The sequence below is a fragment of the Actinomyces glycerinitolerans genome, assembly GCF_900098745.1.
GTDB lineage: Bacteria > Actinomycetota > Actinomycetes > Actinomycetales > Actinomycetaceae > Actinomyces > Actinomyces glycerinitolerans.
Genome location: NZ_FQTT01000011.1, coordinates 123899 through 220226, shown reverse-complemented (window position 1 = coordinate 220226; position 96328 = coordinate 123899). Strand labels below are relative to the sequence as shown.

78 protein-coding genes, 7 tRNA genes, 1 pseudogene and 1 CRISPR repeat array (1 of these 87 only partly in view) are annotated in these 96328 nt (G+C 68.6%); of the genes and pseudogenes, 63 read left to right on the top strand and 23 right to left on the bottom strand.

Annotation, left to right across the window (positions count from 1 at the left end):
- Positions 1-84 precede the first annotated feature (84 nt).
- Positions 85-183 (bottom strand): annotated as a pseudogene (locus ACGLYG10_RS16990) (transposase-like zinc-binding domain-containing protein); the annotation flags it as partial.
- A gap of 264 nt (positions 184-447) precedes the next feature.
- On the opposite strand from ACGLYG10_RS16990, the gene ACGLYG10_RS09525 reads away from it, so the two are divergent.
- Positions 448-927 (top strand): hypothetical protein, encoded by a 480-nt coding sequence (locus ACGLYG10_RS09525; protein ID WP_073330999.1) that lies wholly within the window; start codon positions 448-450, stop codon positions 925-927.
- A gap of 206 nt (positions 928-1133) precedes the next feature.
- Entirely contained in the window at positions 1134-2522 is a 1389-nt protein-coding gene (locus tag ACGLYG10_RS09520) for an arginine deiminase (RefSeq protein ID WP_073330997.1), read from the top strand.
- Between the two features lie 203 nt (positions 2523-2725).
- Here the strand turns inward: ACGLYG10_RS09520 and ACGLYG10_RS09515 are convergent, their stop codons facing one another.
- On the bottom strand, positions 2726-3430 hold the full coding sequence (locus ACGLYG10_RS09515; RefSeq protein WP_073330994.1) for an NUDIX hydrolase: 705 nt from the start codon (positions 3428-3430) through the stop codon (positions 2726-2728).
- Positions 3431-3881: 451 nt separating this feature from the next.
- Between ACGLYG10_RS09515 and ACGLYG10_RS09510 the strand changes: the two genes are divergently transcribed.
- A complete protein-coding gene (locus tag ACGLYG10_RS09510; RefSeq protein WP_244542637.1) occupies positions 3882-5057 on the top strand; it encodes a trypsin-like serine peptidase in 1176 nt (391 codons plus the stop codon).
- Positions 5050-5631, top strand: a complete 582-nt coding sequence (locus tag ACGLYG10_RS16385) for a hypothetical protein (protein WP_211483011.1) — start codon at positions 5050-5052, stop codon at positions 5629-5631. The genes ACGLYG10_RS09510 and ACGLYG10_RS16385 overlap by 8 nt, the downstream gene beginning before the upstream one ends.
- Before the next feature lie 324 nt (positions 5632-5955).
- Here the strand turns inward: ACGLYG10_RS16385 and ACGLYG10_RS09500 are convergent, their stop codons facing one another.
- The 7 genes from ACGLYG10_RS09500 to ACGLYG10_RS09470 all read right to left on the bottom strand — a co-directional run bounded on the left by ACGLYG10_RS09500 (position 5956) and on the right by ACGLYG10_RS09470 (position 14820).
- Positions 5956-7248, bottom strand: a complete 1293-nt coding sequence (locus ACGLYG10_RS09500) for a galactokinase family protein (protein WP_073330987.1) — start codon at positions 7246-7248, stop codon at positions 5956-5958.
- Positions 7245-8054 carry a nucleotidyltransferase family protein gene (locus tag ACGLYG10_RS09495; RefSeq protein ID WP_073330984.1) on the bottom strand — a complete coding sequence of 270 codons (810 nt, stop codon included), beginning with the start codon at positions 8052-8054 and terminating at the stop codon, positions 7245-7247. Before ACGLYG10_RS09495 ends, ACGLYG10_RS09500 begins: the two co-directional genes overlap by 4 nt.
- 4 nt (positions 8055-8058) lie before the next feature.
- Positions 8059-9483, bottom strand: a complete 1425-nt coding sequence (locus ACGLYG10_RS09490; RefSeq protein WP_073330982.1) for a phosphoglucomutase/phosphomannomutase family protein — start codon at positions 9481-9483, stop codon at positions 8059-8061.
- Between the two features lie 67 nt (positions 9484-9550).
- Entirely contained in the window at positions 9551-10501 is a 951-nt protein-coding gene (locus tag ACGLYG10_RS09485; RefSeq protein ID WP_211483010.1) for a carbohydrate ABC transporter permease, read from the bottom strand.
- The gene (locus ACGLYG10_RS09480; RefSeq protein ID WP_159097683.1) at positions 10501-11283 is read right to left on the bottom strand and encodes a carbohydrate ABC transporter permease; all 783 of its coding nucleotides are present in this window, start codon (positions 11281-11283) and stop codon (positions 10501-10503) included. Before ACGLYG10_RS09480 ends, ACGLYG10_RS09485 begins: the two co-directional genes overlap by 1 nt.
- A gap of 170 nt (positions 11284-11453) precedes the next feature.
- Positions 11454-12656, bottom strand: coding sequence for an ABC transporter substrate-binding protein (locus ACGLYG10_RS09475; protein ID WP_170866497.1), 1203 nt, complete (start codon positions 12654-12656; stop codon positions 11454-11456).
- A 241-nt stretch (positions 12657-12897) separates the two neighbouring features.
- Positions 12898-14820, bottom strand: a complete 1923-nt coding sequence (locus tag ACGLYG10_RS09470; protein ID WP_073330972.1) for a DUF5107 domain-containing protein — start codon at positions 14818-14820, stop codon at positions 12898-12900.
- Positions 14821-14942: 122 nt separating this feature from the next.
- Between ACGLYG10_RS09470 and ACGLYG10_RS09465 the strand changes: the two genes are divergently transcribed.
- The 9 genes from ACGLYG10_RS09465 to ACGLYG10_RS09435 all read left to right on the top strand — a co-directional run bounded on the left by ACGLYG10_RS09465 (position 14943) and on the right by ACGLYG10_RS09435 (position 26139).
- Positions 14943-16178: an ROK family transcriptional regulator gene (locus ACGLYG10_RS09465; protein WP_083565817.1), complete on the top strand. Its 1236-nt coding sequence runs from the start codon at positions 14943-14945 to the stop codon at positions 16176-16178.
- Positions 16179-16424: 246 nt separating this feature from the next.
- The gene (argF, locus tag ACGLYG10_RS09460; protein ID WP_073330968.1) at positions 16425-17480 is read left to right on the top strand and encodes an ornithine carbamoyltransferase; all 1056 of its coding nucleotides are present in this window, start codon (positions 16425-16427) and stop codon (positions 17478-17480) included.
- Between the two features lie 77 nt (positions 17481-17557).
- On the top strand, positions 17558-18160 hold the full coding sequence (locus ACGLYG10_RS09455; RefSeq protein ID WP_073330965.1) for a hypothetical protein: 603 nt from the start codon (positions 17558-17560) through the stop codon (positions 18158-18160).
- A gap of 112 nt (positions 18161-18272) precedes the next feature.
- On the top strand, positions 18273-18410 hold the full coding sequence (locus ACGLYG10_RS15985) for a twin-arginine translocation signal domain-containing protein (protein WP_139240941.1): 138 nt from the start codon (positions 18273-18275) through the stop codon (positions 18408-18410).
- Positions 18411-18466: 56 nt separating this feature from the next.
- Positions 18467-18616: a hypothetical protein gene (locus ACGLYG10_RS16250; protein ID WP_170866496.1), complete on the top strand. Its 150-nt coding sequence runs from the start codon at positions 18467-18469 to the stop codon at positions 18614-18616.
- 76 nt (positions 18617-18692) lie between these two features.
- On the top strand, positions 18693-19868 hold the full coding sequence (locus tag ACGLYG10_RS09450; RefSeq protein WP_244542636.1) for an o-succinylbenzoate synthase: 1176 nt from the start codon (positions 18693-18695) through the stop codon (positions 19866-19868).
- On the top strand, positions 19865-21754 hold the full coding sequence (gene menD / locus ACGLYG10_RS09445) for a 2-succinyl-5-enolpyruvyl-6-hydroxy-3-cyclohexene-1-carboxylic-acid synthase (RefSeq protein ID WP_073330962.1): 1890 nt from the start codon (positions 19865-19867) through the stop codon (positions 21752-21754). The genes ACGLYG10_RS09450 and menD overlap by 4 nt, the downstream gene beginning before the upstream one ends.
- A 137-nt stretch (positions 21755-21891) precedes the next feature.
- Positions 21892-23433 carry a S1C family serine protease gene (locus ACGLYG10_RS09440; RefSeq protein ID WP_083565816.1) on the top strand — a complete coding sequence of 514 codons (1542 nt, stop codon included), beginning with the start codon at positions 21892-21894 and terminating at the stop codon, positions 23431-23433.
- Between the two features lie 1476 nt (positions 23434-24909).
- Complete coding sequence (locus tag ACGLYG10_RS09435) at positions 24910-26139, top strand: ATP-binding protein (RefSeq protein WP_073330959.1); 1230 nt, start codon at positions 24910-24912, stop codon at positions 26137-26139.
- Here the strand turns inward: ACGLYG10_RS09435 and ACGLYG10_RS09430 are convergent.
- Entirely contained in the window at positions 26117-26737 is a 621-nt protein-coding gene (locus ACGLYG10_RS09430) for a TetR/AcrR family transcriptional regulator (protein WP_159097679.1), read from the bottom strand. The two genes, ACGLYG10_RS09435 and ACGLYG10_RS09430, sit on opposite strands and share 23 nt — an antisense overlap.
- 39 nt (positions 26738-26776) lie before the next feature.
- Between ACGLYG10_RS09430 and ACGLYG10_RS09425 the strand changes: the two genes are divergently transcribed.
- From ACGLYG10_RS09425 to ACGLYG10_RS09415, 3 genes are read left to right on the top strand one after another with little or no spacing between them, the layout of a single operon-like run.
- Positions 26777-27763: an ABC transporter ATP-binding protein gene (locus tag ACGLYG10_RS09425; RefSeq protein ID WP_073330954.1), complete on the top strand. Its 987-nt coding sequence runs from the start codon at positions 26777-26779 to the stop codon at positions 27761-27763.
- The gene (locus tag ACGLYG10_RS09420) at positions 27760-28890 is read left to right on the top strand and encodes an ABC transporter permease (protein ID WP_073330951.1); all 1131 of its coding nucleotides are present in this window, start codon (positions 27760-27762) and stop codon (positions 28888-28890) included. Before ACGLYG10_RS09425 ends, ACGLYG10_RS09420 begins: the two co-directional genes overlap by 4 nt.
- 8 nt (positions 28891-28898) lie before the next feature.
- A complete protein-coding gene (locus tag ACGLYG10_RS09415) occupies positions 28899-30038 on the top strand; it encodes an ABC transporter permease (RefSeq protein WP_159097678.1) in 1140 nt (379 codons plus the stop codon).
- Between the two features lie 64 nt (positions 30039-30102).
- On the opposite strand, the gene ACGLYG10_RS09410 is transcribed toward ACGLYG10_RS09415, so the two are convergent.
- Both ACGLYG10_RS09410 and ACGLYG10_RS09405 read right to left on the bottom strand, forming a co-directional pair.
- Positions 30103-31419, bottom strand: coding sequence for an isochorismate synthase (locus tag ACGLYG10_RS09410; RefSeq protein ID WP_073331398.1), 1317 nt, complete (start codon positions 31417-31419; stop codon positions 30103-30105).
- 97 nt (positions 31420-31516) lie between these two features.
- Positions 31517-32260 carry a demethylmenaquinone methyltransferase gene (locus tag ACGLYG10_RS09405; protein ID WP_073330946.1) on the bottom strand — a complete coding sequence of 248 codons (744 nt, stop codon included), beginning with the start codon at positions 32258-32260 and terminating at the stop codon, positions 31517-31519.
- A 342-nt stretch (positions 32261-32602) separates the two neighbouring features.
- On the opposite strand from ACGLYG10_RS09405, the gene ACGLYG10_RS09400 reads away from it, so the two are divergent.
- From ACGLYG10_RS09400 to ACGLYG10_RS09325, 16 genes are all read left to right on the top strand, one after another.
- A complete protein-coding gene (locus tag ACGLYG10_RS09400; RefSeq protein ID WP_073330943.1) occupies positions 32603-33895 on the top strand; it encodes a geranylgeranyl reductase family protein in 1293 nt (430 codons plus the stop codon).
- Positions 33892-34251 carry an NADH-quinone oxidoreductase subunit A gene (gene ndhC, locus ACGLYG10_RS09395; protein WP_073330941.1) on the top strand — a complete coding sequence of 120 codons (360 nt, stop codon included), beginning with the start codon at positions 33892-33894 and terminating at the stop codon, positions 34249-34251. The genes ACGLYG10_RS09400 and ndhC overlap by 4 nt, the downstream gene beginning before the upstream one ends.
- Before the next feature lie 13 nt (positions 34252-34264).
- Positions 34265-34885 (top strand): NADH-quinone oxidoreductase subunit B, encoded by a 621-nt coding sequence (locus ACGLYG10_RS09390; protein WP_073330938.1) that lies wholly within the window; start codon positions 34265-34267, stop codon positions 34883-34885.
- Entirely contained in the window at positions 34882-35652 is a 771-nt protein-coding gene (locus ACGLYG10_RS09385) for an NADH-quinone oxidoreductase subunit C (protein ID WP_073330935.1), read from the top strand. Before ACGLYG10_RS09390 ends, ACGLYG10_RS09385 begins: the two co-directional genes overlap by 4 nt.
- 8 nt (positions 35653-35660) lie before the next feature.
- Positions 35661-37031 carry an NADH-quinone oxidoreductase subunit D gene (locus ACGLYG10_RS09380; RefSeq protein WP_083565836.1) on the top strand — a complete coding sequence of 457 codons (1371 nt, stop codon included), beginning with the start codon at positions 35661-35663 and terminating at the stop codon, positions 37029-37031.
- Complete coding sequence (gene nuoE, locus ACGLYG10_RS09375; RefSeq protein ID WP_073330928.1) at positions 37031-37798, top strand: NADH-quinone oxidoreductase subunit NuoE; 768 nt, start codon at positions 37031-37033, stop codon at positions 37796-37798. The genes ACGLYG10_RS09380 and nuoE overlap by 1 nt, the downstream gene beginning before the upstream one ends.
- A gap of 71 nt (positions 37799-37869) precedes the next feature.
- Positions 37870-39156 (top strand): NADH-quinone oxidoreductase subunit NuoF, encoded by a 1287-nt coding sequence (gene nuoF, locus ACGLYG10_RS09370; protein WP_073331395.1) that lies wholly within the window; start codon positions 37870-37872, stop codon positions 39154-39156.
- 4 nt (positions 39157-39160) lie between these two features.
- Positions 39161-41878, top strand: coding sequence for an NADH-quinone oxidoreductase subunit G (locus ACGLYG10_RS09365; protein ID WP_073330926.1), 2718 nt, complete (start codon positions 39161-39163; stop codon positions 41876-41878).
- The gene (gene nuoH / locus ACGLYG10_RS09360; RefSeq protein WP_073330923.1) at positions 41875-43308 is read left to right on the top strand and encodes an NADH-quinone oxidoreductase subunit NuoH; all 1434 of its coding nucleotides are present in this window, start codon (positions 41875-41877) and stop codon (positions 43306-43308) included. Before ACGLYG10_RS09365 ends, nuoH begins: the two co-directional genes overlap by 4 nt.
- A complete protein-coding gene (gene nuoI, locus ACGLYG10_RS09355) occupies positions 43301-43996 on the top strand; it encodes an NADH-quinone oxidoreductase subunit NuoI (RefSeq protein ID WP_073330921.1) in 696 nt (231 codons plus the stop codon). The genes nuoH and nuoI overlap by 8 nt, the downstream gene beginning before the upstream one ends.
- Complete coding sequence (locus ACGLYG10_RS09350; RefSeq protein WP_073330918.1) at positions 43993-44976, top strand: NADH-quinone oxidoreductase subunit J; 984 nt, start codon at positions 43993-43995, stop codon at positions 44974-44976. Before nuoI ends, ACGLYG10_RS09350 begins: the two co-directional genes overlap by 4 nt.
- The gene (gene nuoK / locus ACGLYG10_RS09345; protein ID WP_073330915.1) at positions 44973-45278 is read left to right on the top strand and encodes an NADH-quinone oxidoreductase subunit NuoK; all 306 of its coding nucleotides are present in this window, start codon (positions 44973-44975) and stop codon (positions 45276-45278) included. The genes ACGLYG10_RS09350 and nuoK overlap by 4 nt, the downstream gene beginning before the upstream one ends.
- A 14-nt stretch (positions 45279-45292) precedes the next feature.
- Entirely contained in the window at positions 45293-47317 is a 2025-nt protein-coding gene (nuoL, locus tag ACGLYG10_RS09340) for an NADH-quinone oxidoreductase subunit L (RefSeq protein WP_073330914.1), read from the top strand.
- Positions 47318-47334: 17 nt separating this feature from the next.
- Complete coding sequence (locus ACGLYG10_RS09335; RefSeq protein ID WP_073330911.1) at positions 47335-48906, top strand: NADH-quinone oxidoreductase subunit M; 1572 nt, start codon at positions 47335-47337, stop codon at positions 48904-48906.
- Positions 48903-50468 carry an NADH-quinone oxidoreductase subunit NuoN gene (nuoN, locus tag ACGLYG10_RS09330; protein WP_073330909.1) on the top strand — a complete coding sequence of 522 codons (1566 nt, stop codon included), beginning with the start codon at positions 48903-48905 and terminating at the stop codon, positions 50466-50468. The genes ACGLYG10_RS09335 and nuoN overlap by 4 nt, the downstream gene beginning before the upstream one ends.
- The gene (locus ACGLYG10_RS09325) at positions 50465-51571 is read left to right on the top strand and encodes a polyprenyl synthetase family protein (protein WP_073330906.1); all 1107 of its coding nucleotides are present in this window, start codon (positions 50465-50467) and stop codon (positions 51569-51571) included. Before nuoN ends, ACGLYG10_RS09325 begins: the two co-directional genes overlap by 4 nt.
- A gap of 68 nt (positions 51572-51639) precedes the next feature.
- On the opposite strand, the gene ACGLYG10_RS09320 is transcribed toward ACGLYG10_RS09325, so the two are convergent.
- From ACGLYG10_RS09320 to ACGLYG10_RS09310, 3 genes are all read right to left on the bottom strand, one after another.
- Positions 51640-53121, bottom strand: a complete 1482-nt coding sequence (locus ACGLYG10_RS09320; protein WP_139240940.1) for a hypothetical protein — start codon at positions 53119-53121, stop codon at positions 51640-51642.
- Between the two features lie 89 nt (positions 53122-53210).
- Positions 53211-54686 (bottom strand): hypothetical protein, encoded by a 1476-nt coding sequence (locus ACGLYG10_RS09315; RefSeq protein WP_073330901.1) that lies wholly within the window; start codon positions 54684-54686, stop codon positions 53211-53213.
- Positions 54687-54852: 166 nt separating this feature from the next.
- Positions 54853-56208 carry a hypothetical protein gene (locus ACGLYG10_RS09310; protein WP_139240939.1) on the bottom strand — a complete coding sequence of 452 codons (1356 nt, stop codon included), beginning with the start codon at positions 56206-56208 and terminating at the stop codon, positions 54853-54855.
- 1209 nt (positions 56209-57417) lie between these two features.
- Between ACGLYG10_RS09310 and ACGLYG10_RS09305 the strand changes: the two genes are divergently transcribed.
- From ACGLYG10_RS09305 to htpX, 3 genes are all read left to right on the top strand, one after another.
- Positions 57418-58905 carry an FAD-dependent oxidoreductase gene (locus tag ACGLYG10_RS09305; RefSeq protein WP_073330896.1) on the top strand — a complete coding sequence of 496 codons (1488 nt, stop codon included), beginning with the start codon at positions 57418-57420 and terminating at the stop codon, positions 58903-58905.
- A 73-nt stretch (positions 58906-58978) separates the two neighbouring features.
- Positions 58979-60094, top strand: a complete 1116-nt coding sequence (gene ald, locus ACGLYG10_RS09300) for an alanine dehydrogenase (RefSeq protein WP_073330893.1) — start codon at positions 58979-58981, stop codon at positions 60092-60094.
- A gap of 51 nt (positions 60095-60145) precedes the next feature.
- Entirely contained in the window at positions 60146-61009 is an 864-nt protein-coding gene (htpX, locus tag ACGLYG10_RS09295) for a zinc metalloprotease HtpX (RefSeq protein WP_073330890.1), read from the top strand.
- 42 nt (positions 61010-61051) lie between these two features.
- Here htpX and ACGLYG10_RS09290 read toward each other — a convergent pair whose 3' ends face one another.
- On the bottom strand, positions 61052-61798 hold the full coding sequence (locus ACGLYG10_RS09290) for a hypothetical protein (RefSeq protein WP_139240938.1): 747 nt from the start codon (positions 61796-61798) through the stop codon (positions 61052-61054).
- 174 nt (positions 61799-61972) lie between these two features.
- Here ACGLYG10_RS09290 and ACGLYG10_RS09285 point away from each other — a divergent pair.
- The 5 genes from ACGLYG10_RS09285 (at position 61973) to ACGLYG10_RS09265 (ending at position 63527) form a co-directional block, all read left to right on the top strand.
- A tRNA-Tyr gene (locus ACGLYG10_RS09285) sits at positions 61973-62057 on the top strand.
- 119 nt (positions 62058-62176) lie between these two features.
- Positions 62177-62249 (top strand) — tRNA-Thr (locus ACGLYG10_RS09280).
- Between the two features lie 40 nt (positions 62250-62289).
- A tRNA-Met gene (locus tag ACGLYG10_RS09275) sits at positions 62290-62363 on the top strand.
- Positions 62364-62421: 58 nt separating this feature from the next.
- On the top strand, positions 62422-62589 hold the full coding sequence (gene rpmG, locus ACGLYG10_RS09270; RefSeq protein WP_073330885.1) for a 50S ribosomal protein L33: 168 nt from the start codon (positions 62422-62424) through the stop codon (positions 62587-62589).
- 104 nt (positions 62590-62693) lie between these two features.
- Positions 62694-63527, top strand: a complete 834-nt coding sequence (locus ACGLYG10_RS09265; protein ID WP_073330883.1) for a MaoC/PaaZ C-terminal domain-containing protein — start codon at positions 62694-62696, stop codon at positions 63525-63527.
- A gap of 6 nt (positions 63528-63533) precedes the next feature.
- Here the strand turns inward: ACGLYG10_RS09265 and ACGLYG10_RS09260 are convergent, their stop codons facing one another.
- The gene (locus tag ACGLYG10_RS09260) at positions 63534-64190 is read right to left on the bottom strand and encodes a Maf family protein (RefSeq protein ID WP_073330880.1); all 657 of its coding nucleotides are present in this window, start codon (positions 64188-64190) and stop codon (positions 63534-63536) included.
- Positions 64191-64962: 772 nt separating this feature from the next.
- Here ACGLYG10_RS09260 and ACGLYG10_RS09255 point away from each other — a divergent pair.
- The 4 genes from ACGLYG10_RS09255 (at position 64963) to ACGLYG10_RS09240 (ending at position 69012) form a co-directional block, all read left to right on the top strand.
- Entirely contained in the window at positions 64963-65907 is a 945-nt protein-coding gene (locus tag ACGLYG10_RS09255; protein ID WP_073330878.1) for a biotin--[acetyl-CoA-carboxylase] ligase, read from the top strand.
- Between the two features lie 140 nt (positions 65908-66047).
- On the top strand, positions 66048-67106 hold the full coding sequence (locus tag ACGLYG10_RS09250) for an adenylate/guanylate cyclase domain-containing protein (RefSeq protein WP_073331392.1): 1059 nt from the start codon (positions 66048-66050) through the stop codon (positions 67104-67106).
- Between the two features lie 97 nt (positions 67107-67203).
- A complete protein-coding gene (locus ACGLYG10_RS09245; protein ID WP_073330876.1) occupies positions 67204-67872 on the top strand; it encodes a response regulator transcription factor in 669 nt (222 codons plus the stop codon).
- Between the two features lie 60 nt (positions 67873-67932).
- Positions 67933-69012, top strand: coding sequence for a sensor histidine kinase (locus tag ACGLYG10_RS09240; RefSeq protein ID WP_073330874.1), 1080 nt, complete (start codon positions 67933-67935; stop codon positions 69010-69012).
- A 30-nt stretch (positions 69013-69042) separates the two neighbouring features.
- Here ACGLYG10_RS09240 and ACGLYG10_RS09235 read toward each other — a convergent pair whose 3' ends face one another.
- A complete protein-coding gene (locus ACGLYG10_RS09235; RefSeq protein ID WP_073330872.1) occupies positions 69043-70353 on the bottom strand; it encodes an anaerobic C4-dicarboxylate transporter family protein in 1311 nt (436 codons plus the stop codon).
- A 359-nt stretch (positions 70354-70712) separates the two neighbouring features.
- Between ACGLYG10_RS09235 and nadD the strand changes: the two genes are divergently transcribed.
- From nadD to cas2, 12 genes are all read left to right on the top strand, one after another.
- Entirely contained in the window at positions 70713-71393 is a 681-nt protein-coding gene (gene nadD / locus ACGLYG10_RS09230; protein WP_073330869.1) for a nicotinate-nucleotide adenylyltransferase, read from the top strand.
- Complete coding sequence (locus tag ACGLYG10_RS09225) at positions 71386-72963, top strand: hypothetical protein (RefSeq protein ID WP_073330867.1); 1578 nt, start codon at positions 71386-71388, stop codon at positions 72961-72963. Before nadD ends, ACGLYG10_RS09225 begins: the two co-directional genes overlap by 8 nt.
- A 141-nt stretch (positions 72964-73104) precedes the next feature.
- The gene (rsfS, locus tag ACGLYG10_RS09220; protein WP_073330864.1) at positions 73105-73485 is read left to right on the top strand and encodes a ribosome silencing factor; all 381 of its coding nucleotides are present in this window, start codon (positions 73105-73107) and stop codon (positions 73483-73485) included.
- 1 nt (position 73486) lies between these two features.
- Complete coding sequence (locus ACGLYG10_RS09215; RefSeq protein WP_073330863.1) at positions 73487-74101, top strand: histidine phosphatase family protein; 615 nt, start codon at positions 73487-73489, stop codon at positions 74099-74101.
- A gap of 168 nt (positions 74102-74269) precedes the next feature.
- A tRNA-Ala gene (locus ACGLYG10_RS09210) sits at positions 74270-74342 on the top strand.
- A 37-nt stretch (positions 74343-74379) separates the two neighbouring features.
- Positions 74380-74452: transfer RNA gene (locus ACGLYG10_RS09205), tRNA-Ala, on the top strand.
- A gap of 722 nt (positions 74453-75174) precedes the next feature.
- Positions 75175-76326, top strand: coding sequence for a type I-G CRISPR-associated RAMP protein Csb1/Cas7g (gene cas7g, locus ACGLYG10_RS09200; protein WP_073330860.1), 1152 nt, complete (start codon positions 75175-75177; stop codon positions 76324-76326).
- Position 76327: 1 nt separating this feature from the next.
- Positions 76328-77752 (top strand): type I-G CRISPR-associated protein Csb2, encoded by a 1425-nt coding sequence (gene csb2 / locus ACGLYG10_RS09195; protein WP_073330857.1) that lies wholly within the window; start codon positions 76328-76330, stop codon positions 77750-77752.
- Entirely contained in the window at positions 77749-80796 is a 3048-nt protein-coding gene (gene cas3g, locus ACGLYG10_RS09190) for a type I-G CRISPR-associated helicase/endonuclease Cas3g (protein WP_073330855.1), read from the top strand. Before csb2 ends, cas3g begins: the two co-directional genes overlap by 4 nt.
- Complete coding sequence (locus ACGLYG10_RS15980) at positions 80793-81761, top strand: type I-G CRISPR-associated protein, Cas3-extension family (protein ID WP_139240937.1); 969 nt, start codon at positions 80793-80795, stop codon at positions 81759-81761. The genes cas3g and ACGLYG10_RS15980 overlap by 4 nt, the downstream gene beginning before the upstream one ends.
- Before the next feature lie 76 nt (positions 81762-81837).
- On the top strand, positions 81838-83304 hold the full coding sequence (cas4g/cas1g, locus tag ACGLYG10_RS09180; RefSeq protein WP_348520449.1) for a CRISPR-associated endonuclease Cas4g/Cas1g: 1467 nt from the start codon (positions 81838-81840) through the stop codon (positions 83302-83304).
- A complete protein-coding gene (cas2, locus tag ACGLYG10_RS09175) occupies positions 83301-83591 on the top strand; it encodes a CRISPR-associated endonuclease Cas2 (protein WP_073330852.1) in 291 nt (96 codons plus the stop codon). Before cas4g/cas1g ends, cas2 begins: the two co-directional genes overlap by 4 nt.
- A 169-nt stretch (positions 83592-83760) precedes the next feature.
- Positions 83761-86166: a CRISPR direct-repeat array (repeat unit 36 nt; unit sequence GTCTTCCCGGCCTTCAGGGCCGGGCTCCATTGAGGC).
- A 329-nt stretch (positions 86167-86495) separates the two neighbouring features.
- Here the strand turns inward: cas2 and ACGLYG10_RS09170 are convergent.
- The 3 genes from ACGLYG10_RS09170 to ACGLYG10_RS09160 form a co-directional block, all read right to left on the bottom strand.
- Positions 86496-86571, bottom strand: a tRNA-His gene (locus ACGLYG10_RS09170).
- 251 nt (positions 86572-86822) lie between these two features.
- Positions 86823-87443, bottom strand: coding sequence for an oligoribonuclease (gene orn / locus ACGLYG10_RS09165; protein ID WP_073331386.1), 621 nt, complete (start codon positions 87441-87443; stop codon positions 86823-86825).
- A 61-nt stretch (positions 87444-87504) separates the two neighbouring features.
- Positions 87505-87580, bottom strand: a tRNA-Arg gene (locus ACGLYG10_RS09160).
- A 271-nt stretch (positions 87581-87851) separates the two neighbouring features.
- Here ACGLYG10_RS09160 and ACGLYG10_RS09155 point away from each other — a divergent pair.
- The 3 genes from ACGLYG10_RS09155 (at position 87852) to ACGLYG10_RS09145 (ending at position 91748) form a co-directional block, all read left to right on the top strand.
- Positions 87852-89447 carry a GTPase domain-containing protein gene (locus ACGLYG10_RS09155; RefSeq protein ID WP_073330849.1) on the top strand — a complete coding sequence of 532 codons (1596 nt, stop codon included), beginning with the start codon at positions 87852-87854 and terminating at the stop codon, positions 89445-89447.
- A complete protein-coding gene (locus ACGLYG10_RS09150; RefSeq protein ID WP_073330846.1) occupies positions 89444-90931 on the top strand; it encodes a GTPase in 1488 nt (495 codons plus the stop codon). The genes ACGLYG10_RS09155 and ACGLYG10_RS09150 overlap by 4 nt, the downstream gene beginning before the upstream one ends.
- Positions 90932-91079: 148 nt before the next feature.
- A complete protein-coding gene (locus ACGLYG10_RS09145; RefSeq protein WP_073330843.1) occupies positions 91080-91748 on the top strand; it encodes a single-stranded DNA-binding protein in 669 nt (222 codons plus the stop codon).
- Between the two features lie 23 nt (positions 91749-91771).
- On the opposite strand, the gene ACGLYG10_RS09140 is transcribed toward ACGLYG10_RS09145, so the two are convergent.
- Positions 91772-92302 (bottom strand): TY-Chap domain-containing protein, encoded by a 531-nt coding sequence (locus tag ACGLYG10_RS09140; RefSeq protein WP_073330840.1) that lies wholly within the window; start codon positions 92300-92302, stop codon positions 91772-91774.
- A 151-nt stretch (positions 92303-92453) separates the two neighbouring features.
- Between ACGLYG10_RS09140 and ftsE the strand changes: the two genes are divergently transcribed.
- From ftsE to smpB, 4 genes are all read left to right on the top strand, one after another.
- Entirely contained in the window at positions 92454-93143 is a 690-nt protein-coding gene (gene ftsE, locus ACGLYG10_RS09135) for a cell division ATP-binding protein FtsE (protein WP_073330837.1), read from the top strand.
- 63 nt (positions 93144-93206) lie between these two features.
- A complete protein-coding gene (ftsX, locus tag ACGLYG10_RS09130) occupies positions 93207-94121 on the top strand; it encodes a permease-like cell division protein FtsX (protein WP_073330835.1) in 915 nt (304 codons plus the stop codon).
- 5 nt (positions 94122-94126) lie between these two features.
- The gene (locus ACGLYG10_RS09125) at positions 94127-95476 is read left to right on the top strand and encodes a peptidoglycan DD-metalloendopeptidase family protein (RefSeq protein ID WP_073330833.1); all 1350 of its coding nucleotides are present in this window, start codon (positions 94127-94129) and stop codon (positions 95474-95476) included.
- A gap of 130 nt (positions 95477-95606) precedes the next feature.
- Positions 95607-96137 (top strand): SsrA-binding protein SmpB, encoded by a 531-nt coding sequence (gene smpB, locus ACGLYG10_RS09120; RefSeq protein WP_073330831.1) that lies wholly within the window; start codon positions 95607-95609, stop codon positions 96135-96137.
- 125 nt (positions 96138-96262) lie between these two features.
- On the opposite strand, the gene ACGLYG10_RS09115 is transcribed toward smpB, so the two are convergent.
- Positions 96263-96328 carry the final stretch of an aldo/keto reductase gene (locus tag ACGLYG10_RS09115; protein WP_073330828.1) on the bottom strand. Its footprint extends 930 nt past the window's final position, so only the last 66 of its 996 coding nucleotides appear in the window; its start codon lies beyond the right edge, outside the window; the stop codon is at positions 96263-96265.

Here is a 96328-nt window from a genome sequence, read left to right as displayed (position 1 = left end):
GTTGGACCGCCGTAGCCGCCGGTTACAGCGGTCCAACGGGGCGTGGGCGGTCCAACGGGGCGTGGGCGGTCCAACCGGGGTGGTGCACTTCCACCGTTGGGTGCCTGCGGCGGTGCGGCCGGGCTTCTTCATAGGGGTCTGACAGATCGGGCAGAGCCTTGCTCGTGGGGACCGTGTTCTCACGGCCCGCACATCTACCCCCGAAAGTCAACCACCGCCCCGGGTTAACCTCCCAGGCCATAATCACCCCGACTTCCCCGCACCACAGCAACCAAAATCCCGATCTTTAGCAACACGTTCACGCCGATAACTCGAAAATGACCCCCACACCCGAAACGACCACCCGCATCACAGCACCAACCCGAACCACCACACCCACAAACACGAAGAGCCTCTTATGTTAAAATCATTTCTATCTGGCAGTGTTCCCTGACTAGGAGGTCGTAGATGCCTTCCGTGAAGAAGATGCTCACTGTTGCCTGCGCTGCGCTTGGCGTGGTGACGGTGGCTGCCTGCGGCTCGGGCGATGATCGCGTCGCGGAGGACTCGCCCTATTACGGTTCGTTGAGTGAGTTGGAAGCCGCTTCGGATTATGCGCTGCGCATCTCGGTGACCGACGTTGAGGCGAGTGTCGTGGATGGTGCGGCGTGGGATGTTGTCCACTGTGACGTGCTTGCGAGTGATCCGAGTTTCAGTGATGAGGCGGTCACCCTGGAGATTCCAGCGGATACTGGCACGGCCGAGTCGGTTGAGATGGCGTCCGGCGGCGAGTATGCGATCTTCGTCAGAGTTTCCGATGATGGGGATGTGTTCCTGACCTCGGCGGATCAGGGTGTGTTTCCGGTTTCTGACGGCGTTGCTGGAAGCAGCGATGCCGGGACATTCTCCCTAGGTGACGCGGCGAGCCGGCTCGGCCTCAGCGAGTAGCCTACGAGGCCGGCGGACGCCGGTGGAGCAGGCCGTCGCAGAAACACGTGAGGCGTCGCCCATGAGGGTGCGCGCCCGTCGGCGCACAGATGCGCGCGCGTTTCGTGAGTGCAGGCGCGTCCGCTTACGGCGCGCACAATGCCCGGTTCACAGTGCTCGCGCACACGCCCGGCGCTCGACCCGGTTAGCCTGTGCCCATGACGCTCATGACGCAGAGTCCCCAAACCGCCTCGGACCCCGCCGACCGCACGGTCATCGCGCGCTCGGCCGGCGGTGGCCGCGTCGACTCCGAGACCGGCCGCCTGCGCGAGGTCATCGTCCACCGGCCCGGGCGGGAGATCGCCCGCATCACGCCGATCAACGCCAACTCCCTGCTGTTCGACGACGCCCTGAACATCGCCCGCGCCCAGGCCGAGCACGACGCCTTCACCGCCATCCTGCGCGCCGAGGGCGTGATCGTCCACGACTTCCGCGACCTGCTCACCGAGACCCTCGCCGTCCCCGAGGCTCGTCGCCTGGTCCTGGAGGAGACCGTCGGCCCGCAGGCGGTCGGCGTGTCCACGTCCGAGGTGCTCATCGACTTCCTGGGCGGCCTGCCCGACGCCGAACTCGCCGAGGTCCTCCTGGCCGGCATCACCCGCAACGAGCTGCGCGAGCGCCTGGACCCCGGCGACGCCGCCACCCTGTTCGCCACCACCTACCTGTCTACCCTGGAGGGACAGTTCGTGGTCACCCCCCTGCCCAACCACCTGTTCACCCGCGACACCTCCGCCTGGCTGTACGGCGGCGTGTCCGTCAACACCATGGCGCTGGCCCCCCGACGCCGCGAGGCCGTCAACTACGAGGCCGTCTACCGCTTCCACCCCGCCTTCGCCAGCCGAGTCGGCTCCGTCCCGCGTGGGGGAGGGGCGACGTCGTCGGACCGGGACCGGGGCGAGCGCGGCCCGCTGTGGGTGGAGTCGCATGGCGCCTCCCCGGCCACCGTCGAGGGCGGTGACTTCCAGGTGCTGGGCAACCGCACCCTGGTCATGGGGCTCACCCACCGCTCCAGCGCGGCCGGCGTGGAGCGCCTGGCCACTCGGCTCTTCGCCGACGGCGTCGCCGACCGGGTGATCGGCATCCATATGCCCGACCGCGCCTTCTACACCGAGCTCGACGCCGTCATGCACCTGGACACCCTCATGACCATGGTCGCCCCCGACACCTACCTGCGCTTCTCCGGCTTCAACGACGTCACCACCGTGGAGATCGAACCCGGCGCCAACCACGGTTCCACCAAGGGCTCTGCCCTGCGCGTCACCGTCCACGACGGCGGCGACATGGACGCCGTCCTGGCCCGAGCCGCCGGCATCGACGCCTTCAAGGTCATCAGCCCCGACATGTCCGATGAGGCCGAGGCACTGCGCGAACTGTCTCGTGACTCCTGCAACGTCGTCGCCCTGGCGCCCGGGCGGGTCATCGGCTACGCGCACAACCAGCGGGCCAACGACGTGTTGCGCCGGGCGGGCGTGGAGGTCATCGAGACGCCCGGCGTCGAGCTGGTGCGCGGCCGCGGCGGGGCCCACTGCATGACCTGCCCGGTCACGCGCGATTGAGCCGAGTGACGCCGAGCTTGCTCGGGTGTCCGAGGCGATTGAGTCGCGTGAGAGGCCTTGCCGTACACGCGCGATTGAGCCGAGTGACGCCGAGCTTGCTCGGGTGTCCGAGGCGATTGAGTCGCGTGAGAGGCCTTGCCGTACACGCGCGATTGAGCCGAGTGACGCCGAGCTTGCTCGGATGTCCGAGGCGACTGCGCCGCTCACTTCCCGACGACGCTGATCTCCCGCGCCTCGTCCCAAGGCACCGTCCAACCCGCGGCATCGATCACCGTGGACAGCACCGCGGCGGTGAAGCCCCATACGAGCGGCCCGTCGTCGCGGGGAACGAAGGCGGGGCCCCGCCACACCTGTCCGCCGCTCTCCAGCACCCACGTACGCCGAGCCGCCGGATCCACGAGCGCACCTACCCCAACCCGCATCGCCCACCTCGTCTCGGTGCCGTCCAGCCGCATATCCCGAGGCGTCGCCCACCAGCCGAGCACAGGAGTCACCAGGTTCGCCGAAGCGGTCAGCGCCGCTTCCGGCAGCGCGCCGAGCACATCCACGTCGGACGGTTCGATGCCCGCCTCCTCCCATGCCTCGCGCAGAGCCGCTGCCGTGGGATCGCCCCCGTCGGTCGGCTCCAGCCCGCCGCCGGGGAAAGCGACCTCGCCGGGGTGGTGACTCACCGCCGCGGAGCGCAGCGTGAGAACGACGTCGAGGTCGTCCACCGATGCCCCCTCGCCGTCGGCGCGCACCCCGCGGGATGCCGCCTGCTCGCCCACCCCGAATAGGACGAGCACGGCCGAGCGCCGCAGGGCGCGCCCCGAGGAGCTAAGCCCCCGCGCACGCTCCCGCTGCGACTCCAACCCGTCCAAGTGGGGTGCTGCCGCCGCCACCCGGCGAAGATCATCAACCACTCCCATGGGGTGAGGCTACGACCTTCTCATAGCCGGTGACGGTTAACGGCGAGTCGGCGGTGGTGACAGTGGTAACCAGCTCTGGGACGAGTCGTGTGGTGTCGGCTGACGTGCGCGGCGGCGGGGCCCACTGCATGACCTGCCCCGTCGCCCGCGACGCCGTCTGAGGTCTTCGCCGGTCCGAGCCGGTGCGCTGCCGTTTTTTCCGGATGAGGGCTTGCACCCCGTTTGCGAACACTCGCGATGAGTCTCCTCGGGCGGTTGACTCGATGTGTTCGTACCGTTACCGTGAGTTTTGATCGCTTGCGCGGTCATGTCTCTGAACCCTGCAACATCCAATATCCGCCCGGGCGCTTGAGTGCGTAGTGCTGTTTACGCAAGGCGATTCCGTGGGTGGACATGGAAGGACCTCATGAACGCGAGACTCGCTGGAAAGAACCCCAAGAGACCCCTGAGAGTGACGCTTCTGTCACTGACTGCGATCGCGGCCCTGACTGTTTCTCCGGCAGTCGCCGCGACCTCGGCGTCCGGAACCGCCGCTGCACCGGCCCCGGACGGCGCGGTCGCGCCATCAGCGGCTGCCGCGGCGGTTGCCGAAGACGACGCCGCCTCAACCGCCGTCGTCGCACCCAACAGCTTCGGTCAAGAGGCGGTGCTCGCGGACGAGGCCGCGTTGGATGACGCCGATGCCGAATCCAATCAGGACGTAATCGACTACTGGACGGCCGAGCGGATGGCCCAGGCCCAGCCCGTAGACGTCGTCGCGGACTCCGAACAGCTCGCCCAGGCCGAGGCCCCGGCGCTGGCGTCCGCCGCCGATTCCGAGCCGGGAGAGGAGGGCCTCACCGATCCCGCCGAGCCCGCCGACGACGTGCTCGCGCAGGCGCAGGCCGCCGGCCTTTTCGACGAGGACCTGCAAACGCTGACCGCGGACTCCGGCGAGGAGACTGCGGTTGTCGCGCCGCCGGTGACGAACTACTCCGTGACCAACGGCAAGCTGTTCTTCGAGGGCTATGAAAAAGAGAACGGATACTGTTCGGCGTCCGCGCTCAACACGCCGACTAAGCGCGTGATCATTACGGCGGGACACTGCGTGTATTACCAGGGGGCCTGGTCGCAGAACGTTGTGTTCGTCCCTGCCTACGACGGCCGGAAGGCGGACCCCGATCCGGTGGGAATCTGGACTGCGCGCACCCTGCGCACATTCAACTCCTGGATCGACAACTCGGACCTCTCCCACGACGTCGGAATCATTACCCTGGACAACGGCGGAGACGACAACAGAAGAATTGTCGACGCCGTCGGCGGGCACGGCCTCATGTGGAACGGCTCCAAGAGCTTCGACGTCTCAATCTTCGGCTACCCGAGCAACAAGAGCAATCCGAACGGTCGCTACAGCATGTGGGCCTGTTGGAGTGCTACCCGCGGTGACGACGATCGGGATACGGTCACGGGCTGCGACTTCGGTAATGGTTCATCGGGCGGGCCCTGGCTTGCCCAGTACAACAACCGTACCGGGCTGGGGCATGTTCGGTCGGTGACGTCCACATGGCTGGACTCGGCGGACCAGAACTGGGGGCCCTACTTCAACACCGATGTCAAGAAGATGGTGGACGCCTCAAGACATGACTAGTCCGACTAGTCCGGCGTGCACCGACGCCGACCATCGAGCACAGGGGGCGATCATGTCGCTGATCGGACGCCGCACAATGACGAGGCTTGCGCTTGCCGCGGGCATTGCGATCGCGGGGGCGGGAGGCTGCACGCAAGCGCGGGACTCACCCACCGCCTCAACCGAGCCGACCGGTCCCAATGATGCTACGGACTCGCCGACGGAGCAGGCCACAGCCACCGGTGACTCCGGAGCGGCTGGTTCAACGAGCGTTCCCGCACCCACCGGTGATGCGACGGGCTCGGTCCAGGTGCTTCAGGCCCGCGACGACCTGGTCTCGCCCGCCGCCGTCGCGTGGGACTCGTGGGAACTGGTCGACCCGCGGACGATCGAGCTGACATTCCTGGCCGGCCCTGCGCAGTGTGAGGGCGTGAGTGCGGAAGTTCTCGAGACCGACCAGGACGTGACAATCAACCTCAGCGTCGGTACCTTGCCGGACGCCGGCGCCTGCCAGGCGATCGCGTTGACTTCAACCACGCGCGTAGCTCTCGGTGCCGACCTCGGCGACCGTACGGTCCGCCAGGACGCCGGTTGACACCCACGCGATCATGAGGTTGCCAGCCTGTTTGGCAAATGGTGCCCGGAGGTCTGCGAGTGAACGGCAGTCGGCGATGGCCGGGTTTGACTGGCGCGAAGACCGGCGGAAGCGTTGAGCCTGGGAGCTAGGGATGAAACAGATCCCCCGGCGCCGATTCGTAAGGGCCCCGCACTTGGTGCGGGGTTCCTTCGTCAGACGGCCGGCGTGTTGCCGAGGCGGCCTGGTTCCTGAGAGGCTCGGGCTAAGACATCCGCGTCGTCTCAACGGTCGGCCGCCTCCTCGCTAGCCCAAACCCTGGCGCGCCGGATTCCTACATCCCTATCAATTACCCTCCAGCTGTGTAGCGCTGTCCCCCGGTCGAGTGACGAAGGCCGAGGCCGACGGAAGTGCGTCGTACTCTGTTCTGTACCGTTCTATCCATTCGTCTGCGAAAGCGTAGGCATCAGTGCTCGGTACGATGGCATAAACTGAACCGCCCCATCCTGCGCCGAAGGCTGAGGCCCCGATTGCACCCATGTCTCGGGCCAGCGACACCATTGAGTTTGTAGCTGGAACCTGGTTGTGCAAACGCTCGTTTGCTAAACTATGTGAGCGATTGACTATCGCTCCGATTGCGTTAGCGTCGGCCGTTGCGATGGCGTCGGCTCCGGCGGGCACAAGGACTAGCGACTCTATGAGGAATTGTTCAACGCGTCCTCTCTCGTAATCTGACTTTGTGAAGTTGAGCAGCCTTTTTAGTTGTGGGTCTTTCATGGCTTCACTGCCGGTGGCTTCACCGATAAGTGAACGGACCGCGCTTGCCAGCGTGGTGTCACTGCGTCCACTGGCTTCGTTCCAGCGCGCGAGTACTGTCTGCAGGGTTTCCGGTCCGCGGTTATAGTCCGCAAGCGCTGCACCGCTCTTTTCAGCTAGCACGCCGCTGATGCCGACGACGATCGACCACTGTGAGGGAAAAGTGATAAGTCGAAGTATTTGCGCAGGGTCAAACTCGGCGTAGAGCAACTTGTCTCTTGCTCCACACAGTATGCCCGTATGGTCTTCGCTGCCGCCCTGCGTCCCTACACCCGTTGTGCCTGGCAGCTCGCGCCAATCCCTCCCATTCTCGACGCTGGCAAAATAGCCGGCGAGTGATAGACGATCAGGAATGTTGCGCTTCCAAACCTCCGAGGAGGACCAGCCGTTGAGGTCCGCCAAGGCGAGGGCGCACGCGCAGACAAGCGCCGAGGAGGAGCTCATACCTGACGCTGGCGGCAGGTCCGAGGTGATTGTCAGACTGGCGGGTACCGACGCGCAGAAGTTGTTAGTCAGCCGATCGAGTACCGTCTGTAAGTAGTGCCCCCAGTGGCCAACTGGTAAAGCCGAGTTGACGTTGGCTGTCAGCGACACGGGCTCACCGCCAGCTGTCGTTGTGGCCGTCAGGGTGCCCATAGCGTTGTTGGAGCGCTCGGCGCAGACGGTGACTCCCCGTTCGACGGCCCCCACCAAGACCCGTCCTCCGGCGTAGTCGGTGTGCTTGCCCAGGATTTCGATACGCCCGGGTACGCGCCAGGCGGAGCGTACGGGGGCGGAGCTGCCGAGGTTGGTCGCGTATGCGGGAGTGCCATGCTCATTCATAGGAGTACCTCGGTGGCGGCGAGACGGGCTTCGACGTCTGCGATGTCGTCACGGCATGTCAGGTCGAGTACCGGGCCGCTCCAACCGATGACTGTTACGGGAGTGTCTAGGGCGCGCACTGCGTCTACGATCTCGTACTCGCCACGCGGTGACGGTGAGATGCGGCGGCAGGCCTCGAAGATGTCTGGCATGAAGGCGAAGCAGTTCATCGAGACTTGTGCATGCGTCCCGGCGGAACTGACCGCCTCTGGCGTTGGTTTTTCGACGATGTCGACTAGCAGGCCATCTTTCGAACATATTAGTGCGAAAGACGCCACTCGCTCGGTCGGGATGTTGGAACCAGCCACGAGAGTAGCGCGGTCGAAACCGAGCAAGGCGTTGCCCTTGTGGGCGGCGAGAGCCCGGATTCCTTCCACCGGGTAGTAGTTGTCTCCGTTGACCATAAGGAAGGGGTCATCACCTATGGCTCCGGCGGCCGATACGACGGCGTCGGCGGTGCCCCGCGGCTCAACCTGGACGGCAAGCTCGACGGCGATTCGACTCAGGCTGAGCGAGTGCAGGTGTGCTGTAAAATCGTCGTGTTCGGGACCGACGACTATTACGATGCGCTCGATGCCGGCATCTGCCAGAGCACTCATGGAGTAATCGACGAGGCGGTGCTCTCCGATGGGCATGAGTGCCTTGTTGCCGCTGGCAGCAGCGGCAGCCTGGTCGGCCCTCATGATGGAGCCGCCGCTGACGGCGCGCATCCGCGTGCCCAAGCCCCGGGCGAGAATGAGAGCCGTCCGGGTGGTCGTGTCGGTCATGTCGTCAACTCAGCTCATAGTAGGTGGCGATGGCGTCGGCAACGGTCTGCGCCTGGCTGCGGGTGGGCATCTCGCAGAACACGCGCAACAGGGGCTCTGTCCCCGAGAAGCGGATGGTCGCCCAGCCGCCATCCGTGAAGTAGATCTTGCAGCCGTCCTCCCAGACGACCTTTTCGGTCTTGTGACCAAGAACAGTGAAGTCCGGTAGGTTATGGTCCTCGAAGATCAGCGAGGCCAGCTGGCTGCGGCGCTCGGCGGTGAAGCCGTAAGCAGCCTCGACCATGACAAGCTCGCCATAGCGCTCGACAATGTCGGCATACAGCTCGGACAGAGACTTGCCGGAGGCAGCCACGGCCTCTACCAGCAGGGAACCGGCGTAGACGCCATCTTTGCCGGGTATGTGACCGCGCACGGTCAGACCGCCAGAAGACTCCCCGCCGATGATGGCGTTTGTCTCGGCCATCTTCGCGCTGATCCACTTGAAACCGACAGGCACCTCGTAGCAGGTTTGGCCGTGGGCGGCGGCGACGCGGTCGAGCATGTGGGTGGTGGACATGTTGCGCACTACCGGCCCGCTCCACCCCTTCCGGGTGAGAAGATAGTCATAGAGCAGGACGAGCACCTGGTTGGCAGTGATGTAAGTGCCGGTCTCGTCGATAATGCCCAGGCGATCGGCGTCGCCGTCGGTGGCGATACCCAAATCAGCCCCCGACTCGAGGACGGCATGACGCAGTGCCGTGAGAGTGTCCTCAGTGGGAGAAGGCACATGCCCGCCGAATAGTGGGTCGTGGCGATCGTGAATAGCCTCAACCTGGCAGCGGGCGGTGAGCAGAATGGTTTGCAGACTCGTCTCGGAGACCCCGAACATGGGGTCGAGGATGAGGTGCATGTGGGCGTTGCGGATTGTCTCGGTGTCCAGCTTGTCGAGAATCGCGTCGAGGTACTGGTTAAGCGAGGTCTGGACGGTGACGAGTGAGTGGGAGCGTGCCTCGTCGGGCGCGACGGCGCGCACGTCTGCTTCCGTGAGAGCGTTGGCGTGCTCGCTGAGAGCGTCGGTGGTGGCGAGGTCCGCGTCACGCCCGCCTGGCAGAACGATCTTGATGCCGTTATACAGAGCAGGGTTGTGCGACGCGGTCACGACCATGCCGTAGGCGGCTCCGGTTTCACGCACGGTCCACATGGTCGTCGGGGTGGGGGCGGGGCGGTCGAGGACGGTGGTGGGCACCCCGTTGCCCACGAGAACCTCAGCTGCCCACCAGGCAGCGGTGTCGGACAGAAAGCGGCGGTCGTAGCCGATGACGACGCCGCGGTCAGTTGAGCCCTCTCGGGCCATACGGTTCGCGAGTGCCTGAGTGAGAAAACGAACGTTGGCGCGGGTGAAGCCATCCGCGATGATGGCGCGCCAACCGCCGGTTCCGAACTGGATCATTGTAAGCCTTTCAAAGACGACGGGCCGGGAAAGGAAATGGAAAGTGGGGCGATTAAGTCGCCGGTTGCTATTTGCCTGAGCCGAGCGTCATCCCCTCGACTAGTCGTTTGCCAAGGATGGCATAGAGCAGGACAGTGGGAATGACGACGATGACGATTCCGGCGAACAGTCCGCCCCAGTCGGACGTGTATTGCATGGTGCCTTGAAGTGCCAGCAGCGATTGCGGAAGGGTGTATTTCTTATCATCCGTGATGAATACCAGTGCAAGGAGTGTCTCGTTCCAAAGGCCCATGAGGGTAAGCATCGCCGCTGACAGTACCCCAGGGCGTGCCAGAGGCCACATGATCTTGACGAAGGTGATCCACGCAGAGGCCCCGTCCAGAGCCGCCGCCTCCTCAAGGTCGGTGGGCAGGGAACGGAAGAAACCCGTGAGCAGAAATACCGCAAAGGGCAGGGAGGTAGCCACATATAACATGCCAAGGCTAATGCGTTCGTCCCACCAGCCGATGGTATCCCACATGAACCCGGAGAGTGCGTTCATTGCGACCCACAGGGGAATCATGACGACTTGAACAGGGATCCCGAGTCCTATCGCGAAAAAGGACGTGATTGGGCCCGCTGTTGGGACGTTGGTGCGCGCGAGCACATAGGCGGCCATCGAGGCGAGGGCCACCGTGATGATCGTGCAGGTGACGACGATGGTCAGCGTGTTGAATAGGCCCCGGCCCAGCGATGATGCAGTCCAGGCGGAGACGTAGTTGGTGAGCGAGACCCTCTTGGGGAGTTCGAGTGGACGGCTGAAGATGGCAGATCCCCCGCGAAACGAATTGAGGATGACCCATCCGAATAATGCGATGTTGAAAAGGCACCACAGTGCGATCATGAGTTTGGTGGCCTGCCATATCAGAGTGCCGAGTGTGCGTCGTATGCGATGGCGGATAGAGTGCTCGGGTAAGGGGGCGGTGCCTTTAGTGGCGACTTGTCTTGTTGTGGTGACTTCAATCGCTTCGTCCGCCATCAGAACTCCAAGGATTCGCGTCGCATGAGTCGCCGTACTCCGATGACGAACAGCGAGATGAGAATGACCATGATTACCCCCATGGCGCTACCCAAACCGAGCTGATACTGGGGATTGCGTCCTCCCGTGGTAGCCAGGAACTGAGCGATAGTCAGGGTGCGGGCCTCTGGTGCCGGCGCATCCCCAGAACCGGTGATGCCATAGATGAACTCGAAGATCTTGATCGAGTTGATGCACCAAAGCACCACGGAGACCGTCAGTACGTCCCAAGTCAGAGGCAAGGTCACGTTGAAGAATGTGCGTAGCCGACCCGCGCCGTCGAGCTCGGCCGCCTCGTAGTAGTATCTTGGAATGCGCCCGATCGCGCTCATCATGAGGGTGAGGTAATAGCCTACGCTTACCCACACGATACCGACAACGATCACTTTGAAAATGTAGTCCGGCGTCAGCCACATCCGCGCCCACGATCCCAGCCCCAGTCCGCGCAACCCGGCGTTGAGAGGGCCATCGGGGGACAGTAATAGACTCAGCGCGATACCGACGGCTATTGCGGAGAGCAGGTATGGGAAGAACATCAACGATAATGCTGCCCGGCTCCAACGCGCCTCGCGGAAAACTGCGGAGAATATGAAGGTCAGTATGAATATGCCGACGCCGCAAAGCACGAGGATGAGGAGCGTGTTGGTGAACGCCTGACGAAACAGAGCGTCCCTCCACAGCCGTCTGTAGTTCCCCAATCCGATGAACTGGGGTGCCTCGCCGCGGCCCGTCCAGGTGGTCAAGGAGATGTAGACGCCGTAGAGGGCAGGTACGATGAGGAGCCCTACATATGCAACGAGCGCCGGAAGGAGTAAGGGCCAGTAGAGACGCCGGCGAGCTGCCTGGGCAGGGGAGGCAACGGACACTGCCGCCCCTGCCCCGGGGGACGACGCGGATGTGCGGAGCCAGGCCATCACTGGTTCCCGTGGTAGGTCACTGTGTTGGCGGCCAGTTGTTCCCGGAATTGGGCGGCGTCGATTTTCGCGCCGAACAAGTCATTGACGAGGGGCTGCCAGACGTCGGTGACCCACTGCGGTTCGGCGACGCCGACGCCGTCGGTGAAGGGTACAACGTCGGAGGCCTCGGCGTACTCCCTACCGTAGTCAGCGAGCTCGGGGCTCTGGTCAATGTCAGTTCGTGCCGTGAGGTTCTTGGCGTCCGAGGCGATACGCCCACAACGTTCTTTATTGGCAAAGTAGGCCATCCAGGTTTTGGCCGCGTCCTGGTTGCGTGCCTTGATCGGGATTGCGAAGCCGGTGGGACCGGAGATCGCGATACCAGCTCCGGCGTTGTCTCCGACGGCTGGGAACTTGAAGGAACCCCACTCCACCGAGTCTGGATCGTCTCCAGATTTCTCTAGGGAGGAGGAGGCCTCGGATGGGAACCAGGTGCCCATGAGAATCATGTCGGTTTTAGTTGACTGGTCGGCGAAGGAAGCCTGTTGCGTGGGGAACTTGGTGCCCTGAAACCCTGCAGGGAAGTAGCCCCCGGCGATGAGTGTGCCGATAGCCTCGGTCGCGTCCACCCACGGTTTGGACCCGAACTTCTCGCCGGTCGCGTCCTGCGCAGCCTCTGTGATGACGCCACGTCCGCCAGCGCGCAGGAGCGCGGACTCGAGCCAGTAGGCCTCGTAATCCTTGATGTCACCGTCGAGGGCGATCGGCGTGCGCCCCGCCGCCTTGCGCTCATCGAGATAGGCGAGCAGATCGTCGAAACTCTGGGGTGGGTTCTCCACCAACTCGGGGGTGATTCTCTTGTTGAAGAAGATGGTCTCACCGGCCACGGAGTAGGGGAAACAGAAGATCTTGCCGTCGGTGCGTAATGCGTCCATAAGCGACTCGGGAACCGACTCGCCCACGGTGATGTCCTCGCCGTCGATGGGCATGGCCCACAAGTCGGTCAGATCTGCGAGATTGTCCAGGCCGAGCTTGGCGGGGAAGTCCGAAGCGGCCTGGTCAACGAGGTCTGGGGGGTTGCCCGAGTTCAGCCGCGGGAGCACCTGAGTGAGCACTTCGCGACCTGCCCACTGGGCCTCAACCTGGATGCCTGTTTTCTCGGTGAAGGCCTCGAAGAGCTCTGCCAGGAGCACCTGCTGAGGCTCTCCTTGCTGCCACATGGACCAATAGGTGAAACGCTGGTCTCCGCCTGAGTCGGCGGTTCCGGAATTACCGCAAGCGGCCAGTGTGGCGGTAAGTGCAGCTGTGCTTGACAATGATATGAAGTCACGTCGCGTGAGTGTCATCACGATCTCCTTTGTTCGTGTATTTGGTACTGCAGCTTTGTGTCGCAGTCGTGGTATATCGGTGCGGCCAAGCCGGGGTGGGAAGGCGCTCACCGTCGAGCGCCGATCTCCTGTCTCAGTAGCGCTCCTCCTGTGTTGGCGTGGTCATTGCGAAGGCATAGGCCTCGGGGACAGGGTCGTGCGTCCCGGCGAGGTGTTGATAGTCCCACCACAGGCGTTCCAGGCCCAGGTCACCCTCACGCAGGTCCGGGAGACTGAGTGGGGTCTCAATTAGTTCGCGAGCTCGCGCAAGATGCCCTGCCCGTACCCGGCCGACGCACTCTAGATACTGCACTCGGGGCAGGCCACGCACGGCGGAGGGCAGAGAGTCGATGAGGGTGAGGGCTTTGTCGATCAGGCCGATGTCGAGTAGGTGGGTGAGTGCCTCGATAGTGATGCCATGACGATTTGGGGCAAGAGTGTGGGCACGGAGCAGGCCACGGGCGCGTGCTTCGCCGTCGGAGTCGGTGAGGGCCAGAGCGCGTAGGACGTCCGCGGTAAGGTGCGCGCGCTCTGACTTTCGCCATAGTGCACGGGCCTCTTGCGTGAAACCTGCGGCGTGAAGTGCTACCCCAAGAAGGTAGTCGCGCAACCAACTGGGCATTGCGCGTCGCAGGACGGCGATCCAATCGGGTCCGATCATCGCTGACCCGAGCAGGATTGGGTCCAGCTGGCCCGTGCGTGCAGCTTTGAGCCAAGCGCTCTGCTCGGCGTTGAGCGTATCGGTGTTGAAGGGCGTAGCCCAGGAGGCAACTCGATGTCCTGCCAGCACCTCGAGGGCTCCCCATCCCTCCCGTGCTGCGCGCTCTTCCGGGCCATCTTTGAGGGGGACGGGGGTGACCCGGGATTGTTCAAGGGAGGTGAGACGTGCCGAGGCCTCCTCCAGGCGTGCGGGATTGATGACGGCCCGCGCTGTGCGCGCTACGACTGCCTCCCACTGGTCCTCCGGGTTGTCGATGGCTACAGGGCCGTAGCACTCGGTGAAGCGGATGGAGGCGCCCGCAGAGAGGTGTAAGTGCTCCAGTTGGGTGGGGGCAAGCCCAGCCTGGATCTCGGCGTAGCGGCGTGTCCCGGACAGTCGGCGTTGCCATGACCGCCCGCCCATGCCGCTTCCCCAGGTGAATAGCTTGCGCCCGCTCAGTTCGTGCGTCGAGTATTGGCAGATTCCGACGCCGTCGCCGTCCACCGCTGCAATCCATGGGATGCGTGATCGGATGCGATAGAAGTAGTCTGCGCCGCCAGCCTGACGCTGGGGGTGGGTGATGTCGCGTCCGTGATACTCGGGGACGCTGACGATGTCGAGCGCATCGGCGTAGCCGAAGTGGAAGGCCGAGTCGGCGTCGACAATGACTCGGGTGGAGGCGCTCTGCGGAATGGCGATGTTGGACCACCAATAGACGGGAACCTCCCGAGTGGTAGGATTCTCCAGCAGGATGTGGGTGTAAAGGGAATCGGATCCATCAGGTAGCCAGGCGTCCAACCGCCAGGTGAGTCCGAGCATGCGCTCATACGCCCACATACGCAGGATCCGTCCGCCGCGTCCATCCGGGAGGGTTCCTGCGGCCACGGGCTCGTTGGTCAGGCCCCAGTGGCCGGTGGTGCCAAGGTTCCACTCGACGCCGCCGGCGAACCAGGCGTTGCGCAGAGCGAGATTGGCTAGGTCGATTCGTTCGGGTTGGTGTAGAAGTTCACGGCCTGAACGGCGATCCGTCAGGCGCCACAGGCGTCCGCCGAGGTCGAGCAGAAACTCGGCCCGTAGCCGCTGGTTCTCCAGGATTGCGACATTGAGCTCAGACGGTGTGACGCTGCCGTCGTAGGAGTCCTGGTAGCGGTAGGGCAGGAGAGTGGGCGGACCACTTGCGTGGTGCTCCCCGACCTGCAACAGCTCCAGATCGGCGGCGGTCGGAACTCGGCGGTCTCCGCCGTCGAGGATGAGTTCGCCGAGCTCACCGAGCGACGTAACGGGGATCACCGTCGTTTCGAAGCGGATGTCTGACATGGTCCCTCCCTCGGGGCGCGGCGACCACCATGACGGTGAGCGGTTGTTTTTTGTTAGGTAGTAAGTAAACTACTTAAAGAAAAGATAGCACGTCTTGGACGTGTGCGGAAGTGCCTGGAAGGATGTCGGCTGTGGAGGACACGTCCCTTGCTGAACCGCGGCCCGCACTGGCCGGATCGCAGCGCCACGCGCAACGGGCGAGCATCGGCCGCGGCGACCCAGGTGTGCTGCGCAGGTGGAACGAGTACGCAGTGCTTACTGCGCTGCGCGAGTCCAGCCCGCAGCGCGCATCGCAGTTGAGGCAGACGACGGGTTTGACGGTAGCCACGCTCGGGACGGTGCTGCGTGATCTCCAGAGCAAAGGGTGGGTCGCGGTGGGGACGTCGGCTCAGGGTGCCAAGGGGCGGCCCGCTCAGACGTACTCGCTGCGAGTGCCGTCCGGGTGTGTGCTCGGCCTGGATGTCGGAGCCCACGCGGTCCGAGCTCAGTGTCTCGACCTAGATGGTAAAGAACTCGCGCAATCCGAAATTCGTCTTACCGCCGGGCGGGAGGACGATGAGCGTGACGTTGCTGCCCGACAGGTCGTCGAGCAGGCGTTGAGAGGGGCGCAGTGCTGGTCGGCTGTGCTCGCCGTCGGTGGTTTCGTTGAGGAAGACGGAACTCTGGTGGAGAGTGCGGCAATCCCCTCTTGGAACGGTACACGTCCCCTTGAGCGCTTCGAGTCTCTTCTGGGGCCCGGGTGCCTCATTGTCAATGACGTGTGTGCTTCCGTATACGCGGAGCGCTGCAGGGGAGCAGCGTCCGGCTACGATGACGTTCTTCTGTTGCAAACCGGTCGGCGTCCTACGCTCGGCATCATGCACGGCGGTCGTCTCAGGCACGGTGCCCACGGGATGGCTGGTGACCTGTCGGCAGATGCCCGTGTGCCCACGGAGCACCGTCCCGGCGGGCTGGGGGAGCTCAGCGAGGGGGCGGACGCCTTGGGGCGCGCCGTGCGCGAGGCTAGCACGGGAGACCAGGTCGCCCTGGGGCGCATTCGCCGACTGATGGAGGGCATCACTCCCGCCCTGGTGACTGCGGTGGCGATTGATGATCCCGAACTGGTCGTCGTGGCCGGCGCCCTCACCCCGGTCGCGCATCTGTTCCTCGACGACATCAGAGCCGCGCTCGCTGCAGGGGTCAGGCGCCCCCCGAAGGTCGTGGTCTCGGCGAATGACCAGTTCTCCTCGGCCCAGGGGGCAGCGCTCCTGGCGCTGAATCGGGTGCGTTCCAGCCTTGCCTCGCACGACGGCGTGCAGCCTTTCACTCGGGAAGCCTTTCTCGCTCAGGAGCACCGTCCCGGGCGCGCCCTCGTATGATTCGCTTCCAGCTTTCGTGAGCTTACAGGCGGCGGTGGGTAGCTGCCGTCCTCAAAGAGGCGCTCATTGTGGGTATTCCGCGAGTGTGCGCGACATCCCTGAGGCCGTGCAATGCCCGCCATAAGTCGGGCGAGGCCGTATGCTCCGCCCTGATGCCAGTGCTACTGACAGCGGAGTAATGGGGAAGTGGCAGCGTAGCCGGTAGCCTAGTCTCGGCTCGACTCACAGTTTTGAAAGGATCCCCGCATGCCTGTCGCCATCCCGGCCCCCGACCCCGCCGTCCTCGCCTCCCTGAAGGGACGCAGCTTCCTGCGCGAACTGGACTTCACGCCGCAGGAGTGGATGACGCTGATCGGCCTGGCAGCGCAGTTGAAGGCGGACAAGCGAGCCGGCCGGGAGGCTCAGCACCTGAAGGGCAAGAACATCGCCCTGATCTTCGAGAAGACCTCCACGCGCACCCGCTGCTCCTTCGAGGTGGGCGCCCACGACCAGGGCGCCCACACCACCTACCTGGACCCCTCCGGCTCTCAGATCGGCCACAAGGAGTCCGTGGCGGACACCGCCCGCGTGCTGGGCCGCATGTTCGACGGCATCGAGTACCGCGGCGACTCCCAGGCCAAGGTCGACCAGCTCGCCGAACTGTCGGGCGTACCGGTGTGGAACGGGCTCACCGACGACTGGCACCCCACCCAGATGCTGTGTGACTGCCTGACCATGCTCGAGCACGCCGACAAGCCTGCGGGTCAGATCTCCTACGCCTACATCGGCGACGCCCGCTTCAACATGGGCCGCTCCCTGCTGGTGGCCGGAGCCCTGCTCGGCGCCGATGTGCGCATCGTTGCCCCCAAGGAGCTGTGGCCCGACGACGAATGCGTCACCGCCGCCCAGGCCGTGGCCGCCGACACCGGCGCCCGCATAACCCTCACCGAGTCCGTGGACGAGGGCGTGGCCGGGGTGGACTTCGTACACACCGACATCTGGGTGTCCATGGGGGAGCCCAAGGACGTGTGGGCAGAGCGCATCGAGCTGCTGCGCGACTACCAGGTCAACGCCGCCCTGATGGCCAAGGCGGGGGAGCAGGCCAAGTTCATGCACTGCCTGCCCTCCTACCACAACCGCGAGACCACGATCGGGGAGGAGATCTACCAGGCCACCGGCATGGACGGCCTGGAGGTCACCGAGGACGTCTTCGAGTCCGAGCGCTCCATCGTCTTCGACCAGGCCGAGAACCGCATGCACACCATCAAGGCCGTCATGGTCGCCACCCTCGGCGACCCGGCCGCGACGGCGCAGGCCGACTGATCCGGGACGCCCGGTCATCCGGAGGGTTTAGAGAATCTGTGGAGGCGCTGGACTAATATCGATACAGGGTCTGGAAGATGAGGACTGATTCTAAGGCTTGCCAGCGGCTTCTGGTTGGGCTTTGTGTCACCTTGCGGACGGTAATGGTGCTGGTTGGGTTCTCGCTGTTGCTGTGGGGTGCGCAGTGGGCTGCTATGGCCTCAGGCCTTTCGGTGGTCCGGCCGAATATGGCGGCCGACAGCGGGATGGTCACACGGATAATGAAGGGGGATGGAGCATTCACTTTTGTTTGGTGGCGCTCCGCGCTGGAGGGGGCGCTCGGCTTCGTTCTCATCCCGAAATGGCACACCAAGGGGCGTTATGATGTTGTGGCAGCTATTGCGGTTGCGCTAAGTGTTGTTTGTGTGGTGTTCCTTATTCGTCTAACGGCGGGCGCGGGTACCTACGGTACCTGTACCTACCCAGGGTGCTGGCCGAACCCGTGGGATTTAATAGCACTGGCGGCACCATTCTTCGCGGGGCTGGCGACTCTGACAGTGATGGCTTGCTTCGCAGACCGGATCCCTCTGTGGGCGCGCTGCCTGTTTCCAACAGCGGTCTTCCTGGTTGGCACGGTGCTGCTCGCCCTGGTCTGGGACCGTTGGCTGCTGCCCTTCTTCGCGGGCCCGCCACCCTGGTAGTACTCCCACTCACATGGAATCTCGCGGCATGTCATGACCTCGCATTAACACCCCGACTCGAGGAACAACCATGCACTCATCCACACCCCAAGACGCATCGTAGCCATTGCGCATGTCCCGACGCAGCCTGCTCTCCGGGCTCGGCCTGGGCGCTGGCGCCGCACTGCTGGTGTCAACGGCTCCGCAGGCGCATGCCGCGGGAGTCGAAGTCAGCTTCACCCGTTTTCACCCGGAACCACAAACAAGGTAACGGGCAACCACCGGCGTGACCTGGACCGCGCTGCGCTGGGCCAACGGCTTCCATCTATGGAAGCCGGATGCCGTCGCCGTGCACTCCGTCGGGCCATCGCCGGTGCCTCGCAGACCCAGCGGCTGACCGGGCTTGAGACGGCCACCAGGGAGGACAACGCCGTCGATGCCGCCAGCAAGGTGCTCTACGGCATGGACGAGGAATGACGGCCGAACCATTGCCATTAGGCACTGATCGTCACGCCCGGCCACCACGGCCCGGCCCCCTGGCTATCCTGTCGGCGTGACCATCCCCAACCGCGGCCCGGAGTCCGCGTCCGCCCGCGTGCGCGGCGGACTCGATCTGGACGCCCTGCGCGCCGGCGTCGGCGGGGCGCTGCTGGCCGACATCGACCGAGCCGTCGCCTGGGACGTCCCCCTGAAGACCTCCTTCCGTGGCCTGACCCGCCGTGACGGCGTGCTCCTGCACGGCCCGGCCGGCTGGGGCGAGGTCGCCCCCTTCTGGGACTACGACGCCGACGCCGCCGCCCCCTGGCTGGCCGCCGCCCTGGAACAGGCCACCGTCGGCAACGCCGACCTGCCCCGCCTCCGCGAGACCATCCCCGTCAACATCACCGTCCCCGCCGTCGACCCCGACCGGGCGCGCGCCCTGATCGCCGAGGCGGGCACCGCCGCCGGGCCGGCTCGGCATGCCGCCACCCCTCCCAGCGCCCTCCCCGTCACCGTCAAGGTCAAGGTCGCCGGAGCGCGCGTCTCCGACCGCCAGGGCCTGGCCGCCGACCTGGAGCGCATCGAGGCGGTCCGCGACGCCATCGGCCCGCACGGCCGCATCCGCATCGACGTCAACGGCGCCTGGGACCTGGAGACCGCCCGCAGAATCCTGCCGCTGATGAATGCCGCCGCCCAGGGCCTGGAATACGTGGAACAGCCCTGCGGCTCCACGCAGGCGCTCGCCGACCTGCGCCGACTGGTGGACATCCCCATCGCCGCGGACGAGTCCATCCGCTTGGCCGCCGACCCGCTGGCCGTGGCCCGCCTGGACGCCGCCGACGTGGCCGTCCTCAAGGTCGCCCCGCTCGGTGGCGCCCGTCGCGCCCTGGCCCTGGCTGAGCGCCTGGGCCTGCCGGCAGTCGTCTCCTCCGCCATCGACACCAGCGTCGGCATCGGCGCGGGCGTCGCGCTGGCCGCCGCCCTACCCGGGCTCAAGCACGCCTGCGGGCTGGGCACCGTCCGGCTGCTCGCCCGCGACGTCGCCGCCCCCGCCGCCATCCCCGCCGACGGCGCCCTGCCGGTGCGCCCCGTGCACGTCTCGCGAGCGCTGCTGCGCACCGCCGCCGCCGACGCCGAACTCACCGCCCGCTGGCAGTTGCGCCTGAGCCACATCACGGCCGCCCTGCAGCGCCGACGCGAGCGGGAGCGCGCCCACGCCGGCAGCGTCGTGGCCGGACTGCCCCTATGAGCGCCGCCGACTCCACGGGCCGCAACAACGCGCGGCCCGGGACAGACTCGCATCCCGAGCCGCCCTCGCTCGTGGCTGCCCGCACCGTCGTCCGCGCCCTGATTCACGCCGGCGTGCACCAGGTGATCCTCGCCCCCGGCTCTCGCTCCGCGCCCCTGGTTCCGGCCCTGGCCGCCGCCGAGCGGGACGGGAAGCTGCGGGTGCGGGTGGTCCTCGACGAACGCAGCGCCGGCTTCGTCGCCCTGGGGTGCGCCCGCGCCGAACTGCTGGCCGGGCGCCGCCGTCCTGCCGCCGTCGTCACCACCTCCGGCACCGCGGTGGCGAACCTGCATCCGGCCGTCGCCGAGGCCGACGCCGCCGGCGTACCCCTACTGCTGGTGACCGCCGACCGGCCCCACGAGGCGGTCGGCACCGGCGCCAACCAGACCACCGAGCAGACCCGCATCTTCGGGGCCGCAGCGCGCCTGACGGTCGACCTGCCCGCCGACATCACCGCCGACCTGGGGCAGGCCGGCGTGCGGGCCGTCGCCGGCCAGGTGCGCCGGGCGGTAGACGCCGCCACCGGGGCACTCACCAACGACCCCGGGCCGGCCCAGCTCAACCTCCGCTTCCGGCCCCCGCTCGCGCCCGAGCCCGGAGCGGAGACGCCCGCCGGGACCGGGACGGCCCCGGGCGTTGCACCGCCGACACAAGTGGGCCTCCCCGAGACCTCGGGCGGGCCCGCCGCGCCGATCGCTCCCGTTCCCGCCGCCCCACAGCGTCCGGGGGCTGCGGAACAACCACGGCAGAACGCGGGGAACGGGTGTCGGGAGGAGCACGGCGTCGTCGTCGCGGGCGACGCCGTCGACGCCACCGGGCGGTACGCGCGCGCCCTGGCCGAGTACCTGGACTGGCCCCTGCTGGCCGAGCCGACCTCCGGCGCGCGCGGCGGCCCCCAGGCCCTGACCCGCTACGCCGAGCTGCTGAACACCCGAGCCGGCGCCCGGCTCGCCGCACAGGTTGAGCGCGTCGTGGTCGCCGGGCACCCCAGCCTCACCCGCCCGATCGGCGCCCTACTGGGCCGCGACGACCTGCGCATCGACGTGCTGACCGGTACGTCCCGCTGGACCGACGTCGCCGGCACCGCCGCATCCGTGGTGCCGCTCATGCCCGCCGCCCACCGGAACGCGCCCGCCGGCACCGCTGCGCCGTCGGCTCCCGCCGACCTGGCGGACGCCCTCGATCTGGGCCAGGGCCCACACGGCTGGACGGCGCGCTGGCACGCCGCCGTCGCCGCCCTGCCGGCCGACCCCGACCCGGCGCGCGCGGATATCCTCAGCGCGGACGCCGCCGTCACCGCCGTGTGGGACGCCGCCCTGCGCGCCCCCGTCGGCGCCGCGCCCCTGCTCGTCGTCGGCTCCTCCCTGACGATCCGCCGCCTGGACCGGCTGGCCGCGCCCGCCCGCGGCCCCGCGCCCGCCGCGATCGCCAACCGGGGCCTGGCCGGCATCGACGGCACCCTCGCCACCTCGCTCGGCGCCGCCATCACGGCCGGGCCCGTGCGCGTCGTCGTCGGCGACCTCACCTTCCTGCACGACGCCATGAGCCTGTCGCGCGGAAGCCTGGAGGCCGAGCCCGACCTACAGGTCATCGTCATCGACGACGGCGGGGGAGCCATCTTCTCCACCTTGGAGTACCCGGCCGTCACCCCGCCCGCGGACCTGGCCCGTTTCTTCACCACGCCGCAGGCCACCGATCCGGCCGCGCTCGCGGCCGCGCTGGGCCTCCGGGTGCACCGGCCCCCCGGCCTCGCTGCCTTGCGGGCGCTCCTGGACCAGCCCGTGCACGGACTGAGCCTGGTGCACGTGCGCCTCGCCGCCGAGGCGGGGGATAACAACTCCACGTGACACAGCCCGGCGCGCTCGCTCGGGCCCCACGCCCCGGTTCACAGGCAAGTCCCAGATGAGTGTCGGTGATGCCCCAGGTCGTGCGTATTAGGTGAGATTCGTTTAGTGAACGGGCCAACGGCCCGAGGAGGAGAGCCATGAGCACGAACGAGCCCTTTGCCGCATCCGGCGATGCCGCGCAGTCAGCCGGCGATGACACTCAGCAGCTGTCCGGCGGTGCGAGTTCATACCAGGGCGGCTCCGGCGGCGGCTCGGTCAGCTCGGGTTACGCGAGCAGTGCGGACTACTCCAGCAGCAATGCCGGCGCGGCCGACTCGGGTTATGCCGATGCCGGCTCCTCGCCCTACACCTCCGCGCCGCAGCCGCCCGCCGGATACAGCTTCGGCCGTCCCTCCGCATCGGCATCCAGCCCCTACGACCGGCCCGCACAGGGCGGCGGCTCCGGGGCCTTCGGCCAGCCCCCCTACCAGCCGCCGACGCCCTCCACCCCTGATTCCGGCCGCCGCGGCCCCGGCTGGGGCGGCGTCATCGTCACGTCCCTGGTCACCGCGCTGCTAGCCTGCGGCGGGACCGTGGCCGCGCTGCATCACTTCGACGACGACGCTCCCACCGCCTCCGTCTCCGCGCCCACCGCGATCGCCACCGGCGCCACCACCCAGACCGTCTCCTCTACCGGTACCGCCCCCGATTGGGAGGCCGTGACGGCAGCGGTCTCCAACTCCGTCGTATCCATCACCGTCGCCCTGAACGACGGCACCGCGGTGGGATCCGGCGTGATCTACGACGCCGACGGACACATCATCACCAACAACCACGTGGTTTCCGGCGCCAGCCAGATTCAGGTGACGCTCGCCGATGGGCGCATTTTCGACGCGGAGCTGACCGGCACCGACCCGACCACCGACCTGGCCGTCATCGAACTGGTCGACGCCCCGAGTGACCTCACGGTCGCCCGATTCGGCAACTCCGACGAGCTGGTCACCGGTGAGGACGTCATGGCGATCGGCAACCCGCTGGGGCTGTCCTCCACGGCCACCACCGGCATCATCTCCGCTCTGAACCGCCCCGTGGTCACCACCCAGGAGGAAACCGAGGAGCAGTCCGGATCCGCGTTGCCCGGCCAGCTCGGCGGCCTGCTGGGGCAGTCCCAGACCACCACGACACAGGTGTACACCAACGCCATCCAGATCGACGCGGCCATCAACCCCGGCAACTCCGGCGGCCCGCTGTTCGATGAGACCGGTGCCGTCATCGGCATCACCAGCTCGATCGCCAGTCTGTCCAGCTCCGCGGACTCCTCCGCGGGGTCGATCGGCATCGGTTTCGCGATCCCCTCCAACCTGGCGCAGAAGGTCGCCGACCAACTCATCGAGACCGGCACGGCGACACACGCCTACCTGGGCGTGTCCATCGGCGACGGCGGCGCCACCACCTCCGACGGCGTCACGCGTGCGGGTGCCGAGGTCGGCTCCGTCGAATCCGGCTCGCCCGCGGATCAGGCCGGCATCAAGCAGGGTGACGTCATCACCGCGATCGACGGCAAGGCCACCAGCCAGGCGGCCGCCCTGACCGGCTTCGTGCGCCAGTACTCGGCCGGCGACGAGGTGACGCTGACGATCATTCGCGACGGAGAAGAGCTCCAGGTGCCCGTGACCCTCAAGGAGCGCAAAGACTCCTGACCGCGTGGGCCCCTGTGCCCGCTGGCCGGCTCTCCTCTTCGCCGAGGTCGGTTGAAGTAACCGCCGAGGTCGGTAGATATGGGGTTCTTCAGGTTGGTGGGTGTGGTTGGTGGGGGGTGGGTGCTGCTGGCTGGGGGCGGAGGGCTGAGTCTGATCGTTGATGCCTGGGTCAGTAGCGTTTGAGGTCGTGTGCTGTGGCTGGCGGCGGGTGCATCGCCAACGCCGGGCTCCCGGGGTGCGTCTGCTCCGTCGCTTCGTTGCCGGGTGCGGGTCGGTCGGGGTGCTGGGAGGGGGTGGGTTGGGTTGTCTGGTGTGTTTTCCCGGGTGGGATCTGGCGCGTAGGTCGGCGCGGGCCCTGGCGGTTGGTACCTGTGGTTGACGGTTCGGCACTTAGCGCCGGCGATTCGTACCCTCTCGTGGCGGTTCGGCACCTAGAGGTACGTACCGTCCCATAGGAGTACGAATCGTTGATCAGAAGGTACGTACCGTCGTCGGAAGTGTCGAATCGTCGACCCGAGAAGGGGGCCCCGTCAGGCGAGCAGCCGAGTCCTCCCGCCCGAACCGCCGCATCCGCCGGGACCTGTTGTGGCCTGTCCAGGCTCGCGGCGATCAATTGCGCCTGCCCTTCCCATCGTGCCTGCCAGAATGTTCCTGCCGGACGTCCACAATGACTGCCGCCAGGCTCTTACCTGTGCACCACCACACCCGTGATCCCGAGGAGCCCCCCCGATTCCCGGGTCGGCTGTGCTCCCGTGGGACGGCTGTCATGTCGTTTTCCGACCTTGGGGTGCGGTTCACGACCACCCCAAGGTCGGAAACCAGCGCCGACCAGCGCTGACCGGTGCTTCGCGCTTGAGCTTGAGGGTGCGGCCGCATGGAACCACGATGCGGCAGGCCTCGCTCGGGCGCGGGAGGGCAGCCTGAGGACGGGCGGTGCTTGTGCTCGTGGTGCGAGGCCTCCCTCGGGCGCGGGAGGGCAGCGCCGCTGACCGCCCACATCCTCACGTCCAAAGACAAGCCATCCTCGGGCGCAGGAAGGTAGCGCTAGAGCGCGGGAGAGGCCGTCCTCGGACCGGCCAGAACACACCACCAGCCACACCCCCACACACGAAGAGCCCCGAAACCCTCCCGGATGTGGAGGGTTTCGGGCGGAAAAGGTCGTATTCGACGAGCGCGGGGTGCTCGAGTACGACCTCGCGAGCCCGAAGACGTCCCCGCGAGCCTCAGAACGACCCGACCCGGCCGGGCGAACACGACCTTCTACGCCCGAACACGACCTCGCGTGCCCGAAGACGACCTTACAAGCCCCAGAACGACCCGTCCTCGCCGGGCGAGTACGTCCTCTTCAGCCCGAACGCGACCCCGGCGGGTCGAGTACGACCTCCCCGCACCACACCCTCAAACCGGAAGAGCCCGATATGGCGAGCTGAGGCGTTTGCGGAACGGCGCACCGGCGCTCTTGATAAACTTATCAACGTGAGGACTCCTCTCGATTCGCCGTTCAGCCCCGGTTCGGACACGGTCCCCGAGGTGTGGGCCGGACGAGCCGATCAGCTCAGCGACTGGCGGGACGTGCTGCGACCGCGACGCCTGGCCGGCATCCACGAGCGGGGCCGTACGATCCTCGGAGAGGCGGGCTCGGGCAAGTCCTCACTGGTACGGCGGATCGCGCGTGACGCCACCGACGTCGGTGACTGGGTGACTCCGCAGCTGCGCATCCCTTCCGGAACCGACCCCATCAAGCGGCTCGCCGTGGCCCTGCTCGATCTGGCGTCGGCAGCGGGGCTGGCGACGGCCCGTGAGCAGCACATATCAGAACTCCTGCGGCGGGTAGAGACCGTGGCCATCTCCGGCGTCTCGCCGTCCGTGCGTGCGCAGGAGGGGCCGGAGCCGTACACCGTGTTGACCGACTTGCTGATCGAGATCGGACGCGCAGCCATTCAGCGCCGAGACGTCATGGTGCTAATCCACATCGACGAAGTACAGAACATCACCGATGAGAGCACCCGCTCGCAACTGCTGACCGCACTAGGTGACGCCCTCGCGTACGAGGAGACCATTGCCGTCCCCGGAGGCATGCAGGTGGATCGCGGCCTTCCGATCGCCGTGTACTTGACCGGATTACCCGAGTTCGCAGATACGGCGGGTGCCCGTACAGGAGCAACCTTCGCGCGCCGTTTCCGCACCATCACCCTCGATGCTATCGACGACACAGCTCTCATGGCCGCGCTGCAGCCCTTTGTCACGGACGGCTGGTCAATCGCCAATGACGGCGGCGATGCGGATCGAGTGTTCATGGAACCCGCGGCGCAGCGCGCCATCGTGGAGCTTTCTTGCGGAGAGCCGTTCCTTTTCCAGCTCGCGGGGGAGCGCGCCTGGTATGCCGGTACCGGCAATCTCATCACTGCTACGCAGGTGCGAACCGGGTGGCGTGACGCCGCCCCAGAGGCCGAAGCGCACGTACAGCGCATCCTGGATCGACTCCCCGGGCGCGAACGGCAGTTCCTCGAGACCATGGCTGGTTTGGAGCCCGAGGAGCGCACCCTGACCAATATCGCCCGGGCCGCCGGCTATGCGAAGGGGACCGACGCCGGACCTACGGCGCAGCGCTTGGACCTCACCCGACGCATTATCCGCCGCACCAGGCCCTACAGCTTCCGCCATCGCGCCATCGAGGCCTACCTCACCTCCGACTGGCCCTGGTAGCCCCGGGGCTGTGCGGCGTCAACGCCGAGCGCAGCGCGGGTGCCAGCTGCGCCACGACGTCGTCGGCCGACAGCGAGGCGACCGGTTCGAGCCGCAGCAGGTAGCGGGTCAGGAACAGGCCGGAGAAGATCGTTGCCGCCGTGGCCGCTCGCCGTTCGGCGTCCGAGCCGCCGATGTGCTCGGTCAGGCGCCCGACCATCTCCGTGTGCAGATATTCCCGTAGCACCCGCAGCGCGGCCTCGGAGGTGAGGGCATCGGCGAACAGGCGGGCGAGCCCATCGCGGTAGCCGGGGCGGTCCCATGCGGACAGCGCCGAGCGCAGCAGCGCCGGCGCCAGGTGTTCCGGCGCGACCTTGGCGGAGACGATGTCGAAGCCCCGCGCCGGGCTCAGCGCCAGCTCCGCGACCGCGCGGAAAAGTCCCTCCTTGGAACCGAAGTAGTAGGTGATCAGGGAGTGGTCCACGTCGGCCTGCGCCGCAATTGATCGCAGCGACGTGCCGGCGTAGCCGTCCTGTTCGAAACGCTTCCGAGCGGCGGCCAGGATTCGTTCGCGGGTGTTCGAGGGACCAGAGGGGCGGCCACGCCGTTTATTCACCACAGTAGAAATCATGGTGGGCGCAGGCGTTTCCTGGCAAGCATGAGCCCTTCGGAAGCCCTCGCCATCAGCCCCTCGGAAGCCCCCGCCATCAGCTTCCGCGAACTGCGCATGGAGTTCCGACGCCGCCGATCCCGGCCCCTGGTTGCGCTCGACTCGCTCACCCTCGACGTGGCCCCCGGCCAGGTCTTCGGCCTGCTGGGGCCCAACGGCTCCGGGAAGACCACCTCGGTGAATCTGCTATGCGGACTGCTACGGCCCACCGGCGGCACGGTACTGGTGGAGGGCATCGACGTGCGCGACGACGTCACCGCGGTGCGGGCGCGTCTGGGCGTTGTCCCTCAGGAAACCGCCCTGTACAACGACCTGAGCGCCGATGAGAATCTTTCCTTCCACGCGCGCCTGTACGGCGTCGCCCGCGCGCAGCGCCGCACCCGCATCAACGAGGTACTCGAGCTTGTCGGGCTGGAGGAGCGTCGCGGTGACCGCGTGGGCACCTACTCCGGGGGTATGCAACGCCGGCTCGCCCTGGCTCGGGCACTGCTGACCCAGCCGAGCGTCGTCGTCCTTGACGAGCCCACGCTGGGGGTGGACGTACAGTCCCGCGCCGCCCTGTGGGAACGAGTGCGACGCATCGCCTCCGAAGGCGGCACCGTACTGCTGACCACGAACTACATGGAGGAGGCACAGGCGCTGGCGGACAACCTCGCCATCCTCGACCACGGTGCGCTGATCGCCACCGGCACCCCGGACCAACTGCGCGGACGCCTCGGCAAGACCTTCATCGACGTGCGCTGCAGCCGCCCCGATCCCGGACTCGAGCATCTGGCCGGCGTCACGGGAGTCTCCTGGCGCGACGGCGTCGCCGCGGTGGCCGCGGACGGCTCACCCGCCACCACCCGCGCCATCCTCGACTGGTTCGCCGAGCACGATCCCGGGTCCGCCCTGGTGGGGGTGCGCCGCCCCGACCTCAACGACGTGTTCCTGGACCTGACCGGCAAGGCACTGCGCGACGGGGGAGAGTCATGACCGGCGCCCGGGCCGCCGTTGCCATCGCGGTTAAGGACTGGACCAGGTTTGTGCGTCAACCCTTCCTCATGGTCATCAGCGTGGTCATCCCGCTGGTGTTCATCTTCTTCTACTCCCTGGTAATCCCCGTATCCAACAACAACCCGATCATGATCGCCGACCTGGACGGCGGTCCCGTCGCAGAGCGCCTGAGCGAGGTCATGCGCACCATCCAGTCCGACGAGGGCCCCTACTACGACGTGCGCACAACCGACCCCGAAACCGCGCTGAAGGCCTTCGATGACACAGAGGCGCTCGCCGTCGTCATCATTCCGGACGGGTTCTCCCAGGCCGTCGCCGCCGGGGACGCCCGGGTGGAGCTGCGGCTGAACAACATCAACTCCGACTACTCCAAGAACCTGCGTCTGCGCCTGGACGCGGCGGTGGGCGCGCTCAATGAGGAACTGGCCGGCCCGGTGGTGGAGGTGGAGGAGACCCGCTGGCTGCCCACCGACCCCACCATGCTCGGCTACATCTCCACCAGCCTGCTCCTGTTCGGCTGCCTGTACGCCGCCATGGTCAACACCGGCCTGCAGATCGCCGCGGAGTGGAACGACCGCACCGTCAAGCACCTGCTGCTGGCGCCGCTCGGACGTGGCGCGCTCGTGGCGGGCAAGGTGATTGCGGGGCTGGGGCAGTCGCTGGCATCGGTGGCTCTGGTGCTCCTGGTGCTCGTGGTCGGCTTCGACTTCCAACCCAGCGGCAGCCTGCTGGCCATGGCGGGCATCGTCGGGGTGGTGCTGCTCATGGGAGCAGGCATCGGCATGGTGGTCGGAGTCGCTTCGAAGAAGACCCTGGCGACGGCGTCGGGCCTGATCACTGCGGCGGTGGCCCTCTTCCTGGTGTCAGGGAACGAGGAGTCCATGCGCGGGCTCGCCTGGGGACAGCCGATCACCGCGCTGTGGCAGCTGTCCCGGACACTGCCCACCACCTACGCCTTCATGAGTGCCCGCTCCATCTTCCTCACCGGCGACACCTCGGATCTGGCCCGCAACCTCGCCATCGTGCTGATTTCAACGGCGGCGATTCTGGGCCTGGCCGGATGGCTGCTGCGCCGCGCCTACACCCACCTGACCGGAGGACAGTGAAACAGACCATGATGCAGAGCAGCCAGACACGCCGAATCTCGGGGCACTTGGACCGCGTGGGTGCCGTCGCCCGCAAGGATCTGCGTCAGTGGGCCCGCGACCGACAGGCCCTGGCCGGCCCCATGCTCATCCCGCTGGTGCTGATGTTCCTGTGCGGCATCCTGTTCGGCTTCGGTGGAGACGAGTGGAACATCGGACTGGTCAATGAGGGGGAGGGGCCGCACGCGGCCGCCTTCGAGGCGGAGGTTCGCGGCCTGCGCAGCAACATCAGCCCCTACTTCCGCGTGGTGACCACCGACGCCGAGCGGGCCGAGCAGTTGGTGGCCGCCGGCCGCCTGCACCTGGTGGTCACCATCCCAGCCGACTTCGATGAACGCGTCGAGGCGGGGCAGACCCCGGTACTGCACACCAGGACCTACAACATCAACACCGACATGATGAAGAACGCCCGCCTGCGGCTGAGTCGCGCAATACAGGACTACGCCGCCGCGCAGGCGCCCGGCGCCGCGCCGGTCACCGTCATCCAGACGACTACCCGCTCAGACGACGTATGGCGGCGCACCTTCATCGGACACAGCGCCGTCATCCTCGCAGTCATGGTCGGCTCCGCCCTCAACGCTGCGATCATGGTTGCGCGCGAATGGGAGCACCGCACCGTCAAGGAGGTGCGGCTCGCGCCCCGGCCCCTGGGCGATGTCACCGCCGGAACACTGGTCGCCGCCGTCATCGCCGGAGGCATCAGCACCCTGGTCACGCTGGCGGTCGCGGCGGCCGTCTTCGGGGTACGCATTCCCATGGGGCGCTTACCGGCGCTGGCGGCCCTGGCCGCATTGACCTCATTGGCGTGTGCCGGGTTCGGCGTCGCGATCGGTGCCTGGCTGCGGGACTATCGCACCGTGCAGCCACTGCTCATGATCACCTTTGCGGGATCGTTCTTCGCCTCGGGCGGCTTCTCGTCGCTCGCCACCCTGCCCCGTGCGGTGCAGACATTCGACCGCTTCTGGCCACCGGCCTACGTGTTCGAGACCATGCAGGCCCAGGCGTGGATGACCGCGCCACCATCGGCGATGCCGGCGCTGACCGGCTGCGCCGTGGCCGCCGCGGTGGGAGTTGGGCTTGGGGCGTGGGCCCTGCGCCGGCGGCTATAGGCGGGCTAGCCAGTTCGAGGGCGTGGTGTCTGACGGGTCCAATCAGCATGGATCCGCTCGACGGCTAGACGTCCGCGCCCAGGGCGGTGAGCATGGGGCGCATCTTCGCCGTGGTTTCAGCCAGTTCGTCGGCGGGCACCGACTCGGGCATGATCCCGCCACCGCCGAACACCCGCGCCGGCGCCTCCGGTCCCACCCCGCCGGGCGGCAGCGCGGCACTGCGCAGCGCGATGCACCACTCGCCCTCGCCGTGCCAGTCCACCCAGCCGACCGGACCGGCGTACCGGCCGCGGTCCATGCCCTCGACCTCGGCGATGACGCGGGCGGCCGCGGCAGTGGGGGTGCCACAAACGGCGGCGGTGGGGTGCAGCGCGCCCACCAGGGACAGCGCCCCCGTGTCCCCGGCGACCACGCCGGTGATGTCGGTGGCCAGGTGCAGTACGTTCGGTAGTGTCAGCACCCGTGGCGCGGCGGCCTCCACGACCGAGCACAAGGGCTCCAGGGATGAAAGCGCCGAGGCGCGCGCGAACTCGTGCTCGGCCCGGTTCTTCGCCGACGCCGCCAGCCACTGCGCAAGTCGCTCCGCCTCGCGCTCGCGGGTCGCCGCGTCACCCGGGCGACGGCGCGCGGTGCCTGCCAGCACCCGGCTGGCGAGGCGCCGATTCTCCAGCCGCACCAGCAGCTCCGGGGTGGCTCCCACCGTGGAATCCACGGCGAAGGTCCAGCACGACGGGTAGTTCGCCCCCAGGCGCCGCAGCAGATCACCGGTCGCCAGGGGCGCTGCCGGCCTCACCAGCAGATCCCGCGCCAGCACCACCTTGCGCGCCTCGCCGGCGGCTATGCGCCGACGCACCTCCGCGACGGCGGCCAGGTAGTCGGCCTCGAGCAGTGCCCCGGCCGAGACCACGGGGGCGTCGGGGGAGGGGACATCCGTCTGGGCGGACGCCGGCGGGCGCAGCCGGGCCAGTACCTCCGCCAACTCCGGGTGCGCCTCGCCATCGGCCACGGCGGTGGTCAGCCACGCCCCGGAGTCATCCAGGCCCACGAGCACGCGCGGCACCGTCAGCACGGAGACGGCGGCGGAGGCGGGGGAGAAGGCGATGGTGCCCAGGGCCACCGGGCCGGTGCCGGGCCGCACCAGCGCGTCGCGCCACCAGGAGGCGTACACGGTGGCCCGCCAGGCGCTCCGCAGCGCCTCAATCCGGTCCGGCCCCTGCGCCTCCAGCCGCAGCGCCTGCCCCCAACCGACCAGGCCGCGCCCGTGCCGCACCCAGCTGACGACATCCTCCCGCCCCGCCAGGAGGTCGAGCAGTCCCGTGCCGCCGTCGCCGCCCTCCGGGGTGATGACGCCGGCGGGCAGGGCAACGGTGCGGAAGGACAGGCGTGTCGGGGCGGTGGTGGCTCGCCACGCGGACGAGGTCGATGCGGCGGGCGCGGGGTGGGCCGAGGAGTCCGGGGCGGGCCCGGGAGCACCCACCTCAGGCCTCCGGGGCCGTCGGCGCGGCGTCGGCGGCGTCGTCCGCGGGGATCCCCGGCTTGGTGGCGCGGTGGATGGCCACGATCCCGCCGGACAGGTTCTTGTAACCCACGCCCCGCCAGCCGGCGTCCTGGATCAGTGCGGCCAGGGCCTCCTGGTCGGGCCAGGCCAGGATCGACTCGCCCAGGTAGCCGTAGGCGTCGGCATTGGAGGACACCAGCCTCCCGGCCGCCGGCAGGGCAGTGCCCAGGTAGAAGCAGTACAGGCGCCGGAACGCCGCATGCACGGGGGTGGAGAACTCGGCGATCACCAGCCGCCCACCGGGCCGAGTCACCCGCGCCATCTCCGCCAGCGCCGCCGCCGTGTCCTGCACATTGCGCAGTCCGTAGGAGACGGTGACCACGTCGAAGTCGGCGTCGGGGAAGGGCAGGGCGGCGGCGTCGCCGACCACGAACTCGATCTCGGGGTGGCGGCGGCGTCCCTCGGCCACCATGCCGGCGGAGAGGTCGCAGGCCACCACCTGTGCGCCGTCGGCCGCGTAATCGACGCTGGAGGTGCCGGTGCCGGCGGCCAGGTCTAGCACCCGCATGCCGGGGCGGGCCGCGACGGTCGCGCGCGTGACCGCGCGCCACATGCGCACCTGCCACAGGCTCATGACGTCATTAGTCAGGTCATAGCGGCGCGCGACGGCGTCGAACATGCCCGCGACCTCGCGCGGGTCCTTGGCGAGAGAGGCTCGACTCATGGGCCGATCCTCGCAGATTCCGCGGCCGCCTCCGACACGCCGGGCCGCCCGCGTCGGGGGAGTGCCGGCGCCGCCGCGTCAACGGGGACTAATTCGCAAGGCAAGGTATGTCTAAATAGGTGACCCGTGTTGCCCTCCCGGGGCCGCCCCCGAGCGCGTCGGGAACACGAAGTTCTGGGAATTCCGGGGGAAAACCGCTCGGCCCGCGCCGAGCCGCCGCCCCCTGCCTGCGGCGCCGGGAACAGTCGGTAATGTCTTCGGCGGTCCCGTCTGCCTGCAGGGCCGTGGCCGTCCGGCGGCCAGCATCCCCACCCGTACGAGCGCAAACGAAGGAGGCGCGCAGTGACGACCGAGCAGCTGAGCGCCGATGTCGTAGTCGTGGGGGCCGGTCCCGCCGGATCCTCCGCCGCCTACCACCTCGCCAAGCTCGGTTTGGACGTGCTGCTGCTCGAGCGCCACGAACTCGGCCGCGACAAGGTCTGTGGGGACGGGCTCACCCCCTCCGCCGTGCGTGAATTGGTCAACATGGGTGTGGACACCTCCACCTGGCGGCGCAACCGGGGGCTGCGCGTCATCGGCGGCGGGCATCAGCTGCATATTCCCTGGCCCGAGCAGGCCAGCCTGCCCGCCTATGCGCTGGCGCGACGCCGCAGCCAGCTGGATCGGGACCTGGCCACCCACGCCGTCGTCGCCGGCGCCCGTCTGCTCACCGGCGTCACCGCCACCGCCCCCGTCACCGGCCCCTCGGGGCGCGTCACCGGCGTGCAGGTCCGCCCCACCCCGCGCCACCCCGAGCCCGGCGTCGAGGCGCCCACCACCATCACCGCCCCGCTGATCATGGACGCCGGCGGGGTCTCCGCCCGCCTGGCCACCGCCGTCGGCCGCACCCGCGACGAGCGTCGACCGCTGGGAGTGGCCGTGCGCGCCTACTTCCGCTCCCCGCGCGCCGACGACGACTGGATGGAGTCCCGCCTGGAACTGTGGGACGGACCCGCCGGCCACTCCGACCTGCTGCCCGGTTACGGCTGGATCTGGAGCGTGGGCGACGGTCTGGTCAACGTGGGCCTGGGGTCGGTGAGCTCGACGCCGGCGGCCGCCTCCACCCGTGGCATCGACTACCGCGCCGTGTTCAAGCGCTGGCTCGCGCACGTGCCCGCATCCTGGGGCTTCACCCCCGAGAACCAGGTCGGCCGCATCGCCTCGGCCGCCCTGCCCATGGCCTTCAACCGCAAGCCCCACTACGCCGACGGGCTCATGCTGCTGGGCGACGCCGGCGGCATGGTCTCGCCCTTCAACGGGGAGGGCATCGCCCAGGCGCTCGCATCCGGGCGCCTGGCGGCCGAGGCGGCGGCCCAGGCGGCGGCGCGTCCCACGGCGTCGGGCCGTGAGCTCGCCCTGTCCCAGTACCCCGCCGCCCTGGAGGCGCAGATGGGCGGCTACTACACGCTGGGCCGCATTTTCGTGGCCCTGATCGAGCATCCCGAGGTGATGCGCGTGTGCACCCGCTACGGGCTGCCCCGCAAGCGCCTCATGCGGCTCGTCGCCAAGCTCCTGTCCGACGGCTGGGAGCGCCGCGGCGGCGACGGAATCGACCACTTCATCCAACTTCTGACAAGGATGGTGCCGGCAGCATGAACCCCTACGTCTCTCTGCTCATCATGGCGGCGGTCGCCATGGTCATCGCCATCGGTGGCCTGGTGCTGTCCGCCATCGTGAGCCCCAACCGGCGCAACCGGGTCAAGGTCGCCAACTACGAGTGCGGCATCGACCCCACCCCGACCAACACCGACCACGGGCGCTTCCCGGTGGCCTTCTACCTGGTCGGCATGACCTTCATCATCTTCGACGTCGAGGTCGTCTTCCTCTACCCCTGGGCCACCGCCTTCGCGCAACTGGGCTTCTTCGGGTTGAGCGCCGCCCTCGTCTTCATCGCCCTGATCACGGTGCCCTACGTCCTCGAGTGGCGCCGTGGCGGCCTGGACTGGGAGTAAGGAGTAACCCCTCATGGACATGCACGAGTACCGGGAGAAGATGCTCCACATCCCCTCCAAGCGGGATGACCCGTACGCCCAGGCGCTGGAAAGCGTCGAGGGCCCCGGCTTCATGCTCACCACGGTGGAGAAGCTCGCCGACCTGGCGCAGGCGCGCTCGCTGTGGCCGGTGACCATGGGCCTGGCCTGCTGCGCCATCGAGATGATGGCCACCGGCACGCCCCGCTTCGACATGGCCCGCTTCGGCTGGGAGGTCTTCCGCGCCTCCCCGCGCCACTCCGACGTCATGATCGTCTCCGGCCGCGTCTCCCACAAGATGGCACCGGTGGTGCGCAACGTCTACGACTCCATGCCCGAGCCCAAGTGGGTCATCTCCATGGGGGCCTGCGCCTCCTCCGGCGGCGTGTTCAACAACTACGCCGTGGTCCAGGGCGCCGACCACATCGTGCCGGTGGACATCTACCTGCCCGGCTGCCCGCCCCGCCCCGAGATGCTCCTGAACGCCATGCTCGAGCTCACCCGCCAGATCGAGCGCAAGCCGATCTTCGCCCACCGCGAGGAGATCGCCCGCGCCGTCGAGGCCGCCGCCCTCAAGGCCACCCCCACCGCCGAGATGAAGGGGCTGCTCGCATGAGCACCGACAACGCCGCGAACCCCACAGCCGAGCCCGACGCCGTCGCCGAGACCGCCCCCGCCGTCCCGGAGATCGCCGGCCAGCCGGTGCGCGAGGAACTGCGCCTGGAGGTCATCGGTGCCCACACCGGCCAGTTCGGCGCCGCCGACGCCGGCGACACCACCGGCTACGGCGACACCACCAGCGTGGTCGCCCTCGCGCCCGCCGCCACCCGCCCCTACGGGGGGTGGTTCGACGACGTCGTCGACGCCCTGATCGAGGACCTCACCGAGGCGGGGGTCGAGCCGGCCGCCGCCATCGAGAAGGTCGTCGTCGAGCACGACGAGCTGACCGTGTTCGTCACTCGCGAGCACCTGCTGGACGTGGCCCGCCCCCTGCGTGACGACCAGGACCTGCGCTTCGAGCTGTGCCTGGGCGTCACAGGCGTGCACTACCCGGGCGACGCCGGCCGCGAGCTGCACGCCTGCTACGAGCTGATCTCCCTGACCCACGGCGCCCGCGCCCTGCGCCTGGAGGTCACCTGCCCCGCCTCCGACCCGCACGTGCCCTCGCTCGTGCCGGTGTACCCGGGCAATGACTGGCACGAGCGCGAGGCCTGGGACCTGATGGGCATCGTCTTCGACGGCCACCCCAACCTGACGCGCTCGGCCATGCCCGACGACTGGGTCGGGCACCCCCAGCGCAAGGACTACCCCCTCGGCGGCATCCCCGTCGAGTACAAGGGCGCCTCAACCGCCACCGCCGACACCCGGAGGTCGTACCGCTGATGAGCAACATGCACGCCACCGGCCCCGCCACCGACTCCCTCGCCGACGGCGCCCCCCAGTTCACCGCCAACGGCGGCGACTGGGACGACATCGCCGCCCAGATCGCCGCCCGTGATGAGGAGGACCGCCTCCAGCACGACCGCGTCGTGGTCAACATGGGCCCGATCCACCCCTCCACCCACGGGGTGCTGCGCCTGCTGCTGGAGACGGACGGGGAAACCGTCACCGAGCTGCGCGCCGGCACCGGCTTCCTGCACACCGGCATCGAGAAGAACATGGAGTACCGCACCTGGGTGCAGGGGGAGACCTTCGTAACCCGCATGGACTACGTGGCCCCCTTCTTCCAGGAGGTCGGCTACGCCCTGGCGGTGGAGAAGCTCCTGGGCATCACCGACGACGTCCCCGAGAAGGCGACCGTCGCCCGCGTGGTGCTCATGGAACTCAACCGGATCGCCAGCCACGTGGTGGCCATCGGCTCGGCCGGCAACGAGATGGGCGGCACCACGCTGATGACCATCTCCTTCCGCTGCCGCGAGAACATCCTGCGCGCCTTCGAAATGGCCACCGGGCTGCGCATGAACCACGCCTACGTGCGCCCCGGCGGCCTGGCCCAGGACCTGCCGGAGGGATTCACCGACTTCGTCCGCTCGGTCATGCCCAACATCAAGAACGACCTGGGCGAGCTGGAATCCCTGCTCATGGCCAACCCGATTCTGAAGTCCCGGTTCGTGGGCATCGGCGAGATGAGCCTCGCCGCCGCCATGGCCATGGGACTGACCGGCCCGTGCGTGAAGGCGGCCGGCTATCCGCTGGACATGCGCAAGCTGCGCCCCTACTGCGGGTATGAGACCTACGACTTCGAGGTCCCCGTCTACGACAACTCCGACTGCTACAACCGGCTGCGGGTCCGCTTCGACGAGTGCTACCAGTCGCTCAAGATCGTCTCCCAGGCGCTGGACCGGCTCGACGAGATCGCCGCCCGCGGCGACGATCCGTCCAACACCGTCATGGTCGCGGACCCGACCATCGCCTGGCCAGCCCGCATGGCCATCGCCACCGACGGGCAGGGCCAGTCCCTGGAGCACGTCAAGGAGATCATGGGCACCTCCATGGAGTCCCTGATCCACCACTTCAAGCTCGTCACCCAGGGGTTCCGGGTACCGGCCGGGCAGGTGTACCAGACCGTTGAGCACGCCAAGGGCGTCCTCGGCATCCAGGCCGTCTCCGACGGCGGCACCCGCCCCTACCGGGTCCACTTCCGCGACCCCTCCTACTCCAACCTGCAATCGCTGGCCATGATGTGCGAGGGCGGCATGATCGCCGACGTCGTCGCCTCACTGTCCTCGATCGACCCCGTCCTGGGAGGCGTGGACCGCTAATGAGCACCCTTGAGAACACCCCCGCCCCGGCCGACGCCGCCGGCATCGCCCTCGGTTACGCCCCCGACGTGGCCGCCCGCCTGGACGCCGACATCGCCGAGATCATGTCCCGCTACCCGGCCGGGCATGAGCGCAGCGCCATCATCCCCATGCTGCACCTGATGCAGAGCGTGGACGGCTACGTGTCCCCGGCCGGCATCGCCCTGGTCGCCCAGAAGCTGGGGCTGACCCGCTCCGAGGTGTCCGCCGTCGCCACCTTCTACAGCCAGTTCCGCCGGCATCCCGCCGGCGAGTACCACGTGGGCGTGTGCACCAACGCGCTGTGCGCCGTCATGGGCGGCGACGACGTCTGGCAGGCCGTCAGCGAGCACACCGGCCTGGGCAGCGACGAGACCAGCGCGGACGGCCGCATCAGCCTGGAGCGGGTGGAGTGCAACGCCGCCTGCGACTACGCCCCCGTGGTGATGGTCAACTGGGAGTTCTTCGACAACCAGACCCCCGCCTCCGCCGTGGACCTGGTTGAGCGGCTCGAACGCGGCGAGGACATCACCCCCACCCGCGGCCCGGAGACCGTGCCCACCTTCCGGGAGAACGAGCGGCTGCTGGCCGGCTTCGACGACGGCCGCGCCGACGAGGGCATTGCCGCCGGCGAGTCCAGCCTGCGCGGTCTGCGCCTGGCTCGTGAGCACGACTGGACCGCTCCCCGCGAGCAGCCCGCCGCCGAGGCGGCCCACACCGACGCACCCACTCAGGAGGAGGACAAGTGAGCGAGCAGACTCCCGGCTCCGCGGAGCCGACCTTCACCGCCCCGGGCACCCTCACCCCGGTCGTCACCGACATGTGGGACAAGCAGCGCTCCTGGACGCTGGACGCCTACCGGGACGCCGGCGGCTACCAGGGCCTGGCCCGCGCCAAGACCATGAGCGCCGGTGAGCTGGTCGATCTGGTCAAGGCCTCCAACCTGCGCGGCCGCGGCGGCGCCGGCTTCCCCACGGGCCTGAAGTGGTCCTTCCTGCCCGCCCCGGATGGCCTGCCCCGTTACCTGGTGGTCAACGCCGACGAGTCCGAGCCCGGCACCTGCAAGGACATGCCCACGCTGATGGCCAACCCCCACGCCCTGGTCGAGGGCGTCGCCATCACCTCCCGCGCCATCGGCGCCGACCGCGCCTTCGTATACGTGCGCGGCGAGGTCGCCCACGCCTACCGGCGACTGCTGCACGCCATCCACGACGCCACCGACGCCGGCCTGCTCGACGACGGCTTCGGCCTGGACGGCCAGCAGCCGCTGAAGATCGTGGCGCACGCCGGCGCCGGCGCCTACATCTGCGGTGAGGAGACGGCACTGCTGGACTCCCTGGAGGGACGGCGCGGCCACCCGCGCCTGCGGCCCCCCTTCCCGGCCGTGCAGGGCCTGTACGCCCGCCCCACGGTCATCAACAACGTGGAGACGATTTCCTCCGTGCCCGGGGTGCTGACCCGCGGCGCCGCCTGGTACTCCTCCATGGGCACCGAGCGTTCCAAGGGACACGGCCTGTTCTCCGTGACCGGGCACGTGGTTAACCCCGGCCAGTTCGAGGCCCCCTTCGGCATCACCATGCGCGAGCTGATCGAGCTGGCCGGGGGCATGCGGCCCGGCCACAAGCTGAAGTTCTGGGTGCCGGGCGGCTCCTCCACCCCCATCTTCGGTCCCGAGGAGTTGGACGTCCCGCTCGACTACGAGTCCGTGATCGGTGCCGGCTCCCTGCTGGGCACCCGCGCCCTGCAGGTCTTCGACGACACCGTTTCGGTGGTGCGGGTGGTGTCCCGCTGGACCGAGTTCTACCAGCACGAGTCCTGCGGCAAGTGCACCCCCTGCCGCGAGGGCACCTACTGGATGCGGCAGATCATGACCCGCCTGGAGGCCGGGCAGGGCCGGCCCGGTGATGTGGAGAAGCTGGAGGACATCGCCGCCAACATCTCCGGCCGCTCGTTCTGCGCCCTCGGGGACGCCGCTGCCACCCCGATCGCGTCGGGCATCAAGCGTTTCCGCAGCGAGTTCGAGGCCGGCTACACCACTCCCGCTGCCGAGCTGTTCCCGCCGGCGGCCTCCTCCATTGTCAACAGCCAGGCTCAGAGCGGACGGTGACCAGATGACTGACACGGTCAACATCACGATCGACGGCACGCACCTCGAGGTTGAGAAGGGCACGCCGATCATCCGTGCCGCCGAGCGGGCCGGCGTGCGCATCCCGCGCTTCTGCGACCACCCGCTGCTGTCGCCGTCGGCGAACTGCCGCCAGTGCCTGGTGGAGGTGGCCGCGCCCGGCCGCGACGGCGTGGTCCGCCCCATGCCCAAGCCCCAGCCCGCCTGCGCCACCGCCGTCTCCGACGGCATGGAGGTCTCCACCCAGGCCACCAGCCCGATGGCCGCCAAGGCGCAGGCCGGCAACATGGAGTTCCTCCTGATCAACCACCCGCTGGACTGCCCGGTGTGCGACAAGGGCGGCGAGTGCCCCCTGCAGAACCAGGCGCTGGAACTCATGGCGACCGGCGCCCAGGCGGTCACCCGTTTCACCGACGTCAAGCGCACCTTCCCCAAGCCGCTGCGCCTGACCAGCAACATTCTGCTGGACCGCGACCGCTGCATCCTGTGCCAGCGCTGCGTGCGCTTCGCCGACCAGATCGCCGGCGACCGCTTCATCACCCTGCAGGGGCGCGGCGCCGGCCACGCGGGCGGCGAGATCACCGGCGGGCTCTACTCCGAGCAGATCGGGCGCTTCGACGCCGGCGTGCTCGACTTCCACAACCCCGAAGCCACCGCGCCCACCCAGACCGTGCGCGGCGGCGAGCACCTGGTGACCGAGGACGACCTCACCGGCCCGGGCGGGCAGCCCGGCGTCGTCGACGGCACCGTCTACGGGCCCGGCACGCTCGGCGGGGCCGAGGAGCTGGACGTCTCCGGGCGCCCCTTCGCCTCCTACTTCTCCGGCAACATCATCCAGATCTGCCCGGTGGGCGCCCTGACCAGCGCCCGCTACCGGTTCCGGGCCCGCCCCGACGACCTGGTGTCCACCGACACTGTCACCGAGCATGATGCCTCCGGCTCCGCCCTGCGCGTGGACATGCGCCGCGGCGTGGTGTTGCGCCGTCTTGCCGGCAACGACCCGGAGGTCAACGAGGAGTGGATCACCGACAAGGACCGCTTCGCCTTCCCCTGGTCCACCCTGGAGGACCGGCTGGACGTGCCGCTCGTGCGCGACGAGAACACCGGTGAGCTGGTGCCCACCTCCTGGTCCGACGCCCTGGACGTGGCCGCCCGCGGCCTGACCGCCGCCCGCGCCGACGGCGGGGTGGGGCTCCTGCCGGGCGCCCGCCTGACCCTGGAGGACGGCTGGGCCTGGTCCCGGTTCGCCCGCACCGTGCTGGGCACCAACGACATCGATCAGCGCGTGCGCGACCATTCCCCCGAGGAGGACTCCTTCCTCGCCGCCCGCGTGGCCGGCACCGGCCTGGGCGCGGTCACCTACCGGTCGCTGGAGAGCGCCGGCCAGGTGCTGCTGATCGCCCTGGAGCCCGAGGACGAATGCGGCTCGCTGTTCCTGCGGCTGCGCAAGGGGGTGCGCGCCGGGGGCGTCAAGGTCGCCACCGTCGCGAACCTCGCCTCGGCCGGCTCGCGCAAGCTCGACGCCGACGTCATCCTCGCCGCCCCCGGCACCGAGGCCCGCGCCGTCGCCCTGCTGTCCCAGACCCACCCGGAGCTGACCCGGGCCCTGGGGGAGGACGGCGCCACCATCCTGGTGGGGGAGCGGGCCGCCGCCGTACCCGGCCTGCTGTCCGTGGTGGACACGCTCGCCAAAGCCACCGGCGCCCGCCTGGCCTGGGTGCCGCGCCGCGCCGGTGAGCGCGGCGGCATCGAGGCCGGCCTGCTGCCGCACCTGCTGCCCGGTGGCCGCCCCGTCGCCGACCCCGCCGCCCGCGCCGAGGTCCAGCAGCTGTGGGCGCCCGGCGGCGGCCTGAACGCCCCCGACCCGCTGCCCGCGCAGCCGGGCCGTGACGCCACCGCCATCCTGGACGCCCTCGCCGACGGCGAGCTCGGCGGCGTCGTGATCGGCGGCGTCGACCTGCGCGACTTCCCCGACCCGGGCCTGGCCCGCACCGCCCTGGCCGCCTCCGGCTTCACCGTGCAGTTGGAGGTGCGCCGCAGCGAAGTCAGCGAGCACGCCGACGTGGTGCTGCCGGTGGCGCCGCCCGTGGAGAAGAACGGCACCTTCGTCAACTGGGAGGGGCGCGTGCGCCCCTTCGGGCAGGCCCACGTCTCCCGCGCCCGCACCGACCGGCAGGTGCTGGCCGCACTTGCCGCCGAGATGGGCACCGACCTGGGGGTGGACACGCTGGAGGACGTGCACGCGCAGGTGGCCGCGCTGGGCCTATGGGCCGGAGCGCGTCCAAGCGTCACCTTCAGCCCGCAGGCGCAGCCCGCCCCGGCCGCGACGGAGGCGGCGGACCAGCCGGGCCGCTCCACGGTCTCCGGCCTGGACGCCGTCCTGGCCACCCACAAGCCGATGCTCGACTCCGGCCGCCTGCAGGACGGTGAGCCCTTCCTGGCCGCCACCGCCCTTCGCCCCGTCGCCCGCGTGGGCGTCGACCTGGCCGCCCGCCTGCACCTGACCGGCGGCGAAAGCGTCGCCGTGACCGGCCCGGCCGGCACCATCACGCTGCCTGCCGCCATCGGCAACGTCCCCGACGGAACCGTCTGGCTGCCGGAGTGCTCGCCCGGCTCCACGGTCCGCCAGAGCCTCGGCGTCGGCCACGGCGCCGGCGTCTCCCTCTCGCTCACCACTGTGGACAGCCCGGAGGTGGCCCAGTGAATCCGCTCAGTGTTTCCGCTATCCCCGCCGCCCTGCCGGCGGCACTCGCCGCCCAGGGGGGTGTGGTGGCCGACTTCTCCGACGAGACCTGGTGGCTGACCCTCATCAAGGCCGTCTTCATCATCGTCTTCCTGATCCTCAGCGTGATCGTCGCGATCTGGGCCGAGCGCCGCATCCTGGGGCGCATCCAGACCCGCCCCGGCCCGAACGTCAACGGTCCGCTCGGCCTGCCGCAGCTGATCGCCGACGCCGCCAAGCTGATCATGAAGGAGGACTTCTGGCTCAAGGGCGCCGAGAAGTTCATCTACGTCCTGGGGCCGGTCATCGCCGCCTTCACCGCCTTCATGATCTACGCGGTCATCCCCTTCGGGCCGCAGGTGAGCATGTTCGGCCACTCCACCCCGCTGCAGCTGACGGACTTCCCCGTCGCCATCCTGTACGTGCTGGCCATCACCGGCTTCGGCGTGTACGGCATCATCCTCGGCGGCTGGTCCACGCACTCCACCTACCCGCTGTTCGGCGCCGTCCGCTCGGCCGCCCAGGTCATCTCCTACGAGCTGAGCATGAGCCTGTCGATCCTGACGGTCTTCCTGGCCTCGGGCACCATGTCCACCTCCGGGATCGTCGCCGCCCAGGAGCGCCTGTGGTGGGGACTGGCCATGATCCCCAGCCTGCTGATCTATCTGGTCTCCATGGTCGGAGAGCTCAACCGGCTGCCCTTCGACCTGCCCGAGGGCGAGGGCGAGCTCGTCGCCGGGCACATGGTGGAGTACTCCTCGATGAAGTTCGCCTGGTATTACCTGGGCGAGTACCTGAACATGCTCAACGTCTCGGCCGTGTGCACCACCCTGTTCCTGGGCGGGTGGCGCTCCTTCATCCTGGCCAGCTTCTGGGACGGCGCCAACTCCGGCTGGTGGCCGATGCTGTGGTTCCTGGCCAAGGTGTGGTGCGTGATGTTCCTGCTCATCTGGACCCGCGGCACACTGGTGCGCATCCGCTACGACCACTTCATGAAGCTCGGCTGGAAGTTCCTCATCCCCGTCTCCCTGGTGTGGTTCGTACTGGTCGCAATCGTCCAGGGCTACCGGGCCTTCTCCGGCGGCTCCACTCAGGGGCTGCTGCTCGTGCTGGCCGCCATCTTCCTGGTGGCCATGATCATCCTGCTGGTCCTGCCCGAGGGGGAGGAAGAGGAAGAGGCAACCACCGCCGCGGCCGGCGTGGACATCACCGTGCCGGGTGAAGAACTGGACGCCTTCGCCGGCGGCTTCCCCGTCCCGCCGCTGCCCGGCCAGCAGCTGCCGCCCTCGCCGCGTTCCCGCCGTGCCGCGCAGACGGCCGCCCCCGTGCGCGACGCCGCCAGTGACCTGGCGATTGCGGGCGCCACGACCACCGACTCCGACGTCACCGTTCAGGAGGAAACCGATGACTGACCCCACACCCCAGGCCCCCCGGGGTCGGGAGGGCACCGACCACGACCAGTGGCTGCGCGACGAGCCCAGCGCCCTGGGACGCGTGTTCGCCCCCGTCGCCGGCTACGGGGTGACGCTCTCCTCCATCTTCAAGCCCACGGTCACCGAGCTGTACCCCTTCGAGAAGCCGGTGCTCATGCCCCGCTACCACGGGCGGCACCAGCTCAACCGGTACGACGACGGCCTGGAGAAGTGCGTCGGCTGCGAGCTGTGCGCCTGGGCCTGCCCCGCCGACGCCATCTACGTGGAGGCCGCCAGCAACACCCCCGAGGCGCAGTACTCGCCCGGCGAGCGCTACGGGCGCGTCTACCAGATCAACTACCTGCGCTGCATCTTCTGCGGCATGTGCATCGAGGCCTGCCCCACCCGCGCGCTGACCATGACCCACGAGATCGACGAACTGGTCGGCCCCAACCGCACCGGCCTGATCTACGAGAAGCAGGACCTGCTGGCGCCCGTCCCCGACGGTGCCCTGGCCGCCCCCCACCCCATGGTCGAGGGCACCGAGGACGCCGACTACTACCGCGGCGCCATCACCGGCCCCACCCAGGGCCAGGTCGACTGGGTGCGCGCACACCGCCCCGACGATCCGACGCTCGCCACCGCCCGCCCGGTCCCCGCGCCCCGGAAGGAGGCGGTGCACTCATGACGCCCGCCATTGCGGCCGCATCCGCCCTGCCCGCCACGCTCACCGCCTCCGGCACCGTCTCGGGCGGCGAGGCGATCCTGTTCGCCGTCGTCGCCCTGCTCACCGTCGGCTGCGGCATCGGCCTGTTGACCGCCAGGCGGGCCGTGATCGCCGCCGTGAGCATGATCATGATCATGCTCGGCCTGGCGGTGCTGTACATCGCCGGCGAGGCGCCCTTCCTGGGCATCACCCAGGTGGTCGTCTACACCGGCGCCGTCATGACCCTGGTGCTGTTCGTCATCATGCTGGTCGGCGTGGGCGGGGACGAGCCCATCGCCGCCCACTCCACCGCCACGAAGGGCCTGGCCGCCCTCTTCGGCGCCGGCCTGATCGTGGTGCTCTCCGCTGTCGTGTGGCGCACCGTCTTCCCGGCCGCCACCGGCCTGGCCGACGGCGACGCCGCCACCCCCCAGACGCTGGCCGCCGTGCTGTTCGGCGACCACGTCGTCACCATGGAGCTGACCGGCCTCCTGCTGATCATCGCCGCCGTCGGGGCGCTGACCCTGACCCACCGGCAGCGCGTGCGCCCCCGCCCGACCCAGCGCGACCGGGTGGAAGCCAAGATGCGCGCCTACGCCGAAACCGGCGCGCACCCCGGCCAGAAGCCCATGCCCGGCGTCTATGCCGCCACCAACACCGCCGCCGCCCCCGCCCTGGCCGCCTCCGGCGAGGCCCTGGAGGAGTCCATTCCCCGGGTGCTGCGCGTGCGCGGGCAGGACCTGGAACTGTCCGACGTCTCCCCGGAGATGGGCGCGGCCCAGCGTGCCGGCCGGATCACCAGCCGCGAGGACGCGAGCGTGGGCCGCTCCGGCATGCCGGCGATGCCCGGCGCGCCCGCCCCGGACGTCGTCCAACCCCTGGCCCCGGCCGAGGCGCCGGCGGACGTCGCCGACGAACCGGCAGACCCGGCCGCCCCGGCCCAGAAGGAGGAGCACAAGTGAGCGTCCCCATCACCGCCTACGTCGTGCTGGCCGGGGTGCTGTTCACCCTCGGCGCCCTGACCGTGCTGCTGCGACGCAACGCCATCATCGAGCTGATGGGCGTGGAGCTCATGCTCAACGCCGTCAACCTGGTCCTGGTCACCTTCTCCCGCCTGTACGGGGACCTGACCGGGCAGGTGTTCGCCTTCTTCGTCATGGTGGTGGCCGCCGCCGAGGTCGTGGTCGGGCTGAGCATCATCGTGTCCATCTTCCGCACCCGCAGGTCCACGTCCGTCGACGACTTGAACCTGCTCAAGCACTGAAGGAGCCCGAGACCATGACCGCATCCCCTCTCGTGCTCTCCACCGGCCTGCTGGCCGCCGAGTCCGTCGTCGGGGCCGCCGCCCCGGCCACCGGCGCCGCCGCACTGGCCTGGCTGCTGATCGCCGTGCCCGCGGCCTCGGCCGCCATCCTGCTGCTGGCGGGTCGGGCCGCCGACGCCTGGGGCCACTGGCTGGGCGTGGCCGCATCGCTCTTCAGCGCCGTCCTGGGCCTGATCATCCTCGCGCAGGTGCTCGGCCTGGACGCCGCCGACCGGGTCCTGGGCATACCACTGTGGCGCTGGTTCGGCGCCGGCGACCTGAACGTGCAACTGGGCCTGCGCCTGGACCCGCTGTCACTGACCTTCGTGGCACTGGTGACCTGCGTCGGCTTTCTCATCCACGTCTACTCGGTGGCCTACATGGCCCACGACCGGGACCGCCGCCGCTTCTTCGCCTACCTGAACTTCTTCATCGCCGCCATGCTCACCCTGGTGCTCGGCGACTCCTACATCGCCCTGTTCATCGGCTGGGAGGGCGTGGGTCTGGCCTCCTATCTGCTCATCGGCTTCTGGAACACCGCCGATGCCGACGCCCCCCAGGCGGAGCAGTTCACCAGCCGGGAGAACGCGGCCGCCGCCAAGAAGGCCTTCGTCATGAACCGCATCGGCGATGTGGGCCTGCTGCTGGCCATGATGGCCTGCATCGCCCAGGTCGGCTCGGTCGCCTACGACGCGGTGCTGCCCGCCGCCCAGGAGGGGACCATCTCCACCGGCTGGCTGACCGCCATCGGCTTCTTCCTGCTGCTGGCCGCCTGCGGTAAGTCCGCCCAGTTCCCGCTACAGGCCTGGCTGGGCGACGCCATGGCCGGCCCCACCCCGGTGTCCGCGCTGATTCACGCCGCCACCATGGTCACCGCCGGCGTCTACCTGATCGTCCGCTCCGGTGCCGTCTTCGAGGGCGCCCCCGACGCCCAACTGGCCGTCGCCGTCGTCGGCGCCATCACCCTGGCCCTGGGAGCCGTCATCGGCTGCGCCAAGGACGACATGAAGAAGGTGCTGGCCGCCTCCACCATGAGCCAGATCGGCTACATGATGCTGGGGGCCGGTCTCGGCCCGGTCGGCTACGCCTTCGCCATCTTCCACCTGCTCACCCACGGCTTCTTCAAGGCACAGCTGTTCCTCGGCGCCGGCAGTGTCATGCACGCCATGAGCGACCAGGTGAACATGCGCCGCTTCGGCGGGTTGCGCCGCGCCATGAAGCTCACCTGGATCACCATGGGCATCGGCTGGCTCGCCATCATGGGCATTCCGCCCTTCTCCGGCTTCTGGTCCAAGGACAAGATCATCGAGGCGGCCTTCGTCGGCGACGGCGCCCGTCCCTGGATCCTGGGCACCATCGCCCTGCTGGGGGCGGGACTCACAGCCTTCTACATGTCGCGGCTGTTCTTCATGATCTTCCACGGCACTCCCCGCTGGACCACGGCCAAGGACATTGAGGGCGAGGTCCACCCGCACGAGTCCGGCTGGCTGATGACCCTGCCGCTGATCGTCCTGTCGGTCTTCTCCGTCGGCCTGGGCTGGGCGCTGAGCATCGGCGACACCTTCGTCACCTGGCTGGAGCCCGTCACCGGGCAGGCGGGCGCGCACGGCGAGCCGGTCCTCCCGGCCACCGTCATCATGGTCGCCACCCTCGCCCTGGTGATCGTCGGCGCCGTCGTCGCCTGGGTCATGTACGTCCGCCGCGCGGTGCCCACGGTGGTGCAGCGCTCCAACGTGATGGTGGAGGCCGCCCGCCACGACATGTACCAGGACACCATCAACGAGGCTGTCGCCATGCGGCCCGGCCAGGGACTCGTCCTGGCGGCCGGGGCCACGGACCACTACGTCGTCGACGGCGCCGTCGAGGGGCTCGCCAAGGGCACCGCGGCGCTGGGCCGGCTCACCGCCCGCACCGAGTCCGGCAGCGTCCGCTCCTACGCCGGCTACATGCTCGGCGGAACGGTGCTCGTACTCATCGCCGTCCTGGCCGGCAGGTTCTGAGAGGACACGACAAGCCCATGAATGCAACGTTCCCCGTACTGACCACCATGGCCATCGTCCCGCTGGCCGGGGCACTGCTGCTGTGGCTCGTGCCGCCGCTGCGCCGCCAGGGTCGGGTCATCGGCCTGCTGTTCGCCCTGGCCACCCTCGGCGTGGGAATCTGGACGCTCGCCGTCTTCGACGCCTCCCAGGCCGGCGCCATCCAGCTGACCGAGACCCACTCCTGGATTCCGATGCTGGGCGTGTCCTGGGCGCTGGGCGTCAACGGCCTCGGCCTGGCCATGCTGCTGCTGACCGCCTTCCTGGTGCCGCTGGTGCTATTGGCCAGCTGGGGTGAGATCCCCGCCGACCAGCAGGGCCTGTTCAGCGGCCTGGTGCTGGTGCTGGAGGCCTTCGTGGTGGTCATCTTCGCCGCCCGCGACGTCTTCCTGTTCTACATCTGCTTCGAGGCCATGCTGGTGCCGGTGTACTTCCTGATCGGCCGCTTCGGCGGTGAGCGCCGCCGCCGCGCCGCTCTGAAGTTCCTGCTGTACTCCCTGGCCGGCGGACTGATCATGCTGGTCGGTGTGGTGGCCCTGTACGTGTACGGGCCGCGCGGCGAGGGCGCCTACCTGGTTGAGAACCTGGTCGGCCAGATCACCGCCTCCACCACGGCCGGCCGCTGGATCTTCGCGTCCTTCTTCATCGCCTTCGCCATCAAGGCGCCGATGGTGCCGGTGCACACCTGGTTGCCGGACACCGCCGAGCAGGCCACTCCGGGCACCTCCGTGCTGCTGATCGGCGTGCTGGACAAGATCGGCACCTACGGCATGGCCGCCCTGGTACTGCCCCTGTTCCCGCGTGAATCCGCCTGGGCCGCCCCGGTGATCCTGGTGCTGGCCGTGGTCGGCATCATCTACGGCGGCCTGGCCGCCGTCGCGCAGGACAACCTCTACCGGCTGATCTCCTACACCTCCATCAGCCACTTCGGCTTCATGGTGCTGGGCCTGTTCGTCGGCAGCCAGATCGCCGCCACCGGCGCCATGGTCTACATGGTCGCCCACGGGCTGTCGATCGCCGGGCTGTACCTGGTCACCGGCTTCCTCGCCCGCCGCACGGGCACCGTGGCCATCAGTGAACTCGGCGGCATGCAGCGAGTCATGCCGCTGATCGCCGGCACCTTCCTCATCTCCGGCTTGGCCTCCATCGCCCTGCCGGGCCTGAGCGGCTTCGTGCCGGAGTGGATGGTGCTGACCGGCACCTTCTCGAAGTCGGTGCCGCTCGGCGTCGTCGCCGTGCTCGGCGTCATCATCGCCGCCGTGTACGTGCTGCTGCCCTACCAGCGGGTGTTCACCGGCGCCCCCGCCCGTGAGCGGGTGGGCAGCGCCGACCTGGACGGACGCGAGAAGCTGGTCCTGGTTCCGGTGATCGCCGCCATGCTCGCCGTCGGGTTGGCACCCGCACCGCTGACAGACGCCTTCGAGGACGTCGCCGGCCAGGTCGCCGCCGCCGTGGAGGCCCCCGGCGAGACCGCCGCTCTGGCCACCGTGCCCACCGCCCCGGCCGACCCCGCTGTCGCCGTCGTGATCGCAGAAGGGAACACCAAGTGAGCTTCACCGCCCCGGTCATTGAATGGGCCGGCCTCACCCCGGTACTGATCATTCTGGGCGCGGGCGTCGTCGGCGTCCTCGTGGAGGCCTTCGTGCCCCGTAGCGTCCGCCCGGCCGTCCAGGCCCTCTTGAGCCTGCTGGCCATCCTCGCCTCCGCCGTCGCCCTGTCGGGACGCTGGAGTGTTGTCGTGGCCGTCGGCAGCGGCCGGGAGCTGACCACCGGCATCGCCGAAGACCCCTTCGGGGTGGCCGCCCAGGGCATTCTGCTGGCCATCGGCCTGCTGGCCGTCCTGGTCATGGCCGACCGCACCACCGCCGACGACGGCGCCTTCGCCGCACAGGCCGCCGACCGGCCCGGCAGCGCCGAGGAGGAGGAATCCATCCACGCCGGCTGGGTCGCCACCGAGATGTTCCCCCTGACCCTGTTCTCGCTGGGCGGCATGATGCTGTTCCCGCTGGCAAACGGCATGATCACCCTGTTCGTCGCCCTGGAGCTGGTGTCGCTGCCGCTGTACATCATGGCGGCCATGGCCCGCCACCGCCGCCTGCTCAGTCAGGAGGCCGCCCTGAAGTACTTCGTGCTGGGCGCCTTCTCCTCCGCCTTCCTGCTCATGGGCGCCGCCTTCCTATACGGCGTGTCCGACTCGGTGGCCTACAGCGTCATTGCCATGGCCATCGGCGGTGGGGGAGTGGCCGGCATGGACTGGCTGGCGCTGGCCGGGGTCGCCCTGGTCACCGTCGGGCTGCTGTTCAAGACCGCTGCCGCCCCCTTCCACGCCTGGAGCCCCGACGTCTACCAGGGGGCGCCGACCCCCGTGACCGGCTTCATGGCCGCGGGGGTCAAGGCCACCGCCTTCCTCGCCCTGGTGCGCTTCTACTACGTGCTCGGCGGGACCCTCGGCTGGGACCTGGCCCCCTTCCTGTGGACCGTCGCCATCCTGACCATGGCCGTGGGCACCGTCGTCGGCGTCATCCAGAAGGACGTCAAGCGCATGCTCGCCTACTCGGCCATCGCCCACGCCGGCTACATGCTCATCGGCATCATCGCCTGGAACGGGATGGGCGTGAGCGGCCTGCTGCTGTACGCGCTCACCTATGGCATCGCGACCGTTGGCGCTTTCGGCATCATCGGCCTGGTGCGCACCAGCCACGACGGTGCCCCCGGTGCCGAAGCCAATGACCTGGAGGCCTTCACCGGCCTGGGCCGCCGCAGCCCCTGGCTGGCCGGCGCCATGACCGTGTTTCTGCTGTCCTTCGCCGGGATCCCGCTGACCGCCGGATTCATGGCCAAGTTCGAGGTGTTCATCGCCGGCATCGCCGGTGGGGCCACCTGGCTGGTGATCGTCGCCATCGTCAGTTCCGTGGCCACGGCCTTCTTCTACATGCGGTTGATCGTGCTCATGTTCTTCCGGGAGCCCGACGGCGACCGCGTGGTCGTGGTCGGCTCGATGGGCCCGGCCGCGTTGACGATCGGTCTGGCGGCCGCCGCCACCGTCCTGATCGGCGTGCTGCCGCAGGCCGTGCTCGGCTCGCTGGCAGACGCCGCTATGCTCCTGCCGTGATTGGAACGCTGCCACTCAGCCTGCCGCAGCTCGAAGAACGGATTGTTCCGGAGCTCGAGACCGTCGAGACGCGCCTGCTCGAGGTCGTCAGCAGCGCTGACGCGACGATCAACCCGCCGACCTCCCACCTGGCGGCGGCCGGTGGGAAGCGGCTGCGCCCGGTGCTGACGCTGCTGACCGCCCAACTGGGCGACCCGGAGTTGGCGACGGGCGAGCTGGTGCGAGACGCCGGCGTCGCGGTCGAGCTGACCCACATCGCCACCCTCTACCACGACGACGTCATGGACGAGGCCCCGCTGCGGCGCGGCGCCCCGAGCGCACAGACCGTTTGGGGCAACTCCGCCGCCATCCTCGCCGGCGACGTGCTGGTGGCCCGCGCCTCCCAGCTGGTGGCGGCGCTGGGACCGCAGGCGGTGCTGGCCCACTCCAAGACCTTTGAGCGGCTGTGCATGGGGCAGCTGCACGAGACCCTGCCGCGCCCCGCGGGCACCGATCCGGTGGCGCACTACCTGCAGGTGCTGGCGGACAAGACCGGTTCACTGATCGCGGTCTCGGCCCGTTACGGTGCCATGCTCACCCGAGCGGGGGAGGCTACCGAGGCGATCGTGGAGGCCTTCGGGGAGAAGATCGGCGTGGCCTTCCAACTGGCCGACGACTGCATAGATCTGACCAGCGACGCCGCCACCACCGGCAAGACGCCGGGCACAGACCTGCGGGAGGGCGTGGACACCATGCCGGTGCTGCTGCTGCGTCAGGCGCTTGCCGCCGGCGAGCTGGACGCCGCCGGGCAGTCGATCCTGGCGACCCTGTCTAGCGCCGACCTGTCCGACGACGCGGTCCTGGCCGGTCTCGTCGCCCAGCTTCGGGTGCATCCGGTGTTGAGCCGCACCCGGGAAATGGCGACGCGTTGGGCGGACCAGGCGATCGCGGTGCTGAACGGACTGGAAGAGACTGTGCTGGCCGGTACCAAGGATCGTCTGGATGCCGCGGGCGTGACCGGATCTGCGCGCGAGGCCGCCCTGGCCGACGCGCGGGAGCGGGCGGCGCTGGTGCACGACGGCATGGTGCAGTTCGCCCATCTGCTGGTGGACCGCGCCGCCTGACCGTCAGCCGCGCCGAGACCGGCACAAGTAGCGCACCCGAACCGGCAGAAATGACATGGCGACAGGGATCAGTTCAGCCATGCGGTGGCGGGGTAGAAGCTGCCGCCGCATGCCAGGCCCCAAGCCGTGGCCGCGATCGGCCAGTCAATCCCCACCCCGGCGACCTCGCCCAGTGGCTCGCCGGTGGTGACCGAGGTCAGCTCGACGTCGGCGGTTGTGTCCGCCCCGGCCGCGGGAACCGTGTACAGCACGTCGCCGAAAACGCAGGCGGCCTGCGGTGCCGGCCGACTCTTGTCCCAGCCGGGAGCTCCGGTGGTCGAGCTCGGTGGGTCGAAGTAGTAAAAGGGGCCGTCGGTGAAAAGAAGTTGGCGCTGGTCGCTGAATATGCCTGGCACGTGATACGAGCTGCCGATGGCATAGGACACGGTTGAGCCGTTGAAATAGGAGTCCGTGACGTCGAGGGCAATGGTCTGTCCTGTTGCCATTTCGCGGGCGTAGCAGCTGTTGTTGACGGAGCGTGTGGGAGCGCCGTAGTAGTAGAGCCAACCGTTCCAGGCGAAGAACGGTTCAGCGGCCTCTATGGATACTTCCTGTCCATCTGCCAGCGAGATGACGGAGGTTGCGCTGCTGTTGATCCTCACAGCCTCGCCGTAAAGGTCGAACGGCCCAAGGATGGGTACGTCGGCCAGGACATCGAGCTCGACGGAGAGATCCTCGGTGGACAGACGCAGCCCCAAGGGCTGGGCGTCGTAGGAGTCGCTGGACGGATCGGCGGATAGCAGCAGGCCGGTGCGGTCCGGCGACAGGGACAGGTACAGTCCGCTGCGAAGCCCGCCTCCCGGGCGGCGCGAGCTGGTCGGCACGATGACGTCCTTGATGGGCAGCCCTTCGCTGATCGTTGTAGACGCCTCCAGAGCACCGTTAGTCAGGTTGACCTTAACCAGGCTGACCGGGAAGTTCATGGAACCGCGGATGGTTTCGCCGGGGTAGGCATAGTCAACGGCGGCTACCACGAGGTATGCGTGGGTGCCATCAATGACGGCGGGGCCAGCGCTCAGCGCCGTATAGGGAAGGCCGGGGGTGGGAGAGGCGGAGTCGTCGGAGGTGCCGAAGGGATCGAGGCGGGACGTTGCGGGAGAATCTTTGAGCTCGACCTCCTTGGTGATCAGTTCCCCGTCCTCGTCCAGGAGTACCGCCCAGGTGGTGGGACCATTGAGATCCACCACCACGGGACGCAGGCCGTTGGTTTCGGGGAGTAGGTCGTCGTTAATCTCAGCAGTACCTGCCAGGTAATGCTCGTGGACAGCGGTGATGGCGGAGGGCACATTGGCAGTGGGCCACAGTACCCGGGAGGAGAAGCCTGAGGGGCAGGAGGTGGAGGACGGCGGCGCGGGCACAGGCGGCTGCTTGATGGTCGCAGCCGGAACGGGCGAGGGGGTGGGCGCTATGACGTTGCTTTTGCCGGAGGATGAACAGGCGGTGAGGCCGGCGAGAGCTCCGGAGCCAAGGGTTGCGGCAAGGGCAGTGGCTAGGACGGTACGACGACGCATGGCTGTTCCTAAATGCCTGATGGCGAGTGTTGGGCGAGCGGTGGGTTGCTGATGTGGGATGGGCACCGGGGACGACGGCGAAGGTGCCGCTATCCGGTCGGGCTGGAGGAGGCCTGGGGTGATGCGGGGCCGGGACTGGCTGTCCCCGTGGGCTGCTGGGGGACGCCGTCGAGCCACTGTGTGGCCGCGTAGAAGCGGTCGCCTACGGCAACTCCCCAGGCGGTTACCACAGGGGAGTCATCCACTGTCACCGTCATCTCCCCGGTCTCACACGTGCCCAGGGCGTCGCCCTCCTCCCCCTCACTCAGCGAGATCATCTCCACGCGCAAGTGGCCACTAGCGTCCTCTTGGTACCAGGCATAGAGGACATCCCCGCATACGCAGGCGCCATCAGGCACCTTGTCCTCGCCATTCCAGGACACGATCGGGGTGGTCTGGCCGGGGCGTAACACACGGAGAGCTTCTATCCCCGAGGCCGAGCTCCTGCCGATCTGGATGATCTCCGGTTGATCGGAGTAGATCTCCGGCCAGTAGCTCCCATTCGATGTCTGAATGTCCATGTCCGTCACGGTGATGGCTTCTTTCGAACCGAGCTCCTGGGCACGAAGGGAACGCTCTTGCTGGTAATAGAACCAGCCATCCCGCACCAGGTGGGGGTAGGCGTCCTCAGACGGCCTGATAAGCGTGCCGTCCTCGAGGCAGACCAGCAGCCATTCTCGGCCGAATTCGGTTTTGCCCACCACGGCCTGGCCACAGGGGGAGACCATGTCGTAGCCTCGGCCGCGCAGAAGGTCGTGGCTGTCCAGCTCCACGGAGAGATCTTCGGTAGACAGACGCAGCCCGATGTGGGCGTATGTCTCCTTACGGAAGGATCCCTCGTCGGTGTCGGGAGCGCCGGTGAGTAGGAGACCGGCGCGGTCCTGTGTGAAGGACAGGCAGAGATGGCGTATCGCGCTGGCCGGCCAGCTCTCGCTTACGGTGGTTACGGCATCCAGGGACCCGTCGGCCAGGTCGACCTTAAGCAGGCTGACGGGGCAGGCGTCGTCGGGCTGGGAGTAGTACTCCTGGTTGTACGGCACGCCGGCCAAAGCGGCCACGACGGTGTAGGCGTGCGTGTCATCAATCACCGCCGGACCGGCGACGAGCATGGTCGTGGGCTGGTTGTCGTCCGGGTCGCGCTCGCCCGGCCCGGCCTTGCTGTCCGGCACTACCTGCCTAGTGGTCCACCGTCCGTCGTCGTCGAGGAGGACGCCCCATGTGGTGGGACCGTTCAGGTCCACCACCACCGGGCACATCCCCTGGACGTAGGCCGTGGCCTCGGTGGCCTGAACGGCCCCGGTAAGGAAGTGTTCGCGCACCGCGGTGACAGTGGAGCGCACGTGAGAGCCACCCGGCCACAGGTGCTGGTCGCTCAGAGCATCCGGGACGGCGTCCGGGCCGGGCGGCATGGCCGGTGACGGCGTCGGCGCCGCACTGGGGGAGTTGAAGACGGAGCAGGCGGGCAAGCCGATGAGCGACCCGACGGCACCCAAGGCGGCGGCGGTTAGAACAGTGCGTCGACGCATCGAGACTCCTACCGGGCCTGCACCCGGGGACGGGGATGGAGACGGTCCCAGTGTCCCGGGGTGCTCCCGATATGCCCATGGGCAGGGCTGCCCGCCGCCCTGTTGCTAAGACCGGCACCAATGACACCCCCGGGCTGGTAGGACGTTGTGTACCGGGAGCTGCCGGTCAGTGCAGCCAGTCGGTGGCTGCGTGGAAGGTACAGGCCCCGCCTCGGCTGTAGAAGTAGCCGGCACCGACCTCGGAGACGGCTAGCGCCTGCGGCTCACGATCGATTCCGTCCTCCTCGGTTCCGAGCCTGGCGGTGGCCAGCTCTTCGCCGGTGGCGAGATCGATCAGGTGCAGCTCATGCGCGGCGGAGGGATAGGCTGCATAAACCACACCGCGGTGGACGGCAAGCGCTGCGGGGATGGTGTCGCCGGCGTCCGCAGACAGGGATAGTGTCGCCGTCGGTGAACCGAGGGGGCGCACATCCAGCGCCGAGTCGGTGCGCACGACCGAATAACCGCCCGTCTCCCACACCGTCGGGCGCGCGTCCGGCGCGCCTACGGGAGGCTGATCGGCCATGGTCACCTCCTCGCCGGTGGTCACGTCCATGACGCGCCAGGCGTCGAAGGCCGTCTCCAGCCAATACAGCCAGCGGCCGAGCAGGTAGGTGTCGGTGTTGTTCTCCTGGGTGACCAGGTTGCCGGACTCGAGCGAGTAGACGATGTAGGGCGGGTAGGCGCCCTCGGAGTAGGGGGAGCTCGCCGTGCCTGTCAGTAGGGCGTCGCCGTTGACCTGATGGAAGGTGTCATAACCAACTTGATGCGGATCCTTAAGGGCAATCTCCATCGACTCGGTGTTGATGGCCCAAACGCGGGTGTCGCCACGGATTCTCCCGGTACCGACGCCCAGGTTGATGCCGTCGGTGTCTAGCGCCATCGCCCAGTTGCCGATCGTGGTGTCGACTGCGGCGTCGACGTCTAGCGGCAGCACTGCCACGACAGCCGCAGCCTCCAGATCCACCTTGAGCAGATGGGCCTGCCAGGCGGATTCCTGGGTCACCCCGGTGCGTACCGCCGTTACGACGACATAGCCGAAGTGGGCAGCGGCGTCGACGACCATGATTTCGTCGGTGAGAATCTGAGCCGGTCCGACCTGCGGTGCGAGGTTCTGAAGCTCTTCGGCGGAGCCCATGGCTACCAGTTCCATGGAGTCGGCGTCGGTGCCGTCGGCTGTGAAGTACCAGTAGTTCATGGCGGATGGATCCCCGTACCACCAGGTGTTGCCGCTGCTGCCCACGAGGTAGCCGCCACGGAGCCAGGTGAACGACTCGGGTCGGAAGTCTGATCCCGGCAGACTCCCGGCGTCGTCGAAGGCGGTCGGAATACGCGGGGTGGACGCTGCAGAGGGTGCTGCGCTCGCTCCGGCAGTGGGCGTACGAGCGGTGGGCCCGCTCGACGGCGTCCGCGGGCGGCATGCGCTAGTCAGGGGGAATGCGGCAGCTGCCAGCATTCCGCCGAGAAGATGACGGCGCTTCATGAGACTCCTCAATCCAAACGAAAGAATTATTTCAATTCTATATCGGGCGGTGTTGGTGTGTCCCTGCCGCGGAAACGCGGCTCTTCGTGTTTGGGGGTGTGGCTGGTGGTGTGTTCTGGTTGGCCTGAGAACGAGTTCTGCCGAGGACGACCTCTCCCGCGCCCGCGCGCAGCCTCACGTGCCCGAAGGCCATCTCCCGTGCCCGAGGGCGGCCTGCCGGGCCCGTGGATGGCGTGCCGCGTCCGAGGGGGCCTGCCGCGTGGTGGTTCCGTGCGGTCGCACCCTCGAGTGCGAAGCGCTGGTCAGTGCTGGTTTCTGACCTTGGGGTGTGGTTTACGACTCCGGGGTGGTCGTGATTCGCACCCCAAGGTCGTAAATCGACATGGCGGTCGTCTCACGGGAGCACAGCCGGCCGGGGAACACGGGCCCCGCCAACCCCGGGCCACGGGGGTCGGGTCCCCGTCCCTGAAGCCCAGGCCCACGCCGACGAGCCACTCAGCCGGGCGCTGGCCCGCACCGCCGGGCGCGGGTCAGGTGGACTGCCGAGTGCAGCGGCAGAGTGTTCTGACTTGCGGGCCGTCATTGGTCGGCGTCATGGGGGTGGCGTAGCGGGGTGGACGGTTCGTGTGTTCCGGTGACGGTTCGTCAGGTAGCAGCAACGGTTCGGCATGAACGGCGACGGTTCGTACCCCTATCCCACGAACCGTCGCCGGATGTGCCGAACCGTCGACCAGAGCGTACGAACCGTCGCTGGATGTGCCGAACCGTCGACCCGAGCGTACGAACCGTCAGGCGAAGGCGCGAACTCTCACGCAAGCACCCGAACCGTCACGCACGATCCGCCGCTGTCCGCCGTGATCCACCGAGATTCACCGAGATTCACCGAGATTCGCGGTGAACTATCCCATCCCCGCTCATCGCACCCGCCGAAGCACACACACAAACCACCACCCAGACACCCCACCCACCACACCCACAAACACGAAGAGCCGGAAACGCTCGGCCTTGACTGTGATGCGCCGCCTGCATCGGTCGCGGTGCGCCACTCGTGTCGACTTCGGCGAGCGGAGCGGCGGAGGCTGGTCGGGCGAGCGGGACGCACGCCACACCGCGACCGGCGAACACCCGCATACACTTGGGCCGGCCTGAGCGGCGCACCGCCCGGTGCGCGTGGGGCCGCCCACCCGTAGTCACCAGGAACGAAGAGCAGTGAACGCACGTCCCCTCAATGTTGCCGTCATCGGAGCAGGCCCCGCCGGTATCTACGCTTCGGACATCCTGTCGAAATCGGGTTTGGACGTGAATATCGACCTGTTTGAGCGCCTCCCGGCCCCCTACGGGCTGGTGCGCTACGGCGTCGCCCCGGACCACCCGCGCATCAAGCAGATCATCGTGGCCCTTTACAAGATCCTCCAGCGCGGCGACATCCGGCTGATCGGCAACGTGGAGGTCGGCCGCGACATCTCCGTCGCAGAGCTGCACGAGCACTACGACGCCTTGATCTTCTCCACCGGCGCCGACACCGACGCCCCCCTGGACATCCCCGGGATTGACGCGCACGAGGCATACGGCGGCGCCGACTTCGTCTCCTGGTACGACGGTCACCCCGACCACCCGCGCACCTGGCCGCTGGAGGCCCGGCAGGTCGCCGTCATCGGCGTCGGCAACGTCGCCCTGGACATCTCCCGCATCCTGGCCAAGCACGTGGAGGACCTGATGACCACGGAGATCCCGGCGAATGTGGCCGAGACCCTGGCGAAGTCCCCGGTCACCGACGTGCACGTATTCGGTCGCCGCGGCCCCGCCCAGGTGAAGTTCACCCCCCTGGAGCTGCGCGAACTCGGCAAGCAGCCCGACGTGGACGTCACCGTCGACGAGGAGGACTTCGAGTACGACGAGGGCTCCCGCGAGGCCCTGGCCGCCTCCAACCAGCAGCGGCAGGTGGTCAAGGCCCTGGAGAACTACGCCATGCAGGAACCCGAGGAACTGACCGCCTCCCGCACCATCCACATCCACCTGTTCCAGGCGCCGGCCGCCATCCTCACCGACGACGCCGGGCATGTGCGCGCCCTGCGCACCGAACGCACCCGCCTCAACGGCGACGGCACCGTCTCCGGCACCGGCGAGTTCCGGGACTGGCCGGTGCAGGCCGTCTACCGCGCCGTCGGCTACGCCGGCAGCCCGATCGAGGGCCTGCCCTTCGACGCCGACCGGCACGTGATCCCCAACGCCGGCGGCCGCGTGCTCGGCGATGACGGTGAACCGCTCACCGGCATCTACGCCACCGGCTGGATCCGCCGCGGCCCGGTCGGCCTGATCGGCTCCACCAAGTCCGACGCCCAGGAGACGATCACGAACCTGGTCGCCGACGCCAACGCCGGCCTGCTGCACGCCACCACGGAGGACGAGTCCCAGGTCGGCCACGACGCCCTGCTGGCGCTGCTCGACTCCCGCGACGTGCCCTACACCACCTGGGAGGGTTGGGAGCTGCTGGACGCCTACGAACGCCACCTGGGGGAGGAGTACGGCGAGGTCACCGTCACTGGGGGCGAGTCCAAGCCGCGCGAGCGCGTCAAGGTCGTCGCCCGGGATGCCATGACCGCCATCTCCCGCAGCACCGAGGTTCCCGACGACCTCATCGGCCAGCCGGACCCCGACCGCGTGCCCGAGCGGGTCGCACACCGACTGCGGGACTGACCCGCCGCCGGGGCGGTAGGCTGTGCCGCCCCGGCCTGTTGACCAGGCGCCAACCAGAGAAAGGCAGCCTCCCATGCGCATCGGCGTCCCCACCGAGGTCAAGGATCACGAGTACCGCGTGGCGCTCACGCCGGCAGGCGTGGACACGCTGGTTCGCCACGGGCATGAGGTGACCGTACAGGCCGGCGCCGGGCTGGGCGCCGGCATCACCGATGCGGATTACCTCGACGCCGGCGCGGACATCGCCGCCGAGGCGGCCTCCGTCTGGGGCGACGCCGAAATGATCCTCAAGGTCAAGGAGCCGGTTCCGGCCGAGTTCGGCTACCTGCGCGAGGGCCTGTTGCTGTTCACCTATCTGCACCTGGCCGCCGACCGCGCGCTCACCGAGGCCCTGCTGGCGAAGCGGGTCACCGCCGTCGCCTATGAGACGGTCGCCACCGACGACGGCGGTCTGCCGCTGCTCGCCCCCATGTCGGAGATCGCGGGGCGGCTCGGGGCGCAGGTTGGTGCAGACGCCCTGCTCGCCCCGGGCGGCGGCTCCGGTGTGCTGCTGGGCGGAGCCGCGGGTGTGCGCCGCGGCAACGTCGTCGTCCTCGGCGGTGGCACCGCCGGCCTGGCCGCCGCCCGCGTGGCGGCCGGCATGGGTGCGGACGTCACCGTCATGGACGTCAACCCGGTCCGCATGCGCCAGATCGACGAACTGACCGGCGGGACGGTCCGCACGCGCTTCTCCACCCCGCTGGATGTGGCCGGCGCGGTGGCCGACGCCGATCTCGTCATCGGGGCCGTGCTCGTCCCCGGTTCTCGCACCCCCAGACTGATTACTCACGCGATGGTCCAGGCGATGCGCCCGGGCTCGGTGCTCGTGGACATCGCCATCGATCAGGGCGGATGCTTCGAGGACTCCCACGTCACCACCCACTCCGAGCCCACCTACGAGGTGGACGGCAAGATCTTCTACGCCGTCGGCAACATGCCCGGGGCCGTGTCCTACACCTCGACCTACGCACTGACCAACGCGACCCTGCCCTACGCCGTCGCCCTGGCCGACAACGGCTGGCGCGACGCGTGTCGGCAGCGGTCCGACCTCGCCCGCGGCCTGGCCACCCACGCCGGCGCCCTGTACACGGACGGCGTCGGTCAGGCCCTGGACCTCGACGTCGCCGACGTGGTCACTCTGCTGGCCTGAAGACGGCCCATTCCCAGCAAGGCCACAGCGAGTGTTCATACACTCGTCGACATGACCAGCACGAACCACCACAACGGACTTAAAACGGCGGTCCTCATGGGGGGACTGTGGGGGTTGCTGCTCCTGATCGGCTGGCTGCTGGCGCGCGGCACCGGCTCGAGCGTCTGGCTGCTGCTCATGCCCGCGATCGGGGTGGCGCAGACGGCATACTCCTACTGGAACTCCGACAAGCTTGCGGTGCGCTCCATGGGCGCCGTCGAGGTCAGCGAGGCGCAGCAGCCGGTCATGTACGCCGTCGTGCGCGAGCTGTCCACGGCGGCGGGGCAGCCCATGCCCCGCCTGTACGTGGCGCCGACCGTGAGCCCGAACGCCTTCGCCACCGGCCGTGACCCGCAGCACGCCGCCGTTTGCTGCACCCAGGGCATTTTGCAGCTGCTCAATGAGCGGGAGTTGCGGGGAGTGCTCGGCCACGAGCTCTCCCATGTGTACAACCGGGACATCCTGACCGGCTCGATCGCCGCCGGCATCGCCGGGGTGATCTCCTCGATCGCCACCGGCATCATGTGGTTCGGCGGGGGTCGCGACCGCCGCGACTCCAACGCGCTCGTCCTGCTCCTGCTGGCGCTGCTGGCTCCGCTGGCGGCCAGCCTGACCCAGTTCGCAGTCTCCCGCACCCGCGAGTACGACGCCGATCACGACGGCGCGGTCCTGACCAACGACCCGCTGGCCCTGGCCAGTGCGCTGCACAAGCTGGAGACGGGCGTGGCCGCCGCGCCCATGCCGCAGGACCCGCGCCTGGAGCCGGTCAGCGCCATGATGATCGCCAACCCCTTCGGTCGGGTGAAGAGCCTGTTCGCCACCCACCCGCCGATGGCCCAGCGCATCGCCCGTCTGGAGCAGATGGCCGGCTACTGATTCGGCGGCGTGGCGCGGCCGCGGTGCCTAGGCCGGGGGGGATCAGGGCTGCTCGGTGCCCAGACAGAACACGATGTCGTTGGTGTCGTCTCCGGTCAGGCTTCCCAGGTTGGGTTCGGTGCTGGAGCTGTAGAAGTCGAAGTTCCACACGTACCAATAGTCGTATGCGTCATCATCGACGCCGGCGTTGTAGCAGGCGTCAGGCCATGTCTCCATTTCGGAGTCCTTGACGTCGGTGAGTACCTTCAAGACCTCACGACTCCCGGTAGTGCAGTCCTGCGCCGTGGCCTCCCGGGTGGACTCGTTGATGTGCAGGCAGTCGCCCTCCTGTACGCCGGCCAACGAGATACTCGGGTCCTCGTTCACGCCGATCAGGCACAGGTCTTCATAGACGGTGGTTGTACCTGCCACGGTGGTGCAGTCGGCTCCGGCGGCCGCGGTGACCTTGTAGGCGGCGTCGTCGGCGTCACAGTCCGTGACGTGGACCTCGCTGCTCTTTTTGCCCTCCGGTTCCTGGATGCACTCCCCGGTGGCGGCCTTGGTGGCGGGGGTGGGACGATTGAGCGAAGTCACGCCGATGATGACGCCGATGATGATGATCAACGGCACTGCGATCACAATCGTGGGGATCCGGCGTTTCTGGCGCGTGGGCTGTTGGGGCTGCTGCATGGGAGCGCCGGGTGTCGGCGTCGACATCCCGGGTTGCTGCTGACCGTACGGGGCCTGTCCGTACTGGGACTGGGGAGCGGGCTGCTGGTTGGGGCCGTAGGGGGACTGAGGTTGCGACATGGCAACGACTCTAGAACGCATCGCGTCAAGATGGGGCTGGACGTGGCACCGGCGTCGCTGTGAGCAGGGTCCTATGGCGGCGATTGGCGTGCGCCGCCGTCGGCTTGCTATCCTTCCACGGCACCGAGCGAGGACGTGAGGTCGTGAGAACGGCCTACGACGAGCCCGGAGCCCGGCGGGTTGCCCGAGCGGCCAATGGGAGCTGACTGTAAATCAGCCGCAGTATGCTACGGGGGTTCGAATCCCTCACCCGCCACCATGGTTGCGGCGTTTGCGCGCACGCAGTCAGACCCGCCCGCAAGGCGGGGCCGCGGTGAGCGAAGCCACGGCGAACGGAGTTGCGTGTGCGAATCCGATCTGCCTAAAGTTCCGCTCGTTGCCCCGATAGCTCAGTCGGTAGAGCGTCTCCATGGTAAGGAGAAGGTCAAGGGTTCGAATCCCTTTCGGGGCTCTGATACTGCGGGGGCCTACGGGCCCCTGACGTGTCATCTGGCGAGGTAGCTCAGCTGGTTAGAGCGCACGACTCATAATCGTGAGGTCGAGGGTTCGAGTCCCTCCCCCGCTACGCAAGTTCGAGCATGGCACCCCAAGGGCCGCTCGAGGATCACTGAGAGGAGAGTTACGTGGCTAAGTCCAGCGACGTTCGCCCCAAGATCACTCTGGCGTGCTCGGAGTGCAAGGAGCGCAACTACATCACCAAGAAGAACCGCCGGAACACCCCGGACCGGCTGTCTCTGTCGAAGTTCTGCCCGCGCTGCGGCAAGCACACGGAGCACCGCGAGACCCGCTGATCATGGCGGCGCCCTCCGCGCGCACAGGCCCCGACGACTCCAGGTCGTCGGGGCCTTGCTGTACCTCCACGACGGCGACTCCGGGTGCCGCGACGGCCGCGGACATGGCCGCCGTCATAGCGCGCGTACTCATGCACACAGCGCCGACCCCTGGGCGCGAGACGGTCGCCACCGCCCGGTCCGCGCCGTGGTCCCGTGCAACCGGCGCGGCGCAGCAGCTTCTGCCCGCAGTCCTGGCACTGGGGCGGCTGACCGAGCACCTGGTCAGCGACGGCGCCTTCGAATCGGACAGCGCCGGGCAACGGCCGCCTGAGCGCCCCATGGAGACGGGCGCGGCCGGCCTCATCCACCGCCGCTGTCGGATCGCCCCGGTCGGCGCCCAGGCTCCCGACGATCGCCCCCAGGAGCCGGGTGCCGGAGGCGCCGAGGTCGGCCTTCGTCGAACTGCTCGCGGCGGCTGGGAACTGCTGCAGGGGGCGGTCGTCGTCCGCGACGCCGGACCCGCCTGGCCCGCTGGCGCCCGCGTGACCCACGACCTGGCCCGCCGCACACCGCCGACCGCCCCTCCCGTCCCCACCGGTCCGCACCCGCCGGGTGCCGACACCGATTCGGCGCTCCGCGACGTCGATACGCCCGGGACCCTCACCATCACGGCTGCGGACGTGCGCGCCTGGGCCGACGCCACCGGCGATCACAACCCCATCCACCTCCACCCCGGTGCCGCCCACCGAGCCGGGCTGGCCGTGGGGGAGCAGGAACTCGTCGCCCACGGCTTGCTGTTGGGCGCACTCAGCCTCGCCCTCACTCCCACGACCGGCGTCGTCGACCTGCGCTTCCCCGGCCCCGCCGCACTGCCGGGCGGCGGGGCGGCCCGACTCGGCGTCCTCCCCGCCGGCGGCCTCACCATCGCCGGGCGCACCGTGCTGGTGCGGCGCTGAGCGGGCTCAGCGCGCCGGCGCGGACCACAGATCGGTCCAGGTGATGCCCAGGCGGGCCAGCAGGCGCCGCAGCAGCGGCAGAGAGATGCCCACCACACCGTGCGGATCCCCCTCGACGCCGTCGATGAAGGCGCCGCCCAGGCCGTCGATGGTGAAGGCGCCCGCACACCACAGAGGCTCCCCGGAGGCGATGTAGGTGTCGATCTCGGTGTCGCTGGGGGAGCCGAAGTGCACGATCGTGGAGGACACGCCCTCGGCGGTGGCCGCATCGCGTGCGCGCACCAGACTGTGACCGGTGTGCAGGGTGCCGCTGCGGCCGCGCATCGTCAGCCAGCGCTCGCGGGCCCGCTGCGCCGTGCCGGGCTTGCCCACCACCGCGCCATCGATCTCCAGCATGGAGTCACAGCCGACCACCACCAGGTCCGGGTCCGCCTCCACCGCGGCGGGCGGGAGGCCACCGGCCACATCCAGCGCCTTTGCCCGCGCCAGCGCCTGCACCTGCTCGGTGGGCGTGGGGGCGGGAGCATCGGCGGCCGCGTGGGCGTCGGCGAGGTCGGCCAGGACGCGGGATTCGTCGACGTCCGATACCAGCACTTGCGGATCGACACCGGCTGCGCGCAGGGTCGCCAGCCGACCGGTGGACTGAGATGCCAGAACAAGCACGGGCTCAAGCCTAGATGAGTAAGTCAGGGGTGTGGTTCGTGACCGTAGGGCGTAGTACGGGAGCGTCGGGGCAAGCCCCGGTGTCTGCGTGCGCGGCTGTCGACCCGCCCGTTGGACCCCTGTTCCCCCCGTTGGACCCCTGTTCCCCCGTTGGACCGCCGTAGCCGCCGGTTACAGCGGTCCAACGGGGCGTTGGCGGTCCAAGGGGGCGTGGGCGGTCCAAGGGGGCGTGGGCGGTCCAACCGGAGCGGTGCCAGGCCCACAGGGGCAAGCCCCGTGGCATTTTCACGCCACCCGTGATACCCCGAAAGCCTCACTCCATCCCACACACCACGACAACACCACCACGCCAACACCACCCCGACTAACGCAACACGAACTAGCGCCGGTCTGCACGCAAGGGTGATCCGAGCAGACTCGGCTGACCGCCGTTTTCCCCTGGAAATACGCGGAAGTGGTTTCGCGGCCCGAATCCGGTGACATCGCTCCAGTGTGCAACGAGGCCCTCGTTGCACACTGGAGCACTGTCATGACACCAGGGCCGCAGGTCAAATCCGCACAATTCCGCGGATTCTGTCGCGGCGCTCACTTCTGGAGTGTGCAGACTCACCACAGGGACTCGAACAACACCACTGGGCCAGGCGCCCCGGCCGCCGAGTGGGCGCACCAATCACACCGACGACCGGCCCCAACACCGGCGCTCAAACACCCCCTGACACCACCACCTCGGCCGTACCTTCAACCGACCTCGGTGCTCGCATAGGCTGGTGGCATGACCGCCTGCTCCCCGTTCAGCCGGCTCGTGGTGGTGGAGCGCACCGGCTCGACCAACACCGACCTGCGGCTGGCGCTGACCGGCCCCGACGGCGCCCTCGACCCCGCCGCGTCCGCCGCCTGGCCCCACCTGTCCGCCCTGCGGGCCGTCGCCCAGACCGCCGGCCGTGGCCGCGCCGACCACACCTGGACCACGCCGCCCACCGGTGCACTGACCGCCTCGATCGTGGTGCGGCCGCTAGTGCCCGCCGCCAGCCTGGCCTGGCTTCCGCTGCTGGCCGGCCTCGCCGTCGCCCGCGCCCTCGCCCCCCGCCTGGAATCGACCGGCTGGAGCGTGGCCACCAAGTGGCCCAACGACGTCGTCGCCGTGCCCACCCCTGCGGCGTTGGCGCCCGCGGAGGTGCCGGGGTGGGGGACCAGCCGCAAGGTCGCCGGCATCCTCACGGAATTGATCGGCGCGCCCGGTGGCAGCGAGGCCTCCGACTCCGCCGCCCCGGCCCGCCGGGGCGAGGCACCCGCCGTCGTCGTCGGCATCGGCATCAACCTCGCCCAGCCCGCCGCGCAGCTGCCGGTGCCCTGGGCCGCCTCCCTGGCCTCACTCGGCGCCCCCGCACCCGCGGCCGCGGCGGTCTTGGAGGACTGCGGACGCCACCTGGCGGAGCTGCTCGCCGACTGGGAGGCGAGCAACGGCGACCCGGACGCCGGCGCGGGCGCGCTGGGGACGCAATTGCGCGGCGCCTGCGCCACCCTCGGACAGAGCGTGCGCGTCACCGGCCCCGCGGAGACCATCACCGGCACCGCCGTCGACCTCGCCCCCGGCCTGGTCCTGCAGGTGGGCGACGGCACCGGTGCGCGCCGCGTCGTCGTCACCGCGGGGGAGGTGACGGGCGTGCGTGCGGCGGATGTGAGCGACGGCGAGGCCGGCCGAGCCGGCGGTGCCTGACCGGAGTTTCGAATCCTTCTGTTTGCTCTAACGATTGATCGCGTGCGTGTGATGTGCGCTACTCTTGCGCGGTGACCCATCAGCAGACGCCCGGCCCGAGCACCCCCGCCGGGGACTCCGATCCCGGCGAGGCCGCATCCATAGCGGGCGCCCCGGCCGACGACGCCTGGGCCACGGTTCGCGGTCACGAGCAGCGGCTACTGCAGGGGACCCCCAGCCTGAGCCTGCGGCAGATCGCCGACCGCGCCGGCACCGGGATGGATCTGGCCCGCCGCTTCTGGCGCGCCATGGGCTTCGCCGACGTCGACCCCGACGAAATCTGCTTCACCGATCAGGACGCCGTAGCCCTGCGCACCATCGCAGACCTGATCGACGAGACCGACGACGGCCTGCCGTCCGCGCACGCGCCCGGGGGCGGGCTCGCCGCCAGTAGCGTCCTGGAACTGTTGCGCGCTCAGTCCTTCACCATGGACCGGCTGGTGCTCTGGCAATTGGAAACCCTCGTCGCCGACATCTCCCAGCGCCTGCACCTGGACGACACTGCCGCGCGGCTGGTGGCCCTGGACCACATTGACGAGATGATCGACTCCCTGTCCCAGCAGTTGATCTACGTGTGGCGCCGGCACCTGGCGTCGCTGCTGGACCGCACCGACTCGGAGGTCTCCCGCCGGGGCCGGGAGGACGCCGGACCCGACTTCTACCCGCTGATCCGCTCCCTGGGCTTTGTGGACATCGTCTCCTTCACCCAGCGCGCCCAGACCATGGGCAGGCTGGAGCTCTCGGAGATGCTCGACGACTTCGAGTCCACCGCCCGCGACGTGGTCACTTCCCGCGGCGCCCGTGTGGTTAAGACCATCGGGGATGCGGTCATGTACATCGCCGACGATCTGACCACGGCGGCCGACGTCGTCACCGCGCTCGTCGATGAGCTCCAGTCGGGCCCGGAGATGATGCGGGTGCGCGCCAGCCTGGTGCAGGGACGGGTCGTCTCCCGCTCCGGGGACGTCTTCGGTCCGCCTGTGAACCTCGCCTCCCGGCTGGTGGACACCGCCGAGCCCGGTGGCATCCGCATGGATGAGGCCACCGCCATGGACATTCTCAACGGCCCGGACGCCCACAAGTACACGGTTCACCCCTGCCACGAGGTGGTTGCCAAGGGATTGGGCAACGTCACCCCGTGGGCGCTCGCCCTGGCCTGAGGCCCACCGATCCCGGGTATTCGCCCCGTCCTGAGGCGGGACACCTCCTGCGCGGGGAGGATGACGCCTGCCGCCTTGGTCGCATACGATCCTGCGCATGACGACTGTGCTTCTCGTTGAGGACGACCCCGCCATCTCCGAGCCGCTCGCCCGCGCTTTCGGCCGTGAGGGCTATGAGGTCCACGCTCACGGCACCGGCAAGGGCGCCCTCGAAGACCTGGACGGGGCGGACATCATCGTCCTCGACCTCGGCCTGCCCGACATCGACGGCCTGGACGTGGCCCGGCAGGTTCGCGCCCAGGGACTGACCATCCCCATCCTCATGCTCACCGCCCGCAGCGAGGACACCGACCTGGTGGTTGGCCTCGACGCCGGCGCGGACGACTATGTGACCAAGCCCTTCCGCCTGGCCGAGCTGCTCGCCCGCGTGCGAGCCCAGGTGCGGCGTGCCTCCGGGGAGGCGATCGAGGAGGAGCTGGTCGCCGGGAACATCCGTGTGGACATCGCCGCCCACCGCGCATTCGTCGGCGGGGATGAGCTCCAGTTGACCACGCGGGAGTTCGAGCTGCTGCGCGTGCTGGTGCGCGGCGGCGGCCAGGTGCTGCCCACCGAGGACATCCTCAAGGAGGTCTGGGGCGAGGACCCGACCGGCACCGAGCACACGCTGGCCATGCACATCACCTGGCTGCGCCGCAAGCTGGGTGACGACGCCGATGCCCCGGCACTGCTCGTGGCCGACGGTGCCGGATACCGTTTGGCGGTCTGACCGAACGCCGGATCCGGAACCGACCACAACTCAAAGCGACCGTCTGTGAAGGCAGGGACAATGCAACGCCGAGCGATGCAGATGACCATGGCGGCGGTCTCCGTCGCCGTCCTCCTCCTGGGGGTGCCGTTGGGCGGAGCATGGATCACCGTCGCCCCCCGAGCCTCCTCCGACGGTGAAGACCACCTGCGGGTCATCATGGTCGTGGTACTGACCACGGTCGGTCTGGCAGCGGTGGCGCTGGTGGCCGCCTACATCGTCGCGGCCAGGGCGTCGCGGCGCATCAGCGCCCCTCTGATCTACCTGGCGGCCGAGGCCGAGCAGCTCGGATCCGGGCAGGTGCGCCCGCGGCTGCGTTCGTCCGGCATCGAGGAGATCGACCTGGTGCAGGCCGAGCTGGTGCGCAGTGCCGAGCGCGTGGCCGGTCGTATCGCCGCCGAACGCCAGTTCGCCTCCGACGCCTCCCACCAGCTGCGCACGCCCCTGACGTCACTGAGCCTGCGTCTGGAGGAGATTGAGCTGCTGTCCACGCAGGAGGAGGTGCGCGAGGAGGCCCGCGCCTGCATTGAGCAGGTGGACCGGCTCGCCGGCGTGGTGGAGGATCTGCTGCGCATTTCCCGGCGCACCGGCGGCGGCACCACCGAGGCGCTGCACCTGAAGGACCTGTTCGACCAGCAGCGCGAGGAGTGGGAGCCGGCATTCCACGAGGCGGGACGCGAGATCACCTTCACCGACGAGGTCGGCATGCCGGTGCTGGCCACGCCCGGGTCGCTGGCACAGGTGCTGGCCACCGTCATTGAGAACTCGCTGCGCTACGGCGACGGCACCACCAGTGTGAACGTGCGCAGCGCCAACGGTGGGCACGGCGTCTTCATCGACGTCGCCGACGAGGGTGAGGGCGTGGCCGAGGACATTGCCCCGAATGTGTTCGAACGCAACGTCTCCGGGCACGGCTCCACCGGCGTGGGGCTGGCGCTGGCCAAGGATCTGGTGGAGGCCGACGGCGGGCGCATCGAACTGTCTCAACGCAAGCCCGCCGTCTTCTCGATCCTGCTCAACGCCGTGCCCAAGTCCCTGGACCCCAACAATGTGCTGCCCCGGGGCGCGCTGGTGAGTGTGGGCCGTAGGCGGCGACTCTGAGCCCATTCCTACGCGCCCCGGGCGGCGTGGTCAGAGGATGAACGGGGCGATGAGGAAGCCCAGGGCCACGCACACGATGATGGATGCGGTGCCCGGCAGCACGAAGGGGTGGTTGAGCACCATCTTGCCGACGCGCGTGGAGCCGGTGTCGTCCATCTCCATGGCGGCGACCGTCGTCGGGTAGTTGGGCAGCAGGTAGTAGTTCGCCACCGCCGGGTAGGAGGCCACCAGCGCCGTCCCGGGCAGGCCGAGCGCCACCATGAGCGGCATGAACGCGCGGGTGGTGGCGGCGTGGGAGAACATCAGCGGCGCGGCGAAGTAGAAGAACACCGCCACCAGCCAGGGGGCCGCCTGGAACGGGCCGGACAGGGCGTTGGAGATGGTCTCCTCATACTGGTTGACGAAGGCGTTGCCCAGCCAGGCCAGACCGAGGATGCACACGGCGGCGGTCATGCCGGCGCGGAACGTGTCCTGGGAGGCGATCTGGGTGGTCGGCTTCTTCGCGGCGGTGCAGATGATCGCGGCGGTGGCCAGCATGATGGTCATGATCGCCGGGGTGGAGCCCATCGGCGGGTCGGACATGATGTTTAGTTCGGGGGAGGAGATGGTGGCGTAGGCGACCACCGCGATGAGGGCACCCAAGAAGATGAACAGGCTGGGCACCGCGCTGGGGGCGGCCTGGTAGTCGGAGGCCGCGGCGGTGGAGGGCTTGACCAGGCCCTTGGCCTTCCGCTCGATGTAGACCGGGTCGTCCTCCAGCTCGCTGCCCTGGAAGTAGGCGACGACGGCGCCGACCATGCAGCCGATGAAGGTGGTGGGGATGACGATGGCCAGGCACTGCAGGTAGCCGATGTTGATCGGCTCCAGGGCGACGACCAGGGCCACCATGGCCGCGGAGATGGGGGAGGCGGCCACGCCCACCTGGGAGGCGACCACGGCGATGGACAGTGGCCGTGAGGGGCGGATGCCGTGCCCCTTGGCCACGTCCACAATGACGGGGATGACGGAGTAGGCGGTGTGTCCGGTGCCGCACAGCAGCGACATCAGGTAGGTGACGATTGGCGCGAGGAAGACGATCTGCTTGGGGTGCTTGCGCAGTAGCACCTCGGTGAGGTGGACCAGGTGGTCCATGGCTCCGGCGAGTTGCAGCGCCGCAACCGTGCAGATCACCGACATGATGATGCCGATGACCTCCCAGGGGGCGTCATCGGTGGAGGTGTGCACGCCGGTCAGTACCAGCACCAGGATGCCGGCGCCGCCGGCCAGACCGATGCCGACACCGCCCATGCGGGCACCGATGATTATGAACAGTAAGACGACGGCCAGATGGAACCAGATCATCGTGGTCTCCTTTCGGGGTGGGGGCCAGAGCTGCCGTCGGCCGGCTTTCCGCGCAACGCCTGCGTTGTCTTCACCGGTGCTGGCCTGGCAGGGACTCAGTCAGGTGTCGTTGGGAGAAGCGGTAGGAGGATGACGACAGCCTGATGTGATCGTAGCCATACTCGGTTTGCCGTGTGCGAGTTTTGAGTGCTCGGATGTGTCAGCTTTTGGTTGTCGTTGGCCTGATAACAGTGGCGCTCCGCGTGTGAGAATCGGCCATGCTGGTCCCAACGTGGCAGTATGTAGGCGCCCGCGCGCATTCGGCGTGCGGAACGAACCGGAGGAGTGTGCGTGGAGACCGACACCTTAGTGAGGTGCCTGTGAGCGGCAGCGCGCGTCCCCTGCGCATCGGCATTATGGGCGGCACCTTCGACCCGATCCACCACGGCCACCTCGTGGCGGCCTCTGAGGTACAGGACGTCTTCAAACTGGACGAGGTCATCTTCGTGCCCACTTGGGCGCAGCCGTTTAAAAAGGACCGGCGCGTCTCTCCGGCCGAGCACCGCTATCTGATGACGGTAATCGCGACCGCATCGAACCCGCGCTTCACGGTCTCTCGGGTGGACATTGACCGGGGTGGCACCACCTACACCATCGACACGCTTCACGACATCATGGCGGAGTACCCGGGCGCCGAGTTGTACTTCATCACCGGTGCCGACGCCCTCGCCCAGATCCTGACCTGGAAGGACAACGAGGAGATCCTCTCCCTGGCGCACATGGTGGGGGTGACGCGACCCGGTCACGTGCTCACGGACACGGGTCTGCCCGCGGACAAGATCTCTCTGGTGGAGGTGCCTGCAATGGCTATTTCCTCCACCGACTGCCGCGAGCGGGTCAGCCACGGCGGTCCCGTTTGGTATTTGGTGCCCGACGGCGTCGTCCAGTACATCCGCAAATATGGTCTTTACCGCGTGGCCGAGCGGTCGGCGTCGACGACGTCGATGACCGCCCACGTAGCGCGCGAGCAGTCCCTGAGGAAGGAGAGCGAAGGTGAGTGAGAACACCGACGTCAACCAGTCCGAGTCCGGCTCGGGGGCTGCCCCGCGTCGCAGCCGTCGTGCCATCCGGGAGGCGGAGCGCGCCGCCGAGCGTGAGGCGATGCTGACCGGGCAGCAGCCGCTGCTCACTCGCCGGGAGATGCGGCGCCTGCGTGAGGAGGCGGAGGCGCTGCAGCAGGCGCTTGAAGCCGGGGAGATCACTCCCGAGCAGGCCCGCGCCCTCCAGGATCCGTTGGCCGACCAGCCCGTCATCAGTGTGCCTGCGCACGAGGCCACCGGGCAGCACGCCGTCGCCGCGACGCCCGCCGACGCCGTTCCTGCCGAGCAGGCGACGATGCCGACTCCCGCCACCGCCGAGAGCCCGGCCGAGTCGGCGGAGCCTGAGGAGGCCGCGTCCGGGGAGGCTACGGAGGCGGAAGCCGAGGTGGCCGCCGAGTCGGAGCCTGCCTCTGCTGAGCCGGAGGTCAGCGCGCCGGAGCAGGCCGGGGTGCCGGAGGCGGCCGAGTCGAAGGTCGGCGCGCCGGAGGTGAAGGAAGCCGGCGCCGACGCCGGCTACGAGGCAGATTCTGAGGTTGCCCGCAAGGCTGAGGTACCGGCGGAATCCAAAGCCGCGTCCCCCGCGCAGGCCGAGTCGTTCGGCCAGGCCGCGTCGCCGTCGGCCCCGACCCCGGCGCAGACCCCCGCTGAGGAGCCCGCAGCCGTGGAGGCTCCGGCCGTCGAAGGAACGGCTGCATCCGCGGGCGCCTGGCCGGTGACGGGTGTGCCCGGCGCTCCCTCCCCGCAGGCGGCCGACACCGCCCTGACCGACGCGCAGAAGGAAGAGATCGCCAGCCTGCCGACCGGGGTCCTCGAGGCGGTTGACGCCCCGATCGTGGACGTGCAGCCGGATACGGCGGCCCCCATCCCCACGCGCCGCTCCCTGCGGCACCGGCACGTCGCGGAAGAGTCCGACCAGACCGCAGACGACCAGTCCGCCGACGACCAAGCCGCCGAGCCCGTCGCGGAGGACGAAAAGCCCGCCGTGGAGGACGAAGAGCCGAAGGTGCCGACCCGCCGCCCGATCGTCCGCATTCCCGCCGCCGCCCAGGGTGTGCGCACGGTGGACACCGACACCGGGGAGCTCAGCACCGTCCAGCCGGTGATTCAGCCGGACGCGGCGCTGCAGGTCTCCCAGGACGCCGCGGGCGAGGACCGCGAGGACGAAGCCGAGGACGTCGAGGTTTATGGTGGCATCGACAACCCGCAGTGGCGCTCGCTGACCGACGCGGACGCGGCCGGCTCCGAGGCCGCGGACCAGGCCAGGACCGAAACCGCCGCGACCACGGCCCCGGCGCTGGCCGAGGCGGAGTCGACGCGGCGCCAAGCGGTGCAGGCACCGGCCGAGGCGAGCTCGGCGCCGACGTACGCCCAGGCCGAGGGCGGTTCGCGTGCGGGACGCACGCTGCTGATCGTGCTGCTGGCCGTGGTGATCGCGCTGGTTGTGCTCGCCGTGGTGTGGTTCCTGCGCCACAACGGCATCATCGGCTCGCTGCCGCAGGTGCTCGATATTTGGACGCATCTGCTCGTCTAGCCCGGCGCAACCAACTCGCCGGTACCACGCTCCGCTGCGGACGTCGGCTTGGCCACACTAGGCCGCCTGCGTGCTTCATGCCGCGAGTCGGCCCGTAGAGTGGTGGGCCAACACCGATGTCTCAGCCGGAGAAGGAGCCCCGTGCCCGCTACTGAACACGCCGTCGAGCTGGCCGCCGTCGCGGCCCGCGCCGCCACCGAGAAGAAGGCGGACAGCGCCGTCGCCATTGACGTATCCGAGCGTCTGCCTTTCGCCGACATCTTCCTGATCGTGTCCGCCGCCAACGAGCGCCAGGCGCGCGCCATCGTCGACGCCGTCGAGGAGGCCATGTTCAAGGCGGGCGCCAAGGCGCGATCGCGGGAGGGGCTCGAGGAGGCCCGCTGGGTGCTCCTGGACTACGCCGACGTCGTCGTGCACGTGCTGCAGGCCGAGGACCGTGAGTACTACGGGCTCGAGCGCCTGTGGAAGGACTGCCCGCTGGTGCCTCTGCCCGAACTCGCCTCGGAACCGGCCCAGGCCTGAGATGACTACCAGACTCATCCTGTGGCGGCACGGCCAGACCGACTACAACGCCCATGCGCGCGTGCAGGGGCGCGTCGACATTCCCTTGAACACGATCGGCCGCGAGCAGGCGCGCTCCGCCGCCTCTGGACTCGCCGCGCTGGAGCCGGTGCGGATCGTCTCCTCCCCGCTGTCTCGTGCCCAGGAGACGGCGCGTGCGCTGGCCGACCTGGCCGGCATCGATATCGAACTGGATGAGGGCCTGCTGGAGCGCTCCTTCGGCCGCTGGGAGGGACTCTCACGCGTCGAGATGGAGAGCCAGTGGCCCGAGGCCTATGCCGCCTGGAAGCGGGGCGAGGACCCGGCCGACGTCGGGGTGGAGACCCGACAGGCGGTGTCGCTGCGCGTGGGGGGCACCCTGGAACGCATCCTGGAGGAGACTCCGCGGGCCGACGACGACCAGACCGTGGTGGTCGTCTCCCACGGCTCGGCGATCACGCTGGGCATCACCCACCTGTTGGGGCTCGACCCCTCCGCCTGGTTCGGGCTGCGCGGCCTGGACAACTGCCGCCACGGGGTCGTTGTACCGGGGGAGCGAGTGCCCGGGTGGACGCTCGCCGAGTGGAACGTGCAGTGAGCGGTGCGGGTGCGCACGGGCGGGGTGCGCCCACCGGCGAGTCGCTGTCGGCCGGTGAGTGATGCCGGCGTGCACTGGCGGGTGAGGCACGGCACGCGTTTTTGATTTGCTCGAGGACCGTCTGACTCCGTAGAGTTTGGGCGTCGCCCGCGAGGGCGAGACCCGTAAGGGGCTATGGCGCAGTTGGTAGCGCGCTTCCATGGCATGGAAGAGGTCGGGGGTTCGAATCCCCCTAGCTCCACGATCACCGCCGCCAGTGGCGGGCCGATCACCCTTTCGGGGCTATGGCGCAGTTGGTAGCGCGCTTCCATGGCATGGAAGAGGTCGGGGGTTCGAATCCCCCTAGCTCCACCCAGGTTTCGCCTCCTTCAGGCCCGGATCGTCGGCGCGAATGTCCGGATTCGGCAGTAACGACGCCGACGCTCTGTCGGGTCGGTTGCAGATCCGCATGATTTCAAGGTTCCTTCGGGCGTGCCCGCGCGCCCCGAGCTCGTTCGTGCCGATTTTGGACACTTTCCCGCCGGAGGGGCGATCGCGGCGGGCCGGGTTATCGGCGTGAGTGCGGCGTTCCGCCGTGCGGCGTGTGTTTTCCGCCGCGCCTGGGGCGTGGCCTGGCCGCCGGGCCGCGTGGCGGGGGGCTGACACATCGGGCAGAGCCGTGCTCACGGAGCCGTGAGCTCAGTCCTCGGCCGGCTCTTCCACTCCGCGGATGGCGAGCGCAGCCGCTGGATTGACCAGCCGGACCGTGAACGCCTCGACTTTCCCGCACCACGCCAACTAAAGCCCTGATTTTAAGCAGCATGCTCACCCCGATAACGCTAAGGCCGCCAGATTCGTGTCGGAGGCGCCTGACAGCATGATGCTCGTGAACAGGAAGAGCTCCGGGGAGATCCTCAAGGGACTGTGGGCGATACGTGTGCGGGCCGGTGCCGCCGGTCGGCGCACATGGCGGCCAACACCGTCGCTCGAGGGTCGCTTCCCTTGCCTAAGGGCGGTCTACGCTCACGATCGTAGACCGCGACAGCTCGCCCCTGATCACAGCCACAGTCAACACAACCGTTTAGGAGACAATGATGACTACTGAACTTACGCTGGACGCCCTGCGGAGCAAGCTCGCAGACCCGGAGTGGGCCGCGATCCGCGTGGAGGCCAGCTACCAGCCCAGCGGCGGGCCGGGCACGCGCGTGTATCCGCCAACCTTCCCAACTGAGGGAGACAAGGAGTCCCCGTATCTGTCAGAAGATCGTTGGCGTGACGGTGAGAAGCGCAGGGTGGAGGTTCTCGATCAGGTGTCGGCGCAGGCCAACCGCTGTGAGGAGGCCGAGGCGAGGGCCTGGCGCCAGGGGACGGTCCGCATGCCCATGTTGCGGATGTGGCACGAAGGCGCGGCGAGCCTCGAGCTCATAGGTCTGGAGGCCCCGCACCGCGCCTTCGACGCCTACTGGCGCGACTGCGAGCTCGACGGCGTCAAGTTCGACCGGACCGAGATCGGCAAGGCGATCCTGGCGGCCTCCTTGGTGGATGCGACCGCGTTGCTGGAATACGATCCCGCCACGCTCGTCTATGGAGGCTGGAACTCTCATCGCAAGGGGCGGCAGGCGAAGTTCCCGCGCCTGTACGCCAGCGAGATCATCGGCTGGGACCCTGTGGCGGGGGTGCGCAAGGCCGGGCGCATGGACCCCGTGAACCTGACCGGATCGCGCAGCGGTGACGGCGATAACTGGACCTACTCGCCAGCGAGCGACAAGAAGAAGGACACCAAGCTCAGCGAGATTGGGCACGGCAATATTGCCCCGAAGAAACCCATCCACGGCGGCGTCACCATCTCCGAGGCGACTCGCACCGCCGTCCTCAGCCTTACCGCCACCCGGCGCCTCGGCTTCGGCTCCCTGGAGCCTGCGGCCGTCCAGGCCGCCCGGGCCCTGCTCGTCGCATTCGGGCTCCTGGGCGACCGTCTCGCCTTCGGCGATGCCGGCCTGTGGCTGCGCAGCGGCTGCGACCTGGTCATGCAGACCGAGCAGTTGGAGTGGGTCGGCCGCGGCGGCGTGGCGGAGTCATTCACGCTGTCCCCGAGCGCGGCGGTCCAGTTGTACGAGGACGCAATGCAGGCGGCCCTGGACGCCGGAGTGCCGCTGCACCTGGAGACCGTGGAGCTGAAGCCCAACGAGTCCCTGGCTAAGGCAATCGACTTCAGCCTGACCAAGGCCGAGTCCACGGGAGAGTGACATGCCCCTCCGCTTGGACATTTCGCTCCTGAGCGAGCGCTACGACGCCGGTGGAGGGGAGGACCCGCGACTGGCGGAATGGCCTCCCCACCCGGCCCGGGTCTTTGCAGCCCTGCGGTCCGTCGCCGGCGAGGAGGAACTGGAACCGCTCGCCGAACTGGAGTGCCTGGCGCCGCCGCTGATCCATGCGTCCCCCACCACCTCGGTGGGTGAGCGGCGCACCCGGGGATACGTCGTAACAAACGTACGCGCCAATAAGGGCGGGCATCAGACCCACCCCGCGCGCACCGCCGGATTCCGGCAGCGCACCAGTAGCCTCCCCGAGGATGCGCGCGTCCAATTCGACTGGGTGGATGACAGCTCGCTGTCCGATGACGTCGTGGCCGAACTCGACCACCTAGCCCGGCGGGTGCCGTACCTCGGTCGCTCGACGTCGTCGGCAACACTCGCCTTCAGCCGGGTAGACGATCCAACACCGCTGCCAGGCCTGACCACCTACGAGCCGACGGCGGGACGCGGCCCTCTGAACATCCGCGTGCCCTACCCCGGCTACCTCGATGAACTCAACGCCCTGTATCGGGAGGATCAACCCGCATGGCAGGCCGCCGGTCCGCGTTCGCGCCGCTTCTACCGTGAGGCCGGGGCAGTTCAGACCAGTGATGAGATCAGTGAGGAGATCTCTGCCATGGACGTATTCAATTCCCCCTACCCGGACCTGGTCATTCTCAGATTCGAGGAACTGCGACCCTCCGGCAACTTGGTTTCCATTTTCACCGAGGCCCTACGACGCAAGGTCATGGGGCAGACGCAGGACCCACTGCCTCCCGCACTGCACGGACACGGCACCCCCGGACTGCCGCATGTGGCGTACCTGGGGCTACCCTTCGTGGGCAACGAGCACGCCGACGGGCAGCTCATGGCCCTGGCTGTGGCGATCCCCGGGCTGGAGCATGATGAACGCCTGCGCATCCTGCGGGGCATTCTCGGGAATGACCCCGAACGGGACGTCCTGCTGCGCGTAAACGGATTCAAACAGAGTTTTCGGCTCCGGTACGCGCCGGATGAGACGCGGCCCTTCACTTCCACCGTCGAGCGCTGGACGGACCCCGCGCGGACGTGGGCGACGGCCACGCCCCTGGTGCTGGATCGCTACCCGAAGGACGGCGACCTTGCCGCGGTGGTGGCCGAGTCCTTCGTCAACGCCGGCCTGCCGGAACCGCGTGGAGTTGAGGTGAGCAAGGAACCGCTGATGGACGGGGCCGTGCGGCTGAGACCGCAGGAGTTGCCCAAGCGGTGTCAGGGGCGCCTGTACACGCATGCGCGCGTGACCTTCGACCGTCCCGTGCGCGGGCCGGTCCTGGCCGGTGCGGGACGCTACTTCGGCGTCGGGCTGTTCGCTCCCGAGTATGAGGAGGAGCGGCGATGAAGGCCACCGATTTCGCGAAGTTCATGCGGGAAGTGCATGGGCATGACCCGTTCCCCTGGCAGTCCGCCGTGGTCGAGCAGGCTGTGGAACAGGGCACTTGGCCCGCGGTCGTGGATGTGCCCACCGGGCTGGGCAAGACCTCCATGCTGGATGTGGCCGTGTTCCTCCTGGCGCTGAGCGCCGGAGGCGACGCTCCCGCAGGCCTGGGGCGGCGTCGCATCTTCCTGGTGGTGGACCGCCGCATCGTGGTCGACCAGGCCGAGGCTCATGGGCGGCACGTTGCGGACGCCCTGGAAAAGGCTACTGAGGGCGAGGTCCGCTTCGAGGTGGCTCGGAGACTACACGGCCTCGCGGGAGATGCGGACGAGGACCACGCACTGCGGGTGGTGAAGATGCGCGGCGGAGCGACGTGGGATGCCGCCTGGCTGCCGCGTCCCGACTTGCCCGCCATTATTACCGGCACGGTCGATCAGGTGGGCAGTCGCCTGTTCTTCCGCGGCTACGGGGTCAGCAACGGTCGGCGTCCCATCGACGCCGCACTGGTGGGCACCGACTCGGTCATTATGATCGACGAGGCCCACCTGGCCCAGGCCTTCACCACCTCGCTGGCCTCCGCACATGAGGCGGACGCGACCCACCAGTTGGGACTGCCGGAGAGCTCGGTCATCCACCTGAGCGCAACCAGCGCGGAGAGGCCCGAGAAGAATTCCGATGCCTGGGAGGCCTCATTCGATGAGGACGCGCATCTGCGGAATGAGACCGCCAAACAGAGGCTGACCGCGTATAAGCGCCTTACGCTCGTCGACTCCACGGAGAAGAAGATCGTCAAGGAGATGGCTGCCCGGGTACGGGACCTCCTCAAAGAGCCCGAAAAACCCGATGAATCCCCCAATGAGTCCGAGGGTGACCGGGTGCTGGTGGTGTGCAATACGGTGGCTCGCGCCCGGGAAGTGTATGAGGCGCTGACCACCGGAAGGACGAGGCTGGATGGCGTCGAGGTACTGCTGCTCATGGGGCGCTCGCGTCCGCTGGATCGCGAGGGTATCGCCGCGCGGGTCACCGAGCTGTTCGGCGCCGACCGGAAACCGGGTACGCACAAGGCGGTTCTGGTGGCCACCCAGACCATTGAGGTCGGCATCGACCTCGATGCCACGGATATGGTCACCGAGACCGCCTCTTGGGACGCCCTGGTACAGCGCTTCGGCCGGGTCAACCGGCGGGGTGACCGCGAGTCGGTCTCCATCACGGTGCTGGAGGACGGTGCCAAGAAGCCCCCCGTATACGGTCCCGCCAAGGTGGCCACGGCCGACTTCCTTCGCGAGGTCGCGCAGGATGGGCTGGATGTGTCACCGTTGGCGCTGCGCCACCTGGAGGTGCCCGATGGGCTGAGCGCACCACGGCCCCTGCTGCCGCTGCTGCTGCCCGCTCATCTGGATGCGTGGGCGAGGACAAACCCGGCGCCGACCAATGATCCGCCGGTCGACCCCTACCTGCACGGAATCGACAAGTCCACCCCTCCTGTCACCATCGCCTGGCGGGCCGGGCTGGTGCGGCGCAACGAGGGGGCGGACGGCGAGGACACGTTGGAACTGCTGTCGTACGCCGGGTCTGTCGCGGATGCCATCCCGCTACGGAGCGAGGAGTGCGTGGAGGTGTCGTTCATGGCGGTACGTGCCTGGCTGCAGGAGGGCAAGTCGGAGGATCTGGCCGACGTCGATGACTACGACGACTTCGATGACGTCCCCTTCAGAGACGACGACAGCGACCGGCAGGTGCTGCGTCGCCGGGCCGACGGTTGGTGGGAGCCAGTATCGGCTCCTGACCTGCGGCCGGGAGACACGATTATCGCCCCGTGCGAGTACGGCGGCCTGGACCGCTTCGGCTGGAACCCCTCCAGCAAGGAGACCGTCAAGGACGTTTCCGAACTGGCCTCCCTTAGACGTGGGCAACCAATGTTGCGTCTGGATTCCGACCCGGGGAGCCGACTGGGGCTGCAGCCCATGGAGGGGCTGAGCGGCCTGGTGGCCGACTGGCGCAATGCGGTGGATCCGGAGGATCGCCAGACCTATCAGGATCGTCTTCATGGGGCGGCGCGTACGTGGCTGGAATCCCAAGAAAGCGATCCGGAAGAGCCATGGACGCCGGACGATATGGCGTACTTGAAAAAGGCGCTGTTGAGCGACGATGCATTTGTCTCCTCCAACGTCGATCAAAGACGTAAGAACAGAAAACGTCGGCCTTCCGACCGCAGGCAGGAGGAGCAGGAGGAGCCGATCCCGGTGCTTCGCGGTGTCGTTCGCGCAGACGACTGGCGCGGTGTTGGCACCAGGGGTGGCCGTGCGAATGCCGTGGATGCCGACCACACTACGACTGCACCCGCCTGGCGCGCAGTCGATGAGTCGGATGTGGCGGACAGCTCCAGCCTCAACCAGCGCGTGACTCTTGCGGAACATCTGACGGCGGTGGGTGAGCGCGCCCGACAGATCGCCACCAACCTGGGGTTGCCGGATGAACTGCGGCGCGTCGTCGTTGACGCGGCACGCTGGCACGACCTGGGCAAGGTGGACCTGCGCTTCCAGGCCATGCTGTTCGACGGCAGCCGGATCGCCGCTGAACTCGCCCGGGAGCCGCTGGCGAAGTCCGGTATGCCGCCCGGGGACCGGGACCGGCATCGACGCGCCCGACGCCTCAGCGGCCTGCCTCGCGGCGCCCGGCACGAGGCCTGGTCAGAGGCGATCGTAGCGGCTCATCTGGAGGGGCTCGCGGAGTCGTATCCGGGTGACGCCGAGCTGCTCCAGCACCTTATCGCCAGCCACCACGGTCACGCCCGGCCCTTCCTGCCGCCCGTTGACGACCGGGGAGATGGCGTTCTACGCGCGGCGATTGGTGAGGTCGCCGTCGATGTGCCCCTGCCGGTTGGGCTGCACCTGGCCGACGCGGATCGATTCGCCCGGCTCAATGACCGTTACGGCCGGTGGGGCTTGGCACTGCTGGAGGCAGTGGTGCGCTGCGCCGACATGACCATTTCCTCGGAGGGATCATGAACCAAGTCAAACTGCCCGCGCTGGTCGGTGAATCGCCGCTGGCCATTCTTGCCGCGATCGGCACGCTCCGGTTGATCCATGACTTCGTCGATGAAGGCGCTCGGCTGTCCTGGGATCCTGCGGATCGGGCACCGGTGCTGCATTCGAAACTGCCATCGGTCGACGCCGTCGCCGAGGAACTGGCGGAGATCGTCGCCGAGATGCCCGACGATGTGGTCGTGCCCGGAGGGCCAGCGGGGTTTCCGCTGGAAAGGATAGGCACAAAAGGGTCAGATCCAATGCGGCCGTTGCCCGGAGGTATGGCGGATTTATTTGCGACTCTAACCGCAGGATCATGCGAATCAGAGGTTGACACGGTTGCGATTTGGATGGGGAGTCTCGTAACTGATCTCGTGTTTAGGAAGCCAGCAAAGAAAGGTGAGTCGCCGGTCGGCATGGTAAGCCAGTTCATTGCGGGCGCTGGACAACAAACCATAGCAACGATGCTTGAAAAGTCGCATGAAAGTGTGCGTTCCCACCCGGAGTATCTGTATCAAGCCCTTGCTGGGTGGCGCAGGGTCGAGGGTGTGACCGGCGAGTACCTGGATCATCGTGCGATCTGGAGTGCAACGGATGATCCTCGAGGTCAGAACGGGAAAATGCGCGGTGTTCCAGGTGCGACGTGGCTTGCGCTCATGTCCTACCCGCTGTGGACCACCACGGCCGCTGGAAAGCAACCCCGCACAAGTGGCTGGCACACTGCCGACCGTCGTCGGCAGGAACTGCGGTTGCCGCTCTGGCAGGAACCGCTTGGTCCGGCGGCGATAAAGGCGCTTGTTGAGCATCCGGTTCTCGAAGGCAAAGGGGAGACGAAGACACTGGACGCCGCTGCTCTCCGCCTGCTCGGGATCTTCCATGTGTGCAATGCGCATCGCCGCCAGACAGACGGCGGCAAATCTGCGGGCGTATTGGTGCCGGTGTCATGAGCGTCGACGTCATCAGACCGGACCTGCCGGGCCTGCCGGAGACAGTCCCCGCGCGCATGCTGAATGAGTTCGTGTACTGCCCCCGCTTGTTTCACCTCTAACCTCACCGAGGCTCGGCCTGGCCACCCGACTGGACCTGGTGGAGGATGGCGGGGACGGCACCGTCGTTCCGGTTGACTACAAGAAGGGACATCCGAATCGAGATGGTCGCGCCTGGCCCAGCGACCGGATGCAGTCCCTGGTCCAAGCGCTGCTGCTTCGCGAGGAGGGCTACGCCGTCGAGTGGGCCGAGATCTGGTACGCCGAGACCCGACAGCGAGTGCACATAGCCGTGGACGATGCGGCAATGCAGGAGATCACGGATACCGTAGCGCGCGCATGGCGGGTGGCCTCCGATCCGGTCGCGCCTCCGCCGCTGCGTGACAGCCCGAAGTGCGCCCGCTGCTCCCTGGTGGGCATCTGCCTGCCCGACGAGCTGGAGGCGCTAAAAACGCCACCAAGGCAGCGACGTCCATTGAAGCGTCTAATGGCGCCGGTGCTGGAAGGGCGCCCGGTGTACGTGACGTTGCAAGGCGCCACGGTGGGGGTACGCAGCGACCGCCTCGAAGTCCGATCCTCCGGCGAGCTGCAGGCGAGCTATCGGCTGATAGATGTCAGTCAGGTGTGCGTGTTCGGGAACGTGACGGTATCGGCACAAGGTGTCAGGGCGCTGCTTTCCCGCGATATTCCGGTATTGTGGTTCAGCTATGGAGGCTGGTTCTCCGGCATGGCCGAGGGGCTGCCGGGCAAGAACGTAGACCTGCGGATCGCACAGTTCCGCGCCTCCGAGGAGCAGCAGCTTGAGATCGCGCGCCGGATGATCTCCGGGAAGATCCGCAACAGTCGCACGATGCTGCGTCGCAACGCGCGTGCTGAGCTGGGGCGTGTTGGTGACCAGCTCAAGGAACTCGCCATCCAAGCAAGGCAGGCAGACTCTCCGCAGCAACTGCTCGGCATTGAGGGGACGGCTGCCCGCCTGTACTTCGCGAGTTTTCCGGCGATGGTCGGGAAGGGCTCGCGTGTGGATGTCAGCGATTTCCAGGGGAACGGGCGCACGCGTCGACCACCTAAGGACCCACTCAACGCGCTGCTGTCCTTCTGCTACACACTGCTCGTGAAGGACCTGACGGTGACGCTCTCGGGTATCGGCTTCGACCCGTACTACGGAATGTTCCACAGGCCGCGGTTCGGTCGTCCGGCCTTGGCCTTGGACCTGGCGGAGGAATTCCGGCCGCTGATTGCCGAGAGCGTCGTATTGCAGGTGCTGAACAATGGTGAGGTGGGTCCACGCGACTTCCGCAGTCGTGCCGGCGGCTGCATGCTGGAGGCGAGCGGCCGCAAGGCTGTACTCAGAGCATACGAACGCCGACTGGACCAGGAGATCACTCATCCGCAGTTCGGCTACAAGGCCAGCTACCGCCGAGTCATGGACATCCAGGCTCGGGTGTTGGGTGCCGTCGTGCTGGGGGAGTTGGACGAGTACACGGCGATGGTGACCCGATGAAGACGAACCGACGCAGGTACCTCATTGCTTACGACATCCGCAAGCCGGGGCGGCTGCGTCGCATCTGCAAACTGATGGAGGCTAACGGTGAGCGGCTGCAGTACTCTGTATTCATCTGCGACCTGACCCGCAGCGAGCTTGTCCACTTGCGTGCCGACGGTGAGAGGATCATGAACCTTGATGAGGATTCGGTGGTGATTGTGGATCTGGGTGAGATCGGCGAGGATCGCTTCACGTTCGTTGGGCGTCGCCGGGGGTTGCCTACGCGGGAGGCGCAGGTTGTCTAGCGAGCGCTCGGGTGCCGGTCGGATTCCTGGGGAGCGCTCGAATTCGCGGTATGGCGGGGTTTTCTGGTGGTTGACGCTCGATGCGGCGCGATCGGATCTGGCGTTTCTGAGCCAGCGCTCGCGAGACCGCGTTGAATCGTTGACGTGCCGCGGCGTATTCTGCGAGCTGGTCTTCCCGGCCTTCAGGGCCGGGCTCCATTGAGGCGCGGCCCTAGCTACACGCTTTTGTGCCCTGGCGTGCGTCTTCCCGGCCTTCAGGGCCGGGCTCCATTGAGGCCCGGACGGTGATGTTCAGGCGTTCCTCGCAAGAGCGGGTCTTCCCGGCCTTCAGGGCCGGGCTCCATTGAGGCGAAGGCATCCCCTGTAATCAGGCCGCTTTCGAAGAGTCTTCCCGGCCTTCAGGGCCGGGCTCCATTGAGGCCACGAAGGTGGGTTGGACCGTGAAGGACACCGGCGTGTCTTCCCGGCCTTCAGGGCCGGGCTCCATTGAGGCTCCCACACGACTAACGGCGGCTCGAGCGCCTTGATGTCTTCCCGGCCTTCAGGGCCGGGCTCCATTGAGGCGTGCGGCCCGGATGGCGGCGAGGAGTGCCTGCCGGGTCTTCCCGGCCTTCAGGGCCGGGCTCCATTGAGGCTTCGACGGGTAGGGTCTTGGCGTGCTGGACGCTGGGTCTTCCCGGCCTTCAGGGCCGGGCTCCATTGAGGCGTCGTAGTGGACGGTGACCTGTGCCTTCGCGTCCGGTCTTCCCGGCCTTCAGGGCCGGGCTCCATTGAGGCCCGCATGAGGATGGCCAGTAAGTTGAGCACGGACAAGTCTTCCCGGCCTTCAGGGCCGGGCTCCATTGAGGCGTGCCCAAGCGCACGACGCAGGAGTACTGCACGGCCAGTCTTCCCGGCCTTCAGGGCCGGGCTCCATTGAGGCGCCAAGACCAACCCGGGCCAGGCGGAGGCGAAGCCGCGTCTTCCCGGCCTTCAGGGCCGGGCTCCATTGAGGCGCCAAGACCAACCCGGGCCAGGCGGAGGCGAAGCCGCGTCTTCCCGGCCTTCAGGGCCGGGCTCCATTGAGGCACGGCGAGTGTCAGCCCCTCGGGGAGGACGCCGGTCTTCCCGGCCTTCAGGGCCGGGCTCCATTGAGGCTTGACACTCCCCGCGTAGTCACGCTCCGAGCGCTGCCCAGTCTTCCCGGCCTTCAGGGCCGGGCTCCATTGAGGCGCGTCGGGGTCGAAGGTCAGGCTGAACACTTTGGCAGTCTTCCCGGCCTTCAGGGCCGGGCTCCATTGAGGCCCCCAACGATGGTGATCATGCGAACACCATCTCCCGGTCTTCCCGGCCTTCAGGGCCGGGCTCCATTGAGGCCGTCGGGTACCGTGTCCCCGCTGTTGATGATTCCCTCGGTCTTCCCGGCCTTCAGGGCCGGGCTCCATTGAGGCGACGGTCAGGCGCGGACGGCTGCGAACGCCTCCGGGGTCTTCCCGGCCTTCAAGGCCGGGCTCCATTGAGGCCTCACAAGAAACGGCCTATACGGCATCACAGTAATTGTCTTCCCGGTCTTCAAGGCCGGGCTCCATTGAGGCTGTAGACTTCGTTACGAGGGCAGTCACCCCCTCGTCTTCCCGGTCTTCAAGGCCGGGCTCCATTGAGGCTTGATTCCGTCACGGTAGACGGTGTTGATGACGAAGGTCTTCCCGGTCTTCAAGGCCGGGCTCCATTGAGGCCGGAGGTGGCGTCTGCCATGGGCAGTCACCCCCTCGTCTTCCCGGTCTTCAAGGCCGGGCTCCATTGAGGCACGGCTCAGTAACCGCAATCACAGCCCCACCGACCGGTCTTCCCGGTCTTCAAGGCCGGGCTCCATTGAGGCGCCATGCTGGTGCGAACTGTGTAATTCCCCCCGGACGTCTTCCCGGTCTTCAAGGCCGGGCTCCATTGAGGCAGCACCGTCATGGTTATCGGCATCTCCGGCCAGACCGTCTTCCCGGTCTTCAAGGCCGGGCTCCATTGAGGCTAGTACTGCCGCACAGTCTGGATCGTGTGCATGAGGTCTTCCCGGTCTTCAAGGCCGGGCTCCATTGAGGCTTGGCGTCAGCTAGCGGTAGAAGCTCAACGCTGGTGGTCTTCCCGGTCTTCAAGGCCGGGCTCCATTGAGGCCGCTACCGGGGGGCGCGCCGGCGCACCTGCCCCCACGTCTTCCCGGTCTTCAAGGCCGGGCTCCATTGAGGTGCCTGTAGCGAGTTGACATCCACCTTGTCGGCAGTAGTCTTCCCGGTCTTCGAGGCCGGGCTCCATTGAGGCAACTCCTGGAAGGTGCGGTACGCGACGGGCTTGCCGTCTTCCCGGTCTTCAAGGCCGGGCTCCATTGAGGCGCCTGGCCCATGATTGCGTCCTGCGGGTTGTTGACGGTCTTCCCGGTCTTCAAGGCCGGGCTCCATTGAGGCAGTACCACGACGTCGACCAAGATCAGTGCCGTGGGTCTTCCCGGTCTTCAAGGCCGGGCTCCATTGAGGCGGCACTGCCTGGAAGCAGATCCTCTTTGATGCCGTCGGTCTTCCCGGCCTTCCGGGTCGGGCTCGGTCGAGGGTAACACGCCGTCTCCACCGACTACCGGGGCCGGCACTCGCGCTGCGCCCGGGTCCTGTCTTCTTCAGGGCTGGATCGCCGGAACGAATGTCCAAATCCGGCATAAACGATGGCGAGACATCGACTGCCGAGCAACCAAACCGCATGATTCCAACGGTCGGGAGAACGCCGATCGCCATTACAGGCTTGTTTATGCCGGATTTGGACAGCCCGATGCCGTGAGCGGGCAGTGGGGGTGAGCGACGGCCCGGTAGTGCGGCTGCGGGAAACGGCGGCTCGGAATGCGGCGCCAGGGTCAGGGCTTTGCAACAGCACTGCGGCTGCAAGAAGTGGGGTGGCTGACGAGGCTTGAACTCGCGACCTCCTGGACCACAACCAGGCGCTCTACCGACTGAGCTACAGCCACCATGGGGCGACGTCGTCGCACCGAGTCGGTACTTTATCGGCTAGCCCGTGCTGGCACCAATCCGAGCCCCGTGTACTACGTCACCTTCGCTGCAGGGGAGCGAGCGCATGCGGCGGGACAGCCGCCCCGCCGTCGGCCGGACTGGCTGAAACTGGCGCGGATACGGGGAACCGCCGCCGACGGCTGGATGAGCCCGGCCGGCGGCGATTCGCCGTCGGCCCGGTGCACGGACGCCGGAGGAGCCGCTGGCGTCAGAGCAGCTCCGCCGTCGGGTGCGCGACGATCTCGGCCGCGGCTGCCTGGCACTCCTCGCTCGTCGGACCCTCATCCTTGGGGAACAGCACCGCGCGGTAGTAGCGCAGCTCGTCGATCGACTCCAGGATGTCCGCCAGCGCGCGATGCCCGCCGTGCTTCTCCGGCGCGTGGAAGAAGGTGCGCGGGAACCAGCGCTTGGCGACCTCCTTGATGGAGGACACGTCGACGATGCGGTAGTGCAGGTAGTCGATGAGCTCGGGCATGTCGCGGGCCAGGAAGGTCTTGTCGGTGCCCACCGAGTTGCCGGCCAGCTGCGCGGTGCGGGCCTCCGGCACCAGCGACTTGACGTAGTCCAGGACCGTGCGGTTGGCCTCCTGAAGCGTCAGCCCCTCCTGGAGCTCCTCCAGCAGACCGGAGCTGGTGTGCATCTCGCGCACGTAGTCGCCCATCTGCTCCAGGGCGGCCGCGGGGGGCTTGATCAGGACGTCGATGCCCTTGTCGAGCGGCTTGAGCTCGTAGTCGGTGACAATCACGGCCACCTCGATCAGCGCATCCGTCTCCAGGTTCAGGCCCGTCATCTCGCAGTCGATCCACACCAGGGGATCGGCGGTAGTTATCTGTCGGCTCACGGTCGCCGAGTCTAGACCCGGCTGCGTGAGGCGTGGCCAGGGCCCGCATTGGTGCCCCCGCCCGGACTCGAACCGGGAACCTGCGGATTAGAAGGCCGATGCTCTATCCATTGAGCTACGGAGGCGTGCGCTCAGCGTACGTCACCGCGGGCACATGTTCCCAGTTCGGGCCCGCCCGTGGCGCCGTCCCAACTCGGCTGGTGTCGGGCTCGCCTGGCCAGAGCGGGCAACACTTGGCCGACCCTCCGCCCGTCCGTGGCGTCGTACCCGCCCGCACCGACGGCGCCGCACCCGCCCGGCCGGTGCGCGCATCCGCCGCCGACGGCTCAGCCCGCCCCAACCCCACAGTGGCGGGTCGATACGGGCTTCGCCCCGGCTTCCGCCTAAGGTTGGACCATGGCTTCATCTGCTTCCCCGCTGTCCGCCGGAGAAGACGTCCCCGTCTCTGCGCTCAGCCGCGCACAGCTCATCGACGTCCTCACCGACACCGTGGGGGACCTTTCCAGCCTCGACCTGAGCCTGAACACCGACGGCGCCGAGGACGCCCGCCGCCTGCGCGCCGGCCTCATCGCCCAGATCCGCGACCACGTACTCCCACGTCTCGCCGACGCCGACATCCCGGCGATCGTCGTGGTCGGCGGCTCCACCGGCGCCGGCAAGTCCACCCTGGTCAACTCCGTGCTCCGCCAGGAGGTCTCCGACGCCGGCGTACTGCGCCCCACCACGCGCACCCCGGTTCTGGTGGTCAACCCCGAGGACCGCGAATCACTCGCCGACCACCCGATCGCCCAGGTCTGCGTCACCGTCACCTCCGCCGCGGTCCCCGCCGGCCTGGCCCTCGTGGACGCCTCCGACCTGGACTCCGTGCAGGAGACCAACCGTGTCCTAGCCGCCCGGCTGCTCGACGCCGCCGACCTGTGGCTGTTCGTCACCACCGCCGCCCGCTACGGCGATCAAACCCCGTGGGCCTCCCTGGAGGAGGCGGCCGGCCGGGAAACGCCCATCGGCATCGTCCTGAACCGCGTCCCCGTGAAGGTGCTGGCCGAGGTCCGCCGCGACCTGATCGAGCGGCTGGACGCCCTCGGCCTGGCCGAATCCCCCTTCTTCGTAGTCCCCGACGCCGGCCCCCACGAGGGCATGCTGCCGGATGCCTCCGTCAGCGAGCTGCGCGACTGGCTGCAACTGCTGGCCGGCCGCCACCGCGCCGCCGGGCTCGTGCGCCGCACCGGCCGTGGCGTGTGGACCGGTCTGCGCGCCGATCTGCTCACCCTCGCCGACGGCGTCGACGCCCAGGACGACGCCGCCGCCCGCCTGGAACAGGCCTCACAGCGCCTCCTGGAGGCGCCCAGCGCGGACCTGCGCGCCGACGTCGAGCGCGGCACCTGCGCGCAGGGCGCCCCCACCACCCGCTGGATCACCCTCGCCTCCTCCGGCGGCCCACTGGCCCCGCTCGCGCAGGGCGGCAAACTCCGCTCCGGCTGGTTCGGCCGCACCGGCAAGGCGCGCGCCGCCGCTCTGTCCGCGCTCGCCGCCGACGTCCGCGAGTCCGTCGCCTCCCGCCTGGAGGCGGCCCTCGTAACCGTTCGCGACGACGCCGCCCGTACCTGGCGGGAGGCCGGCGCCTCCGCCCGCGCCGGCGAGTTGCTTCCCACCGACGCCGACGCGACCGCCGTCGTCGACGCCTGGGCCGCAGACCAGACCGCCCGCATCACCACCCCGCCCAAGGGCCTGACCCCGCAGGGAGCCGGTGACCTGCTGATCTCCGCCGCCGCCGGCATCGACGGCGTCCGCGCCGCCGCCAACCGCCTGGGTCTCGGGCAGGCCGTGACCGACGCCAAGACCTCCCTGGCGCAGACCCTGACCGACGTGCTCGCCGCCGCCGTCCCCGCCGGCGCCGCCCGCGCGCTGGCCCCCGATCCCGCCCTGGCCGCCGCGCTGCGCCTGCGCGCCGGCGAACTCGCACCGTTCACTCGTCCCGGAGCCACCGCATGACCGCAAACCCGACCGTCGCCCCCGCCGGGGAAACCGTGCTCGACGCCGCCCACCTCCAGGCCCGCCTGGACGGCCTGCGCGCCGCCCTGGACAACTGCCCCACAGAGATCCCCGCCTCCCTGTCCCTGCCCGCCCGGGATCAACTGGACGAGGTCGCCGAACGTCTGGCCCTCGGCGTGGATCACACGGTGGTGGCCCTGTTCGGCGGCACCGGCTCCGGCAAGTCCTCCCTGTTCAACGCCCTGACCAGCCTGCAGTTCGCCGACGTCGGCGCCCGCCGCCCCACCACCGCCCATGCCACCGCCTGCACCTGGGGCGACGACGCCGCGGCCCTGCTCGACTTCCTGGAGGTGGCCGACGAGCGCCGCATCCGCCGCGAGTCGCTGCTGGACGCCACCGACCAGGACGCCTTCGCTGGCCTGGTGCTGCTGGACGTGCCCGACTACGACTCCGTCAACACCGAGCACGCCCTCCAGGTGGACCGGCTGGTGCCGCTCGCGGACCTGCTGGTGTGGGTGGTGGACCCGCAGAAATACGCCGACGCCGCCCTGCATGAGGGCTACCTGCGGGGGCTGGGCGCCCGCCAACAGGACATGCTCGTGCTGGTCAACCAGGTGGACACCCTGCCCGCCGGCGGCGTAGACACGCTGCTCGCGGACGTGCGCAGCCTGCTTGCGGCCGACGGCCTGCACGACGTGCAGGTACTGCCGGTCTCCGCGGTGCGCGGGGACAACCTCGGGGCGGTACGTGAACTGTTCCTGGAGCGGGTCTCCCGTGAGTCCAACGCCGCCCGCACCGCCTCGGCGCGGCTTGACGCGATCGCCATGCGCCTGCGTCCCGCGGCCGCCGCGCAGCCCGTGACCACCCGCCCCGAACTGGCCGATGCCGCCGTCACCGCGCTCGTGCACGCGTGCGGCGCCCAGGCGGTGGAGGATTCGGTGCGCACCGGCCTGGCCCGCACCTTCCCGCGCGCCATGGCCCGGCCCGCCCCGCCCGCCCGCGATGCCGTCGCCTCTATTCAGACCACGTGGCTGCGGCGCACCACCGCGGGCCTGCCCGGTGCCTGGCTGCACAGCGTGGAGAACGCGGTCGCCACCCCCGAGGCCCTTGCTGCCCGCACCGCCGAGGCGGTCGGCAGCGTGCAGCTGCCCCGCCACCGCGCGCCGCTGATCGAACTGGCCTGGTGGGGCGGCACGCTGACCGCACTGATCGGAGCGGTGTGGACGGCCGTCAGCCTGATGCAGGGCAGCGCCGCCGGCGCCGGCCTGATCGCGCCGGTGACGTTGCTGATCATCGGCCTGATCGTGGCGATGGTGGCGCTGTCTGCACGGCACTCGCGGGCCCGCCGTGAGGCCGACGATTATGCCCGCACCGTGCGCGCCAGGCTGGCGTCGGTGGTGGAACGTGATCTGACCCGCCCCGCCGACGGCGTGCTGGCGCGCCACCGTGCGCTCCGCGAGGCCCTCCAGGTTCCGGGTCGGTAGCGGCCCGCCGGTGGTCACCGGCGTCCACAGGTTCGGCTCGTGCAGGGGGTGCCGACCCCGCATTCACAGGCCGGTGGCGGCGCGGGGTGCGGCTGCGGGACCGTTGAGGCAGCCGGCACGGTGCCGGCTTCCAACGCAAGGAGCACCCATGAGCCGTCAACTCGATCTCGTCATCCAAGGCGTCCTCGGCACCAACCCCGCCGTCACCCGCACCGCCGGCGGGCGCCCCTACTGCTACTTCCGCCTGGCCACCTCCCCGTCCTTCCGCACCGCCGACGGATGGCAGGACGGCGACACCATCTGGTTCACCGCCAAGTCCTGGGGCCCACTGGCCGAGAACCTGGGGCGCTCGCTGCACAAGGGCGATCCGGTGGTGTTGGTGGGCCGCTTCTCCCAGGAGAACTGGTCGAAAGGAACCGAGCAGTTCACCACCAACGTGTTGACCGTCTCCTGCGGCGGCCACGACTTGACCCGCGGCGAGTCGCGCTTCATGCGGATCATCCACAGCGCCAATACCGCCGAGGCCGACGACGCCGGCACGGGCGAGGAGTCGGCCGCCACCACCTCGGCCGGCTCGGCCGATACCGCCGGCCCCACCGCCGCGGCAGGGACGGACGCCACCACACCGGCCGCCGCCACCTCGGCCGGCTCGGCCGCCACTGGTGCCGTCGCCGGCCCGGACGAGGTAATCCGCCCCACCGGCCAGAACCCGCCGCCGGTCGGCCCATCCCAGTCGTTTTCCGCCGCCGGCTCCACCAGCGGCCCCGCCGCCGACGCGTCCTCCTTCGACTACACGCTCGCCGACGAGGACGGGTGACCCAGCCCCGCGGCGTCGCCGGCTCAGGCCTCGGGCGCTGCTGCGGGCTCCGCGACGGCAACAAGGTCGGCCGGGTGGGCGACGTCGAACACCTCGATCAGTACTCGCGTCGCCAACTCGGCCGCCGACGCGGCGTCCACCACGCGCAGCACCATCGCATCGTCCTGTCGCTTCCAACCCAGCGAGTCCAGGGCCGCCAGGGCATCCTCCCCGAGCCGGGCCCGGCCGTCGTCGTCGAGCAGCGGCGCGGTCAGCACCACCGCGTCCGGGCAGGTCCGCACCGTCAAGACCGGTGGCAGCGGGGAGGGGGACAGGCGACGCCGTCGCCCCAGCAGTCGGCGCAGGCCGCCTTCGGGACGCGCGTAGGCGGCCGTCGCGGCGGTGACAATCGGCTCGGTGGCGGTGAGCCGCACGCCGATTGCGCCGTCGTCGTCGGGCCCGGTCTGTTGCAGCAGGTGGGTCAGAGACGGGATGAAGCGGTTCCAGGAGCCGACGTCGAGCTCTTGCCCGCCGGCCGGGGTGGGGGAGTCGTCGTCGGGATGCGTTGTTGACATGCTCGGAACGTTAGAACCCCAACGCGGGCCTCACCACACCCGCAGTCGGTGTGTCCTGGCGTGTCACGCCCGGGATTCCAGGCTGAACTGGTTACCGTGGCTTGCAGTCCCGGCGTGCCTGCGTCGGCCACGAGCAGGAAGCAACTACCCCATGATCCGATTCGACAACGTCTCCAAGGTGTACAAGCGCGGCGCCCGTCCCGCGCTCGATGACGTCTCCATAGAGATCGAGCGCGAGGAGTTCGTGTTCCTGGTGGGCGCGTCCGGCTCCGGCAAGTCCACCTTCCTGCGTTTGACCCTGCGCGAGGAGCGCCCCACCTCCGGGTCGATCCATGTGCTCGGCCGCGACCTGTCACAGATCTCCAGCTGGAAGGTGCCCAAACTGCGCCAGGAGATGGGTTTCGTCTTCCAGGACTTCCGGCTGCTGGAGAACAAGAGCGTGTTCGAGAACGTCGCCATCGCCTCCCAGGTGATCGGCAAGCCCCGCCACTACATCCTCACGGCCGTGCCCGAGGCGCTCGAGCTGGTGGGGCTGTCCGGCAAGGAGAAGCGCCTGCCGCACGAGCTGTCCGGCGGTGAGCAGCAGCGCGTGGCCATCGCCCGCGCCATGGTCAACCGTCCCAAGCTGCTGATGGCCGACGAGCCCACCGGCAACCTGGACCCGTCCACCTCGGTTGGCATCATGCGCCTGCTGGACCGCATCAACCGGCAGGGCACCACCGTGGTCATGGCCACTCACGACGACGAGATCGTCGACCAGATGCGCAAGCGCGTCATCGAGCTGAAGGCCGGCGAGGTCGTGCGCGACCAGGCGCGCGGCGTGTACGGCTCGGACCGTTGAGGCCGGCGCGCAGCGTGGATGCAAGGGCTACGAATCTCGCGAAAGAGGCATTGAGGTAACCGCATGCGATTCCGTTTCATCATCTCCGAGACCTTCAAGGGGCTCACCCGCAACCTGGTCATGACCGTCTCGGTGATCCTGGTGTCCTTCGTGTCACTGCTGTTCGTCGGTGCCTCGGTGCTGCTGCAGAACCAGATCTCGGTGATGAAGGGCGACTGGTACGACAAGGTCGAGGTCAGCGTCTACATGTGCCCGACGTCGTCCAACGCGGCCGCCTGCACCGACGGCGAGGCCACCCAGGAGCAGATCGACGCCGTCGAGGACCTGATCAACTCCAACACGCTGGCCCCCTACATCGACACCTACACCATCGAGTCCAAGGCCGAGGCCTATGAGCGGTTCATGGCCGCCTACGGCGAATCGCGCATCGGCCGCAACGCCACCGAGGACATGATGCCGGTGTCATTCCGCATCAAGCTGGTCGAGCCGGAGAAGTACCAGGTGGTGGCCGAGCAGTTCACCGGCCGCGCCGGCGTCGAACGCGTCATCGACCAGGCGGAGACCCTCGAGCCACTGTTCGTGGTGATGAACCGGGTCTCCTGGATCACCGGGGGACTGGCCGCCATCCTGGCGCTGACGGCGGTGCTGCTGATCTCCACCACCATCCGGCTGTCCGCCATGAGCCGTTCCAAGGAGACCGGCATCATGCGGCTGGTGGGCGCCTCGAACCTGTTCATCCAACTGCCCTTCATGCTTGAGGGCGCCATCGCCGCCCTGATCGGCGCGATCGGTTCCGTGGCCGCGCTGTGGGCGCTGGTGCGCTACGTGGTGGTGGACTGGCTGTCCACCTCCCTAACCTTCACCGCCTTCATCGGCATCGGCGACGTGCTGCGGTTGGCCCCCTGGCTGCTGCTGGCCGCGATCATCCTCGCGCTGGTGTCCTCCGCCTTCTCACTGTCTAGGTACACGAGGGTCTGATTCCCATGCTCCCAGTCCGCGCAGCAAACCGCCCGCGTCCCAGTCGCCGCACTAGACGACGGGCCCGACGTGCCGCCATCGGCGCCACCGCCCTGATGCTGGTCGCCGCCCCGCTCTCTGTCGGGGCGCTGGCAGACGAGCGTCAAGACGCCGTCGACGATCAGGCCGCCGCCCAGCAGAAGCAGGCCGAGCTGGCCTCCTCCCTGGAGGGCGTGTCCGCCGAGCTCGGCCAGGCCTACATCGACCTGCAGAACGCGGAGACCGCCCTTTCCACGGCCCAGAGCGAGCTCGACGACGCCGAGACCGTCCTGGCGCAGAAGGAACGCGAGCAGCAGACCGCAGCCGACCGCCTGGCCGTGGCAGAGTCCGACCTGGCCACGCTGCAGGAGGAATCGGCGCAGACGCAGACCACGGTGGATGAGAACACCACCTCCGTAGCCGACCTGGTGGTGGCCACCTACCAGGGCGACAGCGCCATCACCTCCTGGACCTATGTGCTGTCCTCCGACTCGGTCGACGAGCTCAGCGACCGCGCCTCCACCATGGAGATCGCCACCGGCGTGCAGGAGTCCGTCCTGTCCTCCGCCGAGGAGGACCGCGCCCAGGCCGCCAACCGCGAGGCCCGCCAGGATGCCACCACCGAGCGTGTGACCACGCTCAAAGCGGAGGCCGACGCCGCCAAGCAGGCCGCCCAGACCGCCAAGGACACCGCCCAGACCAAGCGCGACGAGGTCGCCACCCTCAAGAGCGAGAAGGAGACCGCCGCCTCAGACCTGGAGGACAAGAAGGCCGACCTGGAGGAGCAGCAGGCGCAGGCACAGGCCGACGAGGCCGCCGCCGCCGCCGAGATTCAGCGCATCGACGCGGAGAACCGGGCTGCGGCCGTCAAGTCCGGGCAGAGCGTGGCCAGTTCCGGCAGCACCGACACCTCATCCCTGGGCAGTGGCAAGATCGGGCACCCGATCGCCGGGGCCCTGGTGGTCACCTCGTCATACGGCTGGCGCCTTCACCCCGTGCTGGGCTACATGAAGCTCCACGCCGGCGTCGACCTCATGGCGTCTACCGGCACGCCCCAGTACGCGGCCGTGTCCGGCACCGTCACCAGCACCACCGACTACGGCGGCACTGCGTGCGGGAAGAGCGTGACCATCAATGGCGGCGTCATTGACGGGCAGTCCGTGCAGGTGCGTTACTGCCACCTGTCGGTGCAGCAGGTGTACGTCGGGCAGACGGTCTCCAAGGGGCAGCAGATCGGGCTGACTGGTGCCACCGGCGGGGTCACCGGACCGCACTGCCACTTCGAGGTCTACCTCAACGGGACGACTGTCGACCCCATGACCCTGCCCGGGTTCTGACGCCCGGGGCGGCCCCGGTGCTGGAGAGCAGATGAGGCCCTCGCCGACGGCAGGCCTTGGCGACTGCCGCCGGCGGCAGTAGGATGCGGCGCCGTGGCTTGACGGCCCGGGACGAGGGAAGGAGACGCCGGTGGCCAAGAAGACCGAGGGTACGAGGAAACTCACTCCGGCGGAGCGCGCCAAGGCGGCCGCCGACGCGCACAAGACCATCGCCCGCAACCGCAAGGCGACGCACGACTACTTCATTGAGGACCGCTACGAGGCGGGGCTCGCCCTGACCGGCACCGAGGTGAAGGCGCTGCGCATGGGCCGGGCCTCTCTGACCGAGGCGTGGATCGAGATCGACCGCAACGGCGAGGCCTGGCTGCAGGGCGCCCACATCCCCGAGTACCTGCAGGGCACCTGGAACAACCACTCCCCGCGCCGCAAGCGCAAGCTGCTGCTGCACCGGGCCGAGCTGGACAAGCTCGCGCAGCGGGTGCAGGCCAAGGGCTACACGATCGTGCCCCTGGAGCTGTACTTCACCGGCGGGCGCGTCAAGCTGGAGATCGCGCTGGCCCGAGGCAAGCAGGACTGGGACAAGCGCCAGGCCCTGCGGGAGGCACAGGACAAGCGGGATGCGGCCCGCGCCATGGCCGCCGCCAACCGGCGCCGCGGCTGACGCGGGCATCTGGGCGTGACGGCGCCTGCCGGTCAGAGGGGGCGTCGCGCGCCGTCGTCGGGCTGCCCGGCCCGACGACGAGCAGACGACGGCGAGCGGGTCGGTGGCGAGCGGGTCGGCTCGCCTTACCAGCGGTCGTGCACGTGGGCGCGGATGCGTCGGTCGTACAGGTCCGCCAGGGCCGCGTGCAA

Excerpts from the sequence above, each read along its gene's own strand:
- ACGLYG10_RS09320 (WP_139240940.1), bottom strand. The coding sequence starts at position 53,121 with ATGCGTCGTCGTACCGTCCTAGCCACTGCCCTTGCCGCAACCCTTGGC.
- ACGLYG10_RS16250 (WP_170866496.1), top strand. The coding sequence starts at position 18,467 with ATGGAAGCCGGATGCCGTCGCCGTGCACTCCGTCGGGCCATCGCCGGT.
- nuoI (WP_073330921.1), top strand. The coding sequence starts at position 43,301 with ATGACTGACCCCACACCCCAGGCCCCCCGGGGTCGGGAGGGCACCGAC.
- csb2 (WP_073330857.1), top strand. The coding sequence starts at position 76,328 with ATGCCCCTCCGCTTGGACATTTCGCTCCTGAGCGAGCGCTACGACGCC.
- htpX (WP_073330890.1), top strand. The coding sequence starts at position 60,146 with ATGACCAGCACGAACCACCACAACGGACTTAAAACGGCGGTCCTCATG.
- ACGLYG10_RS09465 (WP_083565817.1), top strand. The coding sequence starts at position 14,943 with ATGTCGGCTGTGGAGGACACGTCCCTTGCTGAACCGCGGCCCGCACTG.
- ACGLYG10_RS09425 (WP_073330954.1), top strand. The coding sequence starts at position 26,777 with ATGAGCCCTTCGGAAGCCCTCGCCATCAGCCCCTCGGAAGCCCCCGCC.
- ACGLYG10_RS09455 (WP_073330965.1), top strand. The coding sequence starts at position 17,558 with ATGAGGACTGATTCTAAGGCTTGCCAGCGGCTTCTGGTTGGGCTTTGT.
- cas7g (WP_073330860.1), top strand. The coding sequence starts at position 75,175 with ATGACTACTGAACTTACGCTGGACGCCCTGCGGAGCAAGCTCGCAGAC.
- ACGLYG10_RS09470 (WP_073330972.1), bottom strand. The coding sequence starts at position 14,820 with ATGTCAGACATCCGCTTCGAAACGACGGTGATCCCCGTTACGTCGCTC.
- nuoF (WP_073331395.1), top strand. The coding sequence starts at position 37,870 with ATGTGGGACAAGCAGCGCTCCTGGACGCTGGACGCCTACCGGGACGCC.
- ACGLYG10_RS09390 (WP_073330938.1), top strand. The coding sequence starts at position 34,265 with ATGGACATGCACGAGTACCGGGAGAAGATGCTCCACATCCCCTCCAAG.
- ACGLYG10_RS09525 (WP_073330999.1), top strand. The coding sequence starts at position 448 with ATGCCTTCCGTGAAGAAGATGCTCACTGTTGCCTGCGCTGCGCTTGGC.
- ald (WP_073330893.1), top strand. The coding sequence starts at position 58,979 with ATGCGCATCGGCGTCCCCACCGAGGTCAAGGATCACGAGTACCGCGTG.
- ACGLYG10_RS09235 (WP_073330872.1), bottom strand. The coding sequence starts at position 70,353 with ATGATCTGGTTCCATCTGGCCGTCGTCTTACTGTTCATAATCATCGGT.
- ACGLYG10_RS09125 (WP_073330833.1), top strand. The coding sequence starts at position 94,127 with ATGCTCCCAGTCCGCGCAGCAAACCGCCCGCGTCCCAGTCGCCGCACT.
- nuoE (WP_073330928.1), top strand. The coding sequence starts at position 37,031 with ATGAGCACCCTTGAGAACACCCCCGCCCCGGCCGACGCCGCCGGCATC.
- ACGLYG10_RS09365 (WP_073330926.1), top strand. The coding sequence starts at position 39,161 with ATGACTGACACGGTCAACATCACGATCGACGGCACGCACCTCGAGGTT.
- nuoL (WP_073330914.1), top strand. The coding sequence starts at position 45,293 with ATGACCGCATCCCCTCTCGTGCTCTCCACCGGCCTGCTGGCCGCCGAG.
- ACGLYG10_RS09495 (WP_073330984.1), bottom strand. The coding sequence starts at position 8,054 with ATGACCGACACGACCACCCGGACGGCTCTCATTCTCGCCCGGGGCTTG.
- ACGLYG10_RS09255 (WP_073330878.1), top strand. The coding sequence starts at position 64,963 with ATGACCGCCTGCTCCCCGTTCAGCCGGCTCGTGGTGGTGGAGCGCACC.
- ACGLYG10_RS09155 (WP_073330849.1), top strand. The coding sequence starts at position 87,852 with ATGGCTTCATCTGCTTCCCCGCTGTCCGCCGGAGAAGACGTCCCCGTC.
- ACGLYG10_RS09245 (WP_073330876.1), top strand. The coding sequence starts at position 67,204 with ATGACGACTGTGCTTCTCGTTGAGGACGACCCCGCCATCTCCGAGCCG.
- ACGLYG10_RS09310 (WP_139240939.1), bottom strand. The coding sequence starts at position 56,208 with ATGAAGCGCCGTCATCTTCTCGGCGGAATGCTGGCAGCTGCCGCATTC.
- ACGLYG10_RS09440 (WP_083565816.1), top strand. The coding sequence starts at position 21,892 with ATGAGCACGAACGAGCCCTTTGCCGCATCCGGCGATGCCGCGCAGTCA.
- ACGLYG10_RS09150 (WP_073330846.1), top strand. The coding sequence starts at position 89,444 with ATGACCGCAAACCCGACCGTCGCCCCCGCCGGGGAAACCGTGCTCGAC.
- ACGLYG10_RS09500 (WP_073330987.1), bottom strand. The coding sequence starts at position 7,248 with ATGAATGAGCATGGCACTCCCGCATACGCGACCAACCTCGGCAGCTCC.
- ACGLYG10_RS09145 (WP_073330843.1), top strand. The coding sequence starts at position 91,080 with ATGAGCCGTCAACTCGATCTCGTCATCCAAGGCGTCCTCGGCACCAAC.
- ACGLYG10_RS09265 (WP_073330883.1), top strand. The coding sequence starts at position 62,694 with ATGGCCGCCGTCATAGCGCGCGTACTCATGCACACAGCGCCGACCCCT.
- ndhC (WP_073330941.1), top strand. The coding sequence starts at position 33,892 with ATGAACCCCTACGTCTCTCTGCTCATCATGGCGGCGGTCGCCATGGTC.
- ACGLYG10_RS09485 (WP_211483010.1), bottom strand. The coding sequence starts at position 10,501 with ATGGCGGACGAAGCGATTGAAGTCACCACAACAAGACAAGTCGCCACT.
- argF (WP_073330968.1), top strand. The coding sequence starts at position 16,425 with ATGCCTGTCGCCATCCCGGCCCCCGACCCCGCCGTCCTCGCCTCCCTG.
- ftsE (WP_073330837.1), top strand. The coding sequence starts at position 92,454 with ATGATCCGATTCGACAACGTCTCCAAGGTGTACAAGCGCGGCGCCCGT.
- ACGLYG10_RS15985 (WP_139240941.1), top strand. The coding sequence starts at position 18,273 with ATGTCCCGACGCAGCCTGCTCTCCGGGCTCGGCCTGGGCGCTGGCGCC.
- ACGLYG10_RS09415 (WP_159097678.1), top strand. The coding sequence starts at position 28,899 with ATGATGCAGAGCAGCCAGACACGCCGAATCTCGGGGCACTTGGACCGC.
- ACGLYG10_RS09420 (WP_073330951.1), top strand. The coding sequence starts at position 27,760 with ATGACCGGCGCCCGGGCCGCCGTTGCCATCGCGGTTAAGGACTGGACC.
- ACGLYG10_RS09140 (WP_073330840.1), bottom strand. The coding sequence starts at position 92,302 with ATGTCAACAACGCATCCCGACGACGACTCCCCCACCCCGGCCGGCGGG.
- ACGLYG10_RS09385 (WP_073330935.1), top strand. The coding sequence starts at position 34,882 with ATGAGCACCGACAACGCCGCGAACCCCACAGCCGAGCCCGACGCCGTC.
- ftsX (WP_073330835.1), top strand. The coding sequence starts at position 93,207 with ATGCGATTCCGTTTCATCATCTCCGAGACCTTCAAGGGGCTCACCCGC.
- ACGLYG10_RS09290 (WP_139240938.1), bottom strand. The coding sequence starts at position 61,798 with ATGTCGCAACCTCAGTCCCCCTACGGCCCCAACCAGCAGCCCGCTCCC.
- ACGLYG10_RS15980 (WP_139240937.1), top strand. The coding sequence starts at position 80,793 with ATGAACCAAGTCAAACTGCCCGCGCTGGTCGGTGAATCGCCGCTGGCC.
- ACGLYG10_RS09215 (WP_073330863.1), top strand. The coding sequence starts at position 73,487 with ATGACTACCAGACTCATCCTGTGGCGGCACGGCCAGACCGACTACAAC.
- menD (WP_073330962.1), top strand. The coding sequence starts at position 19,865 with ATGAGCGCCGCCGACTCCACGGGCCGCAACAACGCGCGGCCCGGGACA.
- ACGLYG10_RS09350 (WP_073330918.1), top strand. The coding sequence starts at position 43,993 with ATGACGCCCGCCATTGCGGCCGCATCCGCCCTGCCCGCCACGCTCACC.
- ACGLYG10_RS09315 (WP_073330901.1), bottom strand. The coding sequence starts at position 54,686 with ATGCGTCGACGCACTGTTCTAACCGCCGCCGCCTTGGGTGCCGTCGGG.
- ACGLYG10_RS09405 (WP_073330946.1), bottom strand. The coding sequence starts at position 32,260 with ATGAGTCGAGCCTCTCTCGCCAAGGACCCGCGCGAGGTCGCGGGCATG.
- ACGLYG10_RS09380 (WP_083565836.1), top strand. The coding sequence starts at position 35,661 with ATGCACGCCACCGGCCCCGCCACCGACTCCCTCGCCGACGGCGCCCCC.
- ACGLYG10_RS09515 (WP_073330994.1), bottom strand. The coding sequence starts at position 3,430 with ATGGGAGTGGTTGATGATCTTCGCCGGGTGGCGGCGGCAGCACCCCAC.
- ACGLYG10_RS09490 (WP_073330982.1), bottom strand. The coding sequence starts at position 9,483 with ATGATCCAGTTCGGAACCGGCGGTTGGCGCGCCATCATCGCGGATGGC.
- ACGLYG10_RS09240 (WP_073330874.1), top strand. The coding sequence starts at position 67,933 with ATGCAACGCCGAGCGATGCAGATGACCATGGCGGCGGTCTCCGTCGCC.
- ACGLYG10_RS16385 (WP_211483011.1), top strand. The coding sequence starts at position 5,050 with ATGACTAGTCCGACTAGTCCGGCGTGCACCGACGCCGACCATCGAGCA.
- cas3g (WP_073330855.1), top strand. The coding sequence starts at position 77,749 with ATGAAGGCCACCGATTTCGCGAAGTTCATGCGGGAAGTGCATGGGCAT.
- ACGLYG10_RS09520 (WP_073330997.1), top strand. The coding sequence starts at position 1,134 with ATGACGCAGAGTCCCCAAACCGCCTCGGACCCCGCCGACCGCACGGTC.
- ACGLYG10_RS09475 (WP_170866497.1), bottom strand. The coding sequence starts at position 12,656 with ATGTGGCAGCAAGGAGAGCCTCAGCAGGTGCTCCTGGCAGAGCTCTTC.
- cas2 (WP_073330852.1), top strand. The coding sequence starts at position 83,301 with ATGAAGACGAACCGACGCAGGTACCTCATTGCTTACGACATCCGCAAG.
- ACGLYG10_RS09335 (WP_073330911.1), top strand. The coding sequence starts at position 47,335 with ATGAATGCAACGTTCCCCGTACTGACCACCATGGCCATCGTCCCGCTG.